Source organism: Nocardiopsis sp. CNR-923 (assembly GCF_001942255.1).
In the GTDB taxonomy this organism is placed as follows: Bacteria; Actinomycetota; Actinomycetes; order Streptosporangiales; family Streptosporangiaceae; genus Nocardiopsis.
Genome location: NZ_MKKC01000022.1, coordinates 1 through 115,343, shown reverse-complemented (window position 1 = coordinate 115,343; position 115,343 = coordinate 1). Strand labels below are relative to the sequence as shown.

89 protein-coding genes, 2 rRNA genes and 21 pseudogenes (1 of these 112 running past the window's edge) are annotated in these 115,343 nt (G+C 72.8%); 39 read left to right on the top strand and 73 right to left on the bottom strand.

The window, feature by feature from the left end; genetic code table 11:
* Positions 1 to 1,357, top strand: partial view of an alkaline phosphatase D family protein gene (locus tag BJF83_RS01760; RefSeq protein WP_075924903.1) — the 3' portion only. 323 nt of this gene lie to the left of the window's left edge; 1,357 of the gene's 1,680 nt are visible here — the last part of the coding sequence; the start codon falls outside the window, past its left edge; it ends in the stop codon at positions 1,355 to 1,357.
* A gap of 34 nt (positions 1,358 to 1,391) precedes the next feature.
* On the opposite strand, the gene BJF83_RS01755 is transcribed toward BJF83_RS01760, so the two are convergent.
* Both BJF83_RS01755 and BJF83_RS01750 read right to left on the bottom strand, forming a co-directional pair.
* Positions 1,392 to 2,327: a hypothetical protein gene (locus BJF83_RS01755; protein ID WP_075924902.1), complete on the bottom strand. Its 936-nt coding sequence runs from the start codon at positions 2,325 to 2,327 to the stop codon at positions 1,392 to 1,394.
* A gap of 254 nt (positions 2,328 to 2,581) precedes the next feature.
* Positions 2,582 to 3,708, bottom strand: a pseudogene (locus BJF83_RS01750) (PucR family transcriptional regulator).
* Between the two features lie 363 nt (positions 3,709 to 4,071).
* On the opposite strand from BJF83_RS01750, the gene BJF83_RS01745 reads away from it, so the two are divergent.
* From BJF83_RS01745 to BJF83_RS01725, 5 genes and pseudogenes are all read left to right on the top strand, one after another.
* Entirely contained in the window at positions 4,072 to 5,055 is a 984-nt protein-coding gene (locus BJF83_RS01745) for an ACP S-malonyltransferase (RefSeq protein WP_083678370.1), read from the top strand.
* Between the two features lie 3 nt (positions 5,056 to 5,058).
* A pseudogene (locus BJF83_RS01740) lies at positions 5,059 to 6,014 on the top strand (beta-ketoacyl-ACP synthase III).
* 94 nt (positions 6,015 to 6,108) lie between these two features.
* Complete coding sequence (locus BJF83_RS01735) at positions 6,109 to 6,348, top strand: acyl carrier protein (RefSeq protein ID WP_017598397.1); 240 nt, start codon at positions 6,109 to 6,111, stop codon at positions 6,346 to 6,348.
* A gap of 148 nt (positions 6,349 to 6,496) precedes the next feature.
* Complete coding sequence (gene fabF, locus BJF83_RS01730; protein ID WP_075924901.1) at positions 6,497 to 7,735, top strand: beta-ketoacyl-ACP synthase II; 1,239 nt, start codon at positions 6,497 to 6,499, stop codon at positions 7,733 to 7,735.
* A gap of 159 nt (positions 7,736 to 7,894) precedes the next feature.
* On the top strand, positions 7,895 to 9,073 hold the full coding sequence (locus BJF83_RS01725) for an EAL domain-containing protein (protein ID WP_075924900.1): 1,179 nt from the start codon (positions 7,895 to 7,897) through the stop codon (positions 9,071 to 9,073).
* A gap of 92 nt (positions 9,074 to 9,165) precedes the next feature.
* Here the strand turns inward: BJF83_RS01725 and BJF83_RS01720 are convergent, their stop codons facing one another.
* The gene (locus BJF83_RS01720; protein ID WP_075924899.1) at positions 9,166 to 10,116 is read right to left on the bottom strand and encodes an SGNH/GDSL hydrolase family protein; all 951 of its coding nucleotides are present in this window, start codon (positions 10,114 to 10,116) and stop codon (positions 9,166 to 9,168) included.
* A 639-nt stretch (positions 10,117 to 10,755) separates the two neighbouring features.
* Between BJF83_RS01720 and BJF83_RS01715 the strand changes: the two genes are divergently transcribed.
* A complete protein-coding gene (locus BJF83_RS01715) occupies positions 10,756 to 13,074 on the top strand; it encodes a hypothetical protein (RefSeq protein ID WP_075924898.1) in 2,319 nt (772 codons plus the stop codon).
* A gap of 153 nt (positions 13,075 to 13,227) precedes the next feature.
* A complete protein-coding gene (locus tag BJF83_RS25850) occupies positions 13,228 to 13,392 on the top strand; it encodes a hypothetical protein (protein WP_187347058.1) in 165 nt (54 codons plus the stop codon).
* A gap of 96 nt (positions 13,393 to 13,488) precedes the next feature.
* Here BJF83_RS25850 and BJF83_RS01710 read toward each other — a convergent pair whose 3' ends face one another.
* From BJF83_RS01710 to BJF83_RS01675, 8 genes and pseudogenes are all read right to left on the bottom strand, one after another.
* On the bottom strand, positions 13,489 to 13,869 hold the full coding sequence (locus BJF83_RS01710) for a metal-sulfur cluster assembly factor (RefSeq protein WP_075924897.1): 381 nt from the start codon (positions 13,867 to 13,869) through the stop codon (positions 13,489 to 13,491).
* Positions 13,866 to 14,342, bottom strand: a complete 477-nt coding sequence (sufU, locus tag BJF83_RS01705; protein ID WP_075924896.1) for a Fe-S cluster assembly sulfur transfer protein SufU — start codon at positions 14,340 to 14,342, stop codon at positions 13,866 to 13,868. The genes BJF83_RS01710 and sufU overlap by 4 nt, the downstream gene beginning before the upstream one ends.
* Positions 14,343 to 14,365: 23 nt before the next feature.
* Positions 14,366 to 15,664 carry a cysteine desulfurase gene (locus BJF83_RS01700; RefSeq protein ID WP_075924895.1) on the bottom strand — a complete coding sequence of 433 codons (1,299 nt, stop codon included), beginning with the start codon at positions 15,662 to 15,664 and terminating at the stop codon, positions 14,366 to 14,368.
* Positions 15,665 to 15,666: 2 nt separating this feature from the next.
* A complete protein-coding gene (sufC, locus tag BJF83_RS01695; RefSeq protein WP_075924894.1) occupies positions 15,667 to 16,428 on the bottom strand; it encodes a Fe-S cluster assembly ATPase SufC in 762 nt (253 codons plus the stop codon).
* Between the two features lie 8 nt (positions 16,429 to 16,436).
* Positions 16,437 to 16,771: pseudogene (locus BJF83_RS01690) on the bottom strand (non-heme iron oxygenase ferredoxin subunit).
* Entirely contained in the window at positions 16,764 to 17,924 is a 1,161-nt protein-coding gene (sufD, locus tag BJF83_RS01685) for a Fe-S cluster assembly protein SufD (RefSeq protein ID WP_075924893.1), read from the bottom strand. Before sufD ends, BJF83_RS01690 begins: the two are co-directional and overlap by 8 nt.
* Position 17,925: 1 nt before the next feature.
* Positions 17,926 to 19,338, bottom strand: a complete 1,413-nt coding sequence (sufB, locus tag BJF83_RS01680; RefSeq protein WP_075924892.1) for a Fe-S cluster assembly protein SufB — start codon at positions 19,336 to 19,338, stop codon at positions 17,926 to 17,928.
* Between the two features lie 19 nt (positions 19,339 to 19,357).
* Complete coding sequence (locus BJF83_RS01675) at positions 19,358 to 20,134, bottom strand: metalloregulator ArsR/SmtB family transcription factor (RefSeq protein WP_075924891.1); 777 nt, start codon at positions 20,132 to 20,134, stop codon at positions 19,358 to 19,360.
* A gap of 311 nt (positions 20,135 to 20,445) precedes the next feature.
* Here BJF83_RS01675 and BJF83_RS01670 point away from each other — a divergent pair, with 311 nt between their 5' ends.
* The 5 genes and pseudogenes from BJF83_RS01670 (at position 20,446) to BJF83_RS01650 (ending at position 25,109) form a co-directional block, all read left to right on the top strand.
* Positions 20,446 to 21,387 (top strand): ABC transporter ATP-binding protein, encoded by a 942-nt coding sequence (locus BJF83_RS01670; protein WP_075924890.1) that lies wholly within the window; start codon positions 20,446 to 20,448, stop codon positions 21,385 to 21,387.
* Positions 21,387 to 22,219: pseudogene (locus BJF83_RS01665) on the top strand (ABC transporter permease). The gene BJF83_RS01670 and the pseudogene BJF83_RS01665 overlap by 1 nt, the downstream one beginning before the upstream one ends.
* A gap of 302 nt (positions 22,220 to 22,521) precedes the next feature.
* Positions 22,522 to 22,899, top strand: coding sequence for a hypothetical protein (locus tag BJF83_RS01660; protein ID WP_075924889.1), 378 nt, complete (start codon positions 22,522 to 22,524; stop codon positions 22,897 to 22,899).
* A 6-nt stretch (positions 22,900 to 22,905) separates the two neighbouring features.
* Positions 22,906 to 23,838: a DMT family transporter gene (locus BJF83_RS01655; RefSeq protein WP_075924888.1), complete on the top strand. Its 933-nt coding sequence runs from the start codon at positions 22,906 to 22,908 to the stop codon at positions 23,836 to 23,838.
* 158 nt (positions 23,839 to 23,996) lie between these two features.
* Positions 23,997 to 25,109: a heme A synthase gene (locus BJF83_RS01650; RefSeq protein ID WP_075924887.1), complete on the top strand. Its 1,113-nt coding sequence runs from the start codon at positions 23,997 to 23,999 to the stop codon at positions 25,107 to 25,109.
* Here BJF83_RS01650 and BJF83_RS01645 read toward each other — a convergent pair.
* Positions 25,045 to 26,331, bottom strand: coding sequence for a PrsW family intramembrane metalloprotease (locus tag BJF83_RS01645; RefSeq protein ID WP_075924930.1), 1,287 nt, complete (start codon positions 26,329 to 26,331; stop codon positions 25,045 to 25,047). The genes BJF83_RS01650 and BJF83_RS01645 overlap by 65 nt on opposite strands.
* A 131-nt stretch (positions 26,332 to 26,462) precedes the next feature.
* On the opposite strand from BJF83_RS01645, the gene BJF83_RS01640 reads away from it, so the two are divergent.
* Positions 26,463 to 26,873 carry a hypothetical protein gene (locus BJF83_RS01640; protein ID WP_075924886.1) on the top strand — a complete coding sequence of 137 codons (411 nt, stop codon included), beginning with the start codon at positions 26,463 to 26,465 and terminating at the stop codon, positions 26,871 to 26,873.
* A 72-nt stretch (positions 26,874 to 26,945) separates the two neighbouring features.
* On the opposite strand, the gene BJF83_RS01635 is transcribed toward BJF83_RS01640, so the two are convergent.
* Positions 26,946 to 27,914, bottom strand: a complete 969-nt coding sequence (locus tag BJF83_RS01635; RefSeq protein WP_075924929.1) for a heme o synthase — start codon at positions 27,912 to 27,914, stop codon at positions 26,946 to 26,948.
* A gap of 657 nt (positions 27,915 to 28,571) precedes the next feature.
* On the opposite strand from BJF83_RS01635, the gene tkt reads away from it, so the two are divergent.
* From tkt to pgl, 5 genes and pseudogenes are all read left to right on the top strand, one after another.
* On the top strand, positions 28,572 to 30,665 hold the full coding sequence (gene tkt / locus BJF83_RS01630; protein ID WP_075924885.1) for a transketolase: 2,094 nt from the start codon (positions 28,572 to 28,574) through the stop codon (positions 30,663 to 30,665).
* Between the two features lie 86 nt (positions 30,666 to 30,751).
* A pseudogene (tal, locus tag BJF83_RS01625) lies at positions 30,752 to 31,860 on the top strand (transaldolase).
* 184 nt (positions 31,861 to 32,044) lie between these two features.
* A pseudogene (gene zwf, locus BJF83_RS01620) lies at positions 32,045 to 33,663 on the top strand (glucose-6-phosphate dehydrogenase); the annotation flags it as partial.
* Positions 33,664 to 33,702: 39 nt separating this feature from the next.
* Positions 33,703 to 34,631: pseudogene (locus BJF83_RS01615) on the top strand (glucose-6-phosphate dehydrogenase assembly protein OpcA).
* Entirely contained in the window at positions 34,628 to 35,374 is a 747-nt protein-coding gene (gene pgl, locus BJF83_RS01610) for a 6-phosphogluconolactonase (protein WP_075924884.1), read from the top strand. Before BJF83_RS01615 ends, pgl begins: the two are co-directional and overlap by 4 nt.
* 50 nt (positions 35,375 to 35,424) lie before the next feature.
* Here the strand turns inward: pgl and BJF83_RS01605 are convergent, their stop codons facing one another.
* A complete protein-coding gene (locus BJF83_RS01605) occupies positions 35,425 to 35,673 on the bottom strand; it encodes a hypothetical protein (protein ID WP_075924883.1) in 249 nt (82 codons plus the stop codon).
* Between the two features lie 199 nt (positions 35,674 to 35,872).
* Between BJF83_RS01605 and BJF83_RS01600 the strand changes: the two are divergent.
* Positions 35,873 to 36,732, top strand: a pseudogene (locus BJF83_RS01600) (helix-turn-helix domain-containing protein).
* On the top strand, positions 36,729 to 36,977 hold the full coding sequence (locus tag BJF83_RS01595; protein ID WP_083678369.1) for a DUF397 domain-containing protein: 249 nt from the start codon (positions 36,729 to 36,731) through the stop codon (positions 36,975 to 36,977). The pseudogene BJF83_RS01600 and the gene BJF83_RS01595 overlap by 4 nt, the downstream one beginning before the upstream one ends.
* Positions 36,978 to 37,053: 76 nt before the next feature.
* Here the strand turns inward: BJF83_RS01595 and BJF83_RS01590 are convergent, their stop codons facing one another.
* Positions 37,054 to 37,605, bottom strand: a complete 552-nt coding sequence (locus BJF83_RS01590) for a carboxymuconolactone decarboxylase family protein (RefSeq protein WP_075924882.1) — start codon at positions 37,603 to 37,605, stop codon at positions 37,054 to 37,056.
* Positions 37,606 to 37,715: 110 nt separating this feature from the next.
* Between BJF83_RS01590 and BJF83_RS01585 the strand changes: the two genes are divergently transcribed.
* Together BJF83_RS01585 and BJF83_RS01580 are read left to right on the top strand one after the other, a co-directional pair.
* Entirely contained in the window at positions 37,716 to 38,282 is a 567-nt protein-coding gene (locus BJF83_RS01585) for a TetR/AcrR family transcriptional regulator (RefSeq protein ID WP_075924881.1), read from the top strand.
* Between the two features lie 191 nt (positions 38,283 to 38,473).
* Positions 38,474 to 38,863, top strand: a complete 390-nt coding sequence (locus BJF83_RS01580; RefSeq protein WP_262391236.1) for a nitroreductase/quinone reductase family protein — start codon at positions 38,474 to 38,476, stop codon at positions 38,861 to 38,863.
* A gap of 341 nt (positions 38,864 to 39,204) precedes the next feature.
* On the opposite strand, the pseudogene BJF83_RS01575 reads toward BJF83_RS01580, so the two are convergent.
* Together BJF83_RS01575 and BJF83_RS01570 are read right to left on the bottom strand one after the other, a co-directional pair.
* Positions 39,205 to 41,381 (bottom strand): annotated as a pseudogene (locus tag BJF83_RS01575) (CRISPR-associated protein).
* A gap of 159 nt (positions 41,382 to 41,540) precedes the next feature.
* Positions 41,541 to 41,912, bottom strand: coding sequence for a hypothetical protein (locus BJF83_RS01570; RefSeq protein ID WP_075924879.1), 372 nt, complete (start codon positions 41,910 to 41,912; stop codon positions 41,541 to 41,543).
* Between the two features lie 363 nt (positions 41,913 to 42,275).
* Between BJF83_RS01570 and BJF83_RS01565 the strand changes: the two genes are divergently transcribed.
* Positions 42,276 to 43,421 carry a hypothetical protein gene (locus tag BJF83_RS01565; protein ID WP_075924878.1) on the top strand — a complete coding sequence of 382 codons (1,146 nt, stop codon included), beginning with the start codon at positions 42,276 to 42,278 and terminating at the stop codon, positions 43,419 to 43,421.
* Between the two features lie 16 nt (positions 43,422 to 43,437).
* On the opposite strand, the gene BJF83_RS01560 is transcribed toward BJF83_RS01565, so the two are convergent.
* Genes BJF83_RS01560 through BJF83_RS28260 form a run of 5 tightly spaced genes read right to left on the bottom strand, consistent with a single transcriptional unit; the run spans position 43,438 to position 50,672 of the window.
* Complete coding sequence (locus BJF83_RS01560; protein ID WP_394329284.1) at positions 43,438 to 45,711, bottom strand: TIGR03986 family CRISPR-associated RAMP protein; 2,274 nt, start codon at positions 45,709 to 45,711, stop codon at positions 43,438 to 43,440.
* A complete protein-coding gene (locus BJF83_RS01555; protein WP_075924877.1) occupies positions 45,696 to 46,433 on the bottom strand; it encodes a hypothetical protein in 738 nt (245 codons plus the stop codon). Before BJF83_RS01555 ends, BJF83_RS01560 begins: the two co-directional genes overlap by 16 nt.
* Positions 46,430 to 48,118, bottom strand: coding sequence for an RAMP superfamily CRISPR-associated protein (locus tag BJF83_RS01550; protein ID WP_075924876.1), 1,689 nt, complete (start codon positions 48,116 to 48,118; stop codon positions 46,430 to 46,432). Before BJF83_RS01550 ends, BJF83_RS01555 begins: the two co-directional genes overlap by 4 nt.
* Positions 48,115 to 49,914 (bottom strand): hypothetical protein, encoded by a 1,800-nt coding sequence (locus BJF83_RS30785; RefSeq protein WP_075924926.1) that lies wholly within the window; start codon positions 49,912 to 49,914, stop codon positions 48,115 to 48,117. Before BJF83_RS30785 ends, BJF83_RS01550 begins: the two co-directional genes overlap by 4 nt.
* A complete protein-coding gene (locus tag BJF83_RS28260; RefSeq protein WP_262391235.1) occupies positions 49,911 to 50,672 on the bottom strand; it encodes a hypothetical protein in 762 nt (253 codons plus the stop codon). The genes BJF83_RS30785 and BJF83_RS28260 overlap by 4 nt, the downstream gene beginning before the upstream one ends.
* A gap of 55 nt (positions 50,673 to 50,727) precedes the next feature.
* On the opposite strand from BJF83_RS28260, the gene BJF83_RS30780 reads away from it, so the two are divergent.
* Positions 50,728 to 51,024 (top strand): hypothetical protein, encoded by a 297-nt coding sequence (locus BJF83_RS30780; RefSeq protein WP_262391234.1) that lies wholly within the window; start codon positions 50,728 to 50,730, stop codon positions 51,022 to 51,024.
* Positions 51,025 to 53,140: 2,116 nt separating this feature from the next.
* On the opposite strand, the pseudogene cas6 reads toward BJF83_RS30780, so the two are convergent.
* Together cas6 and BJF83_RS01525 are read right to left on the bottom strand one after the other, a co-directional pair.
* Positions 53,141 to 54,093, bottom strand: a pseudogene (gene cas6 / locus BJF83_RS01530) (CRISPR system precrRNA processing endoribonuclease RAMP protein Cas6).
* 90 nt (positions 54,094 to 54,183) lie between these two features.
* Positions 54,184 to 54,723, bottom strand: coding sequence for a DUF1697 domain-containing protein (locus BJF83_RS01525; RefSeq protein ID WP_075924875.1), 540 nt, complete (start codon positions 54,721 to 54,723; stop codon positions 54,184 to 54,186).
* Positions 54,724 to 54,824: 101 nt separating this feature from the next.
* Between BJF83_RS01525 and BJF83_RS28250 the strand changes: the two genes are divergently transcribed.
* Positions 54,825 to 55,316, top strand: a complete 492-nt coding sequence (locus tag BJF83_RS28250; protein ID WP_262391233.1) for a hypothetical protein — start codon at positions 54,825 to 54,827, stop codon at positions 55,314 to 55,316.
* Entirely contained in the window at positions 55,313 to 55,819 is a 507-nt protein-coding gene (locus tag BJF83_RS28245; protein WP_262391232.1) for a hypothetical protein, read from the top strand. Before BJF83_RS28250 ends, BJF83_RS28245 begins: the two co-directional genes overlap by 4 nt.
* 130 nt (positions 55,820 to 55,949) lie before the next feature.
* Here BJF83_RS28245 and BJF83_RS01515 read toward each other — a convergent pair whose 3' ends face one another.
* Positions 55,950 to 57,344 (bottom strand): YcaO-like family protein, encoded by a 1,395-nt coding sequence (locus BJF83_RS01515; protein WP_075924874.1) that lies wholly within the window; start codon positions 57,342 to 57,344, stop codon positions 55,950 to 55,952.
* A gap of 300 nt (positions 57,345 to 57,644) precedes the next feature.
* On the opposite strand from BJF83_RS01515, the gene BJF83_RS01510 reads away from it, so the two are divergent.
* Positions 57,645 to 58,565 (top strand): cyclopropane-fatty-acyl-phospholipid synthase family protein, encoded by a 921-nt coding sequence (locus BJF83_RS01510; protein WP_075924873.1) that lies wholly within the window; start codon positions 57,645 to 57,647, stop codon positions 58,563 to 58,565.
* 29 nt (positions 58,566 to 58,594) lie between these two features.
* On the opposite strand, the gene BJF83_RS01505 is transcribed toward BJF83_RS01510, so the two are convergent.
* Genes BJF83_RS01505 through BJF83_RS28235 form a run of 3 tightly spaced genes read right to left on the bottom strand, consistent with a single transcriptional unit; the run spans position 58,595 to position 60,623 of the window.
* Positions 58,595 to 60,343 (bottom strand): cation acetate symporter, encoded by a 1,749-nt coding sequence (locus BJF83_RS01505; protein WP_394329283.1) that lies wholly within the window; start codon positions 60,341 to 60,343, stop codon positions 58,595 to 58,597.
* Between the two features lie 32 nt (positions 60,344 to 60,375).
* Positions 60,376 to 60,522 (bottom strand): DUF485 domain-containing protein, encoded by a 147-nt coding sequence (locus tag BJF83_RS28240; protein ID WP_262391231.1) that lies wholly within the window; start codon positions 60,520 to 60,522, stop codon positions 60,376 to 60,378.
* Entirely contained in the window at positions 60,519 to 60,623 is a 105-nt protein-coding gene (locus BJF83_RS28235; RefSeq protein WP_262391230.1) for a DUF485 domain-containing protein, read from the bottom strand. Before BJF83_RS28235 ends, BJF83_RS28240 begins: the two co-directional genes overlap by 4 nt.
* A gap of 672 nt (positions 60,624 to 61,295) precedes the next feature.
* Here BJF83_RS28235 and BJF83_RS01495 point away from each other — a divergent pair.
* Complete coding sequence (locus BJF83_RS01495; protein ID WP_075924872.1) at positions 61,296 to 61,574, top strand: hypothetical protein; 279 nt, start codon at positions 61,296 to 61,298, stop codon at positions 61,572 to 61,574.
* Between the two features lie 133 nt (positions 61,575 to 61,707).
* On the opposite strand, the gene BJF83_RS30230 is transcribed toward BJF83_RS01495, so the two are convergent.
* The 7 genes and pseudogenes from BJF83_RS30230 to hutH form a co-directional block, all read right to left on the bottom strand.
* Positions 61,708 to 62,298, bottom strand: coding sequence for a GNAT family N-acetyltransferase (locus BJF83_RS30230; protein WP_316042175.1), 591 nt, complete (start codon positions 62,296 to 62,298; stop codon positions 61,708 to 61,710).
* Complete coding sequence (locus tag BJF83_RS30225) at positions 62,256 to 62,762, bottom strand: ACT domain-containing protein (RefSeq protein ID WP_316042174.1); 507 nt, start codon at positions 62,760 to 62,762, stop codon at positions 62,256 to 62,258. Before BJF83_RS30225 ends, BJF83_RS30230 begins: the two co-directional genes overlap by 43 nt.
* Positions 62,763 to 62,944: 182 nt before the next feature.
* Positions 62,945 to 64,149, bottom strand: a pseudogene (gene hutI / locus BJF83_RS01485) (imidazolonepropionase).
* On the bottom strand, positions 64,146 to 65,528 hold the full coding sequence (locus BJF83_RS01480) for a formimidoylglutamate deiminase (protein WP_075924871.1): 1,383 nt from the start codon (positions 65,526 to 65,528) through the stop codon (positions 64,146 to 64,148). The pseudogene hutI and the gene BJF83_RS01480 overlap by 4 nt, the downstream one beginning before the upstream one ends.
* Positions 65,525 to 66,832, bottom strand: a complete 1,308-nt coding sequence (locus BJF83_RS01475; RefSeq protein ID WP_083678374.1) for an allantoate amidohydrolase — start codon at positions 66,830 to 66,832, stop codon at positions 65,525 to 65,527. Before BJF83_RS01475 ends, BJF83_RS01480 begins: the two co-directional genes overlap by 4 nt.
* A 2-nt stretch (positions 66,833 to 66,834) precedes the next feature.
* A pseudogene (gene hutU / locus BJF83_RS01470) lies at positions 66,835 to 68,419 on the bottom strand (urocanate hydratase); the annotation flags it as partial.
* Between the two features lie 88 nt (positions 68,420 to 68,507).
* A pseudogene (hutH, locus tag BJF83_RS01465) lies at positions 68,508 to 70,054 on the bottom strand (histidine ammonia-lyase).
* 126 nt (positions 70,055 to 70,180) lie between these two features.
* On the opposite strand from hutH, the gene BJF83_RS01460 reads away from it, so the two are divergent.
* On the top strand, positions 70,181 to 70,735 hold the full coding sequence (locus tag BJF83_RS01460) for a GNAT family N-acetyltransferase (RefSeq protein WP_075924869.1): 555 nt from the start codon (positions 70,181 to 70,183) through the stop codon (positions 70,733 to 70,735).
* Here the strand turns inward: BJF83_RS01460 and BJF83_RS28230 are convergent.
* Positions 70,730 to 70,879: a hypothetical protein gene (locus BJF83_RS28230; RefSeq protein ID WP_262391229.1), complete on the bottom strand. Its 150-nt coding sequence runs from the start codon at positions 70,877 to 70,879 to the stop codon at positions 70,730 to 70,732. The genes BJF83_RS01460 and BJF83_RS28230 overlap by 6 nt on opposite strands.
* A 194-nt stretch (positions 70,880 to 71,073) precedes the next feature.
* Between BJF83_RS28230 and BJF83_RS01450 the strand changes: the two genes are divergently transcribed.
* On the top strand, positions 71,074 to 71,835 hold the full coding sequence (locus BJF83_RS01450; RefSeq protein ID WP_075924868.1) for an IclR family transcriptional regulator: 762 nt from the start codon (positions 71,074 to 71,076) through the stop codon (positions 71,833 to 71,835).
* On the opposite strand, the gene BJF83_RS01445 is transcribed toward BJF83_RS01450, so the two are convergent.
* On the bottom strand, positions 71,827 to 72,504 hold the full coding sequence (locus BJF83_RS01445) for a hypothetical protein (protein ID WP_075924867.1): 678 nt from the start codon (positions 72,502 to 72,504) through the stop codon (positions 71,827 to 71,829). The two genes, BJF83_RS01450 and BJF83_RS01445, sit on opposite strands and share 9 nt — an antisense overlap.
* 115 nt (positions 72,505 to 72,619) lie before the next feature.
* Here BJF83_RS01445 and BJF83_RS01440 point away from each other — a divergent pair, with 115 nt between their 5' ends.
* Positions 72,620 to 72,877, top strand: coding sequence for a hypothetical protein (locus BJF83_RS01440; RefSeq protein ID WP_075924866.1), 258 nt, complete (start codon positions 72,620 to 72,622; stop codon positions 72,875 to 72,877).
* A gap of 661 nt (positions 72,878 to 73,538) precedes the next feature.
* Here BJF83_RS01440 and BJF83_RS01435 read toward each other — a convergent pair.
* The 10 genes and pseudogenes from BJF83_RS01435 to uvrC form a co-directional block, all read right to left on the bottom strand.
* Positions 73,539 to 73,910 (bottom strand): RNA polymerase-binding protein RbpA, encoded by a 372-nt coding sequence (locus BJF83_RS01435; protein WP_017606310.1) that lies wholly within the window; start codon positions 73,908 to 73,910, stop codon positions 73,539 to 73,541.
* A gap of 79 nt (positions 73,911 to 73,989) precedes the next feature.
* Positions 73,990 to 74,223, bottom strand: coding sequence for a preprotein translocase subunit SecG (gene secG, locus BJF83_RS01430; protein ID WP_075924865.1), 234 nt, complete (start codon positions 74,221 to 74,223; stop codon positions 73,990 to 73,992).
* Between the two features lie 294 nt (positions 74,224 to 74,517).
* Positions 74,518 to 75,293 (bottom strand): annotated as a pseudogene (gene tpiA / locus BJF83_RS01425) (triose-phosphate isomerase).
* Between the two features lie 134 nt (positions 75,294 to 75,427).
* Positions 75,428 to 76,612 (bottom strand): phosphoglycerate kinase, encoded by a 1,185-nt coding sequence (locus BJF83_RS01420; protein WP_075924864.1) that lies wholly within the window; start codon positions 76,610 to 76,612, stop codon positions 75,428 to 75,430.
* A gap of 148 nt (positions 76,613 to 76,760) precedes the next feature.
* Entirely contained in the window at positions 76,761 to 77,765 is a 1,005-nt protein-coding gene (gene gap / locus BJF83_RS01415) for a type I glyceraldehyde-3-phosphate dehydrogenase (protein WP_075924863.1), read from the bottom strand.
* 339 nt (positions 77,766 to 78,104) lie between these two features.
* The gene (whiA, locus tag BJF83_RS01410; protein WP_075924862.1) at positions 78,105 to 79,085 is read right to left on the bottom strand and encodes a DNA-binding protein WhiA; all 981 of its coding nucleotides are present in this window, start codon (positions 79,083 to 79,085) and stop codon (positions 78,105 to 78,107) included.
* A 201-nt stretch (positions 79,086 to 79,286) separates the two neighbouring features.
* On the bottom strand, positions 79,287 to 79,697 hold the full coding sequence (locus tag BJF83_RS01405) for a DUF488 domain-containing protein (RefSeq protein ID WP_075924861.1): 411 nt from the start codon (positions 79,695 to 79,697) through the stop codon (positions 79,287 to 79,289).
* 36 nt (positions 79,698 to 79,733) lie between these two features.
* Positions 79,734 to 80,705, bottom strand: coding sequence for a uridine diphosphate-N-acetylglucosamine-binding protein YvcK (gene yvcK / locus BJF83_RS01400; protein WP_187347057.1), 972 nt, complete (start codon positions 80,703 to 80,705; stop codon positions 79,734 to 79,736).
* Positions 80,706 to 80,916: 211 nt separating this feature from the next.
* Positions 80,917 to 81,801 (bottom strand): RNase adapter RapZ, encoded by an 885-nt coding sequence (gene rapZ, locus BJF83_RS01395; protein ID WP_075924860.1) that lies wholly within the window; start codon positions 81,799 to 81,801, stop codon positions 80,917 to 80,919.
* Positions 81,798 to 83,828, bottom strand: coding sequence for an excinuclease ABC subunit UvrC (uvrC, locus tag BJF83_RS01390; RefSeq protein WP_075924859.1), 2,031 nt, complete (start codon positions 83,826 to 83,828; stop codon positions 81,798 to 81,800). Before uvrC ends, rapZ begins: the two co-directional genes overlap by 4 nt.
* A gap of 147 nt (positions 83,829 to 83,975) precedes the next feature.
* Here uvrC and BJF83_RS01385 point away from each other — a divergent pair.
* A pseudogene (locus tag BJF83_RS01385) lies at positions 83,976 to 85,123 on the top strand (mechanosensitive ion channel family protein).
* A gap of 65 nt (positions 85,124 to 85,188) precedes the next feature.
* On the opposite strand, the gene BJF83_RS01380 reads toward BJF83_RS01385, so the two are convergent.
* From BJF83_RS01380 to BJF83_RS01290, 18 genes and pseudogenes are all read right to left on the bottom strand, one after another.
* On the bottom strand, positions 85,189 to 85,593 hold the full coding sequence (locus BJF83_RS01380; protein ID WP_075924858.1) for a Rieske (2Fe-2S) protein: 405 nt from the start codon (positions 85,591 to 85,593) through the stop codon (positions 85,189 to 85,191).
* A gap of 199 nt (positions 85,594 to 85,792) precedes the next feature.
* A pseudogene (locus tag BJF83_RS01375) lies at positions 85,793 to 86,316 on the bottom strand (GNAT family N-acetyltransferase).
* 11 nt (positions 86,317 to 86,327) lie between these two features.
* On the bottom strand, positions 86,328 to 87,011 hold the full coding sequence (locus BJF83_RS01370; protein ID WP_262391228.1) for a hypothetical protein: 684 nt from the start codon (positions 87,009 to 87,011) through the stop codon (positions 86,328 to 86,330).
* A complete protein-coding gene (locus BJF83_RS01365; protein WP_075924857.1) occupies positions 87,008 to 87,274 on the bottom strand; it encodes a hypothetical protein in 267 nt (88 codons plus the stop codon). Before BJF83_RS01365 ends, BJF83_RS01370 begins: the two co-directional genes overlap by 4 nt.
* A gap of 535 nt (positions 87,275 to 87,809) precedes the next feature.
* Complete coding sequence (locus BJF83_RS01355) at positions 87,810 to 88,058, bottom strand: hypothetical protein (protein WP_075924855.1); 249 nt, start codon at positions 88,056 to 88,058, stop codon at positions 87,810 to 87,812.
* Between the two features lie 118 nt (positions 88,059 to 88,176).
* The gene (locus BJF83_RS01350) at positions 88,177 to 89,382 is read right to left on the bottom strand and encodes a helix-turn-helix domain-containing protein (protein ID WP_075924854.1); all 1,206 of its coding nucleotides are present in this window, start codon (positions 89,380 to 89,382) and stop codon (positions 88,177 to 88,179) included.
* A gap of 158 nt (positions 89,383 to 89,540) precedes the next feature.
* Positions 89,541 to 90,029 carry an RDD family protein gene (locus BJF83_RS01345; protein WP_262391227.1) on the bottom strand — a complete coding sequence of 163 codons (489 nt, stop codon included), beginning with the start codon at positions 90,027 to 90,029 and terminating at the stop codon, positions 89,541 to 89,543.
* Between the two features lie 163 nt (positions 90,030 to 90,192).
* Positions 90,193 to 93,026, bottom strand: a pseudogene (gene uvrA, locus BJF83_RS01340) (excinuclease ABC subunit UvrA).
* Between the two features lie 342 nt (positions 93,027 to 93,368).
* Entirely contained in the window at positions 93,369 to 94,394 is a 1,026-nt protein-coding gene (locus tag BJF83_RS01335) for a TerC family protein (RefSeq protein ID WP_075924852.1), read from the bottom strand.
* Between the two features lie 327 nt (positions 94,395 to 94,721).
* Complete coding sequence (locus tag BJF83_RS01330) at positions 94,722 to 95,831, bottom strand: glycosyltransferase family 4 protein (RefSeq protein WP_075924851.1); 1,110 nt, start codon at positions 95,829 to 95,831, stop codon at positions 94,722 to 94,724.
* Positions 95,828 to 97,427 (bottom strand): annotated as a pseudogene (gene murJ / locus BJF83_RS01325) (murein biosynthesis integral membrane protein MurJ). The gene BJF83_RS01330 and the pseudogene murJ overlap by 4 nt, the downstream one beginning before the upstream one ends.
* A 37-nt stretch (positions 97,428 to 97,464) precedes the next feature.
* A pseudogene (locus BJF83_RS01320) lies at positions 97,465 to 98,366 on the bottom strand (hypothetical protein).
* Positions 98,367 to 98,371: 5 nt separating this feature from the next.
* Positions 98,372 to 99,460: a copper transporter gene (locus BJF83_RS01315; protein WP_075924850.1), complete on the bottom strand. Its 1,089-nt coding sequence runs from the start codon at positions 99,458 to 99,460 to the stop codon at positions 98,372 to 98,374.
* Positions 99,457 to 100,662, bottom strand: coding sequence for a putative cytokinetic ring protein SteA (gene steA, locus BJF83_RS01310; RefSeq protein ID WP_187347056.1), 1,206 nt, complete (start codon positions 100,660 to 100,662; stop codon positions 99,457 to 99,459). The genes BJF83_RS01315 and steA overlap by 4 nt, the downstream gene beginning before the upstream one ends.
* A gap of 149 nt (positions 100,663 to 100,811) precedes the next feature.
* The gene (gene recN, locus BJF83_RS01305; RefSeq protein WP_075924849.1) at positions 100,812 to 102,521 is read right to left on the bottom strand and encodes a DNA repair protein RecN; all 1,710 of its coding nucleotides are present in this window, start codon (positions 102,519 to 102,521) and stop codon (positions 100,812 to 100,814) included.
* Positions 102,522 to 102,602: 81 nt separating this feature from the next.
* Positions 102,603 to 103,528 (bottom strand): annotated as a pseudogene (locus tag BJF83_RS01300) (NAD kinase).
* A 110-nt stretch (positions 103,529 to 103,638) separates the two neighbouring features.
* Positions 103,639 to 104,438 (bottom strand): annotated as a pseudogene (locus tag BJF83_RS01295) (TlyA family RNA methyltransferase).
* A gap of 2 nt (positions 104,439 to 104,440) precedes the next feature.
* Positions 104,441 to 104,638: a hypothetical protein gene (locus BJF83_RS01290; protein WP_075924848.1), complete on the bottom strand. Its 198-nt coding sequence runs from the start codon at positions 104,636 to 104,638 to the stop codon at positions 104,441 to 104,443.
* A gap of 570 nt (positions 104,639 to 105,208) precedes the next feature.
* Here BJF83_RS01290 and BJF83_RS30220 point away from each other — a divergent pair.
* From BJF83_RS30220 to BJF83_RS01275, 3 genes are all read left to right on the top strand, one after another.
* Positions 105,209 to 105,376, top strand: coding sequence for a hypothetical protein (locus BJF83_RS30220; protein WP_158070318.1), 168 nt, complete (start codon positions 105,209 to 105,211; stop codon positions 105,374 to 105,376).
* 237 nt (positions 105,377 to 105,613) lie between these two features.
* On the top strand, positions 105,614 to 105,964 hold the full coding sequence (locus BJF83_RS01280; protein WP_075924922.1) for an SCP2 sterol-binding domain-containing protein: 351 nt from the start codon (positions 105,614 to 105,616) through the stop codon (positions 105,962 to 105,964).
* Positions 105,965 to 106,230: 266 nt separating this feature from the next.
* Positions 106,231 to 107,532, top strand: coding sequence for a DUF1015 family protein (locus BJF83_RS01275; RefSeq protein ID WP_075924847.1), 1,302 nt, complete (start codon positions 106,231 to 106,233; stop codon positions 107,530 to 107,532).
* On the opposite strand, the gene BJF83_RS28220 is transcribed toward BJF83_RS01275, so the two are convergent.
* Positions 107,513 to 108,160, bottom strand: coding sequence for a hypothetical protein (locus BJF83_RS28220; RefSeq protein ID WP_075924846.1), 648 nt, complete (start codon positions 108,158 to 108,160; stop codon positions 107,513 to 107,515). The genes BJF83_RS01275 and BJF83_RS28220 overlap by 20 nt on opposite strands.
* Complete coding sequence (locus BJF83_RS28215) at positions 108,079 to 109,011, bottom strand: serine hydrolase (protein WP_262391226.1); 933 nt, start codon at positions 109,009 to 109,011, stop codon at positions 108,079 to 108,081. The genes BJF83_RS28220 and BJF83_RS28215 overlap by 82 nt, the downstream gene beginning before the upstream one ends.
* Positions 109,012 to 109,620: 609 nt before the next feature.
* Here BJF83_RS28215 and BJF83_RS01260 point away from each other — a divergent pair.
* Positions 109,621 to 110,628, top strand: a complete 1,008-nt coding sequence (locus BJF83_RS01260) for an HAD-IIA family hydrolase (RefSeq protein ID WP_075924844.1) — start codon at positions 109,621 to 109,623, stop codon at positions 110,626 to 110,628.
* Positions 110,629 to 110,726: 98 nt separating this feature from the next.
* Here the strand turns inward: BJF83_RS01260 and BJF83_RS28210 are convergent, their stop codons facing one another.
* Both BJF83_RS28210 and BJF83_RS28205 read right to left on the bottom strand, forming a co-directional pair.
* Positions 110,727 to 110,897, bottom strand: a complete 171-nt coding sequence (locus tag BJF83_RS28210) for a hypothetical protein (RefSeq protein WP_262391225.1) — start codon at positions 110,895 to 110,897, stop codon at positions 110,727 to 110,729.
* The gene (locus BJF83_RS28205) at positions 110,888 to 111,139 is read right to left on the bottom strand and encodes a hypothetical protein (protein ID WP_262391224.1); all 252 of its coding nucleotides are present in this window, start codon (positions 111,137 to 111,139) and stop codon (positions 110,888 to 110,890) included. Before BJF83_RS28205 ends, BJF83_RS28210 begins: the two co-directional genes overlap by 10 nt.
* Before the next feature lie 239 nt (positions 111,140 to 111,378).
* Between BJF83_RS28205 and BJF83_RS01250 the strand changes: the two genes are divergently transcribed.
* Together BJF83_RS01250 and BJF83_RS01245 are read left to right on the top strand one after the other, a co-directional pair.
* Positions 111,379 to 112,353 carry an MBL fold metallo-hydrolase gene (locus BJF83_RS01250; RefSeq protein ID WP_187347055.1) on the top strand — a complete coding sequence of 325 codons (975 nt, stop codon included), beginning with the start codon at positions 111,379 to 111,381 and terminating at the stop codon, positions 112,351 to 112,353.
* A gap of 18 nt (positions 112,354 to 112,371) precedes the next feature.
* Entirely contained in the window at positions 112,372 to 113,271 is a 900-nt protein-coding gene (locus BJF83_RS01245) for a GNAT family N-acetyltransferase (RefSeq protein ID WP_075924842.1), read from the top strand.
* Here the strand turns inward: BJF83_RS01245 and BJF83_RS01240 are convergent.
* The 4 genes from BJF83_RS01240 to BJF83_RS01225 form a co-directional block, all read right to left on the bottom strand.
* The gene (locus BJF83_RS01240) at positions 113,249 to 113,635 is read right to left on the bottom strand and encodes an NUDIX domain-containing protein (RefSeq protein ID WP_075924841.1); all 387 of its coding nucleotides are present in this window, start codon (positions 113,633 to 113,635) and stop codon (positions 113,249 to 113,251) included. The two genes, BJF83_RS01245 and BJF83_RS01240, sit on opposite strands and share 23 nt — an antisense overlap.
* 20 nt (positions 113,636 to 113,655) lie before the next feature.
* Positions 113,656 to 114,393: a hypothetical protein gene (locus BJF83_RS01235; protein ID WP_262391223.1), complete on the bottom strand. Its 738-nt coding sequence runs from the start codon at positions 114,391 to 114,393 to the stop codon at positions 113,656 to 113,658.
* A gap of 643 nt (positions 114,394 to 115,036) precedes the next feature.
* Positions 115,037 to 115,152 (bottom strand): 5S ribosomal RNA (gene rrf, locus BJF83_RS01230).
* Positions 115,153 to 115,257: 105 nt separating this feature from the next.
* Positions 115,258 to 115,343, bottom strand: a 23S ribosomal RNA gene (locus BJF83_RS01225); the annotation flags it as partial.

The window sequence follows — 115,343 nt, the reverse complement described above, 5'->3', positions numbered from 1 at the left end:
CACCCCCACGGGCGACAGCCCGGAGGGCCTCGTCCGCCACGGACCGGACATGCTCCGCGCCACCGCCCGGCGGCTGGCCGGGGAACCCGTGGACGGCAACCTCCTGCTTCTGCTCATCGGCGACCAGGTCTACGCCGACGAGGTCCAGGAGTCCATGCGCGCGGTCCTGCGCCAGTCGCGCGCCGCCGACCCCGCCGACGGCGCCCCCGACGACGAGGTGGTCCGGTACGACGAGTACGCCGAGCTCTACCGGCAGGCCTGGAGCGACCCGCAGGTGCGCTGGCTGCTGTCGACCGTCCCCAGCCTCATGGTCTTCGACGACCACGACATCCGCGACGACTGGAACACCTCCGCCGCGTGGCGCCGGTCCATGGAGGCCCTTCCCTGGTGGCGGTCACGGATCACCAGCGGCCTGGGCTCGTACTGGGTCTACCAGCACCTGGGGAACCTCTCCCCCGAGGCCCGCGCCGCCGACCCCGTCTGGACCCGGGTGCGCGACCACGGCTCCGACGCGGCCGGGGTCGTGGACGACTTCGCCCTGCGCGCCCACCGCGAACCCTCCTCCTACCGCTGGAGCCACCGCCTGGACATTGGACCGGTCCGAGTCCTGGTCGCCGACACCCGGTGCGGTCGCGCCCTCGGCGAGGGGTCCGGGCGGTCCATCCTCGGCCCGGACGGACACGACTGGCTCGACGATCAGCTCACGGGCGGCCCCGAGCACGTCGTGGTCGCCTCCACGGTCCCCGTCCTGCTCCCTCCGGCCGTCCACCACCTGGAGGCCTGGAACGAGGCGGTGTGCGCGGGCGCGTGGGGCGGCTGGGCCCGGGAACCGGCCGAGCGGCTGCGCCAGGCCCTGGACCTGGAACACTGGGGCGCCTTCCAGCGCTCCTTCCGACGCCTGGGCGCGGGCGTGCGCGCGCTGGTCGGCGGCGAGCGCGGCCCGGCACCGGCCACGGTCCTGTTCCTGAGTGGAGACGTCCACTTCTCCTACCTCGCGCGGGCCGGGGGAACGGGCGGAATTCGCTGGGACGGCGCGGAACCGGGACCGTCCGGCGGGCACCGCACACGCGTGGCCCAGCTCGTCTCCTCGCCGCTGTGCAACCAGATGCCGATCCCCTTGCGCCGTGCGGTTCGCCTCTCCGCCAGCGGGCCGTTCGCGGTCCTTGGGCGACTCCTGGCGTGGCTCGCCAGGGCGCCCCGGCCCTGGCTCCGCTGGCGGCTGGCGGGTCCCCCCTACTTCGGGAACACCATCGGCGAGGTGGTCTTCGAGGGCGCCTCGGCGGAGGCCGCCTGGTACCACTGTCCCGAGGCGGGGCAGGACGCCCTGCCCCGGGTGCACCGCCGCGCGAGCGTGTGAGGGCGAAGCGCGCTCACACGGGACCCCGCACCGATCAGTGCTTGGGCGAGCTCGGCCGCCGCGTCGACCGCGTGCCGCGGCGGTCCCGGCCGCCGGCGGTCCGCAGGGCGCCGCCCCGTTCGATGATGCTGCGCGCCGCGCGGTGCACGATCACCCGCGTCCCGTCAGCGGCCCCTCGCGTCCGCTCGGTCCAGACCCCGGCCCCGGAGCGCGACCCGGTCCGGGCCCCGGCCGTGTCCTCCGTGTCCGCGCGGGGTCCCCGGCTCCTCTCGGTCGGGGCCGCCCGGCTCGTGTCAGCAGCGCCCGCGCCGTCCGGAACCGCACCGGCGTCCGCGGCTGTCCGCTCGGCCGCCGACTCCGTCTCGGCCCGGCGGCGGTCCCGCTCCTGCCGCCACCGCCGCCAGGCGCGCGCGAGCGGCGTGGCGACCGGCCAGGTGACCGCCGCCCTGCGGGACAGGGCGTGCCAGAGGTAGGCGGTGGTGCCCCACGCCTCCATGGCACGGCGCGCCCGCGTGATGGTGAAGAAGGTGGGCAGCGCCAACAGCAGCTGCGGCCAGGCCAGCGCGAGGGCGGCCAAGAGCGGGTAGAGGCCGCCGCCCACGAGGGACGCCGCGGCGCCGAGCAGCACCGGGACGAGCGCCAGGCAGACCCGCAGACTGGTGAACTGCCGGAAGCGGTGCAGGGACCGACGTGCGGAGACCTGCGGGGACAGCCCCTCCGGGAGCGGTGTCGGCTGGACGACCAGGGCGAGGAGCAGCGTGCCCACGCCCACCGAGGAGGCCAGGAGGATCGTCCACCCCGGCGCGGACAGATCACCCCCGACCACGAGGTAGACGAGGGCGAGGATCGGAATCGGCGCGGGGACCCAGAACAGGACCCGCCTGCGCAGCTCGCCCTCCTGTGTTGGCTGGAGTACGGCCTCGGTCGCCGTCTCGATCAGCCGGAAGCTCTTCCTCAGTCGCTCGACCACAGCCTTGACCCCCAAGAACGTCGTGCCGGGGCGGCGCGGGAACCTCGCGTGTGCCCGTCCTCGCGGGTCCCACCGGCGTTCCGCCCACCACAAAGTTATCCCTTTCATGTGGTCCCCGGGCGCACACGGGCAGTTACAGACATACCCGACCGGAGTGAAAGATCCATAAGCAGGCAGGTAGAGCGGGCAACGATCGGGTCACGGACACCGGCGCGAAACGCCGAACCGCCTTGGAGGATCCCCTCCTGCGACGCCTACGCGGCGCCCTCCAGCCGCCCCAGGGCCACGGCGATCCTGAGCACGAAGGATCCGCGCCCGTCCGAGGGGGTGTGCCCGGTCAGTTCGGCGATGCGGCTGAGCCGGTACCGGACGGTGTTGGGGTGCACGAACAGCATCCGCGCGGTGGCCTCCAGCGACGACGCGTGCTCCAGGTACACCGACAGCGTGTCCAGCAACGGCGACCCCGCCCTGGCCAGCGGGACGTGGACCTGCTCGACCAACTGCCGCCGCGCGTCGGCGTCCCCGTTCAACGCGCGCTCGGGCAGCAGGTCGTCAGCGAGCACCGGGCGCGGCGCGTCGGGCCAGGCCACCGCCGCGCGCAGGCCGCTGACCGCCGCCCGCGCCGAGGACCCCGCGGCGCGCAGGTCGGGCACGGCCGGGCCGACCACGACCGGCCCCGGCCCGAACAGCCCGGCGAGGGGCTCCCCCGCGGCGAGGGGCAGTTCCTCCTCCGGGTAGCGGTCGCCGACGCGACCACCACGACCACCCGCGCCCCCTGACGGCCCGCGAGCACGTCGTGTCCGAGCCGCCGGGCGGCCGCGCGCAGGTCGTCCAGGACCTTGGCTCCGCCCTCGCCCTCGGTCTCCCCCGTCACGGCGATCACCGGGGTGTGCGACCAGCCCAGGGCCGAGCCCCAGGTCTCCAGACCCTCCTCCCGGTCGCCGTGCAGCAGCGCGTCGACGATGAGCGCCTCCAGGCGGGCGTCCCACGCCCCCCGGGCCTCGGCCGCCCGCGCGTAGACCTTCGCCGAGCTGAACGCCACCTCCCGCGTGTAGCGCAGCACCGCCTCGCGCAGCTGCTGGGCCCCGCCCGGCGCCGCGAGTTCGTCGACCTGGGCCTCGACCACGTCGATGACCACGCGGATCATGTCGACGGTCTGCTGGAGCGACACCGACCGGGTCAGCTCGCGCGGGGCCGTGCCGAAGACCTCGACCGTGATCGCGGGTCGGCCGCGCACGGGGTTGCGGAACCAGTCGACGAAGGCCGCCACCCCCGACTGCGCCACCAGGCCGATCCACGACCGGTCCTCGGCCGACATCCGGCGGAACCATCCGAGCCGCTCGTCCATGCGCGCGACGGCCGCCGTGCCGAGCGCGCCCATGGAGCGCTCCAGCCGCCGCACGGTCTCGGCGCGCACGCGGTCCTGCTCGGTCTGCCGGTTCCGTTCCCGGTTGGCGGAGTCTCGGGCATCCTGGTCTTGGGTGTTCACATCTCTAGGTTCGCATCCCGCGACAGTCCCGGGAGCGGCGCGCCCCAGGTCGACCCTCGCCGGAGAACCGCCGCCGGGCCCCTGCCCCGGTTCGCGCGCCCCTCGGGCCGCCCCGGAGTGATCTGTCACACTCCGCGCGCACCTGCGGCTACGTTCCTCGGCTACCGTTTTGTGGAGGGCCTACAAACGACCCCGAGGGAACTTCGTGCCCCTCCCCCTCTGACTGGTGAACTCCAACAGGGCAAGGTTGATGATGTGCTTGTCATCGTTGCTCCAGGCCAAGGCGCCCAGGTCCCCGGTTTCCTCTCTCCGTGGCTCGAACTGCCCGGTGTCCCCGAACAATTCGCCGCGTGGTCCGAGGTCACGGGCCTCGACCTGGTCCGCTACGGCACCGAGGCCGACGCCGACGAGATCCGCGACACGGCCGTCGCCCAGCCGCTGCTGGTCAGCGCCGGTCTGGTGGCCGCCTCCGCGATCCTGGGCACACTGACCACGCCCTCCCCGGCGCTGCCGGCCGATCGCGCCCTCGTGGACGCCGTCGCCGGTCACAGCGTGGGCGAGTTCACCGCCGCGGCGGTGGCGGGGGTCCTGTCCCCCCATGAGGCCCTGGCCCTGGTCGCCGAGCGCGGCCAGGGGATGGCCGACGCCGCCGCGCGCACCGAGACCGGCATGACCGCCGTGCTCGGGGGCGTTCGCGAGGAGGTGCTCCAGGCCATCGCGGACGCCGGGCTGACCCCCGCCAACGACAATGGATCCGGGCAGATCGTGGCCGCCGGGACCACCGGGCAGCTCGCGGCGTTCGCGGAGGACCCGCCCGCCCGCGCCCGGCTGCGCCCCCTCTCCGTCGCCGGTGCGTTCCACACCGAGCACATGGCCCCCGCCGTCGAGCGCGTCCGCGCGGCCGCGGCCCCTTTGACCCCCCAGGACCCCACGGTCCGGCTGCTGTCCAATGCCGACGGCGCCGTCGTCAAGCGCGGCGCGGACTACCTCGACCGCCTCGTCTCCCAGATCTCCTCTCCGGTCCGTTGGGACTCCTGCACCCAGACCCTCGCCGACCTGGGCGTGACCGCCCTGATCGAACTGACTCCGGCCGGCACCCTCACCGGTCTGGCCAGGCGGGCGCTGCGCGGGGTGGAAACGCTCGCGGTGAAGACGCCGGACGACATCGACCGCGCCACCGCCCTCATCAAGGAGCACGCCGGGGCCAGCGCCCCGGCGGGCGCCGACCAGGAAGGCTGAGACATGTTCAACACCCCGAGCACTCCCGCGGGCGCGGCCATCGTCGCCTTCGGCGAGTACCAGCCCTCGCGGGTCGTGACCAACGCCGACCTGGAGGCCCGGGTCGCGACCACCGACGAGTGGATCCGCAGCCGTGTCGGCATCGAGGAGCGCCGCATCGCCGGACCCGAGGACACCGTGGCGAGCATGGGCGTGGCCGCGGGCGGCAAGGCGCTGGCCGCCAGCGGGCTGTCCCCCGACGACATCGACCTGGTGATCGTCGCCACGTGCACCGCCACCGACCAGATTCCCAACACCGCCGCGACGGTCGCCGCGCGCCTGGGCGTCACCGCCCCCGGGGCCTTCGACGTCAACGCCGCCTGCGCGGGCTTTTGCTACGCGCTCGGCGTCGCCTCGGACGCGGTGCGCGCCGGGAGCGCCCGCAACGTGCTGGTGGTCGGTTCCGAGAAGCTCAGCGAGTGGGTGGACTGGGACGACCGGTCCACCTGTGTGATCTTCGCCGACGCGCGGGCGCCGTCGTGGTCTCCGCGGCCGAGGAGCACGGCATCGGCCCCGTGGTCTGGGGCTCGGACGGCGACCGCGCCGAAAAGATCTACCTGCGCGACCACAAGTACCTCTACCAGGAGGGTCAGGCGGTCTTCCGCTGGACCACCACGGAGCTGTACAAGGTCGCGCTGGAGGCCCTGGACAGGGCCGGGGTGGAACCCGGTGAGCTGACCGCGTTCGTGCCGCACCAGGCCAATCTGCGCATCGTGGAGTCGATCGCCCGGAAGCTGGGTGCGCCACAGGCACTCGTGGCCCGCGATATCGTCACCGCTGGCAACACCTCCTCCGCGTCCATTCCCCTCGCGCTCTCGCGCATGGTCGGACGCGGAGAACTGCCCTCGGGGAGCACCGTGCTCACCCTGGGCTTCGGGGCGGGACTGGTGTACGCCGCTCAGGTGATCCGCATCCCCTGATCCCGCACCCCCGGTCCGCGGCACTCCGCACGAGCCGGCCCCGCACAGCGCGGGACGCCCCCGGAACAGAACGTCAAGCAAGGAGACACACGACATGGCCCACAGCGAGCAGGAGATCCTGACCGGCCTCGGCGAGATCATCGAGGAGATCGTCGGCACCGAGCCCTCCGAGGTCACCCCGGAGAAGAGCTTCGTCGACGACCTGGACATCGACTCGCTGTCCATGGTGGAGATCGCCGTCGCCGCCCAGGACAAGTTCGGCGTCGAGATCCCCGACGACCAACTCAAGGACCTGAAGACGGTCCAGGACGTCATCACCTTCATCCAGAAGTAGCGTCCCCGTGGTCACCGGGGCCGGGGAGGCCCCGGCGGCCACGTCCGCGAACCCGGGCGGCGCGCGCCGCCCGGACCCGTCCAGACATCCGCCAACGCCTCCCGGTTCCCCGCGGCCGGGTACGATCCACGAGAAGGGCGATCGGATCATGTCCAAGACCGATGTCGTCGTCACCGGCCTCGGTGCCACCACCCCCCTCGGGGGTGACGTCGCGACCACATGGTCCGCGCTCCTCGACGGCCGGTCCGGTGTCACCATGCTCGACCCCGACTGGCACGAGGCGCTTCCGGTGCACTTCGCCGGGCGCATCGCACAGGAGCCCTCCGAGAAGCTTCCCCGCCCGAGGCTGCGCAGGCTCGACCGCACCCAGCAGTTCGCCCTGATCGCCGCCGAGGAGGCCTGGGCCGACGCGGGCAGCCCCGAGGTCGACCCCGTGCGCCTGGGCGTCGTCGTCTCCAGCGGTATCGGTGGGATCCTCACCATCCTTGAGCAGTACGACACCTTCCGTGAGAAGGGCTGGAAGCGGGTCTCCCCGTTCACCGTGCCCATGCTCATGCCCAACAGCCCCGCCGCGGCGGTCTCCCTGGAGTACGGCGCCCGTGCCGGCGCGCACGCCCCGGTCAGCGCATGCGCGTCCAGTGCCGAGGCCATCGCCAACGCGATCGACATGATCCGCGACGGCCGCGCCGACATCGTCATCGCCGGAGGCACCGAGGCGGCGATCCACCCGCTCAACATCGCCTCGTTCGCGTCCATGCGCGCCCTGTCCACCCGCAACGACGACCCGCAGGGCGCCTCACGCCCGTGGGACAGGAACCGTGACGGGTTCGTCATGGGCGAGGGCGCCGGGATCGTGGTCCTGGAGTCCGCGGAGCACGCCGCCAGGAGGGGTGCCCGCGTGTACGCGCACGCCGCCGGCGTGGGCTACACCGCCGACTCCTACGACATCGTCCAGCCCGACCCCGAGGGCGCGGGGCAGGCCCGCGCGATCGACCTGGCCCTGGCCGACGGCGGTCTCACTCCCAGCGACATCGTGCACGTCAACGCGCACGCCACGTCGACGCCCGCCGGTGACGTCGGCGAGACCCGCGCGATCCGCTCCGCCCTGGGCGACAGCGCCGCCGACCGCGTCGCGGTGACCTCGACCAAGTCGATGACCGGCCACCTGCTGGGCGGCGCCGGAGCCGTGGAGTCGATCGCCACGGTCCTGGCTCTGCACGACGGTCGCATCCCGCCGACGATCAACATCGAGGAGCTCGACCCGGAGGTCGTCGTGGACATCGTCCGCGACAAACCCCGGGACATGCCCGCCGGCGACGTGGCGGCCATCAACGAGTCCTTCGGTTTCGGCGGGCACAACGTCGCCCTGGCGTTCCGCCGCGCCTGACCCGGCCCTTCGGGCGTCACGGCACCGCCGTGGCGCCCGTTCGCCTTGTCAGGTACGGGTGACCGCGCCTGACCCGCAGTGACTGCGTGCAGGTGAAGGTCTGTTGAACAGCGGCCCACAGACCTTCTGCGCGGGTTCCGGTCCCGCCACTATGGGTGTGTGACTGTCCCTTCGCCCCAGCATGTCGAAGAGAGCCCTCCCACCGGCGAGAGCCCGCCCGGCGCCCGGCGTTCCTCCGACTCCGTGACCTTCCGGCCCGTGGTGGACCTCGACTCCGGTGCCGTCGTGGCCGTCGAGGTCGTCACGTCCCTGCCGCCCGCCGGCCGGGACGGTGTCGTCGAGGTGACCGACCGGGAACAGGTCGTGGTCGCCGAATGGCTGCTGGCGCTGGTCAAGGAGGCGGCGAGCACCGAGAGCCTGCTGCCGCTCGTCCTGCCCCTTCCCGCACGGACGCTGACCGCGGGCGACGCGTTCGTCTCCCTGCTCGACAGCCGACTGCGCCAGGCGGGCCGACGCCCGCGCGACATCACTGTCATGCTCACGGCGGACCTGGCCGACCTGCCCCGCGGGACCATCGCCTCCGGTGTGGCGCGGCTGCGGACCGCCGGGTTCCGCTGCGGCTTCGGCACCGCGCTGGTCCGCCCTGACCTGATCCTGGAGACCACGCCCTTCCTCGTCCGGCTGGACCCCACGATCGTGTCGGGGGTCTCCTCCGACCAGCGGCGGACCACCATCGTCGAGGGGCTGGCCCGTATCGGCCGGGGCAGCGGGGTCTACGCGATGGCGGCGGGCGTCTCCAGCGCCGAGGACGTCGTCCGGCTGCGCCGCTGCGGCCTGCGCGTGGGAACCGGCGACTTCTTCGCCGACAGCGACTGGCGGCCGGGCGGACGCGTGACGCCCGTGCCCGAACCCGTGCCGACCGACCAGGACCCGAGCGACGCCGGGCCGCAGATCACGGAGTTCATGCTCCCGCCGGTGGGCTTCGACTCCGACTCCACGGCCGAGGAGATCCTCGACGCGTTCACCGGTGACCCGGCGCTCAACAGCGTCATCCTCATCGACCACCGGGACCGCCCGCTGGGCGTCATCGACCGGACGCGGTTCCTGCTGTCGGTGACCGGCCGGTACGGGCACGCGCTGCACGCCAAGCGCCCCTCGATGCGGCTGGCGGAGTCGCCGAGGACCGTGCCCGCGTGGATGTCGGCGATCGCCGCGCTGCGCGTGGCCGGGCAGGACAACGCGCGGGTCTACGAGGACCTGATCGCCGTCAACTCCTACGGCCAGGTCGTGGGCGTGGTCCACGTGTCCGACCTGATCCAGTCGCTCTCCCGCAGCTGAGCCGGTCCCGGGCCGTTCCGGAGCGGGCGCCCGAAGCGTGGGCCGCGGGCACATACCCCGCTGCGCGACGGGCGGCATCCACCGCACGCGTCCTAATGGCTGGGAGCGGGACCCTTCGTACCCGACGGGCTGCTGGTCGGCACGCCCCCGCCGACGGCCTCGAACCCGCCGCGGTCCGCGGCCTCCTCGATGGCGCGCGCCATCCGCTCTCGGGTCGCCTCGTCGTGCAGGTATGCGAGCGTGGGCCGTTTGGGAAGGCGGCCGTCGCCGGACGATCGGCCCAGGGCACGGCGGCGCAGCCACGGCACCAGGTACTGGCGGGCCCAGCGGCGGTTCTCCCGACGTCGCAGGATGCGCGGCAGCTGCTGGGGCGGGGTGCTCCACGGGTCGGTCCAGGACTCGCGGGGGCCCATCGGGAAGCCGAGCAGGTCGGCGATGCGTGCCGCGACGATCCGGTGCCCGGCGCCGTTGAGGTGGAGGCGGTCGTCGCTCCAGGCACGGGAGTCGGTGAGGGCGTTGAGCGCCCACAGGTCCACGATCTCGGTGCCGGTGCGCTCGGCGACGGCGCGCATGTGCATGCTGAACACGGCGATGCGGCCGCGGTAGTAGCGCAGGACGGGGATCCACCCGGTGTCGTGGCCGGACAGGATCACGACGCGGATCCCGGCGTCGCGCAACTTCCGGATGCCCGCCTCGAACTGCTCGGCGAGCTCGTCGAGGTCACCGCCGGGGCGCAGCACGTCGTTGCCGCCCGCCAGGACGGTCACCAGGTCCGGCTTCCACTCCAGGGTCAGGTCGAGCTGTTCACCGAAGATGTGCCGCATCCGGCGGCCGCGCACGGCGAGGTTCGCGTAGCGGAAGTCGGGCGTGTAGGAGCCGAGGTGCTCCGCGAGGCGGTCGGCGAAGCCTCGGTACTCGCCGTTCGGTCCGCTGTCGTCTTCCATCCCCTCGGTGATGCTGTCGCCGATCGCGACGTAGGACCGGATGGCGTCCGGTCGTCTCGCGCGCGCGGCCGCTGGGGGATTCGTCTCTACGTCAGTCACGTCAACCAATCGTCCGGCTCGACCGCCCCACGCGCGCGTCGCGCCGAGGGCGCGCGGGAACGGAAGTCTGGCAGGGGCCGCGATGCCGCCGCCCCGATCCGAACACCGTCGACCCCGGGTCGGCCGCCCGGCGGCCATCCGGCCAAAGGGCGTTCGGACGAGGACAGTGCCCGACCAGCATACCGGTGGCCACCGTCAGCACGCCGGAACGGGGAGGGCTCGGGACGTGTCGTACACCCTGGTCCGGCCTGGTCCCGGGCGGTCCGCGCACCGCGACCGCCTGCCCCGCAGGGCCTCCGCCGCCCCCGAGCACTATGAGGTGGCTCACACCGACGGGGGCCGGCGCGTCCGCGATGGCCCTTGTCACGGTCCCCGCACGGCCGGGTCACAACCGGGTCGAGGCAGACCGGGACGTCCCGGGGGTACCCATGTGGCTTCCGGCCACGTACGATCTCCGTCAAGTACTCACGGCGCCCCCTGTCCCCCGGCACGCCGTGTCCACCCACGGCACGACCGACCGGCCCCTCCGGTCCGGCCACCCATGGGTGAGGGGCGCGTACTGTGGTGCACTGAACCGAAGGCCCGTGCGGTTCCTCCCCAATTCACGTGCAGTCACCAGGAGGTCGAGGTCCCCAGCGGATGAACGCCGTCTCCCCGATCTGCCTCGTCGACCTCGCTCCCGCCCTGCGGTGGTCGCGGTCGCCGGACGTGGCACCCCTGCTCCACCACGACCGGCTCATCGACGGCTGGTGGCACTCCCTGCCCGTGGCGCGCGTGCTCGACATCGCCGGACCGCCCTGGCTCGCCAACGGCGTCGCCCGACTGGCCACCGAACAGTGGGCGCACGTCCCGCTCGGCGAGTTCCTCCCGAGCCTGCGCATCCAGCGGGTGGACTGCGCGGACCTGGCCGAGCCCGTGCGCGGCGCGGTCACCGCGACCGCGGGCGACTGGGAGCACCTCATCTCGGCCAGCCCCCAGGAGATCGGGGAGTGGCCGATCCCCGGTTGCGGTGTCCTGGACATCGTCAGCACGGTCGCCTGGCGTGCCCTCCAGCCCTGCTGCGAACTGCCCAGCGGCCCCACGCCCTCCCCCGCGCTGATGCTGGAGGCGGTACGCACGGTCTCGCACTGGCTGCCGGACTCCGCCCCCGAGCACGTGCGGGACGCGCTGGAGTATCTGACCGCCGCGACGGGCACGGTCGGCGGGTCGGAGGTCTCCGAGGGCGCCGGGCCCGACCCGGCGCCTCCGCAGACCCCGGCGACCCGGGCCATCCGCACGCTTCGGGCCCTGCGCGCCCAACGGGCCGAGGACCAGTACGGCCCGGAGGGCGCCCGAACGGTCGAGGCCGCCGCGGTCGGACAGGGCTCCGCGCCGACCGGCATGGTCAGCTCCGCCGCGATGATCCCGGGCGGAGTCCAGGGCGCCGAGGCCGTCGCCGGTTCCACGGCCACCGAGGGGCTGGGCGACCTGCGCTCGCAGTTCCGCAGCTCCCTGTTGGGTCCCGGCCGCACGCTGCGCCGCCCCTCCTTCGGCCCGCCCAAGGCGATGCGCTCCGAGGCCGTGGAGGAGGAGCAACCCGCGCCGACCCTGGGCGACCACCCCCTGGTCGACCTGGTCGACGGCCTGTTCCGTTCCTGGCCCGACCTGGAGCGCACGGTGGCCGCTGAGCGGCTCTTCGCCACCGATCCGATCAGCATCCGCGTGCTCTCCGAGCAGATCGCGGTGGACGTCACCGAGATCCGCGCGGCCCAGCGCCGGGTCGAGGAACGCCTGTTGCGGTGGCTGAACTCCGCCGAGGGCGCGCCGATCACCAAGCACCTGCGCGAGCTGTCCGAGCAGTTGGGGTCGGCCACCACCATCGACCGGCTGATCAACGCCCACGCCGACCACGCCGTGAACGTGCCCACGCTGCACACGCCGCTGTGGCGGGTGGTCATCACCTTGTTCACCGACCGCCGCATGCACAACGGCTGGCTGATCGCCGACGACCCCAACCGTCTGCGCTGGCAGACCCGCGAGCTGCTCGCCGACGCCCCGAGCCTCACCGAAGCGGGCTTTCGGTTGGGGCAGATCGGTATCCGTCAGCAGGAGTTGCGGGCCTGGTTGTTGAGCACCCCGGGGGTGAGCCTCAAGGACGGGCACGTGTTCGTCGACCCGTCTGTGCCGATGGAGGCCCCCTCCAGCGGCTCGTCGGGCGGTTCCGGCGCCCGGACCGAGAACGGGCTGCCCATTCGGCGCCGTCCCGAAGGGCAGGCGGGTCCCGTGCCCGAGGAGGCCTCCGGCGCTGCGTCGCCCGAGAGCCACCACCACAGACCCGAGTACGCTCCTCCCGGGGCCGCGCACCGGCCCGACCGCATGCCCCCCGGCCCGATCCCGACCGTTCCCCCGCCCTCCATGGCCGTTCCGGCGGCTCCCGTGGCCCCGGGCGATCCGGCGATGGCGGCGCGGTGCTTCCGCGCCCCGGACGGGCGCTGGTGGCACCGGGTCGACATCACCGCCGACCACCTCAACGGGGCTCCCGTGGCGGTTCCGGCGGGATACGCGACGCATCTGGGTCTCCAGCCGGGCCGTCTGCTGTGCCTGACCGCCCCCGGCGCGGATCTGCTCGTGCTCGTGTGGCGCGACCAGCCGGCGTTCGACTCCCTGCGTCCGCTCCTGCGTCGGCAGGCGGCCCAGCCCGGAGACCGGATGTTCATCACCGTGGCGGGCGATCGGCTCGACGCGCGCAAGCTGCCGTCGACCGACCTGAGCGGCTACTCTCCCGCCGGGCGCGCCCTGCACCTGAGCGGGTACACCGCGCACGCCTCCACCGAGGAGTCGCTGCGGATCCTCGCCCGACGGATCAGCGACGACGAGGCCGCCCTCGCCGACCCCCAGGCGCTCATCGACCGGTTCGAACTGCGCGGTGACGACGATATCGCCGGTGAGTTGCGCGCCGGGCTGCTCGCAGCCCGCTGACCGTCCACGCCGCCGCGCCCCGGGCTCCGGGCGTTGGGGGCGGGGCCAACACCGGCCACCCGAAAGGATGTAGGTTAGCCTTACCTAAGAGAGGTGGGGTGATCCTCGTGCTCGTCCGCCAGTTCGCCGGGTTCGTGGCCTGAGTACGGCCAAATGGCGACCATCGGCGTGTCCCGGGGGAGCCAGCTCCAGCGCGCCCAGCCCGTGCTCACCCTGGCGTGGGCGGTGCCACTGCTGGGCGAACCCCTCGCTCCCAGCGCTCCGATCGCCTTCGTGGCCGTGTCGGCCCGCATCATCGTCACCCGGAGGGCGCGGTAGCAGGAATCGGGTGGGCGGGCCGGGACCCACGGGGTCCCGGCCCGCCCACCCGTCACCCTCCACGGACACCCGCGGCGCGGTGTCTCCTACGGCACGTCAGACGTTGAAGCCCAGCATGCGCAACTGGTCCCGCCCGTCGTCGGTGATCTTGTCCGGACCCCACGGCGGCATCCAGACCCAGTTGATCTTCACCTCGCGCTCGAACTCGTCCAGGGCGCTGGTGGCCTGGTCCTCGATCACGTCGGTCAGCGGGCACGCCGCGCTGGTCAGGGTCATGTCCAGGGTGATGACGTCGTCGTCGGCGCTCACCCCGTACAGCAGACCCAGGTCCACGACGTTGACTCCCAGTTCGGGGTCGATCACGTCCTTGAGCGCCTCGCCGATCTCCTCGACCAGCTGCTCGGCTTCGGGGGACAGGGGCTCGGCGGACTCGGAGCCCTCGGCGGCCCCGGCCTTCGCCGTCTCGTTCTCGCTCATCGGGCGCCTTCCTTCTCCAGGGACTTCGACACAGCGTCCTTCCAGGCCATCCACCCCAGCAGCGCACACTTGACCCGTGCCGGGTACTTCGACACGCCGGCGAACGCCACCGCGTCCTCCAGCACGTCCTCGTCGGGCTCGCCCTGGCCCTTGGACTGCATCAGCTCGGTGAAGGCCTCCAGGGTCGCCATGCCCTCGGCGACCGTCCGCCCGATCAGCAGGTCGGTGAGAACCGACGTGCTGGCCTGGCTGATCGAGCAGCCCATCCCCTCGTAGGAGACGTCGCTGACGATCGCCTTCTCGTCGAGGGCCGCCCCGTCCGCGGGGGCCAGCGCCACCCGGAGCGTCACCTCGTCCCCGCAGGTGGGGTTGACGTGGTGCGCCTCCGCGTCGTGCGGGTCCCGCAGCCCCTTGTGGTGAGGGTTGCGGTAGTGGTCCAGGATGATCTCCTGGTACATCGCGTCCAGCTGCATGGTCAGGCTGTTCCTCGCTCGCTTCAGGGCCGGGTTCCGAAGAACCGCTGCGCGTCCTGGATCGCCGACACGAGCGCGTCCACGTCCTCCAGGGTGTTGTAGAGGTAGAACGACGCGCGGGTGGTCGCGGGGATGCCGAGCTTGCGGTGCAGCGGCCAGGCGCAGTGGTGGCCCACCCGCACCGCCACTCCGCGGTCGTCCAGGACCTGACCCAGGTCGTGGGGGTGGATGCCGTCCACGACGAACGACACCGCGCTCCCGCGCTCCACGGCCTCGGTGGGACCGACGATCCGCACCCCCTCGACGGCGCCGACGCGCTCCAGCGCGTACGCCGTGAGCCGGTGTTCGTGCTCGGCGACCCGGTCCATGCCCACCTCGCTGAGGTAGTCGCAGGCCGCGGCCAGGGCGACCGCCTGCGGCGCCATGGGCACCCCGGCCTCGAACCGCTGCGGCGGGTCGGCCCACGTGGAGTACTCCATGTGCACGACGCCGATCATGGACCCGCCGGTGATGAACGGCGGCATGGCCTCCAGCAGCTCCCGTCGGGCCCACAGGACGCCGATCCCGTTGGGTCCGAGCATCTTGTGCCCGGAGAAGGCGAGGAAGTCCACGCCCAGATCGGCGACGTCCACCGGCATGTGCGGGACCGACTGGCAGGCGTCCAGCAGCACCAGCGCGCCGACCTCGCGGGCGCGGGCGACGATGGGCGCCACCGGGTTGACCGTCCCCAGCACGTTCGACTGGTGTGCGAAGGCCACCATGCGGGTGCGCTCGTTGACCAGGCCGTCCAGGTCGGACAGGTCCAGACGCCCCTCGGCGGTGACCGGGAACCACCGCAGCGTCGCGCCGGTGCGCTGGCACAGCTGCTGCCAGGGCACCAGGTTGGCGTGGTGCTCCATCTCGGTGACGACGATCTCGTCTCCAGGCCCCACCTGGAATCGGCGGAGCCCGTCGTCGGCCGTGGCCGCGTTGCTCATCGCGTAGGCGACGAGGTTGATCGCCTCGGTGGCGTTCTTGGTGAACACCACCTCGCCGGGGACCGCCCCGACGAACCGGGCGATGGTCTCCCGGGCGGCCTCGTAGGCGTCGGTCGCCTCCTCCGCGAGTTGGTGGGCGCCGCGGTGCACGGCCGCGTTGTGGCGCTCGTAGAACTCGCGTTCGGCGTCCAGCACCCGCCTCGGCTTCTGGGAGGTCGCCCCTGAGTCGAGGTACACCAGAGGGCGCTCGTCGCGGACGGTCCGGGAGAGGATCTCGAAGTCCTTCCGGATCGCCTGGGTGTCGAGCGGGCCCGTCCCGGGCCGACCGAACTCGCGGAGGGCCACGGTTACGCGCCCGCCTTCACGAACCGCTCGTAGCCGTCGGCCTCAAGCGCGTCGGCCAGCTCCGGGCCGCCCGACTCGGCGACGCGGCCGTTGGCGAAGACGTGGACGAAGTCCGGCTTCACGTAGTTGAGGATGCGGGTGTAGTGCGTGATCAGCATGACGCCCATCTCACCGCCGGCCTTGGCGCGGTTGACGCCCTCGGACACGACCTTGAGCGCGTCGACGTCGAGGCCGGAGTCGGTCTCGTCCAGGATGGCGACCTTCGGCTTGAGCAGCTCCAGCTGGAGGATCTCGTGGCGCTTCTTCTCACCGCCGGAGAAACCCTCGTTGACGCCGCGGGCGGCGAACGCCGCGTCGATGGACAGGTCCTTCATCGCGCCCTGGAGCTCCTTGGAGAACTGGCGGAGCTTGGGGGCCTCGCCCCGCACCGCGGTCACGGAGCTGCGCAGGAAGTTGGACATGGACACGCCCGGAACCTCGACCGGGTACTGCATGGCCAGGAACACACCGGCGCGGGCGCGCTCGTCGACGCTCATCTCCAGGATGTTCTCGCCGTCGACCAGGACCTCGCCCTCGGTGATCTCGTAGCGCGGGTGGCCGGCGATCGCGTAGGCGAGGGTGGACTTGCCGGAGCCGTTGGGGCCCATGATGGCGTGGGTCTCACCGGAGTTGATGGTCAGGTCGACGCCCTTGAGGATCTCCTGCCGCTCGTCCTCTCCGATCAGGACGTCGGCACGCAGACCGCGGATCTCGAACTTCGTCATATCAGGCCTCAGGAATTCTTCTCATCCAGCGACACGAGCACGTCGTCGCCGTCGATCTTCACGTCGTAGGTGGGAACCGGCTGGGTGGCGGGCGGGTTGATCGGCGCCCCCGAGCTCAGGTCGAAGCAGGAACCGTGCAGCCAGCACTCGATGGTGCCGTCCTCGACCTCGCCCTCCGAGAGGCGGACCTCGGCGTGCGAGCACACGTCCCGCACGGCGTAGACCTCGCCCTCGGAGCGGACCAGGCGACCGGGGTCCGGTCGTCGAGTTCGATCCCCAGAGCCCCCTCCTCGGGGATCTCGGAGAGCTCGGCGACCTTCACCCACTGCGTGGTCTCACTCATGCGCGGCCAGCTTCCGCTCGACCTTGGCCATGATCTCCTCGCGCAGGTCCTCGACCGGGATCCGGTTGATGAGCTCCAGGAAGTAGCCGCGGATGACCAGGCGGCGTGCCTCGTCCTCCGGGATACCGCGCGAGCGCAGGTAGAACAGGTGGATGTCGTCGAGGCGACCGCTGGCAGCGGCGTGGCCGGCGCCCTCCACCTCACCGGTGAAGATCTCCAGGTTCGGCACCGAGTCCACCCGGGTGTCGTCGGTGAGCTGGAGGTTGCGGTTGTGCTCGTAGGAGTCCGTGCCGGTGGTGCCCTCGCCGATGATCACGTCACCGATCCAGACGCCGTGCGCGTCCTTGCCGCTCAGCGCGCCCTTGTACTCCACGCGGGAGCGGGTGTGCGAGAGGTTGTGGTCGATCAACGAGCGGTGCTCGTGGTGCTGGCCGTCCCCGGTGAAGTACAGGCCGTGCAGCTCGGCGTTGCCGCCGCGCCCGGTGTAGGCCACCTTCGGGGAGAGCCGGACCAGGTCGCCGCCCAGCGTGATGACGATCGACTTGAACGTGGCGTCCTTGGCGACCTGGGCGTTGTGCTGGGTGACGTCGACGGCGTCGCCGTCCCAGTCCTGCACGCTGACGAGCGTGAGCCGGGCGCCCTCGCCGACGTGGACGTCCACGCTGCCCGCGCGCACGCCGCCGCCGGTCTGGTTGAGGACGATGACCGCTTCGGCCAGCGGCTTGACGTCGATGACGTACTGGTCGAAGCGGGTCCCGCCCTGGGCCTGGCGTTCGATGGTCACGTGCCGGTCCAGTGCCCTGCCCTGGGCGACGGTGACGACCGTGGCCTCCTCGAAGGAGGTGTGGGCCTGGGCGACCACGCGGTCCGCGGGGCGCCCGGCGGCGCCGATCCGGGAGTCGTCGCGGCCGACGCGCTCCACCGTGACGCCCTCGGGGGCGTCGACGTCGAGCTTGTCGGCGCCGTCGGCGACGGCGCTGCCGTCGTGCAGGCCCCGGAGGCGGCGGATCGGGGTGAACCGCCACTCCTCCTCACGACCGGTGGGGACGGGGAAGTCGTTCACGTCGAAGGACCCGTGGGTGGCCAACTTGGAGAACGGGATGTCCCCGAGACCGTGACTGTGGGCCTTGGGTTCGATGCTCGGGCTGGTCAACTTAACCAACCGCTCCTTCCATCTGAAGCTCGATCAGCCGGTTCAGTTCCAGCGCGTACTCCATGGGCAGCTCGCGCGCGATGGGCTCGACGAACCCGCGCACGATCATGGCCATGGCCTCGTCCTCGTCCATCCCTCGGCTCATGAGGTAGAACAGCTGGTCCTCGCTGACCTTGGAGACGGTCGCCTCGTGCGCGAGCTCGGCGTCGTCCTCGCGCAGGTCGTTGTAGGGGTAGGTGTCCGACCGGCTGATGGTGTCGATCAGCAGCGCGTCGCACTTGACGGAGGACTTGGCGTGGTCGGCGCCCTCCTGCACCTGCACCAGGCCCCGGTAGGAGGCGCGGCCCCCGCCTCGTGCCACCGACTTGGAGATGATGGTGGAGGAGGTGTTGGGCGCGCAGTGCACCATCTTGGAGCCGGTGTCCTGGTGCTGGCCCTCACCCGCGAACGCGATCGAGAGGGTCTCGCCCTTGGCGTGCTCGCCCATGAGGTAGACGGCCGGGTACTTCATGGTGACCTGGGAGCCGATGTTGCCGTCGATCCACTCCATGGTGGCGCCTTCTTCGGCGATGGCGCGCTTGGTGACCAGGTTGAAGACGTTGTTCGACCAGTTCTGGATGGTCGTGTAGCGGCAGCGCGCGTTCTTCTTGACGATGATCTCGACGACCGCGGAGTGCAGCGAGTCCGACTTGTAGATCGGGGCGGTGCAGCCCTCGACGTAGTGGACGTAGGCGCCCTCGTCGACGATGATCAGCGTCCGCTCGAACTGGCCCATGTTCTCGGTGTTGATCCGGAAGTAGGCCTGGAGCGGAATCTCCACGTGGACGTTCTTGGGAACGTAGATGAAGGAGCCACCGCTCCACACGGCGGTGTTCAGCGCGGCGAACTTGTTGTCACCGGGCGGGATCACCGAGCCGAAGTACTCCTCGAAGATCTCCGGGTGCTCCTTGAGGGCGGTGTCGGTGTCCAGGAAGATGACACCCTGCTCCTCCAGGTCCTCACGGATCTGGTGGTAGACCACCTCGGACTCGTACTGCGCGGCCACACCGGCGACGAGGCGCTGCTTCTCGGCCTCGGGGATGCCCAGCTTGTCATAGGTGTTCTTGATGTCCTCGGGCAGGTCCTCCCAGGAGGCCGCCTGCTTCTCCGTGGACCGCACGAAGTACTTGATCTTGTCGAAGTCGATCCCGGACAGGTCCGCGCCCCAGTTGGGCATGGGCTTCTTGTCGAAGAGCCGCAGGGACTTGAGGCGGAGCTTGGTCATCCACTCCGGCTCGTCCTTCTTGTCGGAGATGTCGCGAACGACCTCTTCGTTGAGACCGCGACGGGCCTTCGACCCGGCCTCGTCGGAGTCGGCCCAGCCGTACTCGTAGTTGCCGAGCCCTTCGAGCTCGGGGTGCGCGATAGACGTCATGCGCGGACTCCTCCTGGACTCAGACGTCCTTGTGGTGTTCCGAGCCGCCCGCCCCCTGGCGGGTGGCGTTGGTCGCGGGGGTGCCATCGCCCCCGCCCGCCCCGTCCCCCCGAGGGGTGACGTGCGTGGTGCAGACACCGTCGCCGTGGGCGATGGTGGCCAGTCGGCGCACCGGGGTGCCCAGAAGCCGCGAGAACGCCTCGATCTCGGCCTCGCAGAGCTGCGGGAACTCGGCGGCGACGTGGGCGACGGGGCAGTGGTGCTGGCACAGTTGGTCACCGCCCCCGGGTGCGGGCGCCCGGCCCGCGGTGGCGGCGTAACCGTCGTTGGACAGGGCCTCGGCCAGGAGCCGCACGCGCTGTTCGGGAGGAACCGCGTCCAGCAATGGCTTGTAGCGCCTCTCCAGGTCGGCGACCTGACGCTGGGCGAACTCGCCCACGGCCTCGGGGCCGGCGGCCTCCGCGAGGAAGCGGAGCGCGCTGGAGGCGAGGTCGTCGTAGGCGTGGACGAAGGCGTCCCGTCCGGCCTCGGTGATGGCGAAGACGCGCGCTGGGCGACCCCTGCGACGGCGTCCGCCGGCGGGTCGTGCGTCGCGGGCCTCGACCATGCCCTCGCTGGTCAGGTTGTCGAGGTGACGGCGGATGGCCGCCGGGGTGAGTCCGAGCCGTTCTCCCAGGGAGGAGGCGGTGATCGGACCCTGTTCGAGAATGAGCCGCGCGACCCGGGCACGGGTGCCGTTCTCGGCCCCGCGATCGGGACCGGACATCGGGCGGGGCACACTGGTCGCGTCGGGCACAGCGCTCCCCTCCCTTCTCCGGACGCCGCTCGTGTTTTTGACAACATCAGTGTGGCCTAAATAAGTCCGCGTAGGCAAACCCGCATTCATGCCCTTCGTCACGAAGGTCAGCCTTGCCTAACTGCGCATTCACGCGCCGACCGTCGGCCAGCCACCACGCCGATCGGCGCAGGAACGATCCGTCGTCCCAGATGTCGGGACAGTGCGCCGGAATATGGACACCCCTCGCCGGAGTCCCCGCGCCCCCGGCCCCGAACCGCCCTCCCCGGCCGGTGCCGCGCCCCACCGGGCCGCACGTAGACTCATGGCCCATGGACACAGCCGCGGTCGAGGTCGTCGACCTGGTCAAGCGATACGGCGCCACCACCGCAGTCACCGACCTCACGTTCACCGCGCACAGGGGCGCGGTGACGGCGCTGCTCGGCCCCAACGGCGCGGGCAAGACGAGCACCATCGAGATCTGCGAGGGGTTCCGCCGCGCCGACGGCGGACGGGTGCGCGTGCTGGGCCTGGACCCGGTCGCCGACGCCGCCGCGCTCAAGCCACGCGTCGGTGTGATGCCGCAGTCCGGCGGCGTGCCCACCGGCGCCCGCACGGGCGAGTGGCTGCGCCTGATGGCCTCCTTCCACGCCCGTCCGATCGACCCCGGCCTCCTACTGGAGCGCCTCGGCCTGGCCTCCGCCGCCGCCACCCCGTTCCGCCGCCTGTCCGGCGGCCAGCAGCAGCGCCTCTCCCTGGCCTGTGCCGTGGTCGGCCGCCCCGAACTGGTCTTCCTCGACGAACCGACCGCCGGCCTGGACCCGCAGGCGCGGATGGCCACCTGGGACCTGGTGGCCTCCCTGCGCGCCGCCGGGGTCGCCGTGATCCTCACCACCCACCACATGGACGAGGCCGAGCGGCTCGCCGACCACGTCATCGTCGTCGACCGGGGCTCCGTGGTCGCGGAGGGCAGCCCCCGCGAGCTCACCGGCGACCGCCGCGAGGTGCGCTTCTCGACCCCCGGGGCCCTGGACGCCGCGGCCCTGCTGGCCGCCCTGCCCGAGGGCAGCCGGGTCGGGTCCGCGACCGCCGTCGGCGGCGGCCGCGAGTACGTGGTCACCACCGACGACCCCGACGCCCTGGGCCCGGAGTTCCTGGCCACGGTCACCGCCTGGTGCGCCTCGGCCGGGATCCTCGCCGAGGACCTGCGCGTGCGGCGGCGTACCCTCGAAGACGTCTTCCTCGAACTCACCGGCCGGGAACTGCGCGACTGATGACCGAGCACACCTCCAGCACGCCCACGGCCGCCCCCGTCGGAGGCGCCCACGACGGCGACGCGGACCTGTTCCGCCCCGACCCGCGGGCCGCCCCGGCGTGGCGGATGGTCACCGCGCAGGCCGGGATGGAGCTGCGGATCATGCTGCGGCACGGCGAGCAGTTCCTGCTGACCATGGTCATCCCGGTCCTGCTGCTGGTGGGGTTCAGTCTCACCTCGGTCCTGGACGTGGGCGAGGGCTCCCGCGTGGACGCCCTGACGCCCGGCGTCCTGGCGCTGGCGGTCATGTCCACCTCCTTCACCGGCCTGGCCATCGGAACCGGCTTCGAACGGCGCTACGGGGTGCTCAAACGCCTGGGTGCGACTCCCCTGTCGCGGTTCGGACTGCTGGCGGCCAAGACCCTTGCCGTGCTCGGCGTGCAGGCGATCCAACTCGTGGTGCTGTGCTCGGCCGCCCTGCTGCTGGGCTGGTCTCCCTCGCTCGCACCGGTCGGCGCGGCGGCGGCGCTGGCCCTGCTGCTGCTGGCCACGGCCGCGTTCAGCTCGCTCGGGCTGCTGATGGCGGGGACCTGCGCGCGGAGGCCACGCTCGCCGGAGCCAACCTGGTGTACGTGCTCATGCTGGGACTGGGAGGGGTGCTCTTCCCGACCAGCGGCTTCCCCGAGCCGGTCGAGCAGGCGGTGGCGGCGCTGCCGATCACCGCGCTCACCTCGGGACTTCGGTCGGTGCTGGTCGACGGGTCACTGCCCGGTTCGGCCTCCTTCGCGGTCCTGGCCGTGTGGACGGCCGTGGCCGCGCTGCTGGCCAGCCGCCTGTTCCGCTGGGAGTAGACGGCGTGGTCCCGTGCGCGGCCTCGGACCGTGTCCGGGCGTCCCGAAGGCATGGACCGCTCCTGCTCGACGACGTGTGTCGCCCGTTCCTCCCCACGCGGCTCGCCCCCTTCGCCAGCCCTGACGAACGGTGACCCCCGTGGGGTGTCCGACCGCTCAGGACAGCGGGAGCAGCCGCCACTGCTGGTCGGCGCTGGGGTGGGGGCCGTGTCCGCGACGACCCATCCCCATTCCACACCACATGCTCCGTTTCACGCATGTTGCCCGGTCGTGGCGGCAACTGCCCGATAGGGTCGGCCGCCATGGAGGCCATCGGAGTTCCCTGGTTCATCGCCGTCCGCCATCTCGGACCACCCCTGTTCCTGCTCGCGGTGGGCGGGGCGGTGCTGGCGCGGCGGCGTCCGGCACGGCGCGCACTGGTGTGGGCCGCCCTGCTCACCAATCTGGCCGCCGCGGCTCTGCCGTACGCGTGGATCGGCGCGCAGACGCTGGCCGACCAGGCCGAAAGGACGGTGTACGGGCTGGTGGTGACGCTTCTCCAGCCAGGCCTGGTGGTCGTGGCGTGGCTCCTGCTCCTGGCCGCGCTGGTCGGCCCGCGCCGCTCCGGGGAGAGCGGTTCCGGGGACGAGGACTCCGGAACACCCGCCGTCGCGAAGCGGGACGCCCAAAACATAGGATGATCCACTATGAGCTCCTCGTCGGGCCGGGCCATCGCCGCGCCACGCGCGATCCTGGAGTCGGCGCCTCCGGTCTGGCTGGTCCTGGTCGGCATCTCCTCCGTTCAGATCGGCGCGGGGGTGGCCAAGAACCTGTTCGGGGTACTGCCCCCGGCCGCCGTGGTCTGGCTCAGGCTGCTCACCTCGGCCGCGCTGCTCGTCGTGGTGGCGCGCCCCGTCCTGCGCGGGCGCGGCCTGGGCGACTGGACGGTCGTCCTCGGCTACGGGGTGTCGCTGGCGCTGATGAACTTCTTCATCTACCAGGCCTTCGCGCGCATCCCGTTGGGGATCGCGGTCACCATCGAGTACCTGGGACCGCTGTCCATCGCGGTCCTGGGCTCACGCCGGCGCGTCGACCTGCTGTGGGCCGGGCTGGCCGGGCTGGGCGTGGTCGCGCTGGGCCTGGAGTCGGGCTCCCTGGACCCGTGGGGCGTCGTGTTCGCGGTGCTGGCCGCGACGGCGTGGGCGGGATACATCCTGCTGAGCGCCGCCACCGGGCGGCGCTTCGACGGGGCGTCGGGGTTGGCGGTCGCGAGCGTGGCCGGCGTGGTGCTCCTGGCCCCCATGGGCGTCGCCCAGGGCGGCGCCGCGCTGCTCGACTGGCGGCTGCTGTTGTTCGGCCTGGCCGTGGGCGTGCTCTCCTCGGTGGTGCCCTACACGCTGGAGCTCACGGCCCTGCGCCGGATGCCCCCGCGGGTGTTCGGCGTCCTCATGAGCCTGCAACCGGCCGCCGCCGCACTGGTGGGGCTGGTGCTGCTGGGAGAGCTGCTCACCGTCTGGCAGTGGATCGCCGTCGCCTGCGTCATCACGGCCAGTGCCGGGGCGACGCGCACCGCGACACGACGGGGCGAGGACGAACGGGAGGTCGAGCCCTCCTCCGCGCCTTCGCGCCGCAACGAGTGAGCCTCCCCGCGCGGCGCCCTCGGGAGCGAACCGCGCCGCCTGCGCGCGATGACTCCGCCGCACGGTGCGCCCACGCGCGATGAGTGACATAGACGCAGGTCGCGACGGTAGACAGGGGCGGGCGCGGGAAGCCGGAACCGTGTACTACAGTCTGTCGTATGTTTGCGCTCCCGGACGCCGCGACCGCGGCCCCGCACCCGCTCCCCCAGCTCGCGACGGAGGCCATCGAGATCCTCGGCGCTCCGCTGTGGGCCTGGCAGATCGCCGTCGCCGCCACCGGGGTCCTGGCGCTCGTCCTGCTCGCCCGCACCATCTGGACGCCGACCCCGCGGTCGCTGCGCGCCTGGGCGCTGGGCAACATCGTGGTCAACGCCGGGATCGCCGTCACCGGCGCCACCGTGCGCGTCACGTCCTCCGGGCTCGGGTGCTCGGAGTGGCCGCGCTGCACTCCCGAGAGCTTCGTGCCGGTCGAGACCGGGCACGCGGCGCTCAACGCCGCGATCGAGTTCGGCAACCGCACGCTCACGTTCCTCGTGCTCGCGGTCGGGTTCATCACCCTCCTGGCCGTCCTGCGGTCGCGGCCCCGGCGCCGCGACCTGACGCGCCTGGCCGTGATCATCCCCCTCGGCGTGCTCGGCCAGGGCGTGGTCGGCGGCGTGACCGTGTGGACCGATCTGCACCCGGCCTCGGTCGCCACGCACTTCCTGCTGTCGATGGTGGTGACCCTCCTGGCCGTGGCGCTGTACGTGCGCTGCCGGGAGCCCGAGGGCACGCCCCGGGTCTCGGTCGGCCCGATGCTGCACGCACTGAGCGTCGGCCTGCTGGTGATCGGGTTCCTGCTGCTGGTCGCCGGGACCGTGGTCACAGGGACCGGGCCGCACGGCGGTGACGCCGCGGCCCCGCGCTGGGACCTGCCCCTGAGCGCTGTCACCCGCGTGCACTCCGCCCTGGCCTGGCTGACCCTGGCGGCGGCGGTCCTGGCCGCGGTGATCGCCGTGCGCGGCGGGGCGCGCCGCCCGGTGCGGGTCAGCGCACTGGCCCTGGTCGCGGTGGTGGTCCTGCAGGGGGTCCTGGGCTACACGCAGTACGCGCTCGCCCTGCCCGAGGGGCTGGTGGTGCTGCACGTGCTCGGCTCGGCGCTGACCTGGATCGCGATCTGCCGCCTGTACTTCGCCACCACGCGGCTCGTCCCGGAGGGCGTCGAACTCAGTGCCCCGGACGCTGACCGTGGCGGGGAACGTAGTCTTGCTGGGCCCGCGCCTGAGCGATGACGTGGGCGAAGTCCGACCGACGCAGGAAACCCGAGTCGGTCGGACGCTCGGCCCACCCGGGCGTCACCGGCTGCGGCATCCGCCCCAGGAAGGTGTCGCGCGCCACGTGCATGAGCGCCAGGAACGAGTCCCTGCGGACCTTCCAGTCCTCGCGCGGCACACCGGCGTCGAGCTTCTTGTGCAGCAGCGCCAGCTCGGTCGCGGCCAGCTGGTACTCCTTCATCGCCGCACGGCCGCGGCGGCCCGCGTTGCTCGCCGCCCACTCCCGGGCCCGGCGGCGTCCGGCCATCGAGCTGAGCATGGTGATGTCGGCCCCCGTCACCAGTCCGGTGGGGACGTAACGCGGCAGGTACTGGGCGATGGCCCGGATCTGGGCGTGCCGGTCCCGGACAGCCGTTCCCAACAGGCACATCAGCACGGCGAACAGCACGAGGTAGGCGACCGCGAGCCCGAGCCACCCGAAGCGGGTCGAGGCGTTCCACATGCCGTGCAGCACGACCGCCAGACCCCATCCGGCCACGGGAGCGAACAGGCGGGTCACGCCCGTGTGCATGGCCGCGTAGGCGACCCCGACGCCGATCATCGCCGTGTAGATGGGGTGGCCGAAGGGCGCGATCAGGCCCCTGATGGCGAATGTGGCGACCAGCGTGTCGTCGAAGAACGCGCTGAGGAAGTACAGGACGTTCTCGGTGAAGGCGAAGCCGGTGGCGACCATCGCGCCGTAGACGACGCCGTCGGTGAAGGTGTCGATCTCATGGCGGCGGCGCCACAGGATGATGAGCAGGACGGCGCCCTTGGCGCTCTCCTCGACCATGGGAGCCACCACCGAGGTGGCGACGTAGTCCCCCAGGTCCGCGCCGTACAGCGGGACGGTGAGGTTGTTCATGCCCCAGGTGTTGAGCAGCAGGGACACCACCACGGCCACGCCGGCGCCCCAGACGAAGGCGAAGAACAGCACCCATCCGGGTTCGGGCTCGAACCGGTCGAGCATGAGGATGAGCGGCACCAGCACGGACACGGGGATGACGGCGGCGACCAGGCTGACCGCGAAGCCGACCGCGCCGTCGATACCGGCGGCCGCTCCGCCCGCGGCGGCCAGCAGCCACAGGTAGGCGAGCATGCCGAGGAGGCACACCAGGCTGACCGTGGTGCCGACGATGAGCGTCGCCGAGTAGCGGGAGCGTCGGCCCTGGAGGATGGCCTTGCTGTCGAGTCGGGGCATGGGTACCGATCGTATCGGGATCCGGAGGCGGGCCGCGCCGTCGTCCACGGGCGTCCGCACACGTCTACCGCCCTGTCGCCGAATACGGCACTATCGAGCCAGGATCCCGTCGTCGTACCGGAAGGTCCCTCATGGACACCGCCCCCTCGCCCGCCGCCCCGTGGGCGCTGCGAGCCACCGCCCTCCTGCACCTGACCGTCATCCTGTGGGAGGGCGCCACCGCCGGGCAACTCGTGACCTACAACGAGGACGCGCTGCCCCTGCACTACTACGGGGCCTTCGGTGTGCACGTGGCCGCCGCGGCCCAGGTCGCGGCCGCCTGGTGGGTGTGGCGGGGCGCGGGACGGGGACCGCAGGTACCCGGGACGGTGCTGGCGGTGAGCCTGGTGGCCTTCGCCCTGGGCTTCGGCCAGGCGGCGATGGGCAGCTACGGGCCGCTCCAGGCGCACGTGCCCGTGGCCCTGGTTCTGACGGGCCTGGTGACGTGGGCCGCCGTGCTGTCCTGGTCGCGCGAGCTCAGGAGCCTGCCCGCCGGAGGCTGAGGCCGCGGCGCGCCGGACACGCGTGCGGCGACGTCCCGTGCGGGACGCCGCCGCACGGCCGTAGGAGGGCAGTCAGCCCAGGACGTTCGCGAGCAGCGGGTCCACGGTGACCGCCACGAACAGCAGCGCGAGGTAGGCGTTGGACAGGTGGAAGAAGCCCATCGTCCTGAGCTTGGCTCCGGTCACGCCCGCCATCGAGCGGCTGAGCAGGCGGTGCGCCTGGCCCACCAGCAGCGCGCCCAGCACGATCGCGACCACGCCGTAGAACCAGCTGGTGCCGGCCACCGGCCAGAAGATCAGCGACACGATCACGGTGGCCCAGCTGTAGAGCACGCACTCCAGGAGCACCCGGCGGTCGGAGGCCACCACGGGCAGCATCGGCACCTTGGCCGCCGCGTAGTCCTCGCGGTAGCGCATGGCCAGCGCCCAGGTGTGCGGAGGCGTCCAGAAGAACACCACCAGGAAGAGCACGAACGGCGCCCACGAGAGCCCGTTGGTGACGGCGGCCCAGCCGATGAGGACCGGCATGCACCCGGCGATGCCGCCCCACACGACGTTCTGGGCGGTGCGCCGCTTGAGCAGCATCGTGTAGACGAAGATGTAGAAGAGGATCGCGAAGACCGACAGCGCGGCGGAGAGCCAGTTGACCAGGACGGCGAAGCCCGCGGTGGACCCGAGGGCGAGCACGAGCCCGTAGGTCAGGGCGCCGCGCGGCGTGACCAGGTCCATCGCCCCCGGACGCTGCCGGGTGCGGCGCATCTCGCGGTCGATGTCGCGGTCGATGTAGCAGTTCATCGCGTTCGCGCTGGCCGCCGACATCGTGCCGAACAGCAGCGTGGCCACCGCGGTCCACAACGGAGGGACACCGCCGGCAGCGACGAACATCACGGGGATTGTGGTGATGAGCAGCAGCTCGATGACGCGGGGCTTGGAGAGGGCGACGTAGGCGCGCACGTGATCGCCGAAGGAGGCCTCCCGGGGGGCCCGGGGGATGGCGGTGTCGGCGGCGCCGGTGTGCGGGGAACGGTCGGCGAGGGCCATCAGCACCGCGCCCCCGGTCGGCTCGCTGACGTCCCCGGTTGGGGCACCGGCTCGGATTCGCACACGCGGATACCTCGACAAGTCTAAGGGTCTCGACACTGCTCGCCATGCGGGGTCGATCGGGCCGACAAAGCGTCTGGATCGGCGGAAACCCCGTCAACGACATACTGTAGTACTTCCTCGCGCACCCCGGGGACGAGCCCCCTGGCAATGGAAATCCCCAGGTCCAAGGTGTGCCAAGCGGTGGGGTCCGCCGGGTGTACAGCAGCGTCGCACACGCCCGTGCCGCGCTGCCAGCGCGGCACGCACCGCCCGCCCCGGCCCGAACGGGGCCCGCGCCGCGCAGCGCCCGAGCGGTCGCTCGGCCGAACGGTGATGACCGGTGTCGGGTAGCGCCTCACCTGGACGCGGACGATAGGCTCACAGTTGGCCGAATCAGTCGGGACTCCCTCGGCCTTCGCGAACGTTGCACTGAGTGACCTCGCGGCCAGAGGGCGTCCTGGGTCCCGCTCCGGCACCCCGGGGGCCGTCCCCCGCGGGCCCGCCTCGCCGGCGGGCCGTGCCGGACGCCGACGACCGTCCCGGCGACCGCACGCCCACAACCACACCCCGCGCACACCGTGCCGAACGGGTGCCCGAGAAGGAGAACGAAAGTCCGTGAACGCCCACACGCCGCACGAACTTGAGTGGTCGGACCTCGACCTCCGCGCCGTCGACACCGTCCGAGCACTGGCGATGGACGCGGTAGAGAAGTCGGGTAACGGACACCCCGGCACGGCCATGAGCCTCGCGCCCGCCGCCTACCTGCTCTTCCAGAAGGTGATGCGGCACGACCCGTCGGCCCCCGAGTGGGTCGGCCGCGACCGCTTCGTGCTCTCTTGCGGCCACTCCAGCCTCACGCAGTACATCCAGCTCTACCTCGCCGGTTACGACCTGACCCTGGACGACCTCAAGGCACTGCGCCAGTGGGACAGTCGCACCCCGGGCCACCCCGAGTTCGGACACACCGCGGGTGTGGAGACCACCACCGGTCCGCTGGGCCAGGGCATCGGCAACGCGGTCGGCATGGCCATGGCCGCCCGCCGTGAGCGCGGCCTGTTCAACCCCGAGGCCGGTCCGGGCGCCAGCCCCTTCGACCACCACGTCTACGCCGTCTGCTCCGACGGCGACGTGCAGGAGGGCGTGAGCCACGAGGCCAGCGCGCTGGCCGGGACGCAGCGGCTGGGCAACCTCATCATGATCTGGGACGACAACCGGATCTCGATCGAGGACGACACCCGTGTCGCGCACACCGAGGACGTCGCCGAGCGGTACCGCGCCTACGGCTGGCACGTCGAGGAGGTCGACTGGACCGCCACCGGCGAGTACCACGAGGACGTCCACGCCCTGCACGAGGCGATCCAGCGCGGCAAGGCCGAGACCGAGCGGCCCACGTTCATCCGCCTGCGCACCATCATCGGCTGGCCCGCCCCCAACAAGCAGAACACCGGGGCGATCCACGGCGCGGCCATCGGCGCTGCCGAGATCGCCGCCACCAAGGAGATCCTGGGCCTGCCCGAGGAGCCGTTCGCCGTCGAGGACGCCGTCATCGAGCACACCCGCACGGCCCTGGACCGCGGCCGTCAGGCGCACGCGGAGTGGGAGGCCGCCTTCCAGGCCTGGCGCCGCAGCGCCGGCGAGCACGGCGACCTGTTCGACCGGCTCCAGTCCGGCAAGCTCCCCGCGGGTTGGGAGGACAGCCTGCCCGTCTTCGAGGCCAGCGAGAAGGGCATGGCCACCCGCAAGGCCAGCGGCGAGGTGCTCAGCGCCCTCGCCCCGGTCCTGCCCGAGCTGTGGGGCGGCTCCGCCGACCTGGCCGGGTCGAACAACACCACGCCCAAGGGCGAGGCGTCCTTCCTGCCCTTCGACCGTGCGAGCACCATGTTCCCGGGCAACCCGTACGGCCGCGTGCTGCACTTCGGCGTCCGCGAGCACGGCATGGGCTCCATCCTCAACGGCATCGCCCTGCACGGGCCCACCCGCCCCTACGGCGGTACGTTCCTGGTGTTCAGCGACTACATGCGCCCGGCCGTCCGGCTCGCCGCGCTGATGCAGCTGCCGGTCACGTACGTGTGGACGCACGACTCCATCGGTCTGGGCGAGGACGGGCCCACCCACCAGCCGGTCGAGCACCTGTGGTCGCTGCGCGCCATCCCCGGTCTGGACGTCGTCCGCCCGGCCGACGCCAACGAGACCGCCGTCGTCTGGCGCAAGGTGCTGGAGACCGCCGACCGCCCCGCCGCGCTCGCCCTGACCCGGCAGAACCTGCCGGTCCTGGACCGCACCCGGTACGCGCCCGCCGAGGACGCCGCCCGCGGCGGTTACGTGCTGGCCGAGGCCGGATCGGGCGCCCCGGAGGCGATCATCGTCGCCACCGGCAGCGAGGTGCCCATCGCCCTGGCCGCCCGTGAGGAACTGGAGTCGGCGGGCACGCCCACGCGCGTGGTCTCCATGCCGTGCGTCGAGTGGTTCGAGGCCCAGGGCGAGGAGTACCGGGAGAGCGTCCTGCCCTCGTCCGTGCGCACCCGTGTGTCGGTCGAGGCCGGGATCGCACTGGGTTGGCGCGCCTACGTCGGTGACGCCGGCGAGTCGGTCAGCCTGGAGCACTTCGGCGCCTCCGCGCCCTACGAGACCCTGTACGAGAAGTTCGGCATCACCTCCGAGGCCGTGGTCGCGGCGGTGCGCGCCAGCGCCGCCAAGGCCGGACGCTGACGTGGCGGGCCCGCGCCGAGGCCCGGCGCGGGCCCGCTCCCTGTGTGACCGGGCGCCCGACGCCCACGAGGAAGGCACGAGACACCATGAGCCACACACCACTGAAGGACCTCTCCGAGGCGGGCGTGTCCGTCTGGCTGGACGACATCAGCCGTGAACGGCTGCGCACGGGCGGCCTGGCCGCCCTGATGTCCACCCACCACTCACCGGAGTGACCTCCAACCCGACGATCTTCGACAAGGCGCTCGCCGAGGGCCACGCCTACGACGAGCAGCTGCGCGAACTCGCCGTGCGCGGCGTTTCGGTCGGCGAGGCCGTCCGCCTGCTCACCGCCTACGACATCCGCTGGGCCGCCGACACCCTGCGACCGGTCTACGACTCCACCGAGCGGGTGGACGGACGGGTCTCCCTGGAGGTGGACCCGCGCCTGGCCCGCGACACCGAGCGCACGGTCGCCGAGGCCAAGGCCCTGTGGTGGCTGGTCGACCGGCCCAACCTGATGATCAAGATCCCGGCGACCGCCGAGGGCCTCCCCGCGATCACGCGGGTCCTGGGCCAGGGCATCAGCGTGAACGTCACACTGATTTTCTCGCTGGAGCGCTACCGCCAGGTGATGGACGCGTTCCTGGCCGGGATGGAGCTGGCCCGGGTCAACGGCCACGACCTGTCCCGCATCCAGTCCGTGGCGTCGTTCTTCGTCAGCCGCGTGGACTCCGAGGTCGACAAGCGGCTCGACGCCCTCGGCACCGACGAGGCCAAGGCCCTACGCGGCCGGGCCGCCGTGGCCAACGCCCGCCTGGCCTACCGCGAGCACGAGGAGGTCTTCTCCTCCCGCGAGTGGAAGGCCCTGGCCGACCTGGGCGCCAAGCCCCAGCGCCCGCTGTGGGCCTCCACCGGCGTCAAGGACCCCGCCTACGAGGACACCCGCTACGTCACCGACCTGGTGGCACGCGACACCGTCAACACGATGCCGCAGGCCACGCTGGACGCCACGGCCGACCACGGGGTCGTCACCGGCAACACGGTCCTGGGCACCTACGAGCAGGCCGAGGACGACTTCGCCGCACTGGAGGGCGTCGGCGTCAACCTCACCGAGGCGTTCGGGGTACTGGAGGACGAGGGCGTGCGCAAGTTCGTCGACTCCTGGGAGAGCCTGCTGGGCGGCCTGTCCGCCAAGCTCGACCAGGCGTCCTGACTCCCGGCCGCCGCGCGGAGCCCGCCCGAGTGCGGAACCGCTCCGCCCACGATGAGGGGCGCCCCGGACCAGTGGCCCCGGGCGCCCGGCCCGCGCCCCCGTTCCTCTTCGGACGGCGCGGGCTCCCAGCCACCATCCACCGGACACTCTCGACAGAAGGACGAGGCACGTGAAAGAACCGGTGATGCCCGGAGCGGTGCCGAACCCGCTCCGGGACGTCCTGGACCGCCGTCTGCCCCGCATCGCCGGGCCCAGCGTGCTGGTCCTGTTCGGCGTCACGGGCGACTTGGCGCGCAAGAAGCTGCTGCCCGCCATCTACGACTTGGCGAACCGGGGCATGCTCCCTCCCGGCTTCGGCCTGGTGGGCTTCGCCCGCCGGGACTGGGAGCACCAGGACTTCGCCGCCCAGGCGCACGACGCGGTCCGCGAGCACGCGCGCACGCCGTTCCGTGAGGACGTGTGGCGCCAACTGAGCGAGGGTATCCGCTTCGTCCCGGGCGACCTCGCCGACGACGACGCCTTCGACCGCCTGGCGGACACGGTCCGCGAACTGGACACCCAACGGGGCACGGGCGGCAACTACGCCTTCTATCTGGCGCTGCCGCCCAAGCTCTTCCCGACCGTGATCACCCAGCTCAAGCGCTCGGGGCTGGCCGAGGCCAAGGAGGGCGAGAAGCGGGAGGGAACCGCGCCGGAGGAGACCGTCGAGGGTGACGGCCCCCGGCCCGCTCGCGGCGCACGCGGGCACGACGGCGGGCGACGGACGGGCCCGTGGCGGCGTGTCGTGATCGAGAAGCCGTTCGGCCACGACCTTCACAGCGCCCGGGAACTCAACCAGGTGGTCGACGACGTGTTCCCGCCGGCCTCGGTGTTCCGCATCGACCACTACCTGGGCAAGGAGACGGTCCAGAACATCCTGGCGCTGCGCTTCGCCAACACCCTGTTCGAGCCGCTGTGGAACCGCGGCTACGTGGACCACGTGCAGATCACCATGGCCGAGGACATCGGCGTGGGCGGACGCGCGGGCTACTACGACGGGATCGGCGCGGCGCGCGACGTCATCCAGAACCACCTCCTTCAGCTCCTGGCGCTGGTCGCCATGGAGGAGCCGGTCTCCCACGACGCGGACGCGATCCGGACCGAGAAGGAGAAGGCCCTGTCTGCGGTCTCGCTGCCCGCGGACCTGTCCACCGGGACCGCGCGCGGCCAGTACGCCGCCGGGTGGCAGGGCGGCGCCGCGGTGCGCGGCTACCTGGAGGAGGACGGCATCCCGTCCGACTCCTCCACCGAGACCTACGCCGCCCTGAAGCTCATGGTCGAGACCCGCCGCTGGTCAGGGGTGCCGTTCTACCTGCGCACGGGCAAGCGCCTGGGACGGCGGGTGACGGAGGTGGCCCTGGTCTTCCAGGCGGCGCCGCAGCAGCTGTTCCCCCGCGCCGACATCACCGAGCTGGGGCAGAACGCACTGGTCCTGCGCATCCAGCCCGACGAGGGGGTGACGCTGCGCTTCGGCTCCAAGGTCCCCGGCGCCAGCATGGAGGTGCGCGACGTCAGCATGGACTTCGCCTACGGCCAGTCGTTCACCGAGGCCAGCCCGGAGGCCTACGAGCGGCTCATCCTGGACGTCCTCATCGGCGACCCGCCGCTGTTCCCGCGCCAGGAGGAGGTCGAGCTCTCCTGGCGGATCCTGGATCCGGTCGAGGAGTTCTGGGCCAAGTCGGGCCGACCCGAACAGTACGGCTCGGGCACCTGGGTCCGGGGTCCGGTGAGGCCCTGCTCGCCAGGGACGGCCGCCAGTGGCGCGCCCGTGACCGCCCACGACCACGCCGGAGGGAACCGCCGATGACGCTCTACCTGCCGCACACCACGACCTCGGCGATCGCGAGGCGCTCACGGCCGAACGGCACAGTGTCGGCGGCGGCGCCATGAACATGGTCCTGACCCTGGTCATCGTCACCGACGAGGCCGACCACTACGACGCGGTGCGCGCGGCGACCGAGGCCGGACGCGAGCACCCGTCGCGGGTGGTGGCGCTGATCCGGCGCGACCCCAAGGCCGAACCGGTGATCGACGCCGAGATCCGCCGCCCGGGTACGGCGGGCCCGGGCGAGGCGCTGCTGCTGCGGCTGTACGGACCGCTCGGCGAGCACCCGGACTCCGTGATCACGCCGCTGCTGGTGCCGGACGCGCCGGTCGTGGCGTGGTGGCCCGGAGTGGGCCCGACCGATCCGGCCGCCGACCCAGTGGGCCGCCTGGCCCAGCGGCGCATCACCGACGCGCTGCGCGCCCCCGACCCGCTGGACGACCTTCGCGCGCGCGTGGCGCACTACACCCCCGGCGACACCGACCTGTCCTGGACCCGGCTGACGCCGTGGCGGTCGCTGCTGGCCAGCGCCATGGACCAGCGGTGCGGGTGGGTGACGTCCGCGACCGTGACGGCCGAGGAGCACTACCCCAGCGCGGACCTCATGGCGGCCTGGCTGACCGACCGGCTGGCGGTGCCCGTGGAGCGCGCCGTCTCCGACGGTCCCGGACTGACCGGGGTCCGCCTGACCACCGACCAGGGCGACGTCACCCTGACCCGGGTGGACGGGCGGGTGGCCACGCTCTCGCGGCCCGGCCACCCGGACCAGACCGTGGCCCTGGAGCGGCGCGAGGCGGCCATGGCGCTGGCCGAGGAACTGCGCCGACTGGACGCCGACGAGATCTACGCGAGCGCCGCCCGGCACCTGGGGCCGAAGCTCGCTGGAAGCGGAGCATACGAGGCATGAGCGGACCGGAGATCCTCCGCCACGCCGACGGGGGCGAACTCGCCGACGCGGCCGCTCAGCGGCTGGCCGACATGATCGCCGAGGCCGAACGGGATGGGCGCGCGTTCCACCTGGTGCTCACCGGCGGCGGTGTCGGCATCGCGACCCTGCGGGCGCTGGGCGACCGGGCCGAGGCAGTCTGTCTGGGTTGGACGCACGTACACCTGTGGTGGGGAGACGAGCGCTTCCTGCCCGAGGGCCACCCCGAACGCAACGAGACCCAGGCCCGGGAGGCGTTGCTGGACCGGGTGGAGCTGCCGGTGCACCACGTGCACCCGATGCCCGCTTCCGACGGGATGGACGGGGACCACGTCGAGCACGCGGCGACGCGGTACAGGCGGGAGCTGACGGCGGCGGCGCGCGGCCAGGCCCCGGTTCCGCGGTTCGACGTGTGCCTGCTGGGCGTCGGCCCGGACGCGCACGTGGCGTCGCTCTTTCCGGGACTGCCCGGCGTGCGCGAGGACGAGTCGGCCGTCACGGCGGTGCACGGCTCGCCCAAACCGCCGCCGCGGCGGATCTCGCTGACGCTCCCGTCGATCCGGTCGGCCCGCCAGGTGTGGGTGCTGGCGTCCGGCGCGGGAAAGGCGGAGGCCGTGCGGCTCGGGCTGGCGGACGGGGACCCCCGCGAGGCGCCCGTGGCGGGTGCGCGCGGCGACCAGCGGACCCTGTTCTGGGTGGACGAGGCGGCGGCGTCCCGGCTCTGAGACCAAGGGCTCCGCCCGGACGCGGGGCCCGGGCGGAGCGGTCATGGGGCTCACAACCAGACGAGTTCTCCGCAGAGGCGATCGGCGAAGGCCTGCGCGCTGCGGATGCTGTGGAACCCACTGCCGTTGACGGGGCGCGCCATGCCGCCCCGGCCGCCGGGCGCGGTGACGCCGTAGTAGGCGTGCTCCATGGCGTCGGTGTCCTCGTTCCAGATATCCACGAGGAACGCTCGGGGGAGAGCGGGATCGGGGTTGTTCTGGTAGACAGAGTTCGAGTCGCGCTGGGGGCTGTTCGACATCGGTTTCCCTTCCGTGGCTCTTCGGGCCCGGACGGGGAGCGTAGGAACAAACCGTCCGGGCCGCCTGTGTTCTAGACACTCAGGCACAGACAACCACCAATCCGACATCACACCGTGATGGCCATCTCACCTTCTGTTATCGTGACACCCAGATTCCGATAACACAACTCTGTCTCATGAGATTCTGCCGGAGCAAACGATGGTGAAGAAGAAGCGGTCCAACCGAGTGACCCTGCGCGGCCGTTGGCTGGGCCAGCGCCTCCGGGAGCTGCGAGAGACCAATGAGTTCACGCTGGACCACGTCGCCGAGTTCATGCAGCGCACGAACGGCACGATCAGCCGCTTCGAGAACGGCGTGTACCCGGTGCGCCGCCCGGACATGCTCGCCATGCTCGATCTCTACGGAGTGAAGGACCCCCGGCAACGCGACGGGCTCCTCAAACTGGGCGAGAGCGTCTGGCAGTCCGGCTGGTGGGACGGCTACGCGGACGTCTCCGACGAGTTCATCGACTTCGTGTGGTTGGAGGAGCTGGCCGTCGAGCACTGGTTGTTCGATGACACCATGCTTCCCGGGATCCTCCAAACGCGAGCCTACGCCGAGATTGTCATCCGCACAGCGGAATTCGACGGATCCACCGAACGCGTGGAACGAGGCGTTGAGCTGCGCTTGGAACGCCAGAAGCTCCTGAGCCGCGCGGAGCCACCGGTAATTCGCGCGCTTCTTGACGAAGCCGTGCTCCGAAGGCGAGTAGGTTCTTCCGACATCATGCGTGCGCAGCTCACGCACCTTGTCGGGTGCTCAGGCTTCCGACGGTGAACCTACGGGTTCTCCCCTTCTCCGCCGGAGCGCACACGAGCCCCACCGGTGCCTTCAAGTACTACGTCATGGCGGATCCCTACCCCGACCTGGTGTACGCCGAGACGCCCAAGGGCGCGGTCTACATCGAGGAGCCAGACAGCGAACGCGTGGCCCGTCTATATGATCGGTTGTGGGAGAAATCCCTGCCGGAAACCGCATCCGTCGAGTTCATCTCGGCGCTGAGCGAGGAGCTACCGTGACCCCCGAGCCGACGTTCCAGCACCTCTCCAGCGAGGAACGCGCCGCCATCGACTGGCACATCAGCACGTTCAGCGAAAACGGCGGAGCCGCATGTGTCGAAGCCGGGGTGCTGGGTGACGGATCCGGCCGGGTCGCCGTCCGGCACAGTCACCACCCCGAAGGCGCGTACATCGTCTACACCCGCCAGGAGTGGGCGGCCTTCACGAAGGGCGTCCGCGCCGGAGAGTTCGACTTCGACGCCTGAGACCGCACACGAACGGGCCCCCGGACCATGATCCCGGTCCGGGAGCGCGTTCGTGTCCGGCGGACGACCGTGTCAGCTACGCGAGCTCGGCGAGGGGCTTGACCGCGGGCCACTCGATGTCGACGTCCAGGGCCTTGTTCACGTAGTTCGTCAGCACGTTGAGCGCGACGCCCGCGATGACCTCGACGATCTCGGCGTCGCTGAGACCGGCCTCGCGGGCCCTGGCCAGGTCCTCGTCCGCCAGGGATCCGCGGGTCTCGGTGACCTTCACCGCCAGTTCGACGACGGCGGCGGACCGCGGGTCGGCGCTGGTGCCGCGACGCGCGGCGACGATCTCGTCCTCACCCACCTTGGCCACCTCGGCGGCGATGTAGGTGTGCGCGGACAGGCAGTAGTCGCAGTCGTTGACCTCGGCGACGGCCAGGGAGACGCGCTCACGGTCGGCGGCCGACAGCTGACCTGCGCCCAGGGCGCCGTTGAGGCCGAGGTAGCCCTTGAGCGCGCTCGGACTGTTGGCGAGGGCCTTGGCCAGGTTCGGCACGGCGCCGAGGGCCTTCCTCACCGCGTCCAGTTGTTCGGCCGCGGCGGGGGTGGCGGAGGCGGGCTCGATCAGGGTGACTCGGGACATGGGGAGACTCCTTCTCCAAATCGAACAGACCAGTACGTACGAACTGAAGGCGAATCTAACCCCCGACACGCCACTTGTCAAACAGATCTGTTCGTTCGATACTGGCGGGCATGACCACCACGAACCAACGGACCCCCGTGCGCGAGCGGCTGCTGGAGACCGCTGACCGGCTCTTCTACGGCGAGGGGATCCACGCGGTCGGCATCGACCGGATCATCGCCGAGAGCCGAGTCGCCAAGTCCACGATGTACGTGCACTTCCGCACGAAGGAGGACCTGGTCGAGGCGTACCTGCGCCGACGGCACGCGGCGATCGCCGAGCACGTCGAGGGAACGGTCGGCCCGCGGACCGCCGGGCGCCGCGAGCGGGTGCTGGCGGTGTACGACGCCCTCGACGGGGAGATGTGTGCGGCCGACTGGCGCGGTTGCCCGTTCACCAACGCGGCCGCGGAGTACCCGACCCACGAGGGCATCCGCTCGGCCGTGCGCGACTGGCGCGACTGGCTCCACTCGCTGTTCGACCGGCTCCTCGACCCACGGGCGGACAAGGAGTACCTGGTGCCCGCGCTGGTCCAACTCGTGGACGGGTCCATGACCGCCGCCCATCTGGACCGAACCACGGGCGCGACGTCCGTCGCCCGGCGCGTCGCCGCGACGCTCCTGGGCACGGCCGCCTGACGGCGGGGCGCGACCGCCGCGGACACGCCCTCCACCATCGATCAGGAATCAAGAAGCCCCCACGACCCACACTCACTTAGTGTGACCGAGAACGACATCATCGTCACTGAGCGGAGGCAGTCGATGGCATGGGGGCGGAGACCCGGGACCGTGGCGGGCACGGAGCGTTCTCGCGCTGGATGCAGCACCGCATGAACGCGCGCGTCATCCGAAAGATCCGGAGCGGGCGCGGGACGTTCATGGGCATGGAGGTTCTGATCCTGCACACGGTGGGCCGACTCAGCGGCCAGCGGCGGGAGACACCCGTGGCGTGGTTCCCCGACGGCGAGGACTCCTGGCTGGTCGTCGCGTCCGGTGGCGCGAACAGGCATCCCGACTGGCACCTCAACCTACTCGGACGCCCCGAGCGGGCGGCGATCGAACTGCCTGGCCGCGAGGTCGTCCCGGTGACGCCGCACATGCTCGACGGAACCGAGCGTGAGCGGGCCTGGCGGCGCGTCGCCGCCGCCCAGCCCCGCATCGAGAGTTACCAGCGCAAGTCCGCCCGCGTGTACCCGGTGCTCCGCCTCACCCGACGGTGACGCCGACCGCGCCCAAGACCGCGGGTGGGCCCTGACCGCGCCGGTCGGGGGACACCGAGGTCCGCGGCGTCCGCCGCCTCGGGTTCGCCCGCCGCCGGGACGCGCCCCGAGACCAGGGAGGTCACCGCCATCGCCGTTGCGGCCCCCAAGTCCGGGACTCCCCACCGCACCCGCGTCTGCGTTCTGTCCATCTGTCCACGCGTCGCACTCGACGCGGTGCTCTGTTCCATGGCGCGCCGCCGAGATGGTTCGGCGCACGCGTGATGGGTCGGACCGGTCCCCGTTCCGGTTGCGCCGAATCCGCGTGGACTCGGTGACGCCGGACCCAGGGCTCGGGCGGCTCACAGACGGCTGACGTCGGCGTCGAGGAGGGCGGGGAGCGCGTCTGGCGACGCGGTCACCACCATGGGACGCAGCGGTTCCCCGAAGGACAGGCGGTCGGTCGGCGCACGGTCGCCGGGGGCTGTGTGCGCGATCCAGTCGACGAGTTCGCGTGCCCGGCCGACGTCGCGCCCCGGCCGGGTCAGGGCCACGACCGCTCCCGCCACGTCGCAGCGCAGCTGGAGGTGGAGGGTGGCGGAGAAGGCGCTCTGCGCCCACGCCCCCGGCGTGACGTGGTGCGTGCGGGCGTCCCGGGCACGCCGCCTGCGCCAGGCCGGTGCGGCCAGGCCGACCGCCCGGTCGTCGAACGTGAGCACGAGGCTGGGCCGCTCCTGCGCGGTCAGACACCCCTCCGGATCGGTGAGCGTGACGTCCATCCACACCACGACCGGGCCGCTGGCGGCACGGGCGAGCGCGGTGCGCGCGGCGTCGACGAGGGCCGCGTCGACCTGGGTCCGGGCGGCGCGGCACAGACGCCCGGCGAGCGGCTCGTCGAGCGGTGCGTACCCGGACAGGACCAGTGACCAGTCCACGGCGGCGCGCCCCTTGAGCGGCAGCACGCCGTGGTCGCGGCAGACGACCGCGCGCTCGTGCGGCAACTGGTAGGTGACGCAGGCTCCGGAACGCAGGGCGGCCAGGGCCAGGCCGAGGCTCATCGCCTTGGTACCGGTGGTGATGTCGGCGATCACCGGGGGCGGTGGGGTGTCCGGGGCCTCCCCGGGAGCGGTCTCGCGCACGATCCAGTCGTGGGCGACCGCGGCGACCGCGTCGCGTCGGCCCCCTCGACCGGGTCGGGGGTGAGGCGTACACGGTCGCGGTACCCCGACTCCCTCAGGCGGTCGGCGTCGACGGGAGCGGACCCGGGGTGTTCGGCCGCGTACAGGGCGCGGGCCGCCGCCGCGCGCACGTTGTCGCGCAGGCTCTGCCGCGAGGGCAGCACCAGGGCGCGGCCGGGCCGGTGGGCGTGCACGGCGGTCAGGGTGCCCAGGCGGCTCCCGCCCAGGGCGGTGACCAGGACCGGCCGGTCCCCGGGGCCCGGGTGGGCGGCGGGGACCGAGGCGGAGTTCGGCTGGGCCGGCGCGACCGGGCGCGTCGGGTCGCCGGAAGGCCGGGGCGGGCGGACGCGTGGTGCGGGGAAGAAGGCCCTGCGCAGGTCGTCGAAGGAGGTGACCCGCTCCAGCAGGTCGCCCAGGTTCCACACGTGCACGAGCCGGGCGGACAGCGCCGGATTGTAGACGGTGATCGCCTCCCGCAGACCCGGCACGACGGGACCGGTGTAGACGAACAGGACCTGGGCGGCGCCGCCGAAGACGCGGCGGGCCTTGGCCACGGTCCACCCGGCGCGCGCCACGACGTCGGCGGGCCGGGTCTTGGCCTCCACGCACAGGACCCGGTGGCGGTGGCGGACCACGGCGTCGAAGTCGGCGACGGAGCCGGTCGGGTGCAGGGGGTCGGCGACCTGCCGCGGGCCCAGGACCTCGGTGTCGGACTGGCTGCGCAGGAGTCGCCTCAGGTGGGACAGGACTCGCGCTTCGGCGACCACACCGCGCCTGACGGAGGGTGACATGTCAGGAAATCGGGCCAGGAGCGCCTGTGTGCCGCCTTGGGCGACGAGGCGAACGGGTTCGGGGTCGCGGTCGTCGAGCCACCGGGCGCCGTGGACCCCGGCCAGGGTGCACAGGTCAACGCCGGTGGTGGCCAGGGGCAGTCCGGGGTGGGCGGGATCGGCGGTGCGCAGGGTGTCACCGCTGGCGTCGAGGTAGTGGCGCCACCGACCGGCGTGGGGGTGGCGGTCGGCGGGCAGGGTGTCATGGTGCAGGAGAGCGGCCGCGACACTCATGACCTTGGTTCCCCCGGTGTAGTCGAGGAACCAGGGCCGCCCGCCGTGGTCGCGGTGGAAGGCGTCGAGGGTGTGGGAAACGGCGGCGAAGTCGTGCGGGTCGGGGCCCACGCTCAGGGAGCGGACGGAGGCGGGGGCGGCGATCCGTTCGACGGCGGCGGCGACGCGTCGGGCGATGGGCCGGGTCCCGTCGCTGCACAGCAGGGCGACGTGGTCGGCGGGCAGGGTGAGCGAGGAGAGCAGGGCCGGGGTGGGGTTGCGGCCCACGAGGACGACGGCGGTGCGGGGAGTGTCCACGGCGTCCTTCTCCGACGGGCGGCCCGGGGGCCACAAGGCTAGTTCAGGCCCGTTGCCTTCTCCAGGGCCCGACGACCGTACGCCACCGATGTGGTGCGCATGGTGATGGTGTGACTCTTTGGGACCCGTTCCGGACGGGCACGGCCGGGCCCGGCGCGCTCACCCGCCCACCGGCTCCGGCCGTGCGGGCACGGTCCTGCCGCTGATGACGAACGACCGGCAGGCGGTGACCACTCCGCGCCCGTCCCGGACCAGGTCGGAGGGAACGAGCAGGTCGTGGCGCTCGGGGTGGGCCGAGCCGACGACGGAGGAGACGATGAACCACACCCCCGCCTGCGGTTCGGGCAGGTCCGCGCGCGTCCGCCGCTCGGCCACCAGCGGCACCCCGGCGGGCACGCCGTCGGCCTCCGGCACCGGTACGCGGACCGCCTCCACGCGGACCGGGTGGGTCGCCCGGGGCCAGCTCTCGATCACGTGTGAACGCTCGTCGACGACTGTCACCACATGCGGCGTCAGATTGACCACCGCCATCCGGCGACCTCCGTTCCTCTCGCTCCGCGACGGCCCGCGCGGGGGGCGCGGCGGGCCGCGGCGGCCCCGGCCGGGGCCGTCATCGCAAGTCTCTCGGACACAGCCGCGCGCCCTGCTGGGACACTCCCAGCGACCCGATCGCGAGGCTGGTGTGACGCGTGTCCGTTTTGTTGCTCTCGGCGACACGAATACGGGTTCGGGACCCCGTCCGGACATTGACAGTCCGTTTGGAACCGCCCTACTTTGGGGGCGGACCTCCCGTTCACGCGGGGGTGTCCGGCCAAGGTCTCACCGACTCCCACACACGCTTTCCCGGAGGGCTGGGAGAGCGACCCGGCCCCGGACCCCCGGGGAGAAGAGTTCGTGAGCACGCACCACTGCTCCGCCTGGGAGCTGTTCGGCTCCGCTGCCTTCCTGCGCGCGTTCACCCGTGTGCTGGGGTGCGGGCCCTGCTCCGCGGACGGAACCGCCCAGGGCTGCACGGGTCACTCCCAGCAGTTCTGCGACTACGTCGACCTGTGCGCCGAGCACTGCCCGTGCCCGGTCCACGGCGGCGACCCCAGCAGCGTCCTCGCCGTGCGTATGGCACGAGCCGCGCCCACGGCGTCCGGCGTCGACCGCACCGCCGCCCACCGGCTGCGCGACGCACTGGACGACGTGCGCCGCGACCGGTCGTACAAGAACCTGCGCCGCGTGTACCCCCAGCCGATGGCGGGCGGACGGACCCGGTGTGCCTTCTCCGAACGCCCTCGCCGCTGGGCCCAGCGGCGCGACGTCGCCGCGGTGGCCGCCGACGTGGTCGACCAGGAAGCGCTGGCCCTGCTGGTGCTGACCGCGGGGTGGGGCAACCCGGCCGCCGACCTGCCCGAGGACATCCACCCGGGCGAGACCGTCTCCTTCACCGAGGACGGCAGCGCCGTTCCCGTCTCGGACCTGCACGGGCGCTCGGTCACCGAGGCCAAGGAGCCGCCGATGGTCTCCACCGCGACCGGCGACTACCTGCTGCGCAAGCTCGCCGAACTGGCCGCCGGACGCGACGCCGACCAGGGCCGCACCCCCGACCAGCGGCGTCGGCTGCACCTGCGCGAGGTCCTGCCGGGGGTGAGCGGGGAGGACGTCGCGCGCCGCCTGACCGGTGTGCTGGGGCGCATGGCGGTCGACATGCCCGCGCACTTTCGCCTCGTTCAGCAGGCCCGCGGCCGAGCGCGCAGCGCCCCCTACGCCCCGGTGCCCGGCTCCCCCGCCGTCGAGGAGGACACCAGCGACCGCCGCGAGGTGCTCGCACCGGCGGAGCGGGCGTGGCTGCGGGCCACCGGCCGGGAACTGGCCCACCGCGCCCAGGCCGACCGCGCGCGCTTCGACGCCGATCCGCAGGGCGCCCTGGACGGTCTGCTGCGCCGCCTGTTGGAGGAGGGCTCAGGCGTGCCCGAGCGCTGGCACGGAACCCAGGACGACCCCGACCTGCGCGCCGACCTGCTGGAGGCGTTGGCGGAGGCGATCGAGGGGTGAGACCGGTCCCGCCCGCTCATCCGCGGTGCGCGGGCGCGGTCGGGGGCCGACCGCGCTCCCGGTCCGCGTCGGCGAACCGGACCGTCAGCGGCGGCAGGACCGGGTACTCGGCGAACTCACGCAGTGACATCACGGCCGTGCGATCCCACGGAAGCCGGTCGCGCCACCGGCTGGCCAGGCACACGTCCACGGCCTGGTCGACCTCGCGCCAACGCTCGGGGCGGGGTTCGCCGGACAGCCTGCGGCCGACCAGCGCGGCACCGAACGCGTCAAGGAACCCCTGCACGCGCGCGTCGCTGGCTCGGGTGACCCCGGCGGCCGGATCGAGCGAGACCGCGCGCGCCCCGCGGTCGACCAGGTACAGCCGCGGCCGCAGGTGCACACTGCCCATGCCCAGTGACTTGCCCATGCCGATCTTGTGCGCGTGGGCCGGGTCGGCGGGGTCCCCGCCGTCGACCGGGTTGTCCAGGAGCAGCGCGCGCAGGAGCGCACCCAGTTCACCGTCGGTGAGGTTGGTGAAGGTGACGCGTGAGCGGAAGGTGAGGCCGTCGCGCAGGGGCACGACGTCGCGTTGGGTGTCGCGGACCGGCTCGGCCCGGTGCCCCGGTGGAAGCACCGTGACGCCCAACTCCTCCTGGGCACGGGCGTCGTACCGCACCGGCCGGCCCAGATCGGCGCGGTGCCTGTGCAGGTAGGTCTTGTATCCGCCCAGACGGACGCGCCCCTCGTGGGACCAGGTGACGATGTCGGGCCGGTCCCCGGCGGCCGCGTCGGGCCCCTGCACGAGGTAGTTGGCGAAGCAGCCGCGTTGCGGGGAGAGCAGGCGCACGCGCAGGGCCGCGCCGTCGGGGTAGTCGGGGTCGGGGTCGGCGCTGAGCGCGTGCCCGAAGGAGACCCGGCCCTTGGACGCGCCCGCCTGCCCGGCGAAGGTGTCGGTGTCGCCGAACATCGCGCGGCACACGTCCACCGGGCGGCCCGCCCGGTCGGGGTCGCCGCGCTGGGGTCCCAGAACCGCCGCGGGGACGGCCCGGCGGACGGGGTTGTCGTCGCTGACGGCGATCCGGTAGCCGCCCGACCGGCCGAAGGAGACGACGTCGCCGGACAGGTCGACGTCGAACCAGACCGGTTCGAGCCCGTCTCGGGGCAGTCCGCCGCCGCTGGCCCCCGCCACCGGCGGGCGGCGGGGATCGGCGGTGTCCACGCCGAGAGCGTCGGGGAAGGCGACGCGCTGGTAGCCGGTGATCTGCTCGGCGGACTCGAACAGCTCCACCATGGCGTCGGGGACCGGAGAGCGCCCGGAGCGCAGGTCGAAGGGACGGGGAAAGAGGTAGGCGTTGCGGCGCTCCCCGGCGGCGACCCCGGTCAGGACGGTCAGGCAGGGAACGACCCCGCCGCGCCCGCGTCCTCGTGCGTGCGGTGCGCGGGCGCGGAGGTAGCCCCGGGCCTCGGGTTCGGTGGGGGCCACGGCGCAGACCCGCTTCTGGCCGGGCAGGTGGACCGCGTGCACCCAGCGGAACTGGAGACGGCCGTGCTGGTCGTGCGCGGTGGGGACGTAACCGCCCGCTCGGGGCGGGTCGGGAAAGTCCGCGACCCCGAAGTCCCAGGTCCGCAGGCTCTCACGCAGGACGTCGAAGGACACCCGCAGAGCCTGGCCCGCCTCGCCGGTCAGCGGGGTGGCCGCCACCTCGACGACGTACCACCGGTCCTCGTCGGCGGCGTGGAACAGGAACCCCTGCCTGGTGCGCAGGCCCGCTCGGCGTTTGCGGTAGTGGGCGTGCTGGTGGGCCATGACCTGGCGGGCGCGGGTGGACAGCGCGCTGTCGGCGCTGTCGGGGTCGATCCGCACGGGGGCGCGGAAGAACAGCATCGGGGTGTTGACCGGACCGGTCTCACCGCTGGTGAGCAGGCGCACGGTGTTGCGGACGAGGCCGCGCAGGGTGGAACCGGGGATCGCGGGGAGGGGGGCGTCACCGTGCGGGAAGCGGGTGGAGACGTTGACCGCGCCCCGGTCGAGGGTCTGTCCGACGAAGGTGGGCGTGAGGGTGGTCAGGGTCAGCTCGATCCAGCCCGAGTGGGTGCCCTCGACCGTGCGGTCGTGGCTGCGCAGGAGGTCGTCGGTGCGCAACCCCGCGTGCAGGTCGGCGGCGGGCGTCGGTGCGTCGGCCAGGCGCACCAGGCCGTAGGGGGCCGTGGCGGGGTACCGGACCCGCGACCGGGCCGAAGGTTCGCCGTCATGGTTGTCGCCGCACGGTGGGAAACCGTCCCGACGCCGCATCAGTCCCCCGCCCATGGGATCTCGTCGCCCGTGCCGACGTCGATCTCCGGTCCGGTCGGTTTGGCGCCCGTGGACAGGCCGGTGAGGCGGTGGAAGGCGACCCCGACGGCGCCGGTGGCGGGGTCGGCGGCCCAGTACTCGCGGACGGTCAGCCACGTTCCCCGGCTGGAGAGCGCCGTGCGCCCGCCCGGGGCCGGGCGCGGGTGCCCGGCGAAGTCGGCCCACGCCACCGGGAGGACGGCCCTGGCCCCACCGGGCTCCCGCGTCACCGACAGGGGCGCCCGGGTGTCGACGGTGCGGCTGTGCGCGGGCCCGTTCCAGCCCTGGAGGAGGAAGGAGCGGTCCCTCGGGCGGAGCCAGGCCGGGACCGGTTCGGGGTCGTCAGCGCTGATCCACCCCGCCTCAGCCCGTTCGCCGAGGCGGATCTGGGCGGTGGCGGAGAAGACCAGGACCTCCAGGATCCGCCAGCGGTCGGCGGCGGGAGCCAGGGGCCGCGTGGTCGGGTCGGCTCCCGGATGGGTGTCGGAGCGGTACCAACGGTCGCGGGGACAGGTGCCGGTGACGCGCGCGTCGCCGAGTTCGGCGAGCAGCCACTGGGGCCGGTCCGGGGCGTCGGGCGCGTCCAGGAGGCGGCACCGTGATCCGCGGTCGAACACGTCGGTGAGGACGCCGTCGACCTCCTCGGAGGTCAACCGGCGAACGGCCAGGCCCGCGGGGAGCGGGGGGTGATGGGTCACCGGTCACCTCCGGACGGGTCGGCGGGCGCCAGGCGGGCGTGCAGCGCGGCCAACCAGCGCCGAGCGGTGGCCGCCTCGGGGCTGGCGGGCGCGAACACGGCGGCGGTGAGGTCGACCGTGCGCGCCGGTCCGCCGTCGCCGGGGTGGATGGTCACGGCGGCGCCGGTGGCGGTGACGCGTCCGTTTCCGCTGCCCGTGCCCGCGCCGAGGGTCTCGAAGGGGACCGTGGCCAGTTCCCTGACCAGGAGGGTGAGCAGGCCGAGGACGGCCTCGTCGGGTTCGCGCACGTCGAGGACGGCCTCCGCGGCACCGCCGCAGTGCAGGTCGGTGGTGAACAGGCGGCCGTCGACCGCGTCGCCGAACAGGGCGTCCACGGTCAGTCGGGTGGTGGTCAGCGGCGCGCCGCCGGTCAGGACGGGGGTGGCCCGTAGGCGCACGCGCGAGGGCCGGGGCACGCCCCGTTCGGCGTCGGCGCCCCACCAGTGGGCGTGCCAGTGCCGCCAGAGGGAGGACGGGCCGCCCAGATGTTCGGCGGTGTCGCGCACCAGACGGGCGGCGACCCTCTTGAACAGGGAGAACAGGGCGGTGTCGCCGAGGACGGGCGCGAGGCGGACGTCGGTGGGGTCGGCGGCGGCCCCGACCGGGCGGCGGCGGTGGGCGCGGTCGACCGAACTGATCCGGTCACCGGTCGGTGCGTCCCCGATCATGAGCAGCCCAGGACGCGGATCGGGCAGCGGGCCGACGCCGTCTCGACGTTCCCCGACGTCGTCCACGGAGCCGTCGCCGACCGGTGGCGGGGTGCGTTCGCCCACGGCCAGCGCCAGGTGGAGTTCGGCGCGTCGACGGCGGTCGGCGGCGGGAGCGAGGACGGCCGGTCCGGCGACGGCCGGAGAGCGCCCCCGGGCGGCCAGCTCGCCGCGCAGAGCCGTCAGCAGGTCCGCGCGGCCCGTGCCGGGAACTCCCGCGCCCGACTCCTCGACGGGGGGCGGCCCCGGGACGGCGGCGTCCCGCGACCAGCGTTCGGCCCAGGTCCGTGCGTGGTGGGCGAACCACCCGTGTTCGTCGGTGAGGTCATACCTTCGGGCGGTCCAGCGCGTGACCCGCACCGCCCCGTACCCCCTCCCCGTACGACCGCCGACGTGCGCGCCCGCCCCCAGGCCGTCGAGCCCCCCGGCGGCGAGCACGAGCAGTTCCAGAAGCCCGGACTCGTCGGCGGGGGTGGGCACGCGCAGGCGCAGGTGCGCGGTGAGGACGGTTCCGGCGGGCAGGATCTCCCACTGCCACGTTCGCCCGGGCCGCACGGCCCCGGTGGCCGGGTCCACGCGCGTCCCCGCGCGCACCGCGACCGTCGTCCCCCCGGGCAGGACCGCCTGGGCGTCGTCGAGGTCGAGCGCGCTGGGGCGGGGCGGCAGCACCCGTTGGCCGGTCTCGGTTCGGGGCTCGGCGGAACCCAGGAGCGTGCCCACGCGGTCGGGGTCGCCGGTGCGCTCGGCCAGCTCGTGGCGCAGGAGCCCGGCCAGGGTGGTGGCGCGCAGACGGGGCGCCCCCGTGCGCGGATCGCGGTCCACGTGCAGGTCGAGGTCGCTCTCGGCGGCGTGGCGCGCGCCTGCCTGGGCGGCGCCCACATGGGTGTCGGACAGCAGGCACAGGTGTGCGGTGACCTCCCAGACCAGTGCCGGGGTCACCCGCGGCCTCCCCGGGACGGGCCGCCGTCCGCGGCCGGGCGCGGGACGCGGGCGGCCTCGGCCAGCCAGGACGAGACCAGGACCAGGCACAGACGCGCCGCCCCCCGACGCTCCCAGGCCCGGGCGTGCGCGGACAGGCCGCTGGGGTGGGCGCGCGGCGGCCGGCCGTCCGTCAAGGTCAGGTCGACGGCGGCGACGGCTTCGGCGTAGGCGGGGCCGTGTCGGGGATCCGGACGGTTGTCGGCCCACCACGCGGCGGCGCCCCCGGCCAGATCCTCCAGCCAGGCGCGCACCGTGACGGTGCCGGGTCGACCGGGTCGCGCCAGCCGGGCGCGCTCCAGCGCGCGCACCGCCCGGTCGTGCAGCACCCTGCGCGCTCCGGAGGGGTCGGCGTCGGCGGAGAAGTCGCCCGCGACGACGCGGTGCAGGGCCGCCAGGGCGTCCTCGGGGGTGCGGTGGGGGTGGACCACGACCTCGCGCAGACGGCCCACCAGGCTGGGGGTCAGCGGTGTGAGCAGGTGCGCGGAACCCCGCACCAGCGCGCGGGCGTGGTCGCGCACCGGTGGGGCGACGGCGTTCCACAACAGGTCGTCGTACAGGGAACGCAGCTGGGCGTCGGCGTCCGGGTCCGGGGGCGCGGACAGCACGACCCGGTCCCCGCCCGCGAGGGGCTCCGCCAGCGGGGCGAGCGGTTCGGGGACGGGCGGCGGCGCGAAGGCGAGTGTGAACTGTCCGTGGCCGTCCACCACGCGCTCCCCGAGCGGGTGCGCCTCCAGGAGCCGGGCCCGTTCGGTGGTCAGGTCCCGGTCGAGGCGGAGGCGGACCACGGCACCGGGCCGGGCGGCCCAGCGCTCGGCCATCGGCCCCTGGTAGCCGCGGTGGTAGGCGCCGACGGTCTCGGCCTCGACATGGCTTGCCAGGACCTCGGCTCGGGTGTCGGGCAGGCGCCGTCCCAGCAGGTCGAGCACGGCGGGCACGAGCGCATCGGGCCGGTGCTGACCGTGCTCGTCCACCACGAGCGCGGGTGAGAGCAGCAGGAGGTCGACAGGGGCTCCGGCGGGCCAGGAGCGGTCGGGGCGCACCGGGTCGACCCGGTCGGGCACCAGCAGGCGGTCGGGGTCGACGGGGGCCACGCGGACCCCGCCGTGCGCCCGGGTGCCGCCCGATCCCAGGGTGAGCGTGTCCCCGGCCTCGGCGAGGGCGGCGACCACCCGTGCGGCCAGGGAGCGCAGGGCCGCGGTGTCCGGGGCGCGCAGCTGCCAGCGGGCCTCGAAGACCTGCCCAGGGTCGAGCGTGGTGGTGAGGAAGGGAACCCCCTGGGCGGTGGCGCCGGCACGGGACCGGCCAAGGTACTGCTCGGCGGTGGTGCGCAGGCGGGCGCGCAGCGAGCGGTCGGGAGTCAGCGGGTCGCGGACCGCGCGGTAGGCGGTGGCCGGGTCGGTGGGACCGAAGACGTCGACGGTGGTGTCGCCGTCCTTGCCGGGGGTGTGGAGGTAGGCGGGCGGAGGAAGGGCGGCGGCCGCGCGGGGCAGGTGGGCCGCGGCCGGGTCGCCGTCTGGCTCCAGGCGGGGGTGGGCGGGGGCGAAGCGCAGCGCGTCGCCGCGCGCCACCCAGGCGTCGAGGTCGTCGTGGCGTCCGGCGCGGCGCAGGGCGGCGGCGAACATGCCGCGCTGGGACCTCCCGCTGATGACGTGCGCGGACTCCACGCTCAGGGGGTCGAAGGCGGTACGCACGGCCAGTGTGTCGGTGAGGACGTAGCGCAGCGGCAGGTAGGCGGTGCGTGGGGCGGGGGTCACCGGGCCTCCCTCCCGCGGGCCGCCGAGCCGGTCCGCGTCCACGGAGCGGGCGGGGCCTGCGGGGCGGAGGGATCGGGGACCGTCCCCGGGTGCGGTGTGTTCACCCGGGCGGGTGGGGCGGCCAGCCGCAGCGTCGTGGCGTGCGGGTCCTCCGGTCCCGGGCCGACCAGGCGGACGTCGACGCGACCGCGGCCCCGAGAGCCCTTCGATCCGATCTGGGTGGTGGCCAGACAGGCGCGGGCGAGGATCCGCCAGTGCTCCTCCTCCGGAGGCGCGGCCCAGGTCAGCGCGGCGGTCAGGGTCAGCCCGGGCAACAGGACCCGGTGGGTGCGCAGCCGCCCGGGTTCGGGAGCGCCACCCGAGCCGATCTCCACCCCCGACTCCAGGGCTGTGAAGGCGTCGGTGACCGCTCGGCGCAGGGTGGTGCGCACGGGTTCGGCGCGCCCGGCCAACGCGCGGGCCACGGCGGCGCGCACCTCGACCCCGAGAACGGCGTGGCCCACGCGCAGCATGCGGTCGGGGCCGTGTGAGCCGTCGCGGCCCAGGAGGTCGTCGGCAGCGCGGAACAGGTGCGGGGCGACGGCCGACGCGCTGGCCGCCCCGGCGCGCAGGCGCGCGGACAGGCGGTGGCGGGGCAGGTAGGGCAGGCCGTGGTCGTCGGTGACCACGTCGGTGTCGGCCCCGGTGCCGTCGGCGCTGGCGCCGACGAAGAGGGCGGGCGAGGCCAGGTGCACGGCGATGCGGTCGGGGCGGCTCACCGGAACGGGCCCTTCGCCGCCGGGACGCGGCCTCGCGGTCGGGGGGTTGGGGCAGGTGGGGCGGGAGGGCCTCGGCCAGGCCGGGGTCCAGGTACAGGTCCATGACCTCGACGGCGTCCAGCAGCGCGCCGGGGGTCCAGTCCGGGGGCAGCGCGACGGGGGCGCCGGTCACCCGGGCGCGGCGGTCGATCTCCGGGCCCGGGTCGGCGCCAGCCTCCAGGAGCGGGACGAGCGCGGACACCAGCCAGCCCCGGTGGCGGGTGTCGCCGTCCGCGAGCAGGCCGCCGGGCGCGTCCCCGGACAGGTAGCGGTCCAGGAAGAGGGAGAAACCGGTGCCGGTCAGGGGCAGTGAGGTGCGCGGATCGAGGGCCTGACGGGCCTGGTCGAGCCTGCGCAGGACGCGCTCCGCCCCGTCGAAGCGGGTGGTCCAGGCGACGGCGTGGTCGTCGGGGGCCGTGGGGTCGGTCGCCGCGCGGTCGACGCGATGCTGTTTGGCGCGGCGGCACATCGCCTCGCACAGGTCGTAACCCAGGCACAGGGGCGCGCCGACGGGCTGGACCGCGATCCCCGCGCCGACGGTCGGCACGTGTGTGGAGTGCACGCGCCCGTCCGGACCGGTGACCGTGCGACCGCCGTCGGACACGCCGCCACGGGCCCCGGCGAGCACCCGGTGCAGGGCCACCCGGGGGTCGCGGGGGTCGGCGATCCGATCGGGGTCGGCGTCCAGCCAGTCCAGGGCGTACCGGGTCAGGCTCAGCGCGAGCCGGGCGTCGCACACGACGGTCAGGTCGTCGCCCGCCACGACGATGGGGCGCAGCGGCAGTCGGACGGGCCCGGTCGGCGTGTGGAAGAGGGAGACCGGGCCAGCCGCGCCCGCGCCGGGGATGTGCGGGCGGCGGCCGGGCTCGGCGTGGACGGTGGCGGCGACCGCACGGACCAGGGCCCGGGCCAGACCCTCGGTGAGGTCGGCGATGCGCATGGACAGGGTCCGCTGGGCCAGTGCGCCCGATCCGGGGGCGGCGGGGTCGGCGACACGGTCGCGGTAGTCGCCGAGGATGGCGCCGAGCCCGTTGACGTCCACGTGCACGACGGCCAGGCGGCTGAGGTCGCCGTGGTCGCGGCCGAGCCGGTCGACCTCCATGGGGAGCGCGAGTTCGGGCTCCCCCGTGGCGGTGACCGCCCCGTCCAACCACGCGGCGCCGTGCGCGCGGTGCCAGCGGCGGCCCACCCCGCGCGCTCGGGCCACGTCGGCCGTCACCCGCTCGTGGACGCCCGCGTCGCCGTCCTGGGCCCGGCTGCCGTCCACGACCTCGGCGGGCCCCCCGGTGACCGCGCACACCGCGGTCACGCCGTACCCGTGGGCGGGGGTGTGCAGAGCCGACATGCGCCGTCGGGCGTCGCGCAGCCGCGAGGGCAGCGCCGCCAGGGCCTCGTCCACGCCCGAGACGACCCGCCCGGCCCCGGTCCCGTCGCCGACGGGACCGTAGGGGACCAGGGCGACCACGGGGGTGAGCCGCCCGGCCAGGTCCCGCAGCCGCCGGGTGTAACGACCGGTGAACTCCCGTGCGGCGGGCAGGTCGGGAAGGACGAGGGTGAGGGCGCCGCCCGCGTCGCGCAGCACCACGTGGTCGGGCGGCAGCAGGTCGGCGACGCCGTGGCGGGTGTTCGCGGTGTCGGTCAACTCCGCGACCAGGGCCGCCCTTCCCACCGCGTCGAGGATGCGCCGACCGCCGAAGACGAAGGCCTGGATGCCGCGCAGGTCCACGCCGACCACCACACCGCTGACCGGCGGATCTCCCGCCTCCTCACTGCGGGGGAACGACCGCGCCGGGAAGGGCGGCCGAGGGTCGCGACGAGTCACCGTGGGAGGTCTCCCTCTGGACGGGCGGGGATGGGGGCCGGACGTGCGGGGCGTCCTGGTGACCTCTCTCGGACGCTGCCGGTACGGCCACGATCACCATCGATACCAGGTGCGCCGACGGTCCGACACCGTCTCGTGGCGAATCGTCCCGTTCCGGCCAGGGCCCAGGACAGTGTCCGAGAGAGCTGGATGCGCATCCGCCCTTCCCGCACGGAGAGGTCCCCACCATGACACGGCACCTTCCGGAACCCACGGCGTTCCCCGGCCCGCCCGCGGCCCCTGCGCCCGCCGTCCCGGCGCCGCTGACCGCCCAGGACCTGGTCCCCCACCTGCGAGGACTTGCACGGGTGCTGAGGGATCGACGGGGGGGACCGGGACCTCGCGCCCGGGGCCCCCGGGTGTGATGCCCCGTACCCGGGCGGCGGCCGGCCAGGGGGCACGATTCAGCGCGCCGGGTCGGGTTCGCGCTCACGGCTGCGGGCGGCGCGGTGTGTGCCGGGCGCCAGCGCGTGGCCGCCGCCCCGCCCCACCGACCGCCGAGCGGGCGCGGGGCTCCGCCGGACCGACCCCCGCCCGCCGTCCCCGGGCGGGAGCCGGCGGTCCCGGATCAGTCGAAGAGCGTCCCGCTGAACTCCTCGGCCGCCATCCGTGGACGTGGGCCGTCCACCCGCCGGGGCGCGCGGCGCCCGCCCCGGTCCGCTCGCCCGCGGGAACGGGGTGCGGGGGCCTGGGGAGTCATCCCCGTTCTGGTCACCGTGTCCACGCGGACCGCGCCGAACCCCTGGGCCGTGTACTTGCCCACGCCCGACAGCTCGACCAACTCCAGCAGGGCGGCGAACGCGTCGGCGTGGCGGCGTTCCCCGCCCGCCAGGTCCAGCCGCAGACCGCCCTCCCAGCCCAGGACGGTGCGGTTGTCGGCGTGGTGGTGCTCGGCCATGCGCACCTCCGCTCCGGGAAGGGGGACGCGCCGCACCTGCGCCAGACCGCCCAGCACGAGCTCCAGCCAGGGTTCGGCCAGCTCGCGGGGGGCGAACCGCGCGACCGCGCCCACGGCCCCGCTGCCGCCGACGATCCCGCCCGCGGACCGGTGGACCGCGCCGAAGATCCGCCGGGGGTTGGGCCACACGTGCGGGATGCGTTCCCCGGTGGCGTCGCGCGTGGTCATGACGATGGGCGTGCGGCTGCGGATCGCCGCCGACCGGACCGCGGCCGGGCCGCGCGAGGCCGTGAGCATGCGGGAGTAGGAGACGTCGAAGGTACGGGTGACCGACAGCGGTTCGAGCAGGTGGTCCCCGATCCGCTGCGGCTGCCCCACCAGGTCCCGCGGGTCGACCGGGGGCGGGACCGCGTCGTCCAGCCAGGTGAGCGTCCAGTGGTGCAGCCGGTCGCCGAGCGGCGCGGGCCAGCCGTTCATCGACCACCGCTTGGCTGCGGCGTGCTCGTCCGGAGGCTGCGGCCACCAGTGTTGAGCAGTCCGTGACAGTCCTCGGGCCGGATCGGCCGCGCGGTCTCCGCCAGGTCACGCAGGATCAAGGTCCAGCGTGTCGGCACCGACACCACCCCTTCTCACGTGGACGTGACGGCGGCGGATCCGCGCCGTCCCCGGTTCACCGAGGACATCTCTCGGACACTTGCCGGGGATGGCCGCTGTCAGCCCTCGACCATCCGAAGCAGCCGCAGGACGGTGCGCCAGTTGCGACCGGTGAGGACACCGTCGGCGTGTCGGGCGACGAGGACGGGGGCCCTGGCCCGGCGCAGGCCCTCGCGGTGGTCGGTGTAGGCCTCGGTCTCGGTCACGGCGAGGCGTTCGTCGGGCAGCCGCGACGGGTCGAGCCCGCGCAGGGCGTCCACGTCCAGGTGTCCTGAGCAGAACAGGACGAGGAAGCGGGCCGGGTCGGGCACGTCCAGGGGGTTGGCGTCGACGGCGGCGCGCAGCCGGTCGGCCGCGCGCACGACGGTCGGGACGTCGAGGTCGAGTTCGCGGCGCAGGGCGCCGCGGACGCGCGCCGCCACCTCGTCGGCGTCGGCCCCGGGCGCGGTCAGCACGACGTTGCCGCTGCGCAGGTGGGTGGCCACGTCGGTGTAGCCCAGTCGGGTGACCAGTGTTCGCAGGTCGGCCATGGCGACAGGGCGGCGCGCCCCCAGGTTGATCCCGCGCAGCAGCGCGACGTACCTCGTCATGTCCCCCATTGTCGCGCGACCGCCGACATTCCCCCGTCCCGCGCTCCGCCGGACGTGCGCGTGCGCGTACGCTGGTCCCGTCCAGCGCACCGACCGTATCCGGAGCCGCCTTGCCTCGCCTGACCCACGCCTTCGACGTCTGCGCGGTGGACCGTGAGGTGGTCGCGCGTACCGTCGCCGCGGCGCACGAGGTCGCCCGGTCGTGCCGGTTCGACGGGCGGGGTTGGCTGCTCACCCCCGACGCGCCCACGCGCGAGCGGCTGACCAGACGCGCCGAGGAGCTCGGGCTCCTCGACCGCGAGGCCGCCCAGCTGCGCGAACGGGAACGGATCGCCGAGGCCGAACGTGCGGGCCGGGACGTCCGCACGGCGGCGGAACGGGCGACCACGACCGCCCTCCAGCTCCAGACCGGTCGGCACCTCGCGCCCCGCAGCCACTACCTCGTCGCCGAGCTCTCCGCCGAGGGCGTGCCCCTGGAGCCCCGCTACGAGGAGGAGGGGTGGAGCAGCACGGGACTGACCGTCACGTCCTGGGACGAGGCGGGCACGTGCGCACTGGAGTATGCCATGCCCGACGCGTCGGCACGGGCGAACCCGCCGTGACGTCGGGAACGGTGGCCCACGACGCGGCGGGCGTCCTCACCGCGACGACGCGGATCCGGCTGCCCGGACGCTTTCCCCGCTGGCGCACGGCCGGCGCCTCCCTCACCGTCGACACCGGCGCCTGGTACGCGGCCCTGGCCACGGGCACGACCGACCCCCCCGTCCGCCTGACGGCCAGCCACACGCTGGTTGACGTCACCGCCTGGCTCTCCCCCGCGCCCCGCGCCGACGGCCGCTGGGACGTGACGGCCGTGTTGGACGTGCGGGGGCGCGGCCTCATCGCGCGCCCCCTGGTGGCGATGCTGGTCTGGGCGATCCGGGCGTCCTTCCGCAGGGAGCAGCGACACGCGCGCCGCGGCGAGGGGACCGGGGCCGCAGGACCGCGTGAGCGTTGGGAACGTGCGGTGCGCTCCTGGGACCGTGTCGCGCACCAGGCGTGGCGGATTCCGGAGTTTCTCCACGAGGTGGCCAAGTCAATGGCTGAAGCGCAGCTCAGGGACTGACCGAGCCCGCCTTTCATAAAACCCTTTGAGGGTGGATTATCGGGCTTTTAAAGTACATCGGAGAACGCAGAGCCATACGCCTGTCACTCATTGCTTCAATGTTTGATCTCAGCGCCGGAAAACACGGCGTTCACCGCGTTTGACCCTTCCCTCGGCAGCGACGTCCGCGTGCCCCGGGCAGCGCCAGGTGGCCCTGGGTGACCAGGTGGAACCGCTCCAGCCCGGGGCACTGGACCTGGACGACGGTCGTCCCGTGCGCCAGCTGCGCGAGCGTGTGCGCCACCACGCGGTGCCCCGCCCCGGCGATCCGCGCCACCACGGCCTCGCGCTGCGCGGCGACACCGGTCCCGGGCGGCACGAGGTCCGACGCGAGCGCGCCCGCGCGTGCGGCGTCGAGCCGGTCGGCGGCGTCGAGCCTCGCGCAGGCCAGCAACCGGGGATGTCCCGCGAGCCGGGCGCGCACGGCCGGCCCGGTGTCGTGGTCGGCCACCAGGCGGGCGAACGGCGCCGTGACGTCCCCCGACGCCGTCTGCTCGGCCACCACCCGGGCGAGCAACTCGCCCTGCACCAGCTCGGTCACCGCGCGCTCGGCGGCCAACTCCCCCCACAGCGACGCGCCGAGGCCGTACCGGTGCGCGGACTCCGGGCCGCCCGACTCCGGCGCGTAGGCCATGACCACGGGAACGCCCAGATCGGTGGTGAGATCCACCAGGACCACCGGCCCGCCCACCAGGGATCGGGCACGGTCCAGCTGGTCGCGCAGCCACCCTGGCAGCGCCGTGTCCGGCACCGTGGCGGGCACGGGGCCGCGGTCGTAGACCGACCGCAGCAGGAACAGGGAGAACGCGTCGCGCTCGACCCACTCGTTGAGCGCGTGCAGCAGCGCCTCGTCCCGGGTCGCGCCGATCGCGCAGCCGGAGTTGACGCTGTACGACAGAGCGGCCCGGTAGTCGGCGGTGTCGCCGAGGCCGCGCCGCAGAGCGGCCGTCGCGGCGTCCCGGACGGGGTACCAGGGCGCCCACAGGTACAGCGGCACGTCCGCGCCGGGACCGCCGTCGAGCGCCGCGTAGCGCACGCACGCCACCCGGGCGCCGTCCTGGGCGGCCACGTCGCGCACGGCGCGGTCGGTCGCGAACGGACCCCCGCGCAGCTCGGCGGCGCCGACCAGCCGCAGGGGCAGGGAGTCGAGCACGGTGGGGCCGGTGAAGGCGTGTTCCAGGGCCTCGAACCGGGCGCCGACCCTCGCGGCGCCGCCCGCCCCCTTGCCCGCCCCCAGACCGAAGGGGACCTCGGTGCCGTCGGCGCGCCACAGACCGCACTGCACGGCCGTCGGGTCCCGGTCGTCGAGCACGCGGTACCGCGCCCGCCAGCCCAGGGCGCGGGTGTCCGCTCCGACCTGCGCTTCGGCCTCCTCCAGGGACAGCTCGCGTTCGGGCGAACCGGCCCGTGCCACGGCCCCGCGGCCGGGAAGGGGACGGCAGCCGCCCTCCCGCCCGGCCGCGGGGATCCACGCGGAACGCGGCACCGCTATTCCGCGGTGTTCTCGTCGAGTTCCTCGACGGCCATCGTGATGTCCTCGGTGGGCTCCAGGGGAGCGGCCCAGTCATATCCCGCGCAAGCCATGAAGATTCCTCTCTCGCGGTCGTTTACCGAGCACGAATCTGCTCCGTGCTCAGGCCTTCCTATCTCACGGTCAAAGCCTTTGTCACCACCTTACGCAAAAGAATTCCTGCCATGGTCCGATGTCAGGTTTCACGCTTTCCGAACCCACCTGGCCCGACCTGGGCGGATGCACGGAGGTGTCGGAGAGTGACAGACTCGCGCCATGGTGAACACCCCAACCGACCTCGCACGACGTGTCGAGGAACTGACCGACGGTGTCTGGATCCTGGCGGCGCTCGCGGCTGCGGCAGGCGACGGGCCCCCGGACGGCGCGGAGCTGTCCGACGAACACGGGGCGCTACTGGCGCACGCTGGCCTGGCCGAGCACGGCCCGGACGGATGGCGGCTGCTCCCGGCCCACCGAGCGGCCCTGGACCGCCAGGCCGACCCGTCGGCCTTCGCCCGCCGCGTGGCCCGTCAGCTGCGCCAGGCCGCGGACGCGGTCGAGGACCGACCGGCGCCGCCCGAGGACGACGCCGCATTCGTGGCCGAGGGGGTGGCCTCGGGCGCGCGCGTGGGATCGTTTCTGGACCTGCTGGCCGCGAGCGTCCCCGGATTCGCCCCGGTGCTCCGGACTTCGGGCCTGAGCGTCCTGGACGTGGGCACGGGGATCGGCGCGGTGGCGGCGACCGTCCTGGACCGTGTGCCCGGTTCCCGCGCCGTCGGCCTCGACACCGATCCGCGCGCGCTGCGACTGGCCGAGGAGCACCTGGCCGGGCTCGGGGTGCGCGACCGGGTCGACCTGCGCCTCCTCGACGTCGCCGACCTCACCGTCGACGACGTCTTCGACCTGGCCTGGCTGCCGGTGTCCGTGCTCTCACCCGACGCGGCCGACACGGCGCTGCGCCGCGTCCACAGCGCCCTGCGCCCGGGGGCGTGGCTGGTCAGCGCGACGGCCGTCGGCCCGAACGGCGACGGCGGCACCCGCGACGCCGTGCTCCGGTGGCGCATGGCGCGCTCCGGGGTCGCCCCGTGGCCGCCGGAGGAGGTGCGACGGCGGCTCGTCGCGGCCGGGTACCGGGGCGTGACGCCGGTCCCCACGCCCGGCCGCGCGGTCACGCTGGTGGTCGCCCGGCGCGCGTGACCGCTCGGGCCCCCGTGCCCGCTCCACTCTCAGGAGGAGGACTCGGTGCCCCAGCCGGTGAGCGAGCGGACCCGCAGCTCGGTGTAGCGCGAGGTGTCGCGCTCGTCCGAGAGCAGGCTGCCGACCACCGCGCACAGGAATCCGACCGGCACCGCGAACAGCGCCGGGTTCTCCATCGGGATGAGCTGGATGTCGATCCAGGCGGGCAGCAGCGACAGGTTCTCCCCGGTGACCGGGTGCGTCTTGCCCGACATCACCGGGGAGAACAGCATGAGCAGCAGCGTGCACGAGAGCCCGCCGTAGATGCCCCACTCCACACCCCGGGTGTTGAACCGCCTCCAGAACAGGGTGAGCACGATGACGGGGAGATTGGCGGCGGCGGCGATCGCGAACGCCAACCCGACGAGGAAGGCCACGTTGAGCTCCTGCGCCCGGATCGCCAGAGCGATGGCCAGCCCGCCGACCGCACACGCCGAGAAGCGGGCCACCCCCACCTCCTGCGACTCGCGCGGCCGCCCCCACATGAGGATGTGTCCGAACAGGTCGTGCGCGATGGAGGACGAGGAGGCCAGGGTCAGGCTGGCGATCACCGCCAGGATCGTGGCCAGCGCCACCGCCGAGATCAGCGCGAGCAGCACCGCGGCGCCGACCGGCCCGGCCGTCAGCCGCCCCACCTCCTCGGCGAGCATCGGCACCGCGCTGTTGCCCGACGGGTCGAGCCCCAGGATGCGTTCGGATCCCACCAGGGCGGCCGCGCCGAAGCCCAGCGCGAGGGTCATCAGGTAGAACGCCCCCACCATGACGATGGCGCGGTTGACCGAGGTGCGTGCCGCCCGGCCGTCCGGCACGGTGTAGAAGCGGATGAGGATGTGCGGCAGGGCGACCGTGCCCAGGACCAGCGCGAGCCCCAGGCTGATGAGGTCGAGCTTGTTGAACATCGTCCGCACCGGATCGCCGGGCACCTCCACCCCCCAGCGCAGCCCAGGTTCGAGGAAGGCCTGACCGTGTCCGCTGGCCTGGGCCGCCTCCGTCAGCAGTGCGCGGGGGTCGAAGGAGAACTGCGCCATGACCAGCACGGTGAGCAGTCCGGTGGCGCCCAACAGCACGACCGCCTTGATGATCTGCAACCAGGTGGCGGCCTTCATCCCCCCGTACATGACGTAGACGATCATCAGCACGCCCACGAGCACGATCGCCCCGGACCGGGCCTGGCCCGCGCCGACGCCCAGGAACGTGCCCCCCTCGTGCAGACCGAGCAGGACCGCCGCCAGCGCGCCCGCCCCGACCATCTGTGCGACCAGGTAGAACACGCACACGGTGACGGTGGAGACGGTGCACGCCAGGCGCACCCGCATCCGGCGCATGCGGAACGCGGGCAGGTCGGCCATGGTGAAGCGTCCGGTGTTGCGCATCAGTTGGGCCATCGGCAGCACCAGCAGCCACGCCACCAGGAAGCCGATGGAGTACAGCAAACCGTCGTAGCCCCTCAGGGCGATCATCCCGGCGATGCCCAGGAAGGAGGCGGCCGACAGGTAGTCGCCGGTCAGCGCCAGGCCGTTCTGGGTGCTGGAGAAAGCGCGGCCACCGGCGTAGTAGTCGACCGCGCCGCGTGTGGTACGGCGGGCCCGCACGGTGATGGCCAGCGTGACGAGGACGAACACGGCGCACAGGACGAGTGTCCAGGCGTGCGCGGCGCCGAACTGACCGCCGAGGACGCCGACGGGGCCGGTGGCGTCGGCGGCCACGGCGGCGCCGTCCCCCGTGGCGGATCCGCCCACGGGCCCTCGGAGGAGATCGGACGAGGCGGTCGTCACCCGATCACCCGCCCGCTCACGGTCTCCTCCTCACGGCCCCGCGCGCGGATCCGTTCGGCCAGCGGATCGATCGCGCGGGCCGAGAAACGGCCAAACGCCCAGGAGAACGCGAACACCACCAGGAACTGGCCGATTCCCATCACCAGGCGACGTTGACCGGGGCGAGGACCGGCCTGGCCATGAATTCCCGCGCGTAGGCGGCGAAGAGCAGATAGGTGAGGTAACTGAGGAGGAATCCGGACACCAGAACGATCGTCTGGATGGCGAATCTCCTTCGCAGTTTCACGAAACCCGGGTCCACTGACATCCGTTCGCAGGTGCGCGCCACGTCTGCCCGTGCGCGCCTGCGCGCCTCCGCCGACCTGGGACCCCGTGGACGGAACGGCTCACTCCGCCCGTCGACACGCCTTCCGAAGGCGCCCTCCATGTACTCGACCACAGCCCTCCCCCTGCGCTTCTCCCCGGATTCCGCTCCCCCACGGGATCCGCCGTCACCGGCGCGCGCCATGGGGGCACGACGCCGATTCCTCCTCCACCGCCGCGCGTGCGCGCCGACGTGTCGTGAAGTGGGAATTACGATAGCCAGGAGAACGCCACCGCGTTCATCAAACGCACAAATCGGTTGACGCGCATTCTGGACGACCATCGCACGAACCGGACGAAGCGCCGTGAAATCAGCCAGTCCGCACCAATCCACGGCCAGAGGCCCCCGCCCCGACCGCGCGGCGCCGACACGCCCCGCCCTTCCAGCGCCGACGCGCCGCGCACGGGCGCGGACGGTGCCCGGTCTTCGCTAGGCTTCGGGGCGACCCCGAACCCGACGCGGAATCCGCCGCACCTCGGCTTTCCGCGTTCGTACACGTGTATGATTACGGGGTCCGGACTGTTCACGCGATACCGAAGGGAACTCCCCGCCGTGGTCACCGAGGTCTTCACGCGCAAGTACTGCGATCCCCACGCCGTCCGCGAGGAGAAGGTCGAGGCGACTGAGGTCATCCAGTTCGCCTGGGAGGGCGCCGTCCGCGAGGTCGACGCCTGTGACGAGTGCGCCAAGGAGCACGAGTCCCGCTACGAACCCCTCGTCGACTACTCCCGTCCGGTGAAGAAGCGCCGCGCTCCCAAGAAGACGTCCGCCTCGGCCCCCGCCGGCAACGGCTCCGCCGACGCCGGGGACGACGAGTCCGACGGGGACTAGGCCCAATGTCGTTCGGTGAGGGGTTGGGGCGGCCCGTCAACCCCGGATCCGAGCGCATGAAGAAAGGGCTCCCTGGTAGGACAGTCATCTCTCACACGCCCGCCACCAGGGAACCCCTTGCCCGACCATTGTGTCACGACCCGGCAGGTCCGCCCGCCTGCACCGCCTCGGCGACCGGCAGGCGGGCGTGCACGTACATTCCGCCCTGCGGCCGTACTGACGCTCCCAGACGCCGCATGATCCTCAGCATCCCCGTGTTGGCCAGGCTGGTCTCCGCCCGCACCTCGGCCAGGCCCCAGTCGGCGGCCACCACCGTCAGCGCCCGGGCCACGGCGGTTCCCACGCCGCGCCCCTGCCAGGCGTCCTCCACCAGGAACGCCATCTCGCCCACACCAGGGTCGAGCGTGTACATCAGGTGCCCCAGCGCCACCGGCTCCTCCCGCCCGCACGGGCGCACCGCCAATGTCAACCCCCGTTCGGGGTCGCAGAACACGCGCAGCATCCGCGGGCTCAGCTCGCTCATGCCCGTGAAGTACCGGTTGCGCACCGTCTCCTCGGAGCAGCGGCGGTGCAGGTCGCTCAGGTCGGGCGCGTCGCTGTCGCGTACCTGGCGCAGGGACAGCGCCAGGCCCTCGCCGGTGCGCACGACCCGGTCCGTGGGCACCGGTCCGGCCGACGGCATCACCGAACGCACCAGGCGTCCGCCCGGCTCGACTCGGTCCACGTGAACGGATGCGAGGCGCGGCGGACCAGCACCCCGCGCAGGGGCCCGACCGGCACCAGCATGGCGGTTCCCGCGTCCGTGTCCCCGGACTCGTCCGCCCGGGTGAGGTTGGTCCACCGGGCGTCGTCGGCCAGCAGGAGATCCGCCAGCGCCTCGGGCAGCCGGTTGGGATCGGCCCGCAGCCGCGCCGTGAGCAGCAGCGCCCGGGTGACGTCGTCCCCGACCTCGCGCCTGTGGGCGGGGACGGCCGTCACCGTGCCGGACGGACCGAGTTCCGCGACCGCGCGCACCGCCCGAGCGTGGCCGCCCGGCACGTCCACGACGAACTCGTCGATCACCCCCGCCACGTCGGTGTGCAGGGACAGGCCGACGATGTTGCCTCCGTGCCGCGCGATGGCGCCGACGACCTCCGCGAGCCCGCCGGGGCGGTCCTCGACCGCCGTCCTGATCCTCCACAGGCCCACAGTGTCCTCCCGGGGGTGGTTGCTCCCGTCGCGCGTGACGGCTGTGGACCGCGGCGACGGGACGCGCACCGACGTGGTGCCCACCCTGGGCGACTCGTGTTTCGGGGACGTTAGGCGCCCGTTGAGTTCCGTCGGCGATCACGCCGGACCGCGTGATACGGCGTCGTGGAGGGACGGAACGGTCAGGGGCGTCCGGCGACCAGCTCGCCGTCCTTCCACACCGCCGCGACCTGCGGGACCCCCGGCCGGTAGGCCAGGTACAGGTGGTTGGGCGCTTCCAGGAGGGTCAGGTCGGCGCGCGCCCCCGGCGCCAGGTGGCCCACGTCGGTGCGGCGCAGGGCCCGGGCCCCGCCCGCGGTCGCCGCCCACACCGCCTCCTCCGGTGTCATGCCCATGTCCCGGACCGCGACGGCCACGCAGAAGGCCAGGCTGGAGGTGAAGCACGACCCCGGGTTGCAGTCGCTGGCCAGGGCGACCAGTGCCCCGGCGTCGAGGAGCGCCCGCGCGTCCGGGTAGGGCTGGCGGGTGGAGAAGTCGACGCCCGGCAGCAGCGTGGCCACGGTCGGATCGGGCCGCCGGGCCGCCTCGACGAGGGCGTCGACGTCCTCGGCGGCCAGGTACGTGCAGTGGTCGACGGAGGCGGCGTGCGCCTCGACCGCGAGCCGCACGCCCGGCCCCTCCCCGAGCTGGTTGCCGTGCACCCGGGGCAGCAGACCGTGCTCGGCACCGGCGGCGAGCACCCGGCGCGAGGCCTCCTCGTCGAAGGCGCCGCGCTCGCAGAACACGTCCACCCACCGCGCGTGCGGCGCGCACGCGCTCAGCATCGGCCCCGTCACCAGATCCACGTAGCCCCGCGGGTCGTCGGCGTACTCGGGTGGGACCACGTGCGCGCCGAGGAAGGTGACCTCGTCGGTCACCCGGGCGGCCACGGCCAGGACGCGCTCCTCGTCCGCGACGGTGAGCCCGTACCCGGACTTGACCTCCAGGGTGGTGGTGCCCTGCGCGCGCGCCTCGCGGACCAGGCGGCGCGCGTTCGCCAGGAGTTCGGCGTCGCCGGCGGCCCGGGTGGCTGCGACGGTCGTGCGGATGCCGCCCGCCGAGTACGGCCTGCCGCTCATGCGGGCGGCGAACTCGCGGCTGCGGTCGCCCGCGAACACGATGTGCGAGTGGCTGTCGACGAAACCGGGCAGGACGCAGCGCCCGGCGGCGTCGACCCGGGCGTCCGCCTCGGGTGCCCGGTCGCGCGGTCCGACCCAGGCCACGCGCCCGTCCTCGATCACCAGGGCGGCGTCGGGACCTCGCCGACGGGCCCGCGCCCGAGCTCGGGATCGTTGGTGACCAGGGTGGCGATGGCGTCGACGAGGACCGCTCGGGGCGTGTCGGTCATGGGTGCAGCTCCTTGATCACCGTGTCGAGGTCGTGCGCGGCGCCGGGCAGCCGCGTGTGGACGCCGTCGCGGACGGTCCAACACCCGTCGGCCATCACGTGGCGCACATCGGCGGCGGTCGCCGCGAAGACCACCGCGTCCGTGGCCCGGACGGGGTCGGCTCCGGCCAGACCTACGCCGTCCAGGGGCACGTTGACCAGGTCGGCCCTGGCCCCCGCCCGCAGCTCACCGGCGTCGGCCCCTGCCCGTCGCGGATCGTCCGACCAGCCGAGCGAGCGGTGGCCGTGCGCGGAGGCCGCGCGCAGCAGCGCGCCGCCGCCCAGGGTGCCGCGCCGGTGGGTGCGCAGGCGCTCGTGCAGTTCGACGCCGCGCGCCTCGGCGAACAGGTCCGTCCGCGCGTGCTGGTCCGTGCCCAAACTCAGCCGGTCCGCAGCGAGGTCGCCGGTGCGGGGCAGGCCGTCGGCCAGGTCCCGCTCGGTCGTCGGGCACAGGCACACGGTCGCGCCCGCGTCGCGTACCGCGGCCACGTCTGCGTCGGTCAGGTGGGTGGCGTGCACCAGCGTGGTGCGTCCGGACAGGGCCCCGGCGTCGGCGAGGACCCGGGTGGGGGTGCGGCCGTACGCGGCCAGGCATGCGGCGTTCTCCGCCGGCTGCTCCGACACGTGGACGTGCAGGGGCATCCGGTGCGCGTCGGCGAAGGCGGCCACGCCCGGCAGCTCCCCGGCGGGGACCGCGCGCACCGAGTGCGCCGCCGCGCCGACCCGGACGTGCTCCCCCGTCGGAGTGAACGCGGCGACGCGATCGGCCCACCCGGCCGCGTCGCCGTCGCCGAACCGGCGCTGGGGACCGGCGAGAGGCAGGTGTGCCCCGTGCTCGTCCAACCCCCCGGACAGGTAGCACACGTCGAGCAGCGTGATCCGCACACCGGCCTGCGCCGCCGCCTCGACCAGGGCGTGGCCCATCGCGTTGGGGTCGGCGTAGCGCGCGCCGCCCACGGCGTGGTGCAGATAGTGGAACTCGCCGACGCACGTCACCCCGGCCAGGGCCATCTCCGCGTAGACCGCCCGCGCCAGGCGCAAATAGGAGTCCGGATCCAGGCGTTCGGCGACGCGGTACATGCCCTCACGCCAGGTCCAGAACGAGCCGCCGCCGGTGTGGGTGCGCCCGCGCAGGGCCCGGTGGAAGGCGTGCGAGTGGGCGTTGGCCAGACCCGGCAGGGTGAGGCCGGACAGGACCTCGGCGCCCCCCGGCGGCGCGGCGGCCCGCGTGACGGAGGAGAACCGCCCGTCGGCCACCTCCAGCAGCACGCCCCGCGTCGGGGCGTCGCCGCCGAGCCAGGCCCACTCGCACCAGTGGCGGCCGGTCGCGGGCGCGGTCACGGCGCCACCTCCCCCACGGGTCGGGTCAGCAGGTCCTGAAGCACGTCGGCCAGGGCGAGCACCCCGGCGTGGCAGTCGTCCGGACGCGCCCACTCCGCGGGCGAGTGCGACACCCCGGTGGGGTTGCGCACGTACAGCATCGCGGTGGGCACGTGCGCGGCGAGCACTCCGGCGTCGTGTCCGGCGCCGGTGGGGAGAATCGGCACGCCCGTGTCCGTCGAGGGTGCGAGCCCGCCGCCCCGCGAAGCGCCCCCGGGCGTCGGCGGACGAAGAGTGGACGGCACGGGCCCACGGGTGCCGACGACGGCGGCCAGGCGGTCGCGCAGTCCGCGGCTGAACGACACCAGCGGGGTGAGCGACTCGGCCGTCATGGCGTACCCGACGCCGTGCTCGCGCGCGGCGGCCTCGGCCCGGACGCGCACGCCCTCGACCACGGCCGCGAGCCCGGCCTCGGAGTCGGCCCGCGCGTCCAGCCACGCGTTGACCAGGGACGGGATGGCGTTGGTGCCGTTCGGGACGATCACCGACCTGGCCACGGTGGCGCGCGCGCCGTGCTCCTCGGCCAGCGCGCGGGCGGCCAGGACGGCGTGCGCGAAGGGAAGCATGGGGTCGTTGCGGTCGGCCACACGGGTGGTCCCGGCGTGGTCCGCGCGGCCGGTGAAGTCCATCCGCCACCGGCCATGCGGCCAGATCGCGCTGGCCACGCCCACCGCGTGGTCGGTGTCCTCCAGGGCGCGGCCCTGCTCCACGTGCAGCTCGACGAACACGTCCAGCAGGGCGAGCGCGTCCGGATCCGGGCCGATGCCGTCCGGGTCGTGCCCGGCCCCGGCCATCGCCTCGGCCCAGGTGACCCCGCTGGCGTCGGTCAGCTCGCGGGCGCGCTCGGGCGCGATCTCCCCGGTGGACAGGCGGCTGCCCAGGCAGGGGACGCCGAACCGGCCGCCCTCCTCCTCCACGAACACCACGAGGGCGAGCGGGCGGTCGGAGCGCACGCCGCGGTAGCGCAGTTCGTCGACGGCGGCCAGGGCGCTGGCCACGCCGAGCGGGCCGTCGAAGGCCCCGCCGTTGGGCACCGAGTCCAGGTGGGAGCCGGTGGCGACCGCGCCGGGGCCGGGCGTCCCCCACCAGGCCCACAGGTTGCCGTTGCGGTCGGTGCGCACGTCGAGTCCGCGGGCGGCGGCCTCCCCCGTGAACCAGGCGCGGGCGTCGGTGTCGGCGCCCGCCCAGGTGTACCGGTGGTAGCCGCCGCCGTCGGCGTCGCGCCCGACCGGGGTCAGGTCGGCCCACAGACGGTCGAAGGACACGGTCACTCCCCCTCGGCCATGGGAACGCGGATGCCGTGCTCGACCGCCACCCGGGCGGCGTCGTCGTACCCGGCGTCCACGTGCCGGATCACGCCCATGGCGGGGTCGTTGGTCAGGACCCGGTCGAGTTTGGCCGCGGCCAGCTCGGTCCCGTCGCGACGCTGACCTGGCCCGCGTGCAGGGACCGGCCCATGCCCACACCGCCGCCGTGGTGGATCGACACCCACGAGGCGCCCGAGGAGGTGTTGACCAGGGCGTGAGCAGCGGCCAGTCGGCGATGGCGTCGGAGCCGTCCTTCATCCCCTCCGTCTCGCGGTAGGGGGAGGCCACCGAACCGGCGTCCAGGTGGTCGCGGCCGATGGCCAGCGGCGCGGTGACGGCCCCGGAGGCGACGAGGTCGTTGAAGCGTGCCCCGGCGGCGGCCCGCTCCCCCTGGCCGAGCCAGCAGATCCGCGCGGGCAGGCCCTGGAAGGCGACGCGTTCGCGCGCCATGCGGATCCACCGTCCCAGATGGACGTCGTCGGGAAACAGATCGAGGATCGCCTCGTCGGTGCGGGCGATGTCGGCGGGGTCGCCGGACAGGGCGGCCCACCGGAACGGGCCCTTGCCCTGGCAGAACAGCGGCCGGATGTAGGCCGGGACGAACCCGGGGAAGTCGAAGGCCCGGGTGAAGCCGCCCGTGCGGGCCTCGTCTCGGATGGAGTTACCGTAGTCGAACACCTCGGCACCGGCGTCCATGAAGCCCACCATGGCCTCCACGTGCGCGGCCATCGACTCGCGGGCCCGAACGGTGAACTCCTCGGGTTTGGCGGCGGCCAGGTCGTGCCAGTCCCCGAAGGCGACGCCCGCCGGCAGGTAGGCCAGCGGGTCGTGCGCAGAGGTCTGGTCGGTGACCACGTCGATCGGGGCGCCCTGGGCCAGCAGGGTGGGCAGCACCTGCGCGGCGTTGCCCAGGACTCCGATGGACAGAGCTCGGCGCTCGTCCCGGGCCCGGACGGCCAGCCTGAGGGCGTGGTCGAGGTCGTCCGCGCGCACGTCCAGGTAACGGTGTTCCAGACGGCGGTCGATGCGGCTGGAGTCGCACTCGACCACGATCGCCACACCGCCGTTCATCGTCACGGCCAACGGCTGGGCTCCGCCCATTCCGCCCAGGCCGGCGGTGAGGGTGATGGTTCCGGCCAGCGAGCCGCCGAACCGTTTGGCGGCGACCGCGGCGAAGGTCTCGTAGGTGCCCTGGAGGATGCCCTGGGTGCCGATGTAGATCCACGAACCGGCGGTCATCTGCCCGTACATGGTCAGGCCCTGGGCCTCCAGACGGCGGAACTCCGGCCAGTTCGCCCAGTCGCCGACCAGGTTGCTGTTGGCGATGAGGACGCGGGGCGCCCACTCGTGGGTGCGCATGACGCCGACCGGACGCCCGGACTGCACGAGCAGGGTCTGGTCGCCGTCCAGGTCGCGCAGGGAGGCGGTGATGCGGTCGAAGCTGCGCCAGTCGCGCGCGGCCTTGCCGGTGCCCCCGTAGACCACCAGGTTCTCGGGGTGCTCGGCCACCTCGGGGTCGAGGTTGTTGTGGAACATGCGCAGGGCGGCCTCCTGCTGCCAGCCCTTGGCGGACAGGACGGTGCCGCGTGCGGCGCGGACGGTACGCGGGGTGCTCATGTGTCTCCTCGGGGTCTCAGGCGAGCGCGGTGACGGATTCTGCGGCGGCGACGACGGTGCCGTCGGCGACCAGTTCGGCGGCGGCGGCGATCTCGGGCGCAGGTGGCGGTCGGGGCCGGGGCCGGACACGCGCTCGCGGACCGCGCGCAGGACGGCGCCGGTGGCGGGTCCGGGCTCCAGCGGCGAGCGCAGGTCCAGGGCGCGCGCGGCGGTGAGCAGTTCGACGGCCAGCACGCTGGTCAGACCGTCCACGGCACGGCGGAGCTTGCGCGCGGCCGACCACCCCATGGACACGTGGTCCTCCTGCATGGCGGAGCTGGGGATGGAGTCGACGCTGGCGGGCGCGGCCAAGCGCTTGAGCTCCGAGACGATCGCGGCCTGGGTGTACTGGGCGATCATGTGCCCGGAGTCGACGCCGGGGTCGTCGGCGAGGAAGGCGGGCAGGCCGTGGGAGCGGGCGACGTCGAGCATGCGGTCGGTGCGGCGCTCGGCGATGGAGGCGGTGTCGGCGACCGCGATGGCCAGGAAGTCGAGCACGTAGGCGACGGGCGCGCCGTGGAAGTTGCCGTTGGACTCCACGCGGCCGTCGTCGAGGACGACCGGGTTGTCGATGACGCTGTCGAGCTCGCGCCCGGCGACCAGCAGAGCGTGGTCGAGGGTGTCGCGGGCGGCCCCGGCGACCTGGGGCGCGCAGCGCAGGGAGTAGGCGTCCTGGACGCGGGTGCACTCGGGGCCGCGGTGGGAGGCGACGATCGGCGAGCCGGCGAGCATGGCGCGGATGTTGGCGGCCGAGGCGGCCTGGCCCGGATGCGGGCGCAGGCGCTGGAGCTCCTCGGTGAACACCCGGTCGGTGCCCAGCAGGGCTTCGACGCTCATCGCCGCGGTGACGTCGGCGACCTTGAGCAGCCGACCGAGGTCCTCGCAGGCCAGGACGAGCATACCGAGCATGCCGTCCGTCCCGTTGATGAGGGCCAAGCCCTCCTTGGCGCCCAGCTCGACGGGGCTCAGTCCCGCCTCGCGCAGGGCTGTGCGGGCGGGGAGCCTTGTGCCGGAGGCGTCCCGGACCTCGCCCTCCCCCATGAGAGCGAGTGCGACGTGGGACAGCGGCGCCAGGTCGCCGGAGCAGCCGAGGCTGCCGTACTCGTGCACGACGGGGGTGATCCCGGCGTTGAGCATGGCGGCCAGGGTGTCGAGGGTGGCGACCTCCACCCCTGTGTTGCCGGAGGCCAGGGTGCGCAGCCGCAGCAGCATGAGCGCGCGGACGACCTCGCGCTCGACCTCGGGCCCGGTCCCGGCGGCGTGGGAGCGGATGAGGGAGCGCTGGAGACGGGCTCGCAGGTCGGGAGCGATCTGGCGGGTGGCCAGCGCGCCGAAGCCGGTACTGATGCCGTAGGCGGGGACTTCGCCGCGGGCGAGCGACTCGACCCGCTCGCGGCCGTGCCGGACGGCCTTGAGGGCCTCCTCGGAGAGCGTGACACGGGCGCCCTCACGCGCGACGGCCAGGACCTGGGCCGGGGTGGGCGGGGCGCCACCGACGGTGACGGAAGGAACTGCTGTGGTCATACCCCCATTGCAGCGCTGGTGAGCCCGTTGGTGAAGGGGCGACCCACGGGTTTTGTCTGACATTTCAGACAACCATCGGACACCGGTGCCGTAGACTCGGCGCCTCGGCACCCGAAGGAGCGTCAGGTGACGGACACACAGGCGGGCCCGCTCGCGGAACCACTGCTCAAGGACGCTACGGTCCGGCTGCGACGCTGGGCCGTGACGGACCTCGCGTGCGTCCGGGCGGCCAGCGAGGACACGGTGATCCCGGAGGGCACGACCGTTCCCCGCGACTGCGACGACGAGGCCGGGCGTGCCTGGATCGCCCGGCAGTGGGCGCGGAGCCAGACGGGTCAGGGCTGGTCACTGGCCGTCTGTGACGCGCACACCGGACGCGCCGTGGGATGCGTGGTGCTTCTGCTGAGGCCGCAGAAGGGTGTCGGCGGCATCGGCTACTGGATCGTTCCCGAGGCGCGCGGGAGGGGCTACGCCTCTCGCGCGGTGAACCTGATGACCGGGTGGGGACTGAGGGAGTGCGGACTGGCGCGGGTCGAGGCCTGGGTGGAGCCCGACAACGACCGCTCGGCCGGCGTCCTGACCCGGTGCGGGTTCGAGCGGGAGGGCCGGCTCCGCTCGTTCCTCACGTTCTCCTCCGGCCGAACCGACGTCCTGGTGTTCTCCCGCCTCGCCGAGTCATGACGGCGACCCGGTGGTGACGCCGCGGGCCGCGCGGACAACCGCGCCGATCTCGTCCGCGTCCAGGCCGGCGCCGGGCACGCTGGTCCGCTCCACGGCGAGTCGGCCGCGTGCGACGCGCGCCTCGCGTTCGAGGAGAGCGAGCACGTGTCGAACGACCGCCCCGCCGTCTCGGCGGTGAGGATGTCCCTGACCTCGTCCACAACGTCCGTGACCCGTATGACACCCATGCGAGGAGCCTGGTGTGGGCCGGAGTCGGGCGGTGTGGAGCGCGTGCGCTCCGTCGGCGTCGTCCCAGCGCCCACACCAGGAGAATCGCGGGCAAGTGAGACAATCGTGACATGACTCGCGTTCCGGCGGCCACGCGCGCGCTGCGGCTACTGCGCTTCCTGGCGTCGCGGCCCGGTCCCGTGTCGGCCTCGACCGCCGCCGCCGAACTCGGGCTCCCGCGCTCCAGCGTGCACCAGCTGTTGGAGGCCATGGCCGAGGAGGGGTTCGTCACCCACCTGCCCGAGGAACGGCGCTGGGGGCTGGGCGTTGCCGCGTTCGAGATCGGCTCGGCCTACCTGCGCCACGAGGGACTCGAACGGCTCGCCCGTCCCCTCCTGACCCAGCTCACCGAGGCCACCGGCGCCACCGCCCACCTGGGCGTCCTGCACGGCTCCGACACCCTGTACCTGCTCAAGGAACAGCCCCCGCACGCGCCCACCCTCATCACCGGCGTCGGCGTGCGCCTACCCGCCCACCTGACCGCCTCGGGCCGGGCCATGCTCGCCCTGCTCCCCCGCGCCCAGGTCCGCGCCCTCTATCCCGACACCGCGTCCTTCACCGACCGCACGGGCCGGGGTCCCGACACCCCCACCGAACTGCGCCGCGTGCTCGCCGAGGAGTCCAGACGGGGATGGTCGATGGAGAACGGCCAGGTCACCGAGGGGTTCATCTCCGTCGCGGCCGCCGCCACCGACCACAACGGCCGACCCGCCGCAGCGATCAGCCTGACCGTGCCCAGTGCCCGGCCGGTCACGCCCCAGGCCCTCGCCGCGCGCGTGCGCGACGCGGCGGCCGACCTCACCCGACGGCTGGACGGGCGCGCGTCACCGTAGGGGTTCGCTGCGCTCCACGACCGACGGCAGCGGCGCCGTGCGCTCGATCATCCGCAGGATGCGTTCCTTGACGTCCTCGGGCACCTGCACGTAGAACTGCGTGGGCGCGTCGACCTCCTCCAGCCCCAGGCTCTCGGCGGTCTCCGCCCAGCTGGGAAGTTCGGGGTCGGTACGGTGGGTGTCGAGCACGAACTCGATGAAGTACGTGAGTCGGCGCCCGCCCGTGTGCACCTCGCGGATCCGCCGCACCTCCGGCCACGCGACGAACGTGCCCTCGCCCGGAAACCACCACTTGCGCTCCTGCAGGACGGTGAGCCCGTCGCTGTCGGCGCTGATCCCCTGGCGGGTGATGCGCTGCGGCAGCCCGCGCACCACGACGACGTTGCTGCCGGGGCCGAGGAAGGCCATCACCACCGCGGCCGTGCCCCACAGGACGACCGAACCGACCCTGTGGTCCCCGGACACCAGGTACCAGATCAGGGACCCGGTCACGACGACGAACATGAGGGTCAGGGCCGCCGAGAAGTAGGCGACCGCCATCCACACGCGGGCGTGCGGGCCGCGCAGGCTGACGTACCGACGCAGGTGCGACACACCGACGGGCTGGGTCAGGTCCGAGGGCACGCCCCGGACGGCGGCGCCGGAGTCTAAGGGTTCGGGGGAAGCCATGACCCCATTCTCCCTATCCTCCCGTGTGCCCGGTGCGCCAGACCGCCCACGCGGCCGGGAATCGATCCACACGAAGCCCGGGCGTCGGCACCGCCCCCGGACTAGAGTCCCGTCCATGAGACGCAACACGCGCGAATTCGACACCGAACTGCGGGCCAACGGCGAGATCATCACCCTGGACGGAGTCTCCTACCAGGGGCGGACCGTCCTGGAGGACGGCCCGGACCAGTTCGCGCCCCTGGAACGCTGGGCGAAGGGCGTCGCCGAGACCCTGGGCGAACCGGTGACCTGGCGCGCCCTGGAAAAGGGGGACCTGGCCGCACGGGGCACGGTGCAGCCCGGGCCGGGGGCTCAGAACCTGCGCGCGCTCTGAGCTCCGCACTTGGCGCACTGGAACTTGCGGTCGTCGCCGAGAATCCAGTCGTGGTCGCCGCCGGTCGGACACGCTGACATCGACACCATCTCCTCAGGAGGGGCGGTTGGGGGTGCGTGGCGATCACTGTAATTCCCACCAACCACACCAGTCCCGGGATTGAGAAAGTTCGCCGGTCCTTCACATCCGCGCTCGATGGCGCCGTTCCACGATGGAATCGCCACCACGATACGTGCTCACATCGTCATCTCTGGCAACCGCCGCCATCCTCTCACCTGACGCCGCCGCCCGGTACTCCCCGAGGGGCCGTCACCGCGGCGACGGCCCCTCGGACGGGGTCATGGCGGGGCGGCGCTCGCAGCGTTCCCGGCCGAAGGCCACCGGGAGCTACGAGGGCGAGACCGCGCCGCGGGCGCGGCGGAGGGCTCCGGTACGCGGCGCCCCCGGCCTCGCCGCCAGGACACGGCCCTGCGAGCGGAGCGAAGGACCAGGGCCGACAACGGCTTAGGGCGTGTGCGGTGGATGCCGCCCGTCGCGAGCGGCGCGTCCCGGTACGGCTGTCGCGGGACCGGGCACGGAGTCAGCCTGGGTGCGCTGTCGGCCGGTGGGAACCCGGCGAGTGGGACCTCGCGCGGCGGAGGGTGTGCCCGGCGCACACGCCCTAGTTCTGGGAGGCCTTCATGTGGGCCTCGACCGCGGCGCGGTCAGCGCGCAGCTTGGCGAGCGCCTCGTCGAGGATGAGCTTGCCCTCCTCCTCGCTCCGCCGCTCCTTGACGTAGGCCAGGTGCGTCTTGTAAGGCTCGGTGCGCGGCGGGGACGGGGGGTTGGCCTTGTCCTTGCCCGCGGGAAACCCGCAGCGCGGGCAGTCCCACTCGTCGGGGACGGCGGCCTCGCTCGCGAAGCTGGGCACGACCTCGTGCAGGTTCGCACAGTAGAACGGAACCCGGATCCGCGGAGCCGCCTCGCCGCGCTCCGCCTCGCCCATCGGGCCGGCTCCGACTCGGCTGCCACGGATGGCACTGCCACTACCCACGAGAAACTCCTTCGGCGAACGCGCTCACCGGCACTCGGGCGAGCGTGACTGTGGACGGGGGAAGCCTTCGGGACGCCTGCTAGGCCCGGCCGTACAGGATGCCGAGGACGACGACGGAGAGGATCCACACGATGCCGACCGCCACCGTCATCCGGTCGAGGTTGCGCTCGACCACCGAAGAGCCGCCGAGCGAGGACGTGACCCCGCCGCCGAACATGTCGGACAGACCACCGCCCTTGCCCTTGTGCAGGAGCACCAGGAAGATCAGCAGCACACTGAGAACCATCACGAAGATGGACAGACCGAGAGTCACACGCTCACCCGTAGCTCGACCCCGAAGCGGGGGGATGGACACCACGGCCCCCGTTTCCCACCCGTACCGGCGACGGCGCCGCTGCACCTTGCCGACCGGTCGGATCAGGGAAGGAGGAGACCGGGACGATTTCGGATTTTACCGTGCCGTGCGCGGCACGGGCGGGGACTCACGCGATACGCGCAGGTCCCCTCAGCGAAGTCTAGCCCGACCAGAGCCCCCGTCGGACACCCCCGTCCCCCGAAGTCGGACGAATCCGCCCTCTGGGACGGGGTCGCACGAGGCGCCGCGCGACTACCGGTCGCCGTAACGGATCACCTTGACGAACTCGTCGGCCTTCAGGCAAGCGCCGCCGACCAGGGCTCCGTCCACGTCCGCCTGGGCCATGATGCCGGGGGCGTTGTCGCCCTTGACCGAACCGCCGTAGAGCACGCGCACCGCGCCCGCGACCTCCTCGGAGTACAGTTCGGCCAGGCGCGTACGGACGGCCGAGCACACCTCCTGGGCGTCCTCGGGGGTGGCGACCTCGCCGGTCCCGATCGCCCACACCGGCTCGTAGGCGATGACCAGCTTCGCGACCTGCTCGTCGGTGACCTCCTTGAGCGCGCCGTCCAGCTGGGCCAGGACGTGCTCGACCTGACGGCCCTGCTTGCGCACCTCCAGGCCCTCGCCCACGCACAGCAGCGGCACGATGCCGTGGCGGTAGGCGGCCCTGACCTTGGCGTTGACCAGGGCGTCGTCCTCGTGGTGGTACTCACGGCGCTCGGAATGGCCGACCAGCACGTAGGAGCACTCCAGCTTGGCGAGCATCGCGCCGGAGACCTCGCCCGTGTAGGCGCCCTTGTCGTGCTCGGAGACGTCCTGCGCGCCGAAGCCGATCCGCAGCCTGTCCCCGTCCACGAGCGTCTGCACGCTGCGCAGGTCGGTGAACGGCGGCAGGACGACGACCTCGACCCTGTCGTAGTCCTTGTCGTTCAGGCGAAGGCCAGTTTCTGGACGAGGGCGATGGCCTCCAGGTGGTTGTTGTTCATCTTCCAGTTGCCCGCGATGAGCGGCAGGCGCTGCGACATGTGGTCACTTCCCGTCTAGGTGTGTTCTCTCTGGGCCTGCGCCGCGCTTGGGCCCGTGTCCGGTCGCCCGGGCGCGGCCCCCGAACAGCGCGGCCCCCGAACAGCGCGGGGCCGCCTGGGCGGGGGCGGGCGACTCAGGCGAGCGCGTCGATGCCGGGCAGGTCCTTGCCCTCCAGGTACTCCAGGCTGGCGCCGCCGCCGGTGGAGATGTGGCCGAACGCCGCCTCGTCGAAGCCGAGCGCGCGCACGGCGGCGGCCGAGTCGCCGCCGCCGACCACGGTGAAGGCGTCGGAGTCGATGAGCGCCTGCGCCAGCGCGCGCGTGCCGCCCGCGTACGGCTCCATCTCGAACACGCCCATGGGCCCGTTCCAGAACACCGTACGGGTGTCGGCGATCTTCGCCGCGAACAGCTCCTGGCTCCGGGGGCCGATGTCCAGACCCATCCGGTCGGCCGGGATCGCCTCGACGCCCACGGCGGCGTGCGGGGCGTCGGCGGCGAACTTCTCGGCGGCCACCACGTCCACGGGCAGGACGATCTCCACGCCCTCGCGCTCGGCACGCTCCAGGTAGCCCCGGACGGTGTCGAGCTGGTCGGCCTCCAGCAGGCTGGAGCCGACCTCGTAGCCCTTGGCCTTGAGGAAGGTGAACACCATGCCGCCGCCGATGAGCAGGCGGTCGGCGGTGCCGAGGAGGTTGTCGATGACGCCGAGCTTGTCGGAGACCTTCGAGCCGCCGAGCGCCACGGCGTAGGGGCGCGCCGGGTCGCCGGTCAGCCTGCGCAGTACCTCGACCTCGGTCAGGACCAGGCCGCCGACGGCGTGCGGGAGCCTGCCCGGCAGGTCGAAGACGCTGGCGTGCTTGCGGTGCACGGCGCCGAAGGCGTCGCCCACGTACAGCTCGGCCAGTTCGGCGAAGCGGTCGGCGAGCTCGCCGCGCTCGGCGTCGTCCTTGCTGGTCTCACCCGGCTCGAAGCGCACGTTCTCCAGCAGCGCGACCTGGCCGTCGGCGAGGGCGGCGCAGGTGGCGCGGGCCGACTCGCCCGCGGTGTCGCCGGCGAAGGCCACCTCGGCGCCGAGCAGCTCGCCCAGTCGCACGGCGACGGGGCGCAGGGAGAAGCGGGGGTCGGGGACGCCCTTGGGGCGGCCCAGGTGGGCGGCGACGATGACGCGCGCGCCGCGCTCGCGGAGCGCCTGGACGGTGGGCAGGGCCGCGCGGATACGGCCGTCGTCGGTGATCCGCTCGCCGTCCAGGGGCACGTTGAGGTCGGCCCGGACGAACACGCGCTTGCCGGAGACGTCGAGGTCGTCGATCGTCCGCATGCTGGTCTCCTCAGTGGTCTGATCAGCCCGGACGTCACGCCGGGCGAGGTTCGGGTGGACGGGACCGCCGGGTCACGACGGCACCCCCTCGCCCGCACAGCGTGCGAAGGGGTGCCGTGCGCTGACGCGCGACCAGGGGGTCCGCCGACTACAGGCCGGAGCCCACCAGCTTGGCCAGGTCGACCAGGCGGTTGGAGTAGCCCCACTCGTTGTCGTACCAGCCGACCACCTTGACCTGGTTTCCGAACGCCATGGTCAGGCTGGAGTCGAAGGTGCAGGAGGGCGGGGTGCCGACGATGTCGGAGGAGACGATCGGGTCCTCGGTGTAGACCAGGACGTCCTTGAGCGGGCCCTCGGCGGCGGCCTTGAACGCGGCGTTGACCTCGTCCTTGGTGACCTCGCGGTCCAGCGTCACGACCAGGTCGGTGACCGAGCCGTCCGGTACCGGGACGCGCATCGCCATGCCGTCCAGCCTGCCCTGGAGCTCGGGGATGACCAGGGCGGTGGCCTTGGCGGCGCCGGTCGTGGTCGGGATGATGTTCTGCGCGGCGGCGCGGGCGCGGCGCAGGTCCGAGTGCGGGAAGTCCAGGATGACCTGGTCGTTGGTGTAGGCGTGCACCGTGGTCATCAGACCCTGCTGGATGCCGAAGCTGTCCATCAGGACCTTGGCCATCGGCGCCACGCAGTTGGTGGTGCACGAGGCGTTGGAGATGACGTCGTGCTGGGCGGCGTCGTACTTGTCGTCGTTGACGCCCATGACCACGGTCAGGTCCTCGCCCTTGGCCGGGGCGGAGATGATGACCTTCTTGGCGCCGGCGCTGATGTGCTTGGCGGCGTCCTCGGCCTTGGTGAAGCGGCCGGTGGACTCGATGACCACGTCCACGTTCAGGTCGGTCCAGGGCAGCTGGGCCGGGTCGCGCTCGGCCAGGACCTTGATGGTCTTGTCGCCGACGCGGATGAAGTCCTCGCCCACCTCGACGTCACCGTCGAGCGTGCCGAGCACGGTGTCGTACTTGAGCAGGTGCGCGAGCGTCTTGGTGTCGGTGAGGTCGTTGACCGCGACGATTTCGATGTCGCTGCCGCCAGCGGCGACCGCGCGCCAGAAATTGCGGCCGATCCGACCGAAGCCGTTGACGCCTACACGGATGGTCACGGAACCAATCTCCTCATATGTCGCACATCATTTCCACCCGCGCATTCGTCCCCCACGCCGTTCGCCCGACAAGAAGACCAGGGCGACCGCATTGAACAGGGTTAACACGCGCCAGGTGTTGTCAGAGAGCCTAGCGGAGCGCTGACGGAGCACAGCGAGGGGCCCGTGTTCAACGGCCCGCGGACTCTCGTGGATTCGCGACCATACTGACACCGACGGGCGAACAGGTCTATACCATTGTCTGAAGTTATCCGTGTGTTCGCGCAGTTAACAAAGCCGAACACCTCAGGCCTCTCCCGCGTTCCCGCGTTCACACGGCCCTGAGCCGGCGTCACGCCGTCACGGCACGAGCATATCCGGAGTGAGGTTCGCCTCGGTGCCCTCGATCCCCAGGTCGGCGGCCCGCTTGTCGGCCATCGCGAGCAACCGGCGGATCCGCCCGGCGATGGCGTCCTTGGTCAGGGGCGGCACCGACAGCTGCCCCAACTCCTCCAGGGACGCCTGCTTGTGCGCCAGACGCAGCTTCCCAGCGGCCACCAGGTGCTCGGGGGCGTCCTCGCCCAGGATCTCCAGCGCCCGCTCCACACGCGCACCGGCCGCCACCGCCGCGCGGGCGCTGCGCCGCAGGTTGGCGTCGTCGAAGTTGGCCAGCCGGTTGGCGGTGGCGCGCACCTCACGGCGCATGCGCCGCTCCTCCCACGCCAGCACGCTCTGGTGCGCGCCCAGCAGTGTCAGCAGGGCGCCGATGGAGTCGCCGTCACGCACCACGACCCTGTCCACACCGCGCACCTCGCGCGCCTTGGCGTGCACCTTGAGCCGCCGCGCCGCTCCGACCAGAGCCAGCGCCGCCTCCGGACCGGGGCAGGTGACCTCCAGCGACATCGACCGGCCCGGTTCGGTCAGCGACCCGTGCGCGATGAACGCGCCCCGCCACGCCGACTCGGCGTCGCAGGCTCCGCCCGCCACCACGTGCCGGGGCAGTCCGCGCACCGGGCGGCCGTTGTTGTCCACCAGACCGGTCTGGCGGGCCAGGGACTCGCCGTCCTTGATCACCCGCACCACGTAGCGGTTGCCCTTGCGCAGCCCGCTCGGGGACAGCACGACCACCTCCGACTCGTGCCCGAAGACCTCGGAGATGTCCTTGCGCAGACGACGGGCCGCGGCGCCGGTGTCGAGCTCGGCCTCGATCACGATCCGCCCGCCCACCAGGTGCAGACCCCCGGTGAACCGCAGGATGGTGGACACCTCCGCCTTGCGGCAGCATGGCTTGAGAATGGCCAGACGGCTCAACTCATCCTTCACCACGCCGGTCATCGCCATCGCCGCGATCCTCCCCCTCGAACTGGACCGTTCCGGCGTCCCGCACCGGGCACCGGTGTGCGCCGACGCGGCCCCGCCACGCTCGGTTTCCTTCGTGGCAGACTACGCGACACCGCTCTCGGCGCCGACCCCCACGCGGCGTGTTGCCTATCCCGCTCCTGGCCAGAGCAGGGTGGTGTCGTCGTTCGTGCCGGTGTGCGGTCAATTGCCCCCGGCCTCGGCGGACAGGCGCTCCTCCAGGTACGCGCGCAGGACGATCGCGTGGTTGCGCTCGGTGTCCCTGGCCGCGTACAGCAGTGTGACCGGTCCGCCGCGCGCCGCCGTCAGCACCGGCCCCAGCGCCTCCGGGCGGGCGTCCAGTTCGGCGCGATAGCGATCGGCGAACTCCGCGAAGCGTGCGGGGTCGTGGCCGAACCACTTCCGCAGCCCGGCGCTGGGAGCCGCCTCAGGCAGCCACCCGACGCCCTCCAACGACGCCCGGGACACACCGCGCGGCCACAACCGGTCCACGAGGAAGTGCCGGCCCGACGGCCGCTCCCGCCCCTCCTGCGGGTGCTCGCGCGACCGCACCGCGTCGTAGACCCGCTCCACACGCACACCGTGACCAGCCATGACGCCGGTGTTCCCGCCACGGGCGCGCAGTGAACCTCACCCCAGGATCCGTTCGAGGGCCACAGCCAACCGCTCGGCGTCGTGCCGGGGTGTGCCGTCGTCGCGGCCCAGGTCGGCCAACACCAGACGGCCGCCGAAGTCGCGAACCACCCGCCGCAACGGCGCGGGGTCCTCCACCGTGCCCCGATCCGCCAACACCACGTCCACCCCGAGCTTGGGCGCGTGGTCGCGCAGCACCTCCAGGTACGTCTCGGGCCGGAACCCGTCGGTCTCACCCCGCTGCGGGGACAGGTTGAGCGCCACCACGCGCCGGGCGCGCGTGGTGACCAGAGCGTGCGCCAGATCGGGGACCAGCAGGTGCGGCAGCACGCTGGTGAACCACGACCCCGGCCCGAACACCACCCAGTCGGCCTCGCGGACCGCCTTGACCGCCTGCGGACTGGCGGGCGGCGCCTCGGGGATCAGGGAGATCGACCGCACCTGCCCGCTGGTGCTCGCGCACGCCACCTGACCGCGCACCGTGGTCGGCTCCTCGGGCCGGTCCGGGTCGGTCCCGACCACCTCGGCCGCGATGTCCAACGGCACCGACGACATCGGCAGCACCCGCCCGTGCGCGCCCAACAGCTGGCCGACCCAGTCCAGGCCCGCCACCGAGTCGCCCAGCAGCTCCCACAGCGCGACGATCAGCAGGTTGCCGACCGCGTGGCCGTGCAACTCGCCCTCGGAGCGGAACCGGTGCTGGATCACCTGGCTCCAGGTGTGCCCCCACTCGTCGTCGCCGCACAGCGCCGCCAGGGCCATCCGCAGGTCGCCGGGGGGAAGCACGCCCAGTTCGCGCCGGAGACGGCCGCTGGACCCGCCGTCGTCGGCGACCGTGACGATCGCGGTGACGTCGGTGGTCACTCTGCGCAGCGCGGACAGGGAGGCGTGCAGGCCGTGCCCCCCGCCCAGCGCGACCACGCGCGGCGGGCGCGTCCCGTCACCGTCCAGCGCCGTGCTCTTCGACATGATGACCCTGGCCTGCCCCTCGTCCCGTGTGCGGCTGGCGCACGCGACCGCGCCCGCCGGGACGGCGGGCGGGCGGTCGACCCGCGCCCAGGACCGCCGGACACCGGCCCCCTCGGGACCGGCGCCAGCGGTGACCGGGCCAATCTAAGCGAAGACACCGCTCTTGGCGATTCCGCTCACTGCGCGTACGGTGCCCGGTCCCGCACGGGCGCTACTCCCGTCCGACGTCCCGGTGCACGACGTGCACGTCCACGCCCTGGGCGCGGAGCCGCTCGCCGAACTGCTCGGCCATGGCGACACTGCGGTGCTTACCGCCCGTGCAGCCCACGGCCAGCGTCATGTAGTGCTTGCCCTCGCGCTGGTAACCGTCGATGGTCAGCTTCAGCACCTCGGAGTAGCTCTCCAGCATCTCCTTGGCGCCGTCCCGGGACAGCACGTAGTCGCGCACCGGAGCGTCCCGGCCGTTCATCGGCCGCAGGTCGGGCACCCAGTGGGGGTTGGGCAGGAAACGGCAGTCCAGCACCAGGTCGGCGTCGACCGGAAGTCCGTGCTTGAATCCGAACGAGACGACGTTGGCGCGGATACCGCCCTCGCCGTCCTCCCCGAAGAAGCCGAGCACGCGCGCCTTGAGCTGGTGCACGTTCAGCTGGGAGGTGTCGATCACCAGGTCGGCCTCGCCCCGGATCGCGCGGAGGGTCTCACGCTCGCGGGCGATGCCGTCGGTGAGCAGACCCTCGCCCTGCAGCGGATGGCGGCGGCGCACGCCCTCGAAACGGCGGACCAGCGCGTCGTCTCCCGCCTCCAGGAACAGCACCCGCGCGGTCATGTCGCGCTTGCGCAGCTCCTCGACGGTGGACAGCAGGTCCTCGGTGAAGGCGAGCGACCGCACGTCCACGACCACGGCGACCCGCGGCACCGCGCCGTGCGTGCGCCCGGCCAGCTCGATCATCGTCGGCAGCAGCCCGGGCGGCAGGTTGTCCACCACGAACCAGCCCAGATCCTCCAGCGCTCTGGCCGCCGTGCTCCGTCCCGCACCGGACATCCCGGTGACGATGACCACCTCCGGCGGCAGCTCGCCGCCCAGTTCGACCGTCATGTGTCTCCTCCCCCGTCGGTGCCTTGCTGTGCTGGCGGCCCGTCGTCCCGGCCGCCCCCTCCGGCGGGCTCACCGCTCAGGTGCGCGTGTACGGCCTCGGCCAGTTTGGGGCCGATGCCCGGGACCGCGGCGATCTCCTCCGCCGTGGCCGAGGACAGCCGCCTGACCGACCCGAACTCCTTGATCAGCGCTGTCCTACGGGTCGGCCCCAGGCCGGGCAGGTCGTCCAGTCTGCTGCCCGTGAGCGCCTTGGCCCGCTTCTGGCGGTGGTAGGCGACGGCGAAGCGGTGCGCCTCGTCGCGCACCCTCTGGAGCAGGTACAGGCCCTCGCCCGCGCGGGGCAGGATCACCGGGTCCTCGTCGTCGGGCAGCCACACCTCCTCCAGGCGCTTGGCCAGACCGCACACGGCGATGTCCTCGATCCCCAACTCCTCCAGCGCCCGGCGCGCCGCCTCGGCCTGGGGACGAGCCCCGTCGACCACCACCAGGTTAGGGGGATAGGCGAACTTCCCGGGCGGCGGGGCGTCCCCCACCGGACGGTCGCCGTGCTCGCCGCTCTCCCCCATGCGGGCGACCTCGCCCGCCTGGGCGCTCTCCTCAAGGTAGCGGGTGAAGCGGCGTTTGATCACCTCGTACATGGCGGCGACGTCGTGTTGTTCCGCGCCGCCTGTCCCGGACCCGCGAATGCTGAAGCGGCGGTACTCGGACTTGCGGGCCAGACCGTCCTCGAACACCACCATGGACGCCACCACGTGCTCGCCCTGGAGGTTGGAGACGTCGTAGCACTCGATGCGCAGCGGCGCCTCGGGCAGGTCCAGTGCCTCCTGGACCTCGTTGAGGGCCCGGCCGCGCGTGCTCAGGTCTCCGGCGCGGTGGGTCTTGTGCCGGGCCAGCGCCTCGCGGGCGTTCTTGGCGACCGTCTCCATGAGGTCCCTCTTGTCCCCGCGCCGGGGCACGCGCACGTCGACGGCCGAGCCGCGCAGCCCCGACAGCCACGAGGCGACCGCCCCGGTGTCGGCGGGAGCGTCGGAGACCAGCACCTGGCGCGGGACGGCGCCACCGGTGCCGCCGTCCTCGTCGGCCGCCTCCTGCGCGCCACCGTAGAGCTGGCCGAGAAACGTCTCCATGAGCTCGTCGGGGCCGGCGTCGGTGACCTTGTCGACCACGTACCCCCGCTGCCCCCGGATCCGGCCGCCGCGCACGTGGAAGATCTGCACGGCCGCCTCCAGCTGGTCGTCGGCCATCGCGATGACGTCGCAGTCGGTGGAGTCGGGCAGCACGACCGCCTGCTTCTCCAGGGCGGCGCGCAGGGCCCCGATGTCGTCGCGAACGCGGGCGGCGCGCTCGTACTCCATCTCCCGCGCGGCCTCGGCCATCCGCGCCTCCAGCTCGCGGATGAACCGACCGGTGTCACCGGCCAGGAACGAGCAGAAGTCCTCCACGAGCGCGCGGTGCTCCTCGGGGGTGGCCTTGCCCACGCACGGGGCGACGCACTTGCCGATGTAGCCGAGCAGGCAGGGACGACCGCTGTTGCGGGCGCCCCGGAAGACCCCGGACGAACAGGTGCGCACCGGGAAGACCCGGAGCATCAGGTCCACGGTCTCTCGGATCGCCCAGGCGTGCGAGTAGGGGCCGAAGTAGCGCACGCCGCGCCGCTTGGCGCCGCGCATCACCTGGACGCGGGGGAACTCCTCCTGGAGGGTGACCGCGAGGTAGGGGTAGCTCTTGTCGTCCCGGTACTTGACGTTGAACCGCGGGTCGTACTGCTTGATCCAGGAGTACTCCAGCTGGAGCGCCTCCACCTCGGTGCCCACGACCGTCCAGTCGACGTCGGCGGCGGTGGAGACCATCTGCTGGGTGCGCGGGTGCAGCCCGGCGAAGTCGCGGAAGTAGGAGGACAGCCGGGCGCGCAGGTTCTTGGCCTTGCCGACGTAGATGACCTGGCCCGCGGCGTCGCGGAACCGGTAGACGCCCGGGTCGCGCGGGATGGATCCGGGTGCGGGACGCAGGTGTGGAGTCGCAGCCATGCCTCCATTCTGGTCGGTTCCGAGGACATCCGGCCACCCGCGGCCCACACCGCGCCCCGTCAAACGTCTCAAGTGGATATCGGGATGTTCTAGGTTGGGCGGGTACCGACGAACTTCCCGACCCGGACGACAAGGGGGTCCACCGCCGTGTCAGCTGGCCAATGGATCGCGATCGGCGTCGCCGTCGCGGTCTCCCTGCTGCTGGTCTTCGTGATCCACTGGCTGCTCAACCACCAGCTGGGCCGGATCTGGCCGCAGGCCCGGTTCGTGGTCGCGCGGTCGACCTTCACCGCCTACGCCGCCGGCACGGTCGTGGGCGCCAACCTCGCGCTGCCGGACCGCGGCGAGGTGGAGTGGAGCATCTACCAGACCATCGACCACCTGATGGTCATCCTCATGATCGGGTCGCTGACCGGTCTGGGCATCAGCCTCGCCTACGCCGCGACCGACATGATCCTGGCACGCCTGTCGGCCTCCAACGGGGACGCCGACCGCCGCGCACGCCGCCTCCAGACCCAGGTCCGACTGCTGCGGCGGGTGGTCACCTCCGTCATCGTCGTGCTGGCGATCTCGGCGATCCTGTTCACCTTCGACGAGGTGCGCGCGCTCGGCGCCGGACTCCTGGCCTCGGCGGGCGTCATCGGCATCGTCGCCGGTGTGGCCGCCCAGTCCACCCTGGCCAACCTGTTCGCCGGCCTCCAGTTGGCCTTCAGCGACTCGCTGCGCATCGGCGACGTGGTCGTCATCGAGGGCGAGTGGGGCCGGGTGGAGGAACTGAGCCTGGTCAACGTCACCGTGAAGATCTGGGACGAGCGCCGCCTGGTCGTCCCGGTCGCCAACTTCACCACCATGGCCTCGAGAACTGGACGAAGCAGACCACCCAGATCACCGCCAAGGTCATGCTTCCGCTGGACTGGGAGGTCCCGGTCGACGCGCTGCGCGAGGAGGCCGGACGCCTGATCACCTCCAGCGAGTTCTGGGACGGCCGCAGCTGGTCCTGCCAGGTCGTGGACATCCTCGGCGACGGTCTGGTCCAGGTGCGGGTGGTCGCCACGGCCGCCGACACCAACAACCAGTGGAACATCGCGTGCCAGATGCGCGAGCACCTGGTCGGCTGGCTGGTCGAGCACTACCCCGAGTCCCTGCCGCGCAACCGCACCGAGTTCGTCACGGGCGCGGACGACGCGGACGACGCCGCCCGGTTCCCCGAGTCGGCGTTCCGCGGGGGCGCGGTCGCCCGCGAGTCCGAGAAGGCGGTCCTGGAGCACAGGGACAAGGACGCCGACGAGGGCTGACGCACACGTGCGCGGGGCCGGAACACACCACTCGGTGTTCCGGCCCCGCCCGTGTCCGACGCCGCTCAGCCCACGGACTCCGACTCCAGGATGAGGTCGGTGCCGTCGACGGTCACCGTGAAGGCCTCCAGGGGCTCGGTGGCCGGACCGACCACGGGCTCACCGGTGACCAGGTCGAACCGGCTGCCGTGGCACAGGCAGCCGATGACCTCGGTGACTTCCTGGACCGTGCAGCCGCCGTGCGTGCAGGAGGCGCTGAAGGCCCGGTAGTCGCCCTCCTCGGGCTGGGTGACGACGAGCTTGCTGTCGCTGAAGACCACGCCGCCGCCGACCGGGACGTCCGTGGTCTGGCCGACCACCTGTCCGAAGCGCGCCTCCTGGGGCCTGGGCGCCTCGCCTCCGCAGGCGGCGGCGGTGGCCGTGACGGCCGCGGCCGCCCCGGCGGTTCCGAGCAGGCGCCGCCTGCTCATCCCGCACCCGCACGTTCTCTGACCGGCCACGTCCGAACACTCCTCATCTGCACCGTTTGAGCACTACGGAGTGTAGTAGGTGGTCGGAGCGCTCCCGACCGGGGGTGGGTCCGGCCACCCGGGCGCGATCAGCTGACGTCGAGCACCACGGTCCCGGCGATCTTGTCGTAGATCCCCTGCCGGTTGGGCCAGTCCAGGATCAGAGAGTGACCACCGTCGTCAGACCGAGTTCGTCGGAGTTGAGACGCTCCGCTCGGCGTGCGAGCAAGTACAGGTGACCGGCTCGCCGGTCCATCTCCTTGACCAGGGCGAACCCCTGAGTCTCGTAGTACTTGACCAGCTCGGGGAAGAAGCATCCCCGCCGCACCCACCGTCGCCCCTGACGCGCGGCCTGGTCGACCGCCCACAGCGCGATCAGGGTTCCAGGCTTGCGCTCTCGGTACGCCGGATCAGTGACGGTCGTGAACAGGTACAGGGACTCCTCGGCCGCCTCCTCAGGTGCCCAGTCCTTCGGCGGCGCCTGGGTCATGACCGTGGTGCATCCGACGATGCGCCTTCGGCTTCATGCACCCACATGGAGCCGCTTCCAGCCTGTCCGGCGAGATCGTCGACGTTCTCACGCCATGACTCCAGCCCGCGCTGTTCCATCCAGTCACAGCGCGCGGTGATCATCAACGCGACTCCCGGAGTGTCGGCCCCGTTGGCGGGACGCATGGTGAACACGGCTGGTCCTCTCAGTGCAGGAAGGCGGTGGCGGACAGGTGCAGGCTCAACACTTCCAGGATCTTCGCGTCACGCTCTTCGACGTAGCGCCCGGGAGTCAGACGGTCGACCGCGGTGCGCAGCCCGTCAGGGTCCACCAGACCCTCATCGAGCAGCACCGAGCCCTCGGCCAGCATACGAGCGAACAGCTTGGGTGCGTAGGTGATCAGGGCGTGCTCGACGACCTCGGCGAAGCTCTCCCGCTCCACCGGGTACACGACGTCGTCGCTCATCCCCAGCGCGGCCAGGCGACGCCGCTGAAGCTGCTTCAGCTCACGCCAGGCGAACGGGAGCTGCTCGCCGAGCCCCACCATGTCCGGGTCCGCGAACGGATGCACCGGCCACAGCCCGTGCTTCAGGAGCACCGGGGCGGTCGTCTCCAACGTCAGCAACGTCATGGAGTTGATCAACGCCGGAGGAGCGATGCCATCGTCGGCGAACTCCAGCACGCTCGGAACCCGCGGGCCGACCCACGGGAGAATCTGCGCGTCGGTGATCTCGCCGAGCCCCTTGTGGGGCTCCTCCTCCTGGGTGAGGGCGGCCATCTCGTCTCCCCCGAGGCCGGTCACGACGGTGCCACGCTCGGCTGCCCACTGCTTGAGGGCGGGCACATTGGGCAGCTCACGAATGTCGCACACCATGCGTCGGTGCTTCATCGCGTCACCACCCCCTGGCGGGGCACCCGCTCGTGACCGGTCTGATAGGTGATCGGCGAGGCCGCGATCGCGTTGTCGAGCAGATCGACCGCGCCAGTCAGATCGCCGGTCCCAGTCGCGTAGTCGACCGCCCGGCGGACGGCGTCGGCGCGGGTGTGCTCCAAGGCGCCCCGGTCAGCGCGGTCGGCGTCGGTCAGCGCGGCCGGGAGGGTGAGCGCGTCCCGGATCGAGGCGAGCAGGTCGCCCATGTCGGTGTCGATCATGCGGCACCTCGCAGCAGGATCTTCACGGCCAGGGAGAGTGAGGCGAGGTCGCCGCTAGGCCAGGCCACATAGGCTCGGACGCGGGCGGCCGGGGCAGAGGGGCGGGTGTAGCGCCGGACTCAGCGTGACCGGTGTCGTGAAAACAGTACGATCTTCATGTCTGCCTGCCTCTTCAGGTAGACCGGGCCCGGGGTGTTCGCTGCACCGCCGGGCCGTTTCAATGTGGTTGGGGCCTGATCCGAACGGAAGCGGGGATCAGGTGCGCAACGCGGTAGGCGGCTTCACTGATGCGTCGCTGTTGACGTGCCCCTCAGCGCCTCGGAGAGCCGCACACGGAGTTCGGTGATGCTCGCTGCGGTAACACCGACGAGACCGTTGTCCGAGCCGGTTCGCAGGGCGCACCACCAGCCGGGGGACTTCCACACTTCCCAACCTGGGAACTCCCTGTGGAACCGGGCGACCTGGCGGTCACGGCCGTCCACCAACCGCGGCCTCGCCGGTGCCGCCGGTCCGGCTTTCTGCCGGGGTCGGTACGTCACCACGCCTCCAGTTGCCGCACGAGGTCGTCGTAGGTATCAGCGGTCAGCTCCTGCGGTCTGCCCGAGGCCAGGGTGGTGACACGCACGGCGCACCACTCGCGGGCCGACTGGTCCTCGTCCCTGGACCGCCAGAAGCGCCATCCGGGGTACGTGTGCAGCAACTGTCCCAGCTGCTGCTCACTGCCGTGGTCGCTGGGCCATGGGCCGTGCAGCGACTCCCTTTCGAGCGCTCGTGCTCGCGCCATCGTGGACCTCCCTCACTGGTAGGTGAGGGAGACGCTACGCAGAGTTCGATGGGGTTCCCAGGGACAGAGCGTCCGGGTTCACGGGTGACGTGTCAGTAACCCGGACGCTCCGTCCGGGTTACTCACTGGTGGTGCGGAACGCGGACACGAGCCCCGCCAACGGGTCGCTCATCCGTGCCTTACGCCGCCGCAGTTCTTCGGTGAGAGCAGCTCCGAACCTCTGGTGCCGGAACCACTCCGGTGACAGCGCTTGCGCCCGCGCGGCCGTCTCGATGGCGTCATCGGTCCGGCGTCGCAGAGACTGCGACTTCGCCACATCCAGCAGGTGCCGCCCGTACTGGATTGACAACAACTGCCGGGCGTCCACCTTCCCAGCAACCTTGAGCGCCTCGGCGGGCTTGCCCAGGACGGTGTAGATGTGCGCCGACTGGACGGCGAGCTGGGTCGGACCGAAGCTGATCCAGTACCGGCGCGAGTCCTGGTCCATCTGGACAGCAGCCGACCGAGCGTCTCGCAGGAACTGTCGCGCGGACGAGATCCGGTCCGCGTCCGATCGGTGAGCGTCTGATCCCGCCAGCACGGCGGCCTGCATGAGCAGCCCGCCCCATACCGCGATCCGTGCTTGGTCGCGGTCACCCATTCTCGGAGCGACGCTTTCGGCCGCACGCACCACGAGATCCTCAGCTTCGGCGTAGCGGCCCATGTGCAGCAGCACCCACGCGTAGGTGCCCGTGAAGCTCACGGGGCGGTAGGGGTCATCGCCTTGGCGGGCGGTCATGATCGCGCGTTCCACACCAGTCAGTGCGGCATCGACCTTGCCGGTGTGGACCAGCAGGGCGCTCGCGAGATCGTAGGCGTGCGCGTAGGGCGCCGCCACGTCGGCGGTGCCGTGTTCGTACTCGGCGATCCGGCAGTCTCGGAGCAGGTCGGGTACGAGTGCGGCGAGGGCTCCGAACTCTCCCGCGAAGTACGCCCCGTAGCCGCGTCGGACCGTGCGCATCAACTCCTCGGGGGAGGCCGGGCGGCCTTGGGGGCGATCGGGCAACAGGAGCTGGGGGTCGAAGATCGCGTTGCGTACGGCGATCACCGAGGAGGCGCCCACGGGGGTCAGGCGGGCACGTTTGCGGATGAGGTCACCGGGGTCGCAGTCCAGGGCTCGGGCGAGCTTGACGATGCTGGGTAGCGAGCCGACCCGGGCACCGCGTTCGAGGCGGCCCACGTAGTCGGCCGAGACGCCTGCCCGGTCGGCGAGCGCTTCTTGGGTGAGTCCGGCGTCTTCTCGGCGTTCCTTGAGCTCGGGGCCGATCCTGATAGCCTCGTCCATGACGAAGGTCCCGTCTTCGGCTGGTGAGTGTTCGCTGCCAGCCTAGGCCGGGGCCTTCCTTCCTGTCAGGGTTGTAGCGGGGCTGTGCCCGCGCTCCTCACCCGCGTAGGTACTGTGAGCGCTCCCGACCGGGGGTGGGTCCGGCCACCCGGGCGCGATCAGCTGACGTCGAGCACCACGGTCCCGGCGATCTTGTCGTGGATCCCCTGCCGGTTGGGGCGGTCCCAGGCGGCCATCCCGGCGGTGAGGACGGCCACGACCGCGACCACGATCCACAGCGGCCCGCCCGGCAGCGCGGACAGCAGCACGGGCAGCCCGAAGATCGCGGCGCGGACGAGCAGGGCCGCCGTGGGCACGGCTCCCAGGCGCCCGGCGCCGGCCACGGGCGCCACCCGCACCCCCGTCATCCGCTTGCCGAGCGTCTGCTGCCACCGGGCCAGCGCGAACGCCTCGTAGCCCGTGTACAGGACGAAAAACGTCACCGCCAGGAAGTACCCGTAACTGCGGACACCGTCGCCGGACCCGCCGAACAGGTTGCGCGCGCCCAGCCAGACCAGCGCCAGGACGAGCGCCACCAGCAGGACCGGCAGCGCCACGACCACGGCGTCGATGACGCGGGCCAGCGCCCGCGCCCTCCAGGAGGCCAACGGGTACAACCGCTCCTTTGGCCCCGGGACGGACTCGGAGGGTTCCGTCGGCCCCCGGCGGCCCGGGTACGGTCGGCCCTGAGCGTGCGCGCGCCAGTGGGGGTCCGGGGGTGGTTGGTTCATGGTGGGGTCCGGCCTCCTGGACGGGTCGCGGGAGCGCGGTTCAGAGGATCTTGGCCAGGAACTGGCCGGTGTAGGACTCGGCGACCGCCGCGACCTCCTCGGGGGTGCCCTGTGCCACCACCCGGCCACCGCCGGAGCCGCCCTCGGGCCCCATGTCGATGACGTGGTCCGCGGTCTTGATCACGTCGAGGTTGTGCTCGATCACGATCACCGTGTTGCCGGAGTCCGTCAACCGGTTGAGCACCCCCAGCAGCTTGCGGATGTCCTCGAAGTGCAGGCCGGTGGTCGGCTCGTCCAGCACGTACACCGTCCGCCCGGTCGAACGCCGCTGCAACTCGGCCGCGAGCTTGACCCGCTGGGCCTCACCGCCGGACAGGGTCGTGGCGGGCTGCCCCAGGCGCACGTATCCCAGCCCCACGTCGGTGAGGGTCTGGAGGTGGCGGCGGATGGCGTTGATCGGCTCGAAGAACTCCAGGGCCTCGGCGATGGGCAGGTCGAGCACCTCGGAGATGTTCTTGCCCTTGTAACGCACCTGGAGGGTCTCGCGGTTGTACCGGGCCCCGTGGCACACCTCGCAGGGCACGTACACGTCCGGCAGGAACTGCATCTCGATCTTGAGCGTGCCGTCGCCCGAGCACGCCTCGCACCGGCCGCCCTTGACGTTGAACGAGAACCGGCCCGGCTGGTAGCCGCGTGTCTTGGCGTCGGTGGTCTGCGCGAACAGCTTGCGGATGTGGTCGAAGACCCCGGAGTAGGTCGCCGGGTTGGAGCGCGGGGTGCGGCCGATCGGGCTCTGGTCGACGTGCACGACCTTGTCCACCTTGCCGGTGCCGTTGACCCGCAGGTGGCGGCCGGGGACGTCGCGGGCGCGTTGAGCTCCTTGGCCAGTGCCTTGTACAGGATCTCGTTGACCAGCGTGGACTTGCCCGAACCGGACACGCCCGTCACGGCGGTGAACACGCCCAGCGGGAAGGTGACGTCGATCCCGTGGAGGTTGTTCTCCCGAGCGCCGCGCACGACCAGTTCGTGGCCCCTGGTGCGGTCGCGGCGCGACTCGGGCAGCGCGATGGAGCGGCGCCCGGCCAGGTAGTCGCCGGTCATCGAGTCCGGCGAGGTGAGCAGCTCGTCCACGATGCCCGACACCACGACGTGTCCGCCGTGCTCACCCGCGCCCGGGCCGATGTCCACGACCCAGTCCGCGGCGCGGATGGTGTCCTCGTCGTGCTCGACGACGATGAGCGTGTTGCCGATGTCGCGCAGGCGCTGGAGCGTCTCCAGCAGTCGGGCGTTGTCACGCTGGTGCAGGCCGATGGACGGCTCGTCCAGGACGTACAGCACGCCCACCAGGCCCGACCCGATCTGGGTGGCCAGGCGGATGCGCTGGGCCTCGCCCCCGGAGAGGGAACCCGCGGCGCGGGCCAGGCTCAGGTAGTCGAGCCCGACGTCCAGCAGGAATCCCAGCCGCGCGTTGATCTCCTTGAGCACCTGGGCCGCGATGACCATGTCCCGGTCGGACAGTTTGAGGTCGGCCAGGAAGGCCGCGCTCTCGCTCAGCGACATCCGCGCGACCTCGGCGATGGACCTGCCGCCGACCGTCACCGCCAACACCACCGGCTTGAGACGGGTCCCCTCGCAGGTGGGGCAGGGCACGGTCCGCATGTAGCCTTCGAGCCGCTCGCGCCCCCAGTCGCTCTCGGTCTCGGCGTGCCGCCGCTTGACCCAGGGGACGACGCCCTCGAACTCGGTGTAGTACGAGCGGTTGCGCCCGTACCGGTTGCGGTAGGTGACGTGGACCTGGGTGTCGTGGCCCTCCAGGATGGCCTTGCGCACGCGCCGCGGCAGCCTCTCCCACGGGGTGTCCAGGTCGAAGCCGACGGCCTCGCCCAGGGCCGTGAGGATGCGGTCCCAGTACCCGGAGTTGGTGCCGCCGGTCCACGGGGAGATCGCCCCCTCGGCCAGCGTCCTCTCCGGGTCGGGCACCAGCAGGTCGGCGTCGACCTCCATGCGGGTGCCCAGACCGGAGCAGTCGGGGCAGGCGCCGTAGGGGGCGTTGAAGGAGAACGAACGCGGTTCGAGCTGCTCGAAGGACAGGTCGTCGTAGGGGCAGTACAGGTGCTCGGAGAAGACCTTCTCCCGATCGGGGTCGTCCTCGGGCAGGTCGACGAAGTCCAGGACGATGGTGCCGCCCGCGAGTTTGAGCGCGGTCTCCACCGAGTCGGTGAGGCGGCCCCGGGACGATGCCTTGACGCTGAGCCGGTCCACGACGACCGAGATGTCGTGCTTGTCGTAGCGGCCGAGCCCCGGCGGGTCGTCCAGACGCACGGCCGCGCCGTCGACGACGGCGCGCGTGTAGCCCTTGCTCTGCAGGTCCTTGAAGAGTTCGACGTACTCGCCCTTGCGGCCTCGCACGACCGGGGCGAGCACCTGGAAGCGGGTGCCCTCGGTCATCTCCAGGACGCGGTCCACGATCTGCTGGGGGCTCTGCCGGGCGATCTCGCGGCGGCACTCGGGGCAGTGCGGCACCCCGACGCGCGCCCACAGGAGCCTGAGGTAGTCGTACACCTCGGTGATGGTGCCGACGGTGGAGCGGGGGTTGCGGCTGGTGGACTTCTGGTCGATGGACACCGCGGGCGAGAGCCCCTCGATGAAGTCGACGTCCGGCTTGTCCATCTGCCCGAGGAACTGGCGGGCGTAGGCCGACAGGGACTCGACGTAGCGCCGCTGCCCCTCGGCGAAGATCGTGTCGAAGGCGAGCGAGGACTTGCCGGACCCGGACAGGCCGGTGAACACGATCATGGAGTCGCGCGGCAGGTCCAGCGAGACGTCCTTGAGGTTGTGCTCGCGGGCTCCCCGGACTACCAGTTGTTCGACCATCGAGTGAGACATCCTTCGGCTTGGGCGCACAGGACGTGGACCTCGTCGCGCGACGTCGGCTGACCCGTGTGTGGACTTCGCGGTCCGGTGGACGATCGATCGTCGGCGGCCACCCCGGCCCAGGAACCGGGCGCGAAGGGGGTGGGAAGGGGACGCGGACCCCGCGGTCCCTCCCGTCCGACAAGACTAACGACCGTCACCGGCGGTTTCTTCCACCTCGAAGAAGTGGTGGTGCCCGGACGGCTCCGCGCCGGGGCACCACCACTATAGACGAACAGGCGTTCGAATTCGGCGGTTCTCGGGAAACGCGTCGCGACGGCGAACGTGTCGCCGTCCACGGCGTCAGGAGCGCTCGCGCGCGTCGTCGTCCTCGACCCCCACGGACACGGCCCGCCGCTGGCGCTCGTCGGCCCGGGCCTTGACCAGGCTGCCGACGATGGTGATCGTCATGACACCGATGATGACGGTCAGCGAGGCTCCGATACCGATCTCGGGAGCGTGCACCCCGTTCTCGTGCAGCGCGTGCAGGATCATCTTCGCGCCGATGAAGACCATGATCGCGGACAGGCCCCAGCTGATGTAGGCCAGCTTGTCCATGAGCCCGGCCAACAGGAAGTAGAGCTGGCGCAGGCCCAGCAGCGCGAAGGCGTTGGCGGTGAAGACGATGTAGGCGTCCTGGGTGAGGCCGAAGATCGCCGGGATGGAGTCGACGGCGAAGACGAGGTCGACGACGCCGATCGCGATGATGACCAGGAGCATCGGGGTCACGTGCCGCCTGCCGTCGAGCTTCACGGTCATGTGCGCGCCGTGGTAGCCGTCGGTGACCGGCCAGAAGCGCTTGACCAGGCGCACGGCCGGGTTCTGGGTGAAGTCCTGCTGCTCCTCGTCGCCCTTCAGGTGGTCTCGAACGATCTTGTACCCGGTGTAGATGAGGAAGAGACCGAAGAGATAGAAGACCTCGCTCCAGGCGTTGATCACCTGGGCTCCGAGGACGATGAAGAAGCCGCGCATCACGAGCGCGATCACGATGCCGATGAGCAGCACCTCGTGCTGGTACTTCCGCGGAACCGCGAAAGCGCCCATGAGGAGGTAGAACACGAAGAGGTTGTCGACGCTCAGGCTCTTCTCGGTGATGAAGCCGGCGAAGTACTCGGCTCCGGCGGTCGACCCGCCGAAGTAGGTCAGGCCGAGGCCGAAGACGATGGCCAGTCCCACGTAGAAGGCCGCCCACCAGGCGGCCTGGCGGATCCCGAACTCCTGGGGACCCCTCTTCTTGCTCCAGGGGTGGTCCACGATGGCCAGGTCGATCACCAGGACGGCGACTATGGCCAGAATGGTGACGGCCCAGACCCAGAAGGGAACGTTCACGGGCGGGAACTCCTCCGGTTGGTGCGCACGGGAGCACTGCGCGCACGGCTAGCTACCGGAGGTCTCTCCCGCTCGTCCGACACCGGAACGAACCGACGGAACCGGGAACACGACCATGTGCTCCGTGATGACGGCTCCGCCGCGACAGGGATACTCCCCTCACGTGACATACGCGGGTCCCGGTGCGCACCTCAGGACACGAGGGCGAAAGCCGGGCCGCACCAAGCATGTCATCATTCGGGCACCGAGGGAAGTCGTCCCCGGAGTGGTGTTCGCCATGCCGGGGGGTGAGGAGAACACCACCCCGCGGTACGCCCGGTCCGGACATCACCAGGACGGCCCGCGGGCGGCGCTCCACCGGCGGGCCACCGCGGCGTACACACCGTCGGCCGCCGCCACCGCGTCCTCCTCCGTGGGCAGCGCCTCGGCGGCCCGCCGCGCACGCGAGCGCAACTCCTCCGCCAGATCCGGATCGTCCAGCACCCGCCCGACCTCCGCCGCCAGGCCCCTCGGGTCGTCCGGCGCGACCATGCGCACCGTCCCGCCGTACAGGTCGGGGATGCCGCCGACCCGGGTGGCCACGACCGGTAGACCGGCGCGCAGCGCCTCCATGATCACCAGCGACGGTCCCTCCCACCGGCTGGGCAGGCAGAACAGGTCCGCCGCCGCCAACAGGTCCGCCACGTCCGTCCGGTGCCCCAGCATGCGCACGTCCGCCTTGAGTTCGGCCGCCGTGTCGTGCAGCGCACCCCACAACGGTCCGTCCCCCGCGATCGCCACCACCGGCTCGGGACGCCGGTCGGCGATCGAGGGGGCCGCGGCCAACAGCGTGTCCAAGCCCTTCTGCCCGACCAGGCGCCCGATGGTCAGCACGAGCGGACGCTCGGGGCGCACCGCCAGATCGGCCCGCGTCGCCTCACGACCGATGAGCGGCTCCCCCACCGGGGGCGCCGACACCACCGCCATCCGGGCCCGGCGAGCCCCGGCCGCGCGCAGCCGCCGCACCAGGTCGCCCGACACGCCCAACGCCACGTCCGCCCGCCGAGCCACGATCCGCTCCAGCACCGGGTAGGCGGCGGACAGCGGCCCGCCCACCGACGGCGGCGCGTTGTGCGCGGTCACCACCAGCGGCGACACCCCCGCCAGCGCGCACAGCGCCCCGGCCCGCATCCCGTGCGCGTGGACGACGTCCGCGCCGGCGACCAGCGGCCCCAGTCGCAGGACCACCGCCGGGTCGCCCACCGACGGGGCAGCCCCGATCGGCACCGGAGCGAACCGCAGCCCCGCCTCCGTGAACCCGAACGCGCGGTCGGCCGAGGCCGGACCGACCACCACCACCCGATGGCCGCGCTCCCGCAGCCCCTCGGCCAACGACCGCACGTGTCGCCCGACCCCTCCGGTGCTGGTCCCCACGACCAGCGCGATCCTGCGGCTCACCGCTTCGCCCTCCTGCCTTCGAGTACGCTCCGGGCGCGGGAGGCCACCGCCCGCGGCGCGGACGGGTCCACCAACGCCGTCACGAGCACGAACACCGCCAACCCCGCCGCCCCCGCCACCGCCGCGGAGCCCGCCGCCCGCCACGCGTCCGCGGCGGGCAGCACCGCCGCGACGGTGCGGCCGACGGCCCCACCCGGCGACACCCCCCAGCGACGACGCGACCAACGACCGTCCCACCCCCGCCAGCGCGGCGCTCCCGTGCGCGCGCGAGGACCCCGCGCACAGCAGACCCGCGGCGACGGCGAGCCCGACCGTGACCGCCGCGCCCAGCGCCGCGATCGTCCACGGCGGCGGCACCGCCCACACCAGGACGGTCGCGCCCGCCGCCACCACACCCCACCCGGCGACCTGCGCCGCGGCCGCCCGACGGCGTGGTGCGAGGCGTACAGCGCCCTGCCCAGGAGGGCCACCAACCCGAACGCCACCACACCCGGCGCGTAGGCGAGCAGCGCCCGCTCCAACGCCAGCGACTCCTCCTGGGAGAAGACCGCGGCCACCGGAGCCGAGGCCGCCGCCAGCGCGGCGGCCGCACCCGCCGTGGCCACCACCGTGGCCCGGGCCGCACCCGAGACCAGGGCGGCGAAACCCCGGTGGTCCTGCTCGGCGTGCGCCACCGCCAACGCCGTGAACGCACTGGTGGCGATCGGCACGGCGAGCACCCCGTAGCAGGGTGAACAGGGCCCAGGCGTAGGTGTGCAGCACGGCCGCGCCCCCACCACCGCCCCGGTTGGCCAGCGCCACGAACAGCAGCAGGCACACCTGCATGCCCACGAGCGGCAGCAGCGAGGCGGCGGCCAGCGCGCGGACCCGCTCCCCCACACCGGGCGGGAAGGTCAGCCGCGGTCTCGGGCGCAGTCCCAGCCGCCGCATGGGGCCCACAACGGTCAGGAACAGCGCGACCACACCGGCGGTGGTGCCCAGCGAGAGCGTGAGTTCGGCCCCGGCCGGCAGCGCCCCGACGTCCTGACGGTGCCCCGCCCCCCGCGGAACGAACGCGAGGTAGGCGGCGATCACCACGAGACTGGACGCGAGAGGGGCCAGGGCGGGGGCGAGGAAACGGCGGTGCGCCTGGAGGACCCCGTACAGGACCGCCGCCAGCCCGTAGAAGACGATCTGGGGGGCGAACACGACGAGCATGCGCGCGGCGAGGGCGAGCAGATCGGCGCGGTCGCATCCGGCCGCCGGACCCAGCATGACCGCGGTCACGGGCACAGCCCCGACCGCGAGCAGGGCCGACAGGGGAACGGCCACCAGAAGGACCCACGTGAGCAGCGCCGAGACGGTGGCGCGCACCCGGTCGCGGTCGCCGCGCCCGACTGCCGAGGCCAACACCGGCACCACCATCGCGGTCAATGTTCCGCCGATGGCGATCTCGAACAGCACCGCCGGCACCTGGTTCGCGGTGACGTAGGCCGTGCCCAGGCAGGTGTCCCCCACCGTCTGGGAGAACACCACCGTGCGACCGAACCCCGTCAGCCGTGCTCCGACGGTGGCCAACGCGATGACCGCCGCCGCAGTGCCGACGCCGCGCGTCACCCCGCTGCCGAGGACGGCGCGAGGCACCGTGGTCCCCTCACACGCACCTGCCCCACCGGTCGAGGCGACGCAGTGCGGGCACGCGGTCGATGACCTGGGAGAAGCTCATGCGCTCACTGGCCAGGGTCAGCGCCAGCGCCCCGCCGAGCATCGCCAGTCGCACGGACCGGGGCGCACGTGCCGCGGCCGCCACCCCCAGGGCCGCGCCGAGCGCGTTGCGCCCGCGTCACCGAGCATGGAGCGTTCGGCCAGGTCGTCGCGGAGCAGCGCGGCCGACGCGCCCACCACCGGACCGACCAGGGGCGCGGCCGGGGAGGCCAGCGCCGGGGCGGCGGTCAGCAGGGCGAGCTTGGCCGCCCGCCCCGGGCGCAGGTCGAACAGGTTCACCAGGTTGGCGCTCGCCGCGATCAGCGCCCCGTCCAACAGCGTCTGGGCCGCCGACCGGCGTAGCAGGGCAGCCGCGGCCACACCGGTGGCGCCGATGCCGACCATCTTCACCAGACCGGTCGTCACCCTACCGTGCGCGAGCGCGCCCAGATGGCCGCGCAGACCGCGCGCGGCGGGCGACCCGGACAGGTCGTCGTAGGCGCCGAACAGGGCCGCCCCCGCGGCGGCCAAGGCACAGGCGGCGCGCACGCGGGGAGTCAGTCCGGGCGTGAGCAGGCTGGCGGCGCACACCCCTGAGGCCAGGGCGGGCCCCTCCTGCAGGGTGACCGGACGGCCCCGGAAATTGGTCCGCCGCCACGCGCTCGGGGTGTCCGGTGTCGCGCCGGGCTCGGGCTCGACCGCGCCACCGGAGGCGGACGGGGCGCGGCCGTCCGGTCCCGGTCGGGTGAGCAGCCGGTAGGTTGTCCGCGCGGCCACCGCTGCCACGGCCGCGCCGACCAGCCCCTGAAGCAGTGCGCGTCCGGCCCCGGCACGGGGCGCGGCGACACCCACCGGGCTCACTCCTCGCCCCTGGTGGCCCGTCGGACGTCGTGTTCCGTCCCGTCACCGTCCTCGCCGCCACCGGCGTCCCCCTCGTCTCCGTCACCGGCGTACCTCGGGCCCGGAAGAGGATCGGGAACCACGCCCACGACGCCCTCTCCCACCCCGTAGGCGGCTCCGGGCCCGCCCAGGCTCGCGGCCAGCGCGAGAACCGCGATGACGTCGCCCATCGGTCGGCCCACCAGGTCGACGGTGGTGTAGGCGGGTTCCTGGGCCCGGGCACGGGCGACCAGTCCCCCGGGCCCGGCCGAGGAGACCTCACCCGCGAGCACGGTCGGACCGACCTCCGTACGTAGCGCCGACACCAGCGTGGTCAACACGGCGTGGGCCGTCTCGGTGTCCCCCTCCGAGCCGAACGCCGGCGCGACCACGATCACCGCGTCGGCGGCCTCGGCCGGTTCGCCCTGGAGCGCGACCAACCCGCCCTCGGCGAAGGCGGCCAGCACGGCGGCGGCCGCGCGGTCGTCCGCGTGCTCCTCGTCCTTGCGCCCGTCGCCGGTTTCCCTGTCGCCGACCACCGTGTCACCCGTGCGCGCGTCGCCAGCGCTCCTGACATGGGCCAGCGCCCGACCGAGCTCGGCTCCCACCCGCTCGTGCGCGTTCCCCGTGAGGCGGTCGGGGTCGCGCGCGACCTGGAACGCGAGTTCGCCGACGAACGTCGCGTTGTCCCCGTCCACCAACTCCGGAGTGAGGTCCACCCGGCCCACGACCTCGCCGTCGGCCTCCTCCACCCGGTCGGCCAGGGCCGTGACCACGCCGACGTCGGCTCCGGGGGCGGCGACCATGACCACGCCCACTCCGTCGAGCCGACGGTCGAGCACCTCCTCGGACAGGGCGTCGGCGAACGTGTCGGCCCCGGCGCCGACGCGGGCGGCCGCGTCCCGTTCCGTGCGCAGTCGCTCGCTCTGCCCGCGCAGGTCGGCGGTCTCCGACTGGAGGGTGTTGAGCAGGGGGTCCTGGAGCATGGTGGTCCCCAGGACGAGTCCCACCGTCAGCGCCAGGAACACCGCGACGATGGACACCAGGTGGTAGCGGAAGTCGATCACGTGAGCAGCCCTGCCATCCAGTAGGAGAACGCGTCCCAGCGCGCGGCGAGGAAGGTGAGGTAGACCTGGCCGGCCGGGGAGCTGTAGGCGGCGACGACGATGGTGAGGAGGCAGGCGGCGACCAGGGCCAGCAGGGCCCAGGGCGAGATGCGCGAACGGTGGAGGCGGCTGACGCCCTTGGCGTCCACGAGCTTGCCGCCCACGCGCAGACGGGTCAGGAAGGTGCTGGCCATCCCCGAACGCCCCTTGTCGAGGAACTCCTCCAGGGTGGCGTGGGTGCCGACCGCCACGATGAGCGCGGCGCCCGCCCCGTCGGCGAGCATCATCGCGACGTCCTCGCTGGTGCCGGTGGCGGGGAAGACCACCGCGGTGTAACCGAGGTCGGTGAGGCGGGACAGGCCCGGCGCCCGGCCGTCGCGGTAGGCGTGCACGACCAGTTCCGCGCCGCTGCTCAGCGCCTGGTCGGAGACCGAGTCGAAGTCGCCGACGATGATGTCGGGCCGGTACCCGGCCTCCATGACCGCGTCGGCTCCCCCGTCGACCGCGATGATCACCGGTCGGAACTCGCGGATGTAGGGGCGCAGGGCCGCGATGTCCTCGCGGTAGTGGTAGCCGCGGACGACGATGAGGGCGTGGCGGCCGTCGACGTCGGTGGCGATGGCGGGGATGCCGACGCCGTCCAACAGGAGTTCGCGCTCGTGCTGGAGGTAGGCCATGGTGTTGGCCGCGAACGCCTCCAACTGGGTGGCGAGCCCGGCGCGCGCGTCGGCCATCGCCGCCTCGACGGTTCCGGCGTCCTGCGGGACGCCGCGCGCGACCACCTCCTCGCCCCGGTAGAGGGCGGCGCCCTCCAGACGCAGTCGTTCGCCCTCGCGGATCCGGGTGAACACCTCGGGGTCGACGTCGTCCACCAGGGGGATCCCAGCCGCGACGATCATCTCCGGACCCTGGTTGGGGTAGCGGCCGCTGATGCTGGGCGCGACGTTGAGCACCGCCGAGACACCGCACCCGACGAGCGCCTCGGCGCTGACCCGGTCGAGGTCGACGTGGTCGATGACGGCGATGTCGCCGGGGTGGAGCCGTTTGGTCAGGTTCTTGGTGCGACGGTCAGAACGGACGGGCGCGACCAGCCCGCTGGGCGCGTCCCCCCGGGAGCGGCGCAACCGCAGGACTGTGGCACTGAGCGCATCCGATACCTTCATCGCTCGCATACTGTCAGAACTCACTTACTCGGAGTCATAACAGCTGTTCGATCGGCGTGTTCTCCCCGTCATAACGCCACCAGCGCCCGCCGCACAACGCCAAGGGCCCCAGCGACGGAAAGCGTCCGCCGACCGGGGTCGCGGCCGCCTCAGGCCGCCGGGTAGGCGCGCTCCCGATCGGCGTTGGTCAACAGTTCCTCCGCGTGCGCCCGACCCAGCTCGGAGTCCTCCAACCCGGCGAGCATGCGCGACAGCTCACGCACACGCCCCACCCGGTCCAGACACACCACGCCGCTCTCGGTGACCAACCCGTCCGTGGACTTCTCCACCACCAGGTGGGCGTCGGCGAACGCCGCCACCTGCGGCAGGTGCGTGACCACGATGACCTGTGCACTCCGCGCCAGGCGGGCCAGACGGCGGCCGATCTCCACCGCGGCCTTGCCGCCCACACCCGCGTCGACCTCGTCGAAGACGAACGTCGGCACCGGATCGGCGCCGGCGAAGACCACCTCGATCGCCAGCATCACACGCGAGAGCTCACCCCCGGAGGCGCCCTTGTGCAGCGGCAGCGGCGGCGAACTCGGATGCGGGGCCAACAGGAGCTCCACGTCGTCGCGCCCGTGCGGGCCGAACTCCGCACCCGTCTGGATCCGCACGCTCACCCGCGCGTGCGGCATGGCCAGCGCGGTCAGCTCCTCGGTGACGGCCGCGCCGAACCGTTCGGCGGCCCGTCCACGGATCCGGGTCAGCTCCGTGGCCGACTCCTCCAACCGGCCGTGCAGCTCGTCGCGCTCGGCACTCAGGGCATCGATCCGTTCGTCGTCGCCGTCCAGCTCGCCGAGCCGCTTGGCCGCGTCCTCCGCCCAGGCCAGCACGTCGTCGGCGGTCTCACCGTACTTGCGGGAGAGCTGGGTGAGCAGCGCGCGCCGCTCCTGCACCGCCGCCAACCGGGCCGGGTCCGCGTCCACGGACTCGCCGTAGGACGCCAGCTCCGTCGCCGCGTCCGTGATGATGTAGGACGCCTCGTCCAGGCGGTCGCCGATCGTGCCCAGACGGGCGTCGTGCTCACGCACCGACGTCACCGCCTGCCGCGCCGCCGAGAGCAACCCCACCACGTCGACCTCCACGTCGGAAGCCGGATCCCCCGCCAGGGCCTCGTGCGCCGTCGTGGCCGCCACCCGCAGACTGTCGGCGTGCGCCAACCGGCTCTCCTCCGCGAGCAGCTCGGCGTCCTCGCCGGGCTGCGGCTGCGCGGCCTCGATCTCCTCCACGCCGAACCGCAGAAGATCGGCCTCCTGGGCCCGCTCACGGGCCCGCCTGACGATCTCCTCCAGTTCCACCGACAGCTCGCGATGGCGACGGTAGGCCGCCGCGTACCGCTTGAGCTCCCGCGCCAGCTCCGGCCCGGCGAACCGGTCCAGGGACGAGCGCTGGCGCTCGGCGCGCAACAGGCGCTGCTGGTCGGACTGGCCGTGCACCGCGACCAGGTCGTCGGCCAGGTAGGCGAGCAGGCTCACCGGGGCCGAACGGCCGCCCAACGTCGCGCGGGAGCGCCCCTCCGCAGACACCGCTCGGGTGAGGATGAGCACGTCGTCGTCGATGTCACCGCCGGCCTCCAGGACCCGGGTGGCGACCCGACCGTCCCCGGGGACCGTCAAGCGGCCCTCGACGACCGCCCGGGGAGCCCCGGGGCGCACCCGCTGAGGATCGGCCCGACCACCGAAGAGCAGCCCGAGCCCGGTGACGACCATGGTCTTTCCCGCACCGGTCTCGCCCGTCACGACGGTGAGTCCCGGTGACAACTCCAGAACGGCGTCCTCAATGACCCCGAGTCCCTGGATGCGGACTTCCTCGAGCACCGAACCCTCTCCTGATAGTTGACGCCTGTGCCTAGCGCGCGTCGCACGCGCGTGCGCGGCGCGCCAGGAACCCCGTCCTGGTCAGCGGCCGCGCTCGACCCGCCCGCGCCAGCCCGCGACCGGCAGCCCGAACTTGGCCACCAGCCGGTCGGTGAACGGCGCCCGGTGCAACCGGGCCAGCCGAACCGGCGTGTCCGCACGAGTGATCTCGATACGCGCCCCGGCGGGCAATTCGACCATACGCCGTCCATCACACCAGAGCACGCCCGGTGCCGTGTCAGGGAGCACCTCCAACGCCACGGTGGCGCCGGGCCCCACCACCAGCGGGCGGGCGAACAGGGCGTGCGCGCTCAGCGGCACGACGAGCATCGCCTCGACGTCCGGCCACACCACCGGCCCACCCGCGGAGAACGCGTGCGCGGTGGACCCGGTGGGGGTCGCGACCACCACGCCGTCACAGGTCCAGCGGGACAGCGGGCGGCCGTCGATCTCCAGGACCGCCTCCAGGATGCGGCGGGCCTCGCCCTTTTCCAGGGTGGCCTCGTTCAGCGCCCAGGTCCGGACCGGGGGCGCATCGTCACCGCGGCCGCCGTTGAGGACCGCGACGTCGAGGGTCATCCGCTCCTCGACGTCGTAGTCGCGCCGGACCACACTGCGCACCGTCGCGCCCAGGTCCTCGCGTTCGGCCTCCGCCAGGAAGCGACGTGGCCCAGGTTCACACCGAGCAGGGGCGCACCGGCCGGGCGCGCGATCTCCGCGGCCCGCAGCAGCGTGCCGTCGCCGCCGAGCACCATGACCAGTTCGACGCCCTCGGCCGCATCCGCGGTCCCGACGGCCTCCACCGGGCCCAGGGCGCAGCCCTCGGCCACCAGCTCCTCGACCTCACCCTTGAGCATGCGCACGGTCAGCCCTGCCCTGGTGAGGCTCTGATGGACCAGATGGGCACTGCGCACCGCCGCGGGCCGACCGGTGTGCGCCAGCAGCAGGACACTGCGTCCACTGGTCATCGCCGTCCCCTTACGTTGGCTCCCCGGCGGGGAGTCGGATGCGGGCCGGGAGCGTTCGCTGACCCGGCCGGGTCACGTTACCGGACACCGAGGACACGGTGCCACGCCATTCAGCGGGGCCCCTCCTCGATCGCCCGAGCCAACCGCTCGGGGTCCAACGGCGGCGCGCCCGTACGCATCCACAGGAAGTACTCGACGTTTCCGGAGGGCCCGGGCAACGGGCTGGCGGTGACGTCGACGGTGCCCAGTCCCAGGCCGAACGCGTGCTCGGCGACGTGGGTGACCGCTTCGGCGCGCAACTCGGGCTCGCGGACCACGCCACCGGCGCCGACACGGTCCTTGCCGACCTCGAACTGGGGTTTGACCATGAGCACGAAGTCGGCTTCCGGAGCGGCGCAGTCGCGCAGCGGCTCCAGGACCAGGGTCAGGGAGATGAACGACAGGTCGCCCACGACCAGGTCGGGACGCGGCTCACCGATCCGTTCGGCGGTGAGCTCGCGGACGTTCACCCGCTCCATGACGCGAACGCGCTCGTTGCTGCGCAGGGACCAGGCGAGCTGGCCGTATCCGACGTCGACCGCGGTGACGTGCGCGCCTCACGGCGCAACAGCACGTCGGTGAACCCCCCGGTGGAGGCGCCCGCGTCCAGGGCACGACGGCCGGAGACGTCCAGATCGAACGAGTCCAGGGCACCGATGAGCTTGTGGGCGCCCCGGGAGACGTAGGGCGGTTCCTCCGACGGGGTGCGCACGACGATGGGCTGGTCGGTGCCGACCTGGGTGGCGGCCTTGGAGGCCACCATCCCGGCGACCCGGACGTACCCGCCCTCGATGATCTCGGCGGCGTGGCCGCGGGAGCGTGCGTGGCCGCGGCGGACGAGTTCCGCGTCGAGGCGACTGCGTTTTGCCATGGTTACCTAGGATACCGGGGGTCGTCGGGGGTGTCGGCGCCCTGGTCGAGCGCGCCGAGCACGGCGGACAGCTCCTGTTGCAGATCGTCGAGGATCCCGACGTGCTCGGCGGTGGGCAGGGCGTCCAACTCCGCCAGTCGCTCCCGCGTGCTGACGAGGGTCCGTTCGGCCAGTGCGGCGGCCCGCTCCGTCGAGTCCATGACTCTCCCGTGCTCGTCGACTCTCCCGTGCCTGCGCGAAGACTACTTCTTCGCGGCGCCCCTGGCCTTGGTCGTGCGCTTGCCCGTGGACCGCGAGCGGGTGGACTTGGCAGCGGCGGGCTTGGCCGCGCCCTTGGCCGTGGACCGGCCCCTGACGCGGGCGGCCGCCGACTCATCGGCCCGGGTCTCGGCGTCGCCGACCGGCTCCGAGCCGCGGTCGGAGGCCTCCGACGCGACGTCCGGCGCGGCGGTGTCCGTGTCCGGCTCCGCGGCGCCGCTGTCCGAGCGCTCCCGTGCGCGCTCATCAGCCGTGTCGGCGCCGGCGATCGCGTCGGCGGGCTCACCGGCCGGGTCCGCGGCGGGCGCGCTCCTGGCAGGCTCCGGCTCGGCCGCGTCGGCGTCCGCGGCCCGCGCTGGCCGCGTGCGGCCAGGCGGCGTTCGAGTTCGGCGACACGGCGCACGAGACGGTCGTGCTCACCGCGCGGGACGACGTCCATCCGCTCCAACTGGCGCTCGACCTCGGACCGCACCAGGGTGGCGATCGCGGCACGATTGGCCTGACTGGTCTCGATGAGCTCTCCGGCCAGGGCCTGGATGTTCTGGCCGACCCTCGGCGGCAACGCCTCGTCGCGGGGCTGCTCGGACGCGGCCGGGCCGTTCGCCCTCAGCAGTGTCTTGGCCGCGGCGACGGCCTCCCTGCGCGACAGTTCGGTGAGGCCACTGGCGGCATGGAGATAGGTGCGTACCGCGTCGACGACCATGTTTCACGTGCTCCTTGATGGGACCGCGGGAGGAAGGGCTGAGCGGGGGACGGGGATCGCACGAGGCGGGGGAGCCGCTGCGCGACGGGGGAGATACGGGACCAACGCTACCGGGGCACGGGCGCCGATGGCACGGGAACTCGGGAGGTGGCACCGATCGTCGCGCTCAGAACGCGAAGATCCCGCCCCGCGCCGGATAGGGCATGATATGGGGATGAGCAGCATCGAGGCGTGCCTGGCCGGCATCAGCAGGGTGAACGAGCGCATCCTCGCCCAACCCGAGTCCGAACGCCGCAAGCACATCCGCGAGCGCTCCGTGAGCGTCGTGGTCCCGGACCTGGCCACCGTCTTCGACATGCGGCTGACCCCGGGCGGGCTCGTGGACGTCACCCACCGCCCCGCGGACCGGGCCGCTCCCTCCCCGCAGGTGCGGGTGACCGTGGACAGCGCCGACCTCGTGGAGCTGGCCGAGGACCGGATGGACTACGCGCGGGCCCTGCTCACCCGCCGGGTGAGGGTGGACGCCAGCGTGGGCGACCTGCTCCGGATGCGCCGCCTGATCTGACCGTTCCCCTCCCCACCGCCGCCGGCAGCCTCGCGAGTTCGGCTCGGCCGCGCGAAAGGCCCTGGCGGCCCCGGAGCGGCCCGGAAGCCGCGCCCAGGCGCAGTCGGTGCCCGCACCCGGGAGCGGGGCGCGGCGGCCACACCGCCGTGAGCGCGGTGATCGCACACGACGCCACGGCGGCCGAGTCCCGGTGCGCGCGGGTGGGGCCGGCCAGAGGGGCACTCCGGGCACGCGTCGCACCCGGGGGCCGCGGGTACCTTTCTGGGATGCCACGCCAACCTCTCGCACTGGCTCCCTTCCGCGGTCTGCGGTACACGGCTCTGGACGTCGGGAAGATCCTCGACTCGCCCGAGCACGACTTCGCCCGCCTGCTCGCCCCGCCCTACGACATACCGGGACCCGAGGAGGCCCGGGCGCTGCTGCGATCCGACCCGCACAACGCGACGCACATCACCCGCCCCTACCAGCTCAACATCACCATGCCGGGCGACCGCCCGGGAACACCGGCACGGTCCGTCTACGAGAGCGCCGCCGCGCATCTGCGCGCCTGGATCGGCGACGGCGTCCTGGCCCTGGACCCCGACCCCGCCCTGTACGTCTACGAACAGGTGACCGCGGCGGGAACCCGGCAGCGGGGCGTCATCGGCGCGCTGGAGCTGCCCTCCGCCTCGACGTCGGGACCGGTGCGTCCGCACGAGGAGGTGGGCCGCGCGCCGGTCCTGGACCGGGTCCGGCTGATGGCGCGGACCCACGCCAACCTGGAACCGATCTTCCTGCTGTACCCGGGCGCGGACGGCGCCACGACCCGGATCACCGAGGCCGCCGAGGAACGCGGCAGGCTCCTGGTCGACACCCGCACCGCCGACGGGACCCGCCACCGGCTCTGGTCGCTGACCGACCCTTCGATTCACGCGCAGATCGCATCCGACCTGGCGCGGCGCAGCGCGCTGATCGCGGACGGGCACCACCGGTACGCCGCCTACCAGCGCATGCACGAGCACAGTGACGAGCCGGGGTGGTCGCACGGGCTCGCCTACCTGGTGGACAGCGACGCCCATCCGCCGACGCTGGGCGCCATCCACCGCGTCGTCCCGGGGCTGACCACGAGGGAGGCGGCCGAGGCCGTGCGCTCGGTCGCCCGTGTCGAACGGGTACCGGGCGGCTCCCTCGCCGACGCCGAAATGGCCCTGTGGAAGGCCGAGCATCCCGCGCTCCTGCTGGCCGGGCCCGAAGGCGACCACCACCTGGTGCACGACGTCGACCAGGCCCGCCTGGCCGAGGCCGCCGCCACCCACTCCGAGGCCTATCGCGAACTGCCGACCGCCGCGCTGCACCACGTTCTCCTCCCCCTGTGGAACCGGTCGGACCGCGACGTGCGCATGGTGCACGACGAGGCCGCAGAGGCGGTCGAGGTCGCCCGTCGGGAAGGCGGTACCGCCGTCATCGTGCCCCCGCTCCGGGTGGAACAGGTGTACGCCGTCGCCGAGCGCGGGGATCTGACCCCCCGTAAGTCCACGTCGTTCGGGCCCAAACCGCGCACCGGTCTCGTCATGCGCGTCCTCCCCTGACGGCGGGTCCGTCCGGTGACCGGCGACCGGACGGGCGCGTCCCCACGGCCGGTCCAGGCGTGGCCGCCCGGGGAGCCGCGGGTCTCCCCGGCCGCGCTCCGGCCCGTGGCCCGCCCGGTGACGGGCGAACCGACCGCACGGCGCGGACCGCGTAGACCACGGTGACCGCGAGCGCGGCGACCACCAGCAGGGTCGCGCCGGTGGGGACGACGTAGAAGGTCTGCTCCCATGTGAGGCGGCGGTTGCCGCTGAGCAGGCCCAGGAGCCGGTTCGGAAACCCGGCGGCGAGGATCACGACGAGGCCGGGCAACAGACGCACGACAGTCCGCCACCAGGGGCGCCGACGGGCGGCCTCGACCCACGCCCCGGCCCGCCGCACACCCCGGAAGGCGAGGTACCCGGCCAGTCCCATGAGAGTGACCAGGACCAGATCGACCGCCAGCAGCACCGCACTCATCGGAGCGCTCGGCTCCGAGCCCTCGGCGAGCGCGACCAGCCCCGACAGCAGCGCGTAGGCGTCGGAAACGCCCAGCCCGGTGTTGGCCATCACCGCGATCCCGTGCCCGCTCTCGGGCAGCAGCGCCTGGTGGGCCGTGTAGGTGAACTGGATGCCGCCGTGCGCGACCATCGGCGCGCCCGACGGTGTTTCCCGGGTGTTCCAGCCCAGAGCCGCGCTCTCGCCCAACCCGTCCTGGTCGAGCGGCGTGTGCGTGGTGTCGATGCCCTCCTCCGACAGGCGCGTGCGCCGTTGGCGCCCGCCCCGCCGTTGTTCTGCGCGATGAGCCATCGGGCCATGTCGGCGGCGGTGGTGACCATGCCGCTCGAACCGTTGAGGTAGCTCTCCGGCTCCACGATGGGGACCGCCCGCCCCAGCGCGACGATGTGTCCCCGTGCCACACCCGCCGCGAAGACCCGCTCGGCGCTGTCGACGGTGACCGTGCCGTCCATGCCCAGGGGCGTGAATGTGCGCTCGTCCAGGAACTCCGCGAACGGGCGACCGCTGACCACCTCCACCAGACGCGCCGCCACCTGGTAGTTCGGATTGTGATAGTGCTCCTCGGCGCCCGGGGCCGCGGCCAGCCCGGCATCGGCCGAACGCGCGACCGCGCCTGCCAGGTCGGCGGAGACCGGCGCGGCCTTCTCATCGAACGTGGAGTCGGCCATCCCGGAGGTGTGGGTCAACAGCTGGCGGACCGTGATGTCGTCCGAGCGGGGGTCGGCCGTGGTGAACTCCGGCAGGTGCTCCACCACCGGGTCGTCGAGCGCGACCTCGCCGTCCTCGACGAGCTGCATCACCGCCAGCGCGGTGAAGGACTTGCTGACCGAAGCCACACCCATGGGGGTGTCGGCGGTCATCGGCTCGCCCCGGGAGTCGGTGCCGTACCCCGCCGTGCGCACCACCTCGGTCCCCCGGGTGACGGCGACGGCGGCCCCGGGCAGGGGCGCGGAGGCCAGGTAGCCGTGAACGTAGGTGTCCACCGCCTCGGAAGTCAGCGGCCCCGAGACCGGGCGCCCGGCGTCGGCTGAGGCGGGAACGGCGCTGAGGAGTACGAGGCCGACGCAGAGGAGACTCGGTGACATGGCCCTTGTTGGAAACATGGTCCCCATCGTGTCCCGCCGAACCCGACGCGCGCGAGGATGCCGACCACACGAACACCCTGCGGCCGACCGCACCCCGGGACGTGCCGGCGGCCCCACCCGCGACCTGGCCGGGGCCGTCCCCGCCGTGCGGGCGAACCCGTACGTCCTCAGGCACGTTCGGACCGCCGTCCGAACCGGCCCGCCGCCGTGCGGCCCCCGTGCGGTTCCAGCCGCCCTGGAGGAGCACACAGCGGAGCTGGGGCGTGGTTCCCCCGGCGGCGGGCCGCGGCGTCGGCCGCGCTGGGACACGCGCGAACGGCGACGGGCCACGCGGGGAAGGCGCCCACATGCCCGCGATCCCCGACACGGCGGACGGGCTCCGCCAGTGATCGGCCCGCCCGGGCCATGGATGCGACCGAGGGCACACCCGAGGTGGGAAGTCGCACCCGCCACCGCGGCCATAGCCTGGACGCGTCCCCTCCCGCCGCCCGGAACGGATGTCCCGCCATGTCCCTGCTCGCCGCCGACCGCCCGCTCTCGGAGCTGCACGACGCGATGCTCCTCGACCTCGACGGCGTGGTCTACATCGGCCCACGAGCGGTGCCGAGCGCAGCGGAGGCGGTGGGCAAGGCCCGCGCGGCGGGCGCGCGGGTGGCGTTCGTGACCAACAACGCCGGGCGCACGCCCGCCCGCATCGCCGAGCACCTGGCCGAACTCGGGGTGGCCGCCGCTCCCGAGGACGTGGTGACCTCGGCCGAAGCCGCCGCGCGTGTGGTGTGTGACCGGTTTCCGGCGGGCTCGGACGTCCTCGTGGTGGGAGACACCGGGCTGCGCCAGGCGGTACGGCGCATGGGGTTGCGACCGGTGACCGTGGCGACGGAGTCGGTGGTGGCCGTGGTGCAGGGGTACTCGCGCACCATGAGCCGCGACCTGATCGAACAGGGTGCCCTCGCGGTCGCCCGGGGCGCGTTGTACGTGGCGAGCAACGCCGACGCCACCGCCCCCAACGAGTGGGGGATCACTCCGGCCAACGGGGCGTTCGTGCGGGTGATCGTTCACGCGACCGGAGTCGAGCCGATTGTGGCGGGCAAGCCCATGCGTCCTCTGCACGAGGAGGGGATCCTGCGCACCGGCGCCGAGAGACCGCTGATCGTCGGCGATCGACTGGACACCGATATCGAGGGCGCCAGCGCCCACGGGGCCGCCGGGATGCTCGTACTGTCGGGGGTCGCCACGCCGCTCGACGCGTTGTGCGCACCAGCGCACCAACGCCCGAACTACCTTGCCTGGGACGTGTCGGGCATCAACACGGCGCACCCGGCCGTGCTCAGGCAGGGGACACGGTCCCGTTGCGAGGGGTGGACGGCCACGACCGAGGACGGCGTCTTCGGTCTGGATGGGGACGGCGACCGGCTGGACGGCCTGCGGGCGCTGTGCGCGGCGGCGTGGTCGGACCCCACGGCGGACCCGACCGGCCCGTCCGCACGCCGGGCGCTGGCCCGCCTGGGCTGGTGACCCGTTGACTCCCTCCCGAGCCTGAGGGATCCGGGACTCCGACCGTCCCGGGCGGGGCGGCCGCGCCGCGCGCCCGGCGGCGCCAGCCTGTTCCCACCTCACCGCTCCTGCCCCTTCCGCTCCGCCGTGCTCGGTCCCACCGGCCCCGCGGCGCCCGCCTCGTCCCGCTCCCCCACCCGCTCCGCCGTGCGCACCTCCACCTCGTAGACGGTGCGCACCCCGCCACCGACCCGCCAGGTGCGCCGGCGCAGCGCCCCGGTCATCTCCACGACCTCCCCCAGCCGCCACTCCCGGACCCGGTCCTGGACCCCGGGATCGAGCTGACGCAGGTGATGGCGTCGCAGCGGTGGCCTCGGAACCGGGAGTCGGCGGCGCGGGCCACACACACGCGCCAGGTCGCGAGCCGGTCCCCGCTGGGCAGCTCCCGGACGGCGGGTTCGGCGGTGATGCGCCCCGCCACGACAATCTCGTTACGGTGCCCCGCCCGTGCGGGTGTGGTCTGCCGCCGCATGTTCCGTCCCTTTCGAAGTGCGCTGAATCCAGGCTCGCGGACGCGGCGGCCACGGGGAAGGACCACTGCGAGCCTGTGGACAACCGCCCCCTGCTCACACCGGTCGGGATCCACCTGCCCTAGAGTCGGGGTCTGAGCCCAGCGACCGGGCACGCGCCGCCACGGCCGCGGCCGCTTCGGCCGGTCCGCGGTCACCGTGAGGCGGCGCGGCACCGCCCAGGAACGAACCAGGAGTGCGTGTGGACGTGAGCGGCCTGCCGGAGGGGATCACCCACCTGGGTGACGACGTCTTCGCCATCGACACGATGCTCGCCGGGTACCCGGGCGTGGTCTCGGCCTACCTGATCCGTTCCGAACGCCCCTGCGTCGTCGAGGTCGGCACCGCCGGGTCCGCCCCCGTGCTGCACAGCGCCATCTCCCACCTGGGGCTGGCCGCCGAGGACCTGGCGACGATCGTCGTCACGCACATCCACCTGGACCACGCGGGCGGGACAGGGGACGTGGCCGCCCTGTTCCCCGACGCGGAGATCGTCGTCCACGAACGCGGCGCCCGGCACCTGGCCGATCCCACTCGGCTGATGAACAGCGCCGCGATGGTGTGGGGCGACCGGCTGGAGACCCTGTTCGGGCACATGCGCCCGACCGAGGCCGAGCGGATCCGCGCCGTCGCCGAGACCGGAGAGATTGACCTGGGCGGCGGCCGACGCCTGGTGTCGCACTACGCCCCCGGACACGCCAAGCACCACATGGGTCTGGTCGACACCGCCACGGGCGATCTCTACGTCGGCGACGCCCTGGGGGTGTACAACCCCCTCACCGGCGACGTCCGACCCGCGACCCCGCCGCCGGACTTCGACCTGGAAGCGTGCCTGCGCACCCTGCGGCTGTTCGGCGACATCGAACCGCGCCGCCTGATGTTCTCGCACTTCGGCGCGGTGGAGACGGTGGCGGAGACGGTCGGGCGCGCCGAGGCCGAACTGCGGCTGTGGGTGGAGACCGTGCGCGAGTCCCACGGCACCGTCGGCGACCTGGACCACGCGATCGCCATGGTGCGGGACAAGGTGATGGCGCGGTACGCGCCCATGCCCGAGCGCGCGGCCGGGGTCCTGGACACGCTCGCGGGCGCGGAGACCAACGTGTCCGGCATCGTGCACTGGCTGGAGCGGCTGCGGGCGGAGCAGGCCGCGAAAAAGGACGTGACGCCCGAGGGGTGAGCCCGTAGGGTCGCCGCCATGACGATCCGTGCCCTCACCGCAGCCGACATTCCCGAGACCCAGCGCCTTCTGAGCGAGGCCTTTCCCGTCCTGGTCGTGTCCGAGGAGGCGATTCGCTGGCGCCACGACCACGGCACCCCCCGCGCGGACGACCTGACGCTGGTGCGCGTCCGGGACGGCCGGATCACCGGGCACGTCCGCTCGGTGCTCCGCGAGGGGGTCGGGACCACCTTCCTCCTCGTCAGCGACGACGGTCCGGGCACGGACCTGTGGGAGGCCTCGGAACGGAGCCTGGTCGAACGGGGCGCCGAGAGGCTGCGGGTGACGGCGGCGGAGGAGTCCGTGCAGCGTGAAGGACCGGCGCTCCTGGACGCCCTGCGGGGGAGCGAGGTGGTCGAGAGCCACCGGATCCTGGGGCTGGATCTGCGCGATCTGCCGGAGCTTCCGGCTGCGCCCACCGGTGCGGAACCGCGGACCTGGCGCGAGTTCGATCCCCTCTCGCTCTTCGAGATCGATCGGGCGGTCCACGAGGACGAACCAGGGGAATCGGTCGCCTTCGCTCCCTTCGAGGAGTGGTACGCGGAAGTCTGGGGGAATCCGCTGCACGACCTGGACCTGAGTCTGGTGCTGCTGCTCGACGGGAGGCCGGCGGCCATCACCCGCTACCTGTCGGACCGCCTGGGGCGGATGGAGTCGGGGATGACGGGCACCCTCCGCGAGTTCCGCGGCCGGGGGCTGGCGGGCTACGCCAAGAGCGTCGCGCTGCACCGCGCGCGGGAGCGGGGCTTCACCCACGCCTACACCGGTAACCACGAGGACAACGCGCCCATGCTGGCGATCAACGCCCGGCTGGGCTACCGAACCGTGGGCACGGAGCACACGTTCGTCAGGCAGGTCAGGGAAGTTCGAGTTCAGTGAGCAGATGGGCGTACAGACCGTCGGACCACGACAGGTCCTCGGGCAGTGTGTCGAACTCGCCGACCTCGACGGTCTCGAAGTCCCCGCTCAACGGCGCGAGGTCGACCACTCGTGCGCTGGTGACGACGGTGACGTGGCCGCTGGCCAACACGTAGTACCCGTGAACGGACACGTCGCCCAGAGCGGCGCCCGCCTCCTCCCGTGCCTCGCGCGCCGCGGTGTCGCGGACCGCCTCACCGGGTTCGGCGTGTCCGCCGGGAAACTCCCACGCACGGTCACGGTGGCGCACCATCAGCAGGCGGTCTCCGCGCAGCGTCAGGCACACCACCGAGTCGTGGGACTCGGGCAGCACCCCCAGGTGCACCCGAGCCCCACCGAGCGGCCTCAGTCCCGCTCCTCGTCATCGGCCTCCTCGACGTCCGTCCAGACGATGCCGTCGTGGTCGACGTCCACGAGTTCCACACCCTCCAGAGCGGCGAGACGCTCGTCGGCGTCGGTCACGCCCTCGCGGTCCACGGCGGACGCCCGCGCGAAGTACTCGCGCGCGTCGTCCTCCTTGCCGAGTTCCTCCAGGACGTCGGCGTAGGCGTAGAAGAGCCGGGCGATCCATGGCCGGGCCCGGCGTTCCTTGAGCTCGGGGACCTGGAGCTCGGCCAGGGCACCCTGCACGTCCCCCATGTCCCGGCGGGCACCGGAGGCGACGATGCGCAGCTCGACGCGATCGGCCGCGTCGAGATCCTTCGCGGCAGGATCGTTGCCGATCTCCAGTGCGCGCTCGGGGCGGCCCAGGCCGCGCTCGCAGTCGGCCATGATCGCCAGGAAGTTGTCCCGACCGCTCATTCGACGGGCGGCGCGCAGGTCGGCGAGGGCCTCCTGCCACCTGCCCACGGTGTAGGCGGCCACACCCGACGCCTCACGGACACCGGGCACCCTCGCCGCCTTGCGGCGGGCGAAGGCGGCGTGCCCGTAGGCCCGCTCGGGGTCCTCATCGAGGAGGAGACCGGCGGCGACGATGTGCTTGCCGATGAGTTCGGCGAGGGACTTCGGCAGCGAACTCAGGTCGCGGCGGGTCTCCGCGTCCAGCTGGTCGTAGGTGGCCTCCACGGGGAGCGGGGGCGCCACGTCCGCGGGGTCGCGGTCCCGATCGCGGGGCCGGTCGTCCCGTCGCCTCTGGTCACGGCCGCCGCGGCGGTCGTCGCGCCCCCGGTACCCGCCGCGGTCGTCGCGGCGCTCGCCCCGGAAACCACCACGACGATCATCACGCCGGTTCCCGCCGCCGCTGCCCCTCGCGTCCCTGGAACCACCGTAGCCGGACCGGGAGCCATCGCCGCGTCCCCGACCATCGGGCCTCCCGGAGCGGCTGCCGCTACGGTCGTTGGCTCCGGATTCCTCGCGGTCTCCCGATCGGCTGTCCTCAGTCATCAACCCGTCCGTCAACATTCAAAAGCGCTGCCACCTTGATCAGGAGCAGCGCGTCATAGTAATTGTCCCACCAGTTACGACATGGAACGGCTCTCCACCGCCAACCGGGTGGTGGTGACTCTCCCTGCCCGAGCACCGAGCGTATCCGAAACGGGCCCGACGTCCGTCCGTCATGACGACCGACCCGTCGCGTCTCCATCATGGCAGGTCACGGCCGTCGACGGCGGATCTGTCAGCCCGATCGAGCTGAGCATTGCAGCCCACGATTCACCTTCACAATCGCACAAGCGTGCGCACGAGAAAAGGGGCCGCCCCCAAGGACGACCCCCTCCCCAACAAAAAACCGTGGCAGCGACCTACTCTCCCACCCCACCACAGGGCAGTACCATCAGCGCAAAGGAACTTAACGACCGGGTTCGGAATGTAACCGAGTGTAACCCCCCCGCCATAACCACCACGGAAACCACACCACCACCACAACCCCCCACCCCCACAACGAAGGCAAAGAAGCCACAGCAGCAAAAACCGTGTGAACAAGTATGCGCGAACATCCAATAATCTGCAGCGGACAAGCCCTCGACCTATTAGTACCGGTCAGCTCCACCCCTCACAAGGCTTCCACACCCGGCCTATCAACCCCATCGTCTATA

Excerpts from the sequence above, each read along its gene's own strand:
- BJF83_RS01645 (WP_075924930.1), bottom strand. The coding sequence starts at position 26,331 with ATGCCCCGACTCGACAGCAAGGCCATCCTCCAGGGCCGACGCTCCCGC.
- BJF83_RS01660 (WP_075924889.1), top strand. The coding sequence starts at position 22,522 with ATGGAGGCCATCGGAGTTCCCTGGTTCATCGCCGTCCGCCATCTCGGA.
- BJF83_RS01570 (WP_075924879.1), bottom strand. The coding sequence starts at position 41,912 with ATGGCGGTGGTCAATCTGACGCCGCATGTGGTGACAGTCGTCGACGAG.
- BJF83_RS01735 (WP_017598397.1), top strand. The coding sequence starts at position 6,109 with ATGGCCCACAGCGAGCAGGAGATCCTGACCGGCCTCGGCGAGATCATC.
- BJF83_RS01445 (WP_075924867.1), bottom strand. The coding sequence starts at position 72,504 with ATGGCTTCCCCCGAACCCTTAGACTCCGGCGCCGCCGTCCGGGGCGTG.
- BJF83_RS01605 (WP_075924883.1), bottom strand. The coding sequence starts at position 35,673 with ATGTCGAACAGCCCCCAGCGCGACTCGAACTCTGTCTACCAGAACAAC.
- BJF83_RS30220 (WP_158070318.1), top strand. The coding sequence starts at position 105,209 with ATGAGCTCTCCGGCCAGGGCCTGGATGTTCTGGCCGACCCTCGGCGGC.
- BJF83_RS28220 (WP_075924846.1), bottom strand. The coding sequence starts at position 108,160 with ATGGTCGCGCACGGCGGCATCCAGTTCACCTACACGGCCCACCAGGCG.
- BJF83_RS01640 (WP_075924886.1), top strand. The coding sequence starts at position 26,463 with ATGGACACCGCCCCCTCGCCCGCCGCCCCGTGGGCGCTGCGAGCCACC.
- BJF83_RS01275 (WP_075924847.1), top strand. The coding sequence starts at position 106,231 with ATGCCACGCCAACCTCTCGCACTGGCTCCCTTCCGCGGTCTGCGGTAC.
- BJF83_RS01635 (WP_075924929.1), bottom strand. The coding sequence starts at position 27,914 with ATGGCCCTCGCCGACCGTTCCCCGCACACCGGCGCCGCCGACACCGCC.
- BJF83_RS01290 (WP_075924848.1), bottom strand. The coding sequence starts at position 104,638 with ATGGACTCGACGGAGCGGGCCGCCGCACTGGCCGAACGGACCCTCGTC.
- fabF (WP_075924901.1), top strand. The coding sequence starts at position 6,497 with ATGTCCAAGACCGATGTCGTCGTCACCGGCCTCGGTGCCACCACCCCC.
- BJF83_RS01585 (WP_075924881.1), top strand. The coding sequence starts at position 37,716 with ATGACCACCACGAACCAACGGACCCCCGTGCGCGAGCGGCTGCTGGAG.
- BJF83_RS01245 (WP_075924842.1), top strand. The coding sequence starts at position 112,372 with ATGACGATCCGTGCCCTCACCGCAGCCGACATTCCCGAGACCCAGCGC.
- rapZ (WP_075924860.1), bottom strand. The coding sequence starts at position 81,801 with ATGACGGTCGAACTGGGCGGCGAGCTGCCGCCGGAGGTGGTCATCGTC.
- BJF83_RS01405 (WP_075924861.1), bottom strand. The coding sequence starts at position 79,697 with ATGGCTGGTCACGGTGTGCGTGTGGAGCGGGTCTACGACGCGGTGCGG.
- BJF83_RS01450 (WP_075924868.1), top strand. The coding sequence starts at position 71,074 with ATGACTCGCGTTCCGGCGGCCACGCGCGCGCTGCGGCTACTGCGCTTC.
- whiA (WP_075924862.1), bottom strand. The coding sequence starts at position 79,085 with ATGGCGATGACCGGCGTGGTGAAGGATGAGTTGAGCCGTCTGGCCATT.
- BJF83_RS01350 (WP_075924854.1), bottom strand. The coding sequence starts at position 89,382 with ATGGACGAGGCTATCAGGATCGGCCCCGAGCTCAAGGAACGCCGAGAA.
- BJF83_RS01420 (WP_075924864.1), bottom strand. The coding sequence starts at position 76,612 with ATGCGGACGATCGACGACCTCGACGTCTCCGGCAAGCGCGTGTTCGTC.
- pgl (WP_075924884.1), top strand. The coding sequence starts at position 34,628 with ATGAGCGGACCGGAGATCCTCCGCCACGCCGACGGGGGCGAACTCGCC.
- uvrC (WP_075924859.1), bottom strand. The coding sequence starts at position 83,828 with ATGGCTGCGACTCCACACCTGCGTCCCGCACCCGGATCCATCCCGCGC.
- yvcK (WP_187347057.1), bottom strand. The coding sequence starts at position 80,705 with ATGTCGAAGAGCACGGCGCTGGACGGTGACGGGACGCGCCCGCCGCGC.
- BJF83_RS01260 (WP_075924844.1), top strand. The coding sequence starts at position 109,621 with ATGTCCCTGCTCGCCGCCGACCGCCCGCTCTCGGAGCTGCACGACGCG.
- BJF83_RS01355 (WP_075924855.1), bottom strand. The coding sequence starts at position 88,058 with ATGGCGCGAGCACGAGCGCTCGAAAGGGAGTCGCTGCACGGCCCATGG.
- BJF83_RS01710 (WP_075924897.1), bottom strand. The coding sequence starts at position 13,869 with ATGAGCGAGAACGAGACGGCGAAGGCCGGGGCCGCCGAGGGCTCCGAG.
- sufB (WP_075924892.1), bottom strand. The coding sequence starts at position 19,338 with ATGACGTCTATCGCGCACCCCGAGCTCGAAGGGCTCGGCAACTACGAG.
- BJF83_RS01510 (WP_075924873.1), top strand. The coding sequence starts at position 57,645 with ATGGTGAACACCCCAACCGACCTCGCACGACGTGTCGAGGAACTGACC.
- BJF83_RS01590 (WP_075924882.1), bottom strand. The coding sequence starts at position 37,605 with ATGTCCCGAGTCACCCTGATCGAGCCCGCCTCCGCCACCCCCGCCGCG.
- BJF83_RS01655 (WP_075924888.1), top strand. The coding sequence starts at position 22,906 with ATGAGCTCCTCGTCGGGCCGGGCCATCGCCGCGCCACGCGCGATCCTG.
- BJF83_RS01560 (WP_394329284.1), bottom strand. The coding sequence starts at position 45,711 with ATGGGCGGGGGACTGATGCGGCGTCGGGACGGTTTCCCACCGTGCGGC.
- BJF83_RS01365 (WP_075924857.1), bottom strand. The coding sequence starts at position 87,274 with ATGATCGACACCGACATGGGCGACCTGCTCGCCTCGATCCGGGACGCG.
- BJF83_RS01440 (WP_075924866.1), top strand. The coding sequence starts at position 72,620 with ATGAGACGCAACACGCGCGAATTCGACACCGAACTGCGGGCCAACGGC.
- sufC (WP_075924894.1), bottom strand. The coding sequence starts at position 16,428 with ATGACGAAGTTCGAGATCCGCGGTCTGCGTGCCGACGTCCTGATCGGA.
- BJF83_RS01370 (WP_262391228.1), bottom strand. The coding sequence starts at position 87,011 with ATGAAGCACCGACGCATGGTGTGCGACATTCGTGAGCTGCCCAATGTG.
- BJF83_RS01580 (WP_262391236.1), top strand. The coding sequence starts at position 38,474 with ATGAACGCGCGCGTCATCCGAAAGATCCGGAGCGGGCGCGGGACGTTC.
- steA (WP_187347056.1), bottom strand. The coding sequence starts at position 100,662 with ATGAAGGTATCGGATGCGCTCAGTGCCACAGTCCTGCGGTTGCGCCGC.
- BJF83_RS01670 (WP_075924890.1), top strand. The coding sequence starts at position 20,446 with ATGGACACAGCCGCGGTCGAGGTCGTCGACCTGGTCAAGCGATACGGC.
- BJF83_RS01525 (WP_075924875.1), bottom strand. The coding sequence starts at position 54,723 with ATGGGGGACATGACGAGGTACGTCGCGCTGCTGCGCGGGATCAACCTG.
- sufU (WP_075924896.1), bottom strand. The coding sequence starts at position 14,342 with ATGCAGCTGGACGCGATGTACCAGGAGATCATCCTGGACCACTACCGC.
- BJF83_RS01715 (WP_075924898.1), top strand. The coding sequence starts at position 10,756 with ATGAACGCCGTCTCCCCGATCTGCCTCGTCGACCTCGCTCCCGCCCTG.
- BJF83_RS28205 (WP_262391224.1), bottom strand. The coding sequence starts at position 111,139 with ATGCGGCGGCAGACCACACCCGCACGGGCGGGGCACCGTAACGAGATT.
- BJF83_RS01650 (WP_075924887.1), top strand. The coding sequence starts at position 23,997 with ATGTTTGCGCTCCCGGACGCCGCGACCGCGGCCCCGCACCCGCTCCCC.
- BJF83_RS01280 (WP_075924922.1), top strand. The coding sequence starts at position 105,614 with ATGAGCAGCATCGAGGCGTGCCTGGCCGGCATCAGCAGGGTGAACGAG.
- BJF83_RS25850 (WP_187347058.1), top strand. The coding sequence starts at position 13,228 with ATGGCGACCATCGGCGTGTCCCGGGGGAGCCAGCTCCAGCGCGCCCAG.
- BJF83_RS01380 (WP_075924858.1), bottom strand. The coding sequence starts at position 85,593 with ATGAGCAGGCGGCGCCTGCTCGGAACCGCCGGGGCGGCCGCGGCCGTC.